We start from the raw sequence: 109,292 nt of genomic DNA, 5'->3' as shown, positions 1-109,292 counted from the left end.
TCAAGACCGCCGACCGAACCGTGATCTCCTACCTCGTCAAACCGCTGCAGGATCAGCTCAACCGCGCCTTCAGGGAATGAGCGGGACATCTGGGATCGTTCGATCCGGTTGACGAATTGCCTCGGATTGCCGGGTGGCCGGCACAGGACCTGGCCCATGGCTGTCCGGGTAGTTCACGACGCGATGACCAAAATGTGCAACCCGAACCATCGGCTGTCCGTTTATGGTGCCATCGAGGTTATGCGATGTCCCGCGTCTACGATCTTGCATCCAAAGGGGTCCGGCGTGTCTATGAAAGGCGCATAGACGCGCCGGCTATCCTCGATGCCGCGACCGATTTTCCGAACGCGGCCAAATTCATCGCCGCCTGGCGCGGCATACGCGACGAAGCGCTCGCCGTACGGCTGGGCGGGGCGCCGCGCTTCCACGACATCATGCCGGAGCAGGCCGAGATCTCGGCCAATGACGGCCTCGACTGGCGCATGTTCGTGCTCAAGGCCTACGACATCGGGGTTCCCGAAAACCTGGCGCGGATGCCGGTTCTGAGCCAGTTACTCGCCGAGTGTCCCGAAGTCAAATCGGCGGCCATCTCGTTCCTGGCGCCGCGCAAGCACATTCCCAGCCATCGCGGACCGTTTCGCGGCATCATGCGCTTTCATCTCGGCCTGGTCATTCCGCGGCAGACCGATGGCCGCCCCGCGACCATCATGATGATCAATCATCAGGAGAAGCGGATCACGGATGGCGAAGGCATGCTGTGGGACGACACCTTCCCGCACGAAGTGATGAACAACGCCGACGAGGCGCGCATTGCGCTGTTGCTCGACGTCTGGCGTCCGGGAATGCCGCTGGACATGGAAATCCTGTCCCGGCTCATCGTGCGCGGCGTGCAGGCAGGGATGCGCCACAGGGGCGTGTCCTTCTCCGGCTGAACCCTATCCCTTTGTTTTTAAGCAATTTCCAAGGGAAAGCGCTAGGTCCTCACTCTTCTGAATTGCTTTGATCAAGTGACGACGACCAGCCGATGCGGCGCGGTCGTTCGCCCGGTGGTGGCCGTGTCCTTGACAGCCTTAATTAATTTATTAACATTAGAAAATAATAGGGAGGAGAAGATGGGCGTCCATCACGGAGCAATCCTGCGCATCCTGCGCGACGACGGTCCGCAGTCGCGTGCCGAACTGGCGCGGCGGACCGCGCTCTCGCCGACCGCGCTGACCCATCTGACGGCGCATCTGCTCAGGGAAGGGACGGTCGTCGAGCTCAACCAGGCCGCCGCCGGCGACGCACCCGTCGGCCGGCCGGCCATCGGCGTCGCGCTGGTGCCGGATGCCCTGTCGGTGGTTGGCGTGCACATCGGCGCCGGCACCATCCATGCCACGATCACCGACCTCAAGGCTTCCTCGAAAGCCATGGCCTCGCAGTATTTCGACACCGCCACCAGTGAACCGGCCGCGGTGATCGGCATGGTGGTGCGGACCGTCGAGCAACTGATCCGCAAGACAGGCGTCGAGCGGTCCCGCCTGATCGGCCTCGGGCTCGGCGTGCCTGGCCCGGTGGACACCAAGCGGCGGCGCAATTTGCAGTCGGTCAATTACGACTGGAAGGACGTGCCCTTCGCCGACGAACTCGAGACGGCCCTCGGCATACCCGCCGTGGTCGAGCACAATGTCAGCGCCATGGCGCTGGCGGAGTCGCGCTACGGCATCGGCCGCGACGCCACCGCGCTGCTTTACATCTACCTGCGCACCGGCCTCGGCGCCGGGCTGGTGATCAACGGCATGCCATTCCGCCCCGGCGGCTATGGGGCCGTCGAACTCGGCCATGTCCAGGTGGTAGAGAATGGCGAGCGCTGCGCCTGCGGCAACAGAGGCTGCCTGGAGACGTTCCTGTCCGAACGGGCGCTGGCCCGCGACGCGCATATCGAGGCGCCGCATCCCAAGCGGCTGCTGGCCGAGTTGGAGAAATATCCCGAGCCCTGGAACGCGGCACTCAGGCACCTGACGACAGCGATCGCGACCGCGACCAACCTGCTCAATCCGGACCTGATCGTTTTTGGCGGCCATCTCGCCGAAGCGCCGGAAAGCTTCATCGACCATATCCGCGAGGGCGTTCCGCCCCGCGTGCTGCCGCCGATGCGCGATGTGCTGCGCATCGAGCGGTCGAGCCTCGGCCCCGGCGCTGGCGCCATCGGCGCTTCGGCCGCGGCGCTCGACCACTTCTTCTATTCGGGGGTTTCGCGATGAGCGAGGCAGCCAAGACGACACGCCCAGGCGGTACGCCGCCGGAAGGGCAAGGCATCGACTATCCCGCCCTCGCGCTCAATCTCGTCGGGCTCGTCGCCGGTGTCGCCATCTGGTGGGCGCTTACGGCGGGCGGCGCGGTCGGCCTGCCGCCGCCGCCGCAGGTGGCGGCGCGGTTCGGCGATGTCATCGCCAGCGGGCAGCTTGCCACCGATATCGCCTCCAGCCTGGCGCGGGTGCTGACCGGCTTCCTGCTCGGCGTCATCCTCGCGATCCCGGTCGGCTTCGTCATGGGCTGGTACAAGGTCGCCCGTTCGCTGATCGAGCCCTATCTGCAGTTCTTCCGCATGATCCCGCCGCTCGCCATCATTCCGCTGGCGATCGTCACCATGGGCATCGACGAGACGCCAAAAATCTTCGTCATCTTCCTGGCATCGTTCCTGGCCAGCGTCGTCGCCACCTATCAGGGCGTCATCAGCGTCGACAAGACGATGATCAACGCCGCGCGGGTGCTTGGCGCGAAAGACATGACGATCTTCCTGCGCGTCATCATCCCGGCGTCGACGCCGTTCATCCTGGTCGGGGTACGCATCGGGCTTGGATCGGCCTGGGCGACGCTGGTCGCCGCCGAACTGATCGCCGCGCAGTCCGGGCTCGGCTTCCGTATGCAGCAGGCGCAGCTTTATTACGACCTGCCGACCATCTTCGTCAGCCTGATCACCATCGGCCTGCTCGGCCTTGCCATGGATCGCATCCTCCTGGTGATCGAGCGCCGGCTCACCGTCTGGCAGGAGCGCGTGTGATGGCTTCCAGGATCGTTCCAAAGATCGTGTTCGACAAGGTCACCCGCCGTTTCGACCTGAGCGACAACAGCTTCATCGCGCTCGACCGGCTGTCGCTCGACATCGCCGACGGCGAGTTCGTCACCGTCGTCGGCCCCTCCGGCTGCGGCAAGTCGACGGCGCTCAACATCGCCGCCGGCCTGTTGCGGCCGAGCGAGGGCAGCGTGCTGGTCGACGGCAAGGCTGTCGAAGGGCCGGGGCCGGAGCGCGGCATGATCTTCCAGCAATACGCGCTCTTTCCCTGGCTGACCGTTCGCCAGAACGTCGAGTTCGGGCTGCGCATCAAGGGCGAGGAGGCTTCGCGCCGCAGGCAGATCGCCGAGCGTTTCATCGACCTCGTGGGCCTCGGCGATTTCGCCGACGCGCTGCCAAAGACGCTGTCCGGCGGCATGAAGCAGCGCTGCGCCATCGCGCGCGCCTATGCGGTGGACCCGTCCATTCTTTTGATGGACGAGCCGTTCGGCGCGCTCGACGCGCTGACCCGCGTGCAGCTTCAGGACCAGTTGCTCGACACCTGGAGCCGCGAGCGGCGCACGGTGATGTTCATCACCCATGATGTCGACGAGGCCGTCTACCTTGCCAACCGCGTCATCGTCATGGCGGCGCGGCCGGGCAGGCTGAAGGAGATCATCGATGTCCCGCTGCCTTATCCCAGAACCGAGGAAATCCGGCTTTCGGCCGAGTTCATGACCATCCGCAACCGCGTCTGGCAAGCGGTGTACCACCAGTAGCGGCGGAAGCCGTTTAGCACCAGTAACAGGAGGAGAGTAGCGTGACACTGACAAGACGGAATTTCATGGCATCCTCGGCGGCGCTGGCCGCGTTCGCCGCCTCTGGCATCAAGGCCAGGGCAGCGGGGACGCCGGCGCGCATCGGCTACAATGGCGACTTCTGGGGCGCGAGCATCTCCGGCGTGGCCGCCGATCAAGGCTTCTATGCCAAGCATGGCGTCGACGCCGACATCAAGGTCTTCACCAACGGGCCGATCCAGGTGCAGGCGCTGGGCGCCAACAGCCTCGAATTCGGCTATCTCGGACCGGGCGCGCTGTGGCTGCCGGCGACCGGCAAGGCCAAGATCATCGCCGTCAACGATGTCGGCTTTTCCGACCGGGTGATCGCCCAGGCCGGCATCAAGTCGATCGCCGAGCTCAAGGGCAGGAAGGTGGCGATCGCGGCCGGCACGTCAGGCGACATGCTGCTGCGGCTGGCGCTGCGCAAGGCCAACATGGCGATGACCGACCTCGACATCGTGCAGATGGACCCGAGCACCATCGTGGCGGCCTTCGCCTCCAAGCAGGTCGACGCGGCCGGCATCTGGTACCCGTTCGTCGGCATCATCAAGACCCGGGTTCCCGACCTGGTGGAACTGGCCAAGAACGACGATTTCTACCCGCAGACCACGTTCCCGAGCGTCTTCATCGCCCGCAACGATCTGGTCGAGGGCAATCCCGATCTCGTCAAGAATGTGGTCCGTGCCATCAAGGACGCGCAGGATTTCCGCGCCGCCAACCAGGACAAGGCGATCGAGATCACCTCGAAACTGCTTGGCATTCCGGCCGAACAATTGAAGACCGAGGCCGGCTACGGGCGTTTCATGACCTCGGCCGAGCTCACCAAGCTCACCAAGGACGGCAGCGTGAACGGCTGGTTCGCGACGATGAACGACCTGTTCAAGACCTTCGGCAAGCTCGACACCTCGCTCGACCCGAAGGACTACTATCTCGGCGATCAATATATTTCGGCCTGATGCCGGCTCTTGAACACCGCGAGCCCCGGTAATCAGCCGGGGCCTGCCTTTGACATCCACAGAAGCGGCGAGTCCTTCATGAACGTTCTCTATATCGACATCGACAGCCTGAGGCGCGACCATCTCGGTTGCTACGGCTATCATCGCAACACCTCTCCCGTCATCGACAGCCTCGCCCGCGACGGCATCCGCTTCGAGAACGTCTATGTCTCCGACGTGCCCTGTCATCCGTCGCGCACGGCGCTGTGGAGCGGCCGCCACGGCATGCGCACCGGCGTGGTCGGCCATGGCGGCACCGCCTGCGAGCCGTTCCGCGAGGGCGCCGGGCGGGCCTGGGCCGGCACCTTCTACGAGGAGGGCTGGATGCGGGCGCTGCGCGATCTCGGCTACCACACGACGACGATCAGCAGTTTTGGCGAGCGGCATGGCTGCTGGCACTGGTATGCCGGCTTCAACGAGATCATCAATCCGGGCAAGGCCGGCATGGAGAATGCCGACGAGGTGTCGGGCCTGGCGCTCGACTGGCTGAAGCGCAATGGCTCGGCAAAAAAATGGTTCCTGCATGTCAATGTCTGGGATCCGCACACGCCCTATCGTGCGCCGGACTCCTTCGGCGATCCGTTCGCCGATCAGCCTTTGCCGGAGTGGATGACGAAGGACGTGTTCGAGAAGAGCCATGCCGGCTACGGTCCGCACAGCCCGCAGGAACCCTCAGGCTTCGACGTAACACCGGGCGGATCGAAATACCGGCGCATGCCGTCGCCGATCGACAGCATGGGCAAGGTCAAGGCGTGGTTCGACGGCTATGACACCGGCGTGCTCTATGCCGATCACCATGTCGGTCTCATCATCGAGGAGCTGAAGCGGCAGAACCTGTTCGACGACACGATCATCGTCATCGGCGCCGACCATGGCGAGAATCTCGGCGAGCTCAATGTCTGGGGCGACCACCAGACGGCGGACGAGTTCACCTGCAACGTGCCTCTGGTCATCCGCTGGCCCGGCGCCAAGGACATGCGCGGTGTCAATGCCGGCCTGCACTATCATTTCGATTGGGCCGCGACACTGATCGACCGGCTTGGCGGCAGCGTGCCCGCGCTGTGGGACGGGCAATCCTTCGCGACCGCGCTTGCCGCCGGCGAGGAGGGTGGCCGCGATTTCCTGGTGCTGAGCCAGGGCGCGTGGGCCGTGCAGCGCGGCGTGCGGTTCCGGCTCGACGGCGCCGACTGGCTGATGCTGCGCACCTATCATGACGGCTACAAGGACTTTGGGCCCGTCAGCCTGTTCAACCTCAGCGAGGATCCGCACGAGCAGCATGACCTTTCCAGCTGCCGGGGCGACGTGGTCGATCACGCCAGCCGCCTGCTCGAGGACTGGCGCACCACGATGGCCAGGAGAAGCGACAGCGATGTCGATCCGCTGGTGACGGTGATCAGGGAGGGCGGGCCATTCCATTGCCTTGGCGAGTTGCCGGGCTATCTCGAAAGGCTGCGCCGGACCGGCCGCGCGGCGGCCGCGTCCGAACTGGAGCAGCGACACCCGGCACCGCCGCCACGCCGCCAGTCCCTGAACTGAGGGACGAAGCCTTCCTCGCTTGGTTGTGGGCGACTTATCGGCAGCAAGGCTGCGCCGAAGCGGAAGGCCCGCAACAGGCCTTGGCTTTTCTCTCTTCCTCGAGCCAACGGTCGCGCGGCTTGCAGCTTGCCGGCCGGGGCGAAAGGTCGACATGCACCGCGCCGCCGACGAGCCGGGGAAGGGCGGCCCGATACAGGGCGATCGGGCGCACGCCGTCGCTGACCTCGAAGGTCAGCCGGGCGGAAGGGTCGAGATCGACATGCTCCGTCACCTTGCGGATGATCGCCGAGAATTTTCCGGCCGGCATATGCGTGCGGTCCTCGTCGACGTCCCAGAGCTGGACGAAGATCTCGGCCCAGGATTCGGGATTGGCGCCGCAGTCCAGCGCGGCGAATGTGCCGGCCTTTACCTCGGTGACGTGGTAGCCGGGCTTCACCGGCCGGCCATCATGGAAAAACACCAGCTGCCTGTCCTCGTGGCCGGCCAGAAAGCCCAGCAGGCCAGCGATGGTGATGTCCTCGGGATCACCGGCGATGGCGGGGGTGGATTCAAATTCCCGATTGTCAGAGGCGAGCATGTGCGGTAATCCTCGTTTCAACATTTCTAGGATTGTTGAAATATGGATGAACGTCAAGCCCTGTCCGCATTCGCAGCCCTTTCGCAAGAAACACGACTGCGTATTCTGCGGCATCTGGTGATCGCGGGTCCGGATGGTATTGCCGCAGGCGCCATCGCCGAGAAGGTCGAGGTCTCGGCCTCGAATGTGAGCTTCCACCTGAAGGAGCTCGAACGGGCAGGGCTGGTAAGCGTGCGCCGTGATTCCCGCTCCATGGTCTATAGCGCCGAGTATGAAGCGCTGAGCGGGCTGATCCGCTTCCTGATGGAGGATTGCTGCTCCGGAAGGCCGGAAATCTGCGCGCCGGCACTGGCGCCGGGCTGCTGTGCGGCCGATGCGCAAGAGGCGGCCCAATGACAGTCGAGCGCCAGTTCGACCTGCCGCGCCGTCTGGTCGCGGAAAGCCTTGGCACGGCGCTGCTGGTGGCTACGGTTGTCGGTTCAGGGATCATGGCGCGGTCGCTGACGGCCGACGGCGCACTGGCGCTTCTCTGCAACACGCTGCCAACCGGTGCGAGCCTCGTCGTGCTGATCACAATCCTCGGCCCAATATCCGGTGCCCATTTCAATCCGGCCGTGTCGCTCGCCCTGACGTTTTCGCGCCGGCTGTCGGCCGGCGACTGCGCCTGGTATATGCTGGCCCAGCTTACCGGCGGCATTGTCGGCACGGTGATCGCGCATCTGATGTTCGGCCTGGCGCCGCTGGCGCTGTCGACGCATGGCCGCACCGGCGCCGCGCAATGGCTTTCGGAGGGCGTCGCGACCTTCGGCCTGCTCGCCGTCATCCTGGCCGGCTTGCGCTTCGAACGCGCGGCCGTGCCCTGGCTGGTCGGCCTCTATATCACGGCTGCTTACTGGTTCACCGCATCGACGTCCTTTGCCAATCCCGCGGTCGCGGTGGCGAGGGCGCTCACGGAGACGTATTCGGGAATCAGCCCGGCAAGTCTTCCCGGCTTCATCGCCGCCGAGTTCGCCGGCGCCGGCTTCGCGCTGGCGTTGATGACGTGGCTGCTGCAGCCGCAATCCGAAATCCAATCTCTTGCCGTCGAGGCCGCGCCATGACCGTAACGATCTACCACAATCCCGACTGCAGCACCTCGCGCAACACGCTTGCCATAATCAGGGCGAGCGGCGAGGAGCCGGTGGTCATCGAATATCTGGAACATCCGCCCAGCCGGGACCGCCTGCGCCAGCTTATCGCCGCCATGGGAATTCCGCTGCGCGCCTTGCTGCGCGAAAAGGGCACTCCCTATGCCGAGCTTGGCCTGGCTGATCCCAAATGGAGCGACGAGCAGCTGCTCGATGCCATGCTGAGGCATCCGATCCTGATCAACCGGCCGATCGTCAAGACGCCAAAGGGGACGCGGCTGTGCCGGCCGTCCGAGCTTGTGCTCGACCTGCTTGACCATCCGGTGACCCACTTCACCAAGGAAGATGGCCAGGTGGTGACCGGTGACCGTGGCATCAAGTAATCGGGGCCTTTCCGAGCTCGATGCCTCGGAACGCGCGCCGATAGCCGCGATTGCCGCCCTTGGGGTCACCCAGATCATCGGCTACGGCACGCTCTATTACAGCTTCAGCATCCTCGCCGCCGACATGGCCAGGGATTTGGGATGGCCAACCGAATGGATTTTCGGCGCTTTTCGGCCGCCTTGCTGATCGGTGGCCTGACGGCGCCCTGGCTGGGGCGCTGGATCGACCGCTTCGGCGCCGGAAAAATCATGACCGCCGGCTCGGTGCTGGCAGCGGCGGCACTCGCCGGCTGCGCCAGTGCTCCCACCGCCGTGGCCTTCGTGGCGGCGCTGATCGTCCTCGAAGTGGCATCGAACCTGGTGCAGTACGGCGCCGCCTTCGCGCTGCTGGTGCAGATCAGGCCGCATGCCGCGCAACGCAGCATTACCTACCTCACCCTCATTGCCGGCTTCGCATCGACCGTGTTCTGGCCGATCACGTCGGCCCTGCACGCGCATATACCGTGGCAGAGCGTCTATCTTGTCTTCGCGGGCCTGAACCTGCTTGTCTGCCTGCCGCTGCACGCCTGGCTCTCGCATGGGCTTGCCAAGGGCAGGCGGTCGGCAAGCGCGCCGCCACGGCATATCAAGGGATCGCTTCCCGCCACGTCGCGGCCGCTCGGCCTTGCGCTGATGGTCATCGCCTTCTCGCTGCAGAACCTGATCGCCGCCGTGCTGGTGCATATGGTGCCGCTGCTTTCCGGACTTGGCCTCGGCGCGGCCGCCGCCATCGTGGGAACGCTGTTCGGGCCGTCACAAGTCTTGAGCCGTTTCATCAACATGGTCTTCGGCGGCAAGCTGTCGCCATTGATGCTCGCCATCATCTCGGCCAGCCTGATGACAACCGGTGTGGTCGCGCTGGATAGCACCGCGCCTTCCATCGCCGGCGCGATGGCGTTCGCCGTCATCTTCGGCATGGGCAACGGGCTTTTCAGCATCGTCACCGGCTCGCTGCCGCTCACATTGTTCGGCAGCGATGGCTACGGCCGCCTGCAGGGCAGGGTGATGTCGGCCCGGCTGATCGTCTCGGCTGTCGCGCCTTTTGCCTTGTCGGTCACCATCGTGCATATCGGCATCGCCTGGTCGCTCGGGGCGATGGCGCTTCTGGGCGCTGCCGCGCTGATTGTACTGGCGACGATCAGCAGATTGCCGAACGCGCGCGGCGACCGGGTGTGACGTCCGACGCGTTGCCCGCCGGTTCATGCCATCTGGCCGTGCCCCCATCGAGGCATCCGCGCTGCCTCACGACAGGCGGGCCGGTTCGCTCTATCTCCCATGCGGCCGGCCTTCGCGCCTGCCGGCATGGAGGATGAACCAAAGTGACATCAATGCCGGTTGCCAGCCGCGAGGCAGCACCCTTGCCGGTCGCGGCGCTGATGGGTGCCATGGTGTCGATCCAGATCGGCGCCACCTTCGCCAAGACGCTTTTCCCGGTGATCGGCGCGCAAGGCACGACGACGCTCAGGCTCGTCATCGGCGCCCTGATGCTGATCGCGGTGCTGCGGCCCTGGCAGATGCGGCCCTCGCGCGCCACGCTGCCGTGGCTCGTCGCCTATGGCGTGACGCTCTGCGCACTCAACCTTCTGTTCTACGCAGCGCTCGCCAGGATCCCGCTCGGCGTCGCGGTGGCGCTGGAGTTTTCCGGTCCGCTGCTGGTGGCGACGCTGACCTCGCGGCGTGCCAGCGACTTTGCCTGGATCGCGCTGGCGGTCGCCGGCATCGTGCTTTTGTCGCCCTTCATCCACTCGCTGCAGCCGCTTGACCCGGTGGGCGTGATGCTGGCGCTGGCCGCCGGCGGTTTCTGGGCGCTGTATATCGTGCTGGCGCAGAAGGCAGGCGCGGAGCTCGGCACCCGCACCACCGCCTATGGCATGGCCATCGCCGCCGTGCTGGTGCTGCCCTTCGGCATAGCCGAGGCGGGAAGCGGCCTGCTCGCGCCGTCGATCCTGGTCAGCGCGCTGCTCGTCGGCCTGTTCTCCAGCGCGCTGCCGTTCTTCCTCGAGATGGTGGCGCTGACCCGCATGCCGGCCCGCATCTACGGCACGCTGACCTGCCTGGAGCCGGGGCTCGGCGCGCTCGCCGGGTTTCTGTTCCTGCGGGAAAGCCTGACCATGCCGCAACTTGCCGGCATCGCCGCCGTGATCGTGGCCGCCGCCGGCACGGCGCTGACCTCGAAGCCGCCGGTGCCTTCACCGGAGTAAGGGAAGGCCGTCTCTTCGGCCGTCGCCGATCTGCGACGTCGGCTCCTTCATGGACTTCGCAAAAATACAACCCATATTGAGTCCATGGAGCTTTGAGCGTGACCTTCGCGCGGGTGGCCCTTCTTGCCGCGGCCTTCGTCGTCGCGGCTGTTCTTTGTCCCTTCTCCTCAGCCGGGGGCGAAAGGGTGGCCCTAAGCGTCGCCATTGACGGCGCCATCGGGCCGGCAAGCAGCAGGCAGCTCAAGGAAGCGCTCGATGCCGCGGCCAGGCGGGATGCCGCAGTCCTCATCCTGCAGCTCGACACGCCGGGCGGGCTGGTCACCTCGATGCGCGAGATGATCGCCGATATCCTGGCGTCGCCGGTGCCTGTCATCGGCTATGTCGCGCCGGCCGGCGGCCATGCGGCGAGCGCCGGCACCTATATCCTCTACGCCACCCATGTCGCTGCCATGGCGCCCGGCACCAATCTGGGCGCGGCGACGCCGGTGGAGATTGGCGGGCTGCCGTCGCTTCCGGGCGGCGACAAGAGCGACCAGAAGGGCGAGGGCGACCAGAAGGACGCCAACGGCCGGCCGGCGGGCGACGCGATGATGGCCAAGGTGACCAATGACGCGGTCGCCCTGATCCGCTCGCTGGCGGAACTGCGCGGCCGCAACGGCGACTGGGGCGAGAAGGCCGTGCGCGAGGCGGCGAGCCTGTCGGCCAATGCGGCATTGCAGGAACATGTGATCGATTTCGTCGCCCGCGACACCACCGAGCTCTTGCTGCTGGCCGATGGGCGCACCGTCGATGTGGCCGGCAAGAAAGTGGTGCTGGCGACGAAGGGGCTGCCGGTCGAGACGCTGAAGCCGGGCTGGTTCATCCAGCTGCTTTCCGTCATCACCGATCCGAACACCGCCGTCATCCTGATGTTGGTCGGCGTCTACGGCATCGTCTTCGAGTTCACCAGCCCGGGGGCCGTGGCGCCCGGCGTCATCGGCACCATCTGCCTCGTGCTCGGCCTCTATGCGCTCGATCTCCTGCCGATCAACTATACCGGCCTTGCCCTGATGCTGCTCGGCGTCGTTTTCCTCATCATCGAGGCCTTCAATCCCACCGTCGTGCTCGGGCTCGGCGGCGTGGCCGCCTTTCTGTTCGGTGCCGCCATGCTGCTGCGGGTCGAGGGGCCGGGCTTTGCCTTGTCATGGGCGATCATCGGTCCCGCCGCCGCGCTGACGCTTGGATTGGCGCTGCTGAGCGGCACCTATCTCTGGGCGGCGCGCCGAAACCCGCCGCGCGTCGGCGGCGAAGCGATGCGCGGCCAGCCGGCCGAGATCCTCGACTGGCAGGGCGGCGAGGGCCATGTGCTGGCCTTGGGCGAGCGCTGGCGGGCGAAGGCCGATGAACCCGTCGCGGCCGGCGACAGCGTCGAGGTGACCGACATCAGCGACCTCGTGCTGACCGTGCGGCGGCGCGACGCGGGAAGGAATGGAGCAAGGCAATGAACATCGGCTATGTGGCCTACCTGCTGCTTGCGGTTCTTGTGGTTATCTTCCTGTCCGCGGCGATCCGCATCCTGCGGGAATATCAGCGCGGCGTGGTCTTCACGCTCGGCCGCTTCACCGGGGTCAAGGGGCCGGGCCTCATCATCCTCGTTCCCTTCGTCCAGCAGATGGTGAAGGTCGACCTGCGCGTGGTGGTGCAGGACGTGCCGCCGCAGGACGTGATTTCGCGCGACAATGTCTCGGTAAAGGTCAACGCCGTGCTTTATTTCCGCATCGTCGACGCCGAGCGGGCGGTCATCCAGGTCGAGGACTACATGGCCGCCACCAACCAGCTGGCGCAGACCACGCTGCGATCGGTGCTCGGCAAGCACGAGCTCGACGAGATGCTGGCCGAGCGCGACAGGCTCAACAGCGACATCCAGGAGATCCTCGACCAGCGCACCGATGCGTGGGGCATCAAGGTGTCCAATGTCGAGATCAAGCATGTCGACCTCAACGAGAACATGGTCCGCGCCATCGCCAAGCAGGCCGAGGCCGAGCGGCTGCGGCGCGCCAAGGTGATCAATGCCGAAGGCGAGCAGCAGGCGGCGGCGAAACTGGTCGAGGCGGGCCGCATGCTGGCGGCCGAGCCGCAGGCCATGCAGCTGCGCTATTTCGAGGCCTTGCACGATATCGCCGGTGAGCGCTCGTCCACCGTCGTGTTCCCGCTGCCGGTGGATTTGCTCAGCCAGTTCCTGAAGCAGGGGAAATAGAGGAGAGCCAGCATCGGAACTGCCAATCTCGGTCGCGTGCGGGAGATTCCCCGTCTTCGCCCTTGCTGCCGCCAAATTGTCTGACCTTCTCGTTGTCAGAACCTGACGCTGAGATCTGCCTTGGCGCCGTTGTCGGTGTTGTGGCCACCGAACTGGCCGACATAGGACAGGCCGAGCGTGGCATTGGTCGACATTTGCAAATCGAAGCCGGCCTCGATCACCGCGCTGTCGCTGGCGACAGGCACGCCGGCGATGGCAAAAGCATCGCCGCCGGCGAAGGCGAAGGTCGAGGTCGGCGTGACGTCGCCAAAGGCGTGGCGCCATCCGAGCGTGCCGCGCGCGGTCGCGCTGATGCCGTCGAGCGCGACGTCGGTCGAGGCGCGCAGCCCGAGCGTGGTGAAGGTGGCATTGGTGGTTGAGCTGGCGCTGGTCAGCGCGGCGGCGCCACCTTGCTCGGTGAAGCCGTCAGCATGCACACTGACATAAGCGAGATTGGCGAAGGGCTCGAACTTGAAGCGGCCGACACCAGCCTTGTAAGCGAGTTCGCCGAACACCTGCGCCGTGCCGGCGTCATAGTCAGCCGACAATTGGTCGGCGAAGCCGTTGAAGGCCACCGAGCGTTTTGTCGAGATGCTGTTCCAGCTGTAGGCGGCGCCGGTGCGGAAGGCTATGGCGCCCCAATTGGTGCCGCCGTAGAGTCCGAGATGATAGTTGTCGCTGGCGCCGCTGGAATGGCGGTCGTCGGCGTCGAAGGACGAATGGCTGTAGCCGCCGATGATGCCGACCCGCCAGTCGCCGATCGGGCTGTCGGCGCCGACCAGGAGGCCGCCGGTCGAGCGATCGAAGTTGGCTGCATTGCCGTCGCTGCCGGTTTGACCCCAGGAGCCGAAGGCCTGGCCCCAGACGGCGAAGCGGTCGGTGTCGGCGGCCACCATCCCGGGCCCGCCCTCGCCATAGGCCATGACCGGCAATGCGGCTGCGCCGGCATCGCCGAAGGCTGCGCTGATTCGCTTGGTGGCGGCGTCGCGGATGAAACGGCTGTCTTCCAGCAACATTCCCTTGGCCGAGGCGTGGATTTCGCCCGAGAGCTGGTCGAAGGCGTCCTGGGCGGCTGCCTCACTCGGCAAGGCAAAGATGGCATCAAAGAGCGGATTGCCGCTGCCAAGGCTTTCGGCGCCGCCGCCGGTTGCGATCTGGTTGGGCGTCAGGCCGACCGAGGCGAAGGACTTCGCCTGCACCACATCGAGATAGACATGCGTGGGGTCGTAATTGGCGATAAGGCCAATGAAGGGGCCGGCCCCGCTGAGCGTGTAGGTGCCGGTGACGCCCGCATCGGCTTGCAGCACGGTGTAATGCGTGCCCGGCACATAAGGCGCGGCGTCCGTCTTGACGACATCGAGGACCGTGCCGTCGGCGATCGTCGCCGTGCCCGTCGCCAGGATGAGGTCCGACTGGCCGGTCGAGGTGAGTTCGACCTGGTAGATCGAGCCCGCCGCCTGGTCGATGTCGCCCGCGACATTGAGCGTGCCGATCGAATTGCCCGGTGCGATGACGCCGCCTGATTGTGCGACGATGCCGCCAACCGTGCCGTTGCCACCTAGCATTCCGCCCGTGATCGTCACCAGCGAACTGGCCAGCGAACCGTTCACGGCCAGCCGTCCGCCGTTCACATTGGTTCCACCGGTGAAGCCGCTCGAATTGGCCGTCAGGTTCGTCGTGCCGGCAATCTGGTCGATCGAGCCCGCGCCGCCGATCGCCGATGCGAAGGTGTAGCTTGTGTCGGTGTGGTTGAAGTTGATCGCACCCGCGCCTTGTCCGAACTGAACGCTCGCCGCATTGAGCGCGCCGGCCGCCGCCGCTGGCGATCCGCTCGCTGCACCGATATTCAGCGTGCCGACGGAGCCCGCCAGAAGGGCGATGTTGACCACGCCGCCGGCCGACACCACGCCGCCATTCGCGATCGTCAGTGAGCCTGTGCCACTACCTCCAATGTTGAGATCACCGCTACTGGTCCACGTCGAGCCGGAGCCGCTGACGTTGGCGGTACCGATGGATCCGCCATTAAAGCCCAAATAGCCATCGGCATTGGCGACCGTGCCGCCGTTCGAGACGATCAATGAACCGGTTCCGCGCTGACCGACAATAAGGAGGCTGCTGCTCGTCCAGGTTGAGCCCGCGCCGCTGACCATTGCCGAACCCGTCGATCCGACATCAAAACCCAGATAACCAGCAGCGTCGGTGACCATGCCGCCGTTTGAAATTGCCAGCGTGCCGGCGCCGTAACCGCCGAGAACGAGGGAAGAACTGTTTGTCCAGGTCGCGCCGACGCCATCAACAAACGCCATGCCCGTCGAGCCCACCTTCGCGCCAATAATCGCAGAGCCGTTGCTGACCGCGCCATGCGAGATCGCCAGCGTGCCGGTGCCGTAATCGCCGACAAACAGATCCGCGCTGTTGGTCCAGGTCGAGCCGGCGTTGTCGACAATCACCGTGCCGGTCGAGCCCGCCTGCGAGCCAATGACGCCAGTATCGCTGCTGACCGTGCTGCCATGCGAGATCACCAGTGTGCCCGTGCCGGCACTTCCGACGAACAGGTCTGCGTTCGTCCAGGTCGAACCGGCACCGTCGACGAAAACCATGCCGGTCGAGCCCGCCGAGTTGCCGACATAGGCGGTGTCGTTGCTGATGGCGCCGCCATTGGTGATCGTCACGTTGCCGGCGCCGAGATTGCCGACATACAGATCCGCGCTGTTGCTCCAGGTCGAGCCGGGACCATCGACGAAGACGGTGCCTGTCGAGCCCGCGAAGTCGCCGACGTAGCCCAAGGCGTTGCTGACCGCGCCGCCATTCGAGACCGTTAGCGAGCCCTGGCCTTGGAAGCCGATGAAGAGGTCGGAAGTGTTGGTCCAGGTCGAGTCAGCACCATTGACCGTCACCAGGCCCTTGGAGCCCACGTCATAGCTGGCATAACCCACCGAACTGGTGACCGCGCCGCCATTCGTGATCGTCAGCGCGCCGAAGCCCGCGTTCCCGACCGCGAGCGCTGCGTTCGCCCAGGTCGAGCCAGCACCGTCGACAGTTGCCGTGCCAATGGAGCCCGCCAAATTGCCCAGAATGCCGCTCAGATTGCTGACCTTGCCGCCTTTCGAAATGTTCAGCGCACCAGTGCCCTGATCGCCGACGAACAGGTGGGAAGAATTCGTCCATATCGAACCCGCTCCGTCGACCGTCACCGCGCCGTTGGAGCCCGCGTGCCAACCGATGGTGCCCATGGCATTGCTGACCGCTCCGCCATTGGTGATGTCCAGCGTGCCGGTGCCAAATTCGGCGATGTAGAGATCCCCACTGTTGGTCCATGTCGAGCCCGGGCCGTCCACCGTTACGGTGCCGGTGCCCAGGCCGTAGCCGACATGACCCACGGTGTCGCTCACAGCGCCGCCGCTGGAGATCTTCAAGGTGCCAGTGCTGCCGGTGCTCAAGGCAAGGAAAAGGTCGGAGCTGTTGCTCCAGACGGAGCCCGGGCCAGTGACGCTCCCGGTGCCGCTCGCGTTCGAAACGTAGCCGAGATAGCCGGCAGTGTCGGAGAGGGTGCCGCCGTTCGTAATCGTCAGCGAGCCCGAGTAACTGGCAATGGTGCCCACAAACAGATAGTGGGCGGCCGCACTCGCCGCATCGACCACGGCCGGGTGCGGAAACACCGGATCGAGAATCACGTCGTCGCTCGATGTCGGGACAGCGGCGGGGTTCCAGTTTCCGGCGGCGAACCAGTTCGTGGAGGCGGCGCCGGTCCAGACCTCGGCTGCCGATGCAGGGATCGGCTGGCCAAGGCCGACCAGCGCAGTCGAGGCCAGCGCCAGGCATTTCAACGCGTTAGCCTTGCGGCCTCCAAATGCATTCCGCGGCATTTAACCCCCTGACATGACAGTTGTTTCACCCTGAAGGCTGACATGTCATTGGAGCCCGGCCTTGTCTTGGGCAGGGCGGCACTGGAATTGGACTGGAGCGAAAAGCAGCGTCTTTTGCGCGCACTGTGGCAGTTCGGCGTCATCGGTCGCGCAGGCGCTGCGGATTCGGCCTCGCACGGGCTGATATCGGACCGAAAGGTGCAAACTTATCTGGCGCTTGTCGGCGTATAGCCGAAGCGGCGACGAAAGCAGCGGTTGAAGTACGATACGTCGCTGAATCCGCTTGTCAGGGCGATGTCACTGACCCGCATGTCGCTGTGTTTGTGCGAGAGCATCCTGTGGGCGCTCTGCAAACGCAGTTCGAGAACGCGTTCGGAGAAACTCATTCCCGTCTCCTGAAGGAGGTCGTGGACGTAGCGCACCGACAGGCCGAGTTGTTGCGCCACACTTTGGGCGGAGATGCCGGGATCGATAAAATCCTCGGCGATCCTTGCCAGGACGGCCTCCAGCCTGGCAGCGCGCAGGCCTCGAAGCCCGGCCAGTTCGGCAGCCCGACCTTTCGCGCCGGTCGCCAGGCCGATCAGATCCACGATCGTGTCCGTCGCGTGCGTGATCAGATCCGCCGAGGCAAGCGGGCTGCCGCTTTCAAGAAGCAGGCAATAGCGTTTGAGAAGATCGAGGGCTTCGCTGTCGGCGCCGATCTTCAACCCCAGCCTGTCATCGATCTGCGGGAAGGCACGCAGGAGGATCGCGCGTGGGATCACCACATTCGTCCAGACATTGCTGTCGGCACCGGTCATTTTCAGAGCTTCCGATGCAGTGACGAGCACGGCCTCTCCCTGACCGACGGCATATTCGCGGCCGACCTGTACCCCTGACAACACGGTGTCGGCCTTGTTGATCAGCAACAGATAACCGTCATTGGCGATGTTGCTCGCTTTCCTTGTCGCCTGCTCGATGGTTCCGGACATCTGGCCGAGAACCACTGAACCGACAGCCGTGGCCTCGATGGACGCTTCGAAGGGCAGGTTTTCTGGACTGCCGTGTTCGACCGACAATATTTCCGCGACATGGATGTCTTGCCACAGGGAAAATCGTTCGCGTTCGTCAAGATGCGGTGACAGCCGCGCCGATGAAAACACCGTCTTTCGAGACAATGGGGAACCTCGACAAGTATCCACGGCTTAAAAAATATCGAACGCGATGCTTTCCATTGCGACAATAACCGGCAACAGTGGCGGCCCGGCGTTCAGGCGATCAAGTTGAACCCATAGTCGAGAGCGGCCGCGACTGGCGTCATCCAAAAGTATGACGTCACAAATTCCTCCGAGGCGAGATCGGGGCGTGCCTGGAGGTGTGGTGGAAAGGCTGAGCAGCGAAGTCCTGAGTTCGATTATCGGCGATATCTATGATTGCGTCTTGAACCCGGAAGGCTGGGCCGGAGTCATGACCCGCGTCACGAAAGCCGTCGACGCGGCCTACACCACCATCGCCCTTGCCGGCACCGCCCATAATAGCGGCCGCTTCGCGGCTCAGTCGCCTTGGGATCCCGTGCAGATGCGGGTGCTAGAGGAGGACTATGACTTTGATGGAATTCCCGGACTGAAGGCAGCGGTGGTCGGCGATGTCGACCGGCCGGTTGCGACGCTGTCGCTCATGAGCGAAAGCGAACTCCAGCTGACGCCGTTTTTTCAGAACTGGGCCAAACCGCAGGGACTGCGCGAGGCTTGCATCACCAAATTCGTTCATACGCCGGACCGAATCGGGCTTCTGGGCTGCACCACGCGCGCCAGCAGGGGAGGTATTTCGATCGAAGAGCAGCATTTCCTGGCATTGCTCTCGCCGCATCTGCGCCGTGCTTCGCTGATCGGAGATCTGCTCGACCAGGGCCGCTTCACCACCCATCTTTATCGCCAGGCGCTCGATCATCTGGCTGTGCCTGTCGTGCTTACCCACGCCAACGGAGCAATCCTCCATGCGAATGCGGCCGCCGAACAGATGTTTTCGGTGCAGGGTCCCATTCTCTCCAGGAACGGCGTGCTCCAGTCACAGAATCCGGTGGTGGCCCGCGCTCTGCTGGACGCGATCGCCAGTGCGGCGAGCGCGGATGCTTCGCTTGGCGCGCGCGGCATAGGGCTGCCGGTTTCGGCCCAGGGCCAGCCGCCCGCCGTTGCCTATGTGTTGCCGCTGACTGAAGGAACGGCGCGCGCGGTTTTCCGGCCGGCATGCGCGGCAGTGTTCATATCGACGACGACATCGTCTTCTCCCCTCCCGGAGGCCGTTCTGACCACGCTGTTCGACCTCACACCCGCGGAGGCGCGGGTGCTGCTGCGGATCGGCAGCGGATTGTCAGCGTCCAAGAGCGCGTCGTCGCTCGGCATCGGTGAGAACACCTTGAAGACCCACCTCAATCGAATCTTCGCCAAAACCGGCACCAGACGCCAAGCCGACCTCGTCAAACTCGTGTCGGATATCGGCACGCCGCTGGCGGCTCACGGACCCTGAAGGCGGAGCGCGTAGTCTCTACCGCCAGCGGGTCAGAGGCTTTACCGCCGCCAGGGCGGCTCCGGCGCGAAGCGCTTGCCGATCCAGTCGGCGAAGGCGCGGGTCTTGGCGGCTTTTCCCTTGGCCGAGGGCGTGACGACATAGACCGCGCCTTCGTCCGCCAGCGTCCACTCCTCCAGCACGGATACCAGCCGGCCATCGGCGAGTTCGCGGCCGACCAGCCAGTCGGTGCTCATCATCAGGCCGATGCCTTGCACGGCGGCCTGGACCAGCACCTCGGCATCGTCGGTGACCAACGGCCCCGAAACCTCGACGCGCGCGCGCCGGCCCTCACGGTCGGTCATCTCCCAGGCCGGAAAGGTCTGGAAGCCCGAGAAGCCCAGGCAGGAATGGTCGAGCAGCGCTTGCGGTGTCTCCGGCCGGCCCCTGCGGGCGAGATAGGAGGGAGCGGCGCAGAGCAGCCGGCGCCGCGTCGCCACCTTGCGTGCCACCAGGCGTGAATCCTCCAGGCTGCCCAGCCGCACGGCGACATCGAAATTCTCGGCGACCAGATCGGTGAAGCGGTTGGAGAATTCAGCCTCGATGCGGACATCGGGAAATTCGGCAAGGAATTGAGGCAGCAGCGGCCCGATCCACATGCGCCCGAACGTGCCGGGCAGCGCCAGCCTGAGCAGGCCGCGCGGGCCGCCCCCGGCATGCGCGGACGCGACGGCCTCGGCCTCGTCGACGGATGCGAGGATGGCGCGCACACGCACCAGGAATTCGGCACCCGCTTCGGTCAGCGACACGCTGCGCGTCGTGCGCGAGAGCAGCCTCACCCCCAGCCGCGCCTCCAGCGACTGCAGGCGCCGCGACAGGATGGTCGCGTCGCGCCCGACACGGGCCGCCGCTCTGGTGAAGGAACGCGCCTCGGCGATGGCGGCGAAGGCAGCCATCTCGGCAAGGGCCGTGGGTTCGTGAGATTGCTGCATTATTCACAGTTCTCAATTGCAGAAAACAAGGATTATCCAGAGATAGCGCAGCAAATAGGTTCACTCAATCCATCAAATCGTTCCACCGGAGTGAAATCATGAAAGCCATCGAACTCAGCCAGCCCAGGTTGGACGCCTTCCGCGCCGCCACCGTTGCAACTCCCGAACCGCAGCGCGGCGAGGTGCTGATCCGCCAGCGTGCGGCGAGCCTCAATTTCGTCGATGTGGCGGTGGCGAGCGGCAACTATCCCGGGCCGAGCTTCCCGCTCATCCCCGTCGCCGACGCCGCCGGCGAGATCGTCGCGCTGGGCGAGGGCGTTACGAGGCTCGCCATCGGCGATCGCGTCGTCGCGCATGCCAAGCCGCGCTGGATCGGCGGGCCGCCGCGGCCCTACGAGATGACGCAGATGCGCGGTGTTTCGCTGCCTGGATCGCTGGCGGAATATGTCGCGCTGCCGGCAAATTCGGTGGTGCCGGTCCCGGCGCATCTGTCCTTCGAGGCGGCCTCGACGCTGCCGATCGCCGGCACCACCGCCTGGAACGCCATTCGCGCCGCCAATGTCGGTCCGGGCTCGGTCGTCGTGCTGCTTGGCACTGGCGGCGTCTCGATCTTCACCCTGCAGCTGGCGAAAGCCGCCGGCGCCACCGTCATCATCACCTCGTCGTCGGACGAAAAGCTGGAGCGGGCAAAGGCGCTCGGCGCCGATCATCTCATCAACTACCGCGCGACATCAGACTGGGACGGCAAGGTGCTGGAACTGACCGATGGCCGCGGCGCCGATCTTGTCGTCGAGACCGGCGGCACCGCCACCTTCGCCCGCGCCGTCAACGCCACCGCGCCCGGCGGCACGCTGTTCACTATCGGCTTCGTCACCGGCGCCGAAGCCACGATCAATCTGCTGCCGATCATCATCAAGGCGCTGAAGGTGACCGGCAACAACACCGGATCGGTGTCCGATCTTTTCGACGCCGCCAGGGCCATCGGCGCGGCCCGGATCGAGCCGGTGGTCGACAAGGTGTTTTCACCTGATCAAGCGACCGAAGCCTACGCCCACATGGCCGCCGGCGGCCTGCATTTCGGCAAGCTGGCGTTCGCATTGGAATGGTGAGGTTTGCGCTTGGCCGCCCCCCTCTGGCCTGTCGGCCATCTCCCCCTCAAGGGGGGAGATCATCCGCTTCATCGTCTTCGCCAATGATCAAGGCTGTAGAGTTGGCGGAGCGCCAAAGCTGCCAATCTCCCCCCTTTGAGTGGAGATGCCGGGCAGGGCAGAGGGGGGCGCCTCGCACCACGCCTCTGTCTAGATCAGCTTCTCCAGCGTGATCGGCAGATCCCTGATCCGCTTTCCCGTCGCATGGAACACCGCGTTGGCGATCGCCGGCGCCATGCCGACGATAGCCAGTTCGCCGACGCCCTTTCCGCCCAGCACCGAGGAATGCAGGTCGGGGATGCCGACCGAGATCACCTCAATGTCGGGGATGTCGGCATTGGTGGGGACGAGATAGTCGGCGAGGTTGTTGTTGACGATGCGGCCGTGGCGGCGGTCGACGATGCCTTCTTCGAGCAGCGCCTGGCCGATGCCCATGATGATGCCGCCCTTCCATTGGCTTTCGGCCAGCTTCGGATTGTAGAGCCGGCCCGAATCCAGCGCCGAAACCACGCGCGACACGCGCACCGTGCCGAAATCCTCGTCGACGCGCACCTCGACGAAATGCGTGCACCAGGAGTGGCGGGAATAGTCGCCCTCGGTGTGCGGCAGCGCCATGGCGATGGTGGTGTAGTTCTTGTAGCGGTCTTCCGCCGTCGAATTGACGGGCATGGTGTCGCCCGTCGCCTCGATGCGGTCGCGGCCGACGCTTTTGAGCAGGTCGGCGATCGAGACATCGGGGCCGTCGCCGCGTGGCGCGGTGATGCGGCCATTGGCGACGACCAAAGTGTTGGCCTGCAGCGCGTGGAAGGGCGAGCGCGGATCGCCGATCGCCAGACCGATCAGCTGGTCGAGCGCCGAGGACGCCGCCTTGTAGACCGCGCCGGTCATCACGCCGGCCAGCCGTGAGCCCCCGGAGACGCCGGCACGGGCAAAGCGGGAGTCCCCCAGTTTCACCACGACGTCGTCGGCGGCTACGCCAACCGTCTCGGCGGCGGTCTGCGCCAGGATGGTGTAGGTGCCCTGACCCATGTCGATCGAGGAGCTTTCGACCTCGACCGAGCCGTCGGCCAGGATGCGCACGACCGCCTCGCCATAGGCGCGCCGCACCGGATAGGTGCCTGCGGCCACGCCCCAGCCGATCAGATGGTTGCCGTCGCGCATCGAGCGTGGCTCGGGCGTGCGCCTGGCCCAGCCGAAGCGTTCGGCGCCTGCCGCAAAAGCCTCGCGCAACTGCCTGGTCGACCAGGCTTTTTTGGCATGCGGATCCTGCTCGGCGTAGTTGCGCAGCCGGATTTCCAGCGGATCGATGCCGACCTCGTAGGCGAGTTCGTCGATGGCGCTTTCGATGCCGAAGGCCGACGGGTTTTCGCCCGGCGCGCGCATGGCGCCCGGCACCACCGAATTCACCCGCACGACATTCTGCCTGGAGGAGAAGTTCGGCGTCGCGTACATGATCGAGGTGACCGAGCCCAGCGGCTCGACCCACATGCCGTCGATCGAGGTCTCGTTGACGCCGCGATGCACGATCGACTGGATCATGCCGTCATGGTCGGCGCCGATGGTCACCGTCTGGCGGGTCGCGGCGCGGCCACCATAGCCGGTAAAGGTCTGCGCCCGCGTCATCACCAGCCGCAGCGGCCGGCCAAGCATTTTGGCGGCACTTGCGGCCACCGCGCCATGGCTGAGCGCCAGCGCCTTGGAGCCGAAGCCGCCACCGACATAGGGCGACACCAGCCGGACATTCTCGAACGGCACGGCGAACCATTCGGCATAGGTGCGCGCCATGCCGTCCAGCCACTGGCTCGGCTCCCACACGGTGAGGTGGTCGCCTTCCCAGCGGGCGATCAGGCCATGCGGCTCCATCGGCGCCTGGTATTCACGCGGTGTGTTGTAGGCGGCGCAGATCCGCACCGGGGCCGAGGCGAAGGCGGCCTGGGCGTCGCCCCATTCCTTGGTCATGGCATCGACGGGGATGCCGTCGCCGGCCTTGCCGTCGCTGAGGTCGACGATGGAAGGCGTCTCGTCGTAGCTGACCTTGACCATCGCCGCGGCGGCCATGGCCTGCTCGAAGGTCTCGGCGACGACGGCCGCGACATGCTGGCCCGAAAAGGTGATGTCGCGCGCCAGCGGGCAGTAGGGCCTGTCGGGCGGCGGGGTGCCGAACCAGTCCGAGGCGGTTTTCAGGCTGATGATGGTGTCCGGCGTCAGCACCTTGAGTACGCCCGGTGCCGCCTCGGCCGCCTTGCTGTCGATGGCGCGCACCTTGCCGGATGCGATGGTGCTTTCGACCAGCACGGCATAGGCGAGCCCTTCGAGCTGCTGCTCGACGGCGTATTTGGCCGCACCTGTGATCTTGGCCGGGCCGTCGACGCGCGACAGCCGGCCGCCGACCGCGTCGGCGCCGCCGTCGGATGCATCGCCTCGTTTCGATTCACCAACTCTGATGTCGTGAACGGTCATGCCGTTTCTCCCATCTTGAGGATAGCCCGTGCGACGACGCGCGGCGCGAGCTCGATCTTGTAGTGGTTGGCGCCATGGTCGACAGCGCCTTCGACGGCGAGCAGGCTGGCGGCGCGAACAGCTTCCGGCTCCAGCATCTTGCCTTTCAAGGCGTCTTCCACGGCCCGCGCCCGCCAGGGTTTGGTGGCGACGCCACCGAGCGCGACGCGCAGGTCGCGGATGGTGCGTCCGTCAGCTTCCAGTTCGAGGCCGACGGCTGCACTGGCGGCGGCGAACTCGTAGGACTGCCGGTCGCGGACCTTCAGATAGGTCGAACGCCGGACGGCCGCGGAGGAGGGGATTTCGATGGCGGTGATCATCTCGCCCGGCTCGATCGCGTGTTCCTTGTCCGGCGTCGTGCCGGGCAGCAGGAAAAAGTCATCGACGAGGATGCGCCGATCGCCGAGATGAACGATCGCATCGAAAGCGACAAGCGCCGTGGCGAGATCGCCGGGATACATGGCGATGCAGGCCTCGCTGGTGCCAAGCACGGCATGGCCCCTGGTGACACCGCCGATCGCCGAACAGCCGCTGCCTGGTTCGCGCTTGTTGCAGGCGGCAAAATTCGAGGGATCGCGGAAATAGGGGCAGCGCGTGCGCTGCATGAGATTGCCGCCAATGGTCGCCATGTTGCGGATCTGCGCCGAAGCCGCTTGCCACAGCGCCTCCGAGATGGCGGGGAAGCGGCCCTTGATGTCCGCGTGGTCGGCGACATGGCTCATCGTCGCGAGCGCGCCGATGATGGCGCCGCGCTCGTCGATCTCGATCCGGTCCAGCCCGTCGAGATGGGTGATGTCGACCAGCGTGTCTGGTTCGGCGACGCCGCATTTGGCGAGGTCGATCAGCGTCGTGCCGCCGGCGAGCAGCATGGCGCCGGGGAGCGCGGCCGCCTGGCGGGCGGCGTCGGCCGAGGTGGCGCGAAGATAGGAAAAATCCCTCATGACGCGGCCTCCAGTGCTGCCTGGCGCACGGCGGCGACGATGTGCGGATAAGCGCCGCAGCGGCAGAGATTGCCGGCCATGTATTCGCGGATTTCCTCATCCGATCCGGCATGGCCCTCGCGGATGCAGGCCACCGCCGACATGATCTGGCCCGATGTGCAATAGCCGCACTGGAAGGCGTCCTGTTCGAGGAAGGCAGCCTGCACGGGATGCAGTTCGCCCTCCCGTGCAAGCCCCTCTATGGTGGTGATGGTGCGGCCTTCGGCCTGGGCTGCCAGCATCAGGCAGGCCAGCACGCGCTCGCCGTCGACATGGACGGTGCAGGCACCGCACTGGCCGTGGTCGCAGCCCTTCTTGGTGCCGGTCAGGCCGAGCCTGTCACGCAAGGCATCGAGCAGCGTGACACGCGGTTCGAGCTGCAACTTGTGATGCCGGCCGTTGATATCGAGATGGACGGGGATTTTGGTCATGGGCGTCTGGCTCCAGTTGCTTGACGCTGAGGGAATGAATTGGCGCTTTGGAAGGGAAGGGCAAGGTCAGGCGACAGCCAACCTACCGCGGGTGAGGAAGCTGACAGCTTGCGGCTTCGAAAGACGTGACATACCGGGCTCCCTGATTATATGATAAAGGTGCTCCACTAAAACGGAGGCGCCTCCGTTTATTTACGTGGGGGCTGGCCAGGCATGGTTCAAGCCCTCATATCCCTGGTGGAGAAAAAATTGGCTTTTGAGCCCGCCACAACCGTCGACCAAAAACCCGCCGCCGCCGACAAGCCGTTGCGCGCGGACGCGCAACGCAACCGTGACCGGCTGGTCGAGATGGCGGCTTCGGTCTTCGCCGAGCGCGGCATCGACGCCTCGCTGGAGGAGATCGCCCGGCGCGCCAGCGTCGGCATCGGCACGCTCTACCGCCATTTCCCTACGCGCGAGCATCTGGTCGAGGTGGTCTATCGCCGCGAGGTGGAGGGGTTGTGCGCAGCGGCTGGCGAGCTTGCGGCAAAACATCCCTCGGATGTCGCGCTGGAAGAATGGATGCGCCGCTTCGTCGACTATATCGCCACCAAGCGCGGCCTGGCGACCAGCCTGCGCATCCTTCTCACCACCAATTCGACGCTGTTTTCCGACACGTCGGGACGAGTGTCGCAGGCGCTGCGGCAACTGGTGGATGCGGCGGTCGCCGACGGCACCATCCGCGGCGACGTCGATGCCTCCGACGTGCTGCACGCGCTGGGCGGCATCTACTCGGCACCCGACACCCCTGAATGGCGCGACCGCTCGCGCCGGCTGGTCAAGCTGTTGATGGATGGCTTGCGGTTCGGGGCTGTAAAGGCGGGATGAAGAGGCGCCTGGACTGCACCAGACGCGCCAGTCCCGGCTTTCGATTCTGAGCGGTGATCGGTTATGCTGCGCCGCAAAACACCAATTATCTCATATGTTTCTCTGTCTCTAATTTGTTATAAATCGCATATTGAAAATATAATTTTCGACGATTCATAGAGAAATTTGGATGTTTCTTCCGGGTGCAACCGGGAATATGTGCGGCTTTACCCGAACAACCTCATGCACTCCGCGCGATCAACGGCCACCTTGGCGTTAGCGGCTAAATCAGGGCGGTTTTTAGTCATTTCCTAGCCTTCCATTCACAAAACTATTTCAGCGCGGTAAATCTTTTGTGTTGCGCTGCACCATTCCGTGGAAGCACTCATTGGCCAACTGGAAACGCGCGGCGAAGGGTTCCGTCAAGTTGACCAACTTGAGCTTTCCGCTGGCAGACATCCGATATCGGACCCGTCCCGGACGGGCTCGTGGAGCGCGGATTTGGCATTGTCGGCGCTTTGGCGAACGTGAGCGGCGGCAAGGATGCGGGTCGTCCGTTGCGAACCATCCCTTTGACTCCCGAAGCCGGGAATCCGTGATGATAACCCGGCAGCCTCATCAGAGATGTTCCGCCGGGGGAAGCGGCTGATGGGAAACTCTCGCGATACCCAGCTGGACGGATTGAGGGCCATCGCCGTCACGTTGGTGCTGTATTCCCATTTCTTCGCGGCGGGAGGCTCTTCTTTCTGGGGCCACATCGGCGTGCGGCTGTTCTTCGTGCTGAGCGGCTTTCTCATCACGCGCCTTCTCCTGGAAGCGCGTTCGGCGGCTGAATTTGAGGCCGCGCCCGCGCTGAGATCCTTCTACATCAGGCGGGCACTGCGAATATTCCCGCCCTATTTTGCCGTGCTGGGCGTCGTCTGGATGGTTGACCTGGAGCATTCCAGGGGATCGCTGATCTGGCATGCGCTTTACCTGTCGAATTTCTGGTACGCGCTGCGCAATGACTGGTCGCCCTGGCTGCTTTGCCATTTCTGGAGCCTGAGCATCGAGGAGCAGTTCTATATCGCCTGGCCGCTGGTCGTCTTGCTGGCGCCACGCCGCCGCCTCGAGGCGATCTGCATCGGCGTCATCGTGCTGTCATTGTCGTATCGCTTTTACTGGCCGATCACTGGAACCCCCGCGCTGGCGCGCGATCTGCTTCCACCGGCTTCCATGGACGCGCTCGCCTCGGGTGCGTGGCTTGCCGTCTACCGAACCAGGGCCACCGTCTTGCCACAGTGGTTACGGCTTGGCTGGCCGGCGCTCGCGGTCGCGTTTTTCGCCCTGCAGTGGTTTGCTCCGGCGCCGCCGGACACTGTCCAGGAATGGGGCCGCTGGCTGCTGTCGCAAATCCTTCCGCTCGGGCCTCTCGTGATGATCGTCGCGAGTTGTTCTCGAGGCCATCGGGGGTACCGGGGCTGGCTTCTCGAACTGCCGCCGCTCACCGCCCTTGGCCGCGTCAGCTATGGCGTCTATCTGTACCACCCCATACTCCTGTCGTTGGCCGTCAAGTCCCAGCCGTGGATCCCCGTCAACGTCTCGGAGCAGGGGGCGGGTCGGTTCCTGGTTGCTGGAACGGCCACCCTTATCCTGGCGTCGGTATCGTGGCTGGTTTTCGAAAAGCCGCTCAACAGCTTCAAGCGCTACTTTCCCTATGTCGCGCCAGGAGCTGGCACGCGCATCCAGGCCCGCGCCGACACGACCGACGCCGGATGGCCCAGAGGCGCGGCAGGGGCTTATCCCGGTGGCTTGCTCGATGGCCGCGAGGCGGCAGGCGATCTTCAACGAACGGATCGGAGCTGACCATGGCCGCTCCCCTGGTATCCGTTCTGCTGCCGGTCTACAACGCGGGACCCTATCTCAGCACCGCGCTCGGCAGCATCCTGCGGCAGGACCACGATCGCCTGGAGGTCATTGCGATCGACGACGGCTCGACGGACAACTCCCTGCAAATCCTGCAGCGGCACCGGCAGGCCGACAATCGGATCTCCATCATCTCCCGCGAAAACCGGGGCCTCATCGCAACCCTCAACGAGGGTTTGGCTGTCGCTCGGGGCGACCTTATCGCCAGGATGGACGCGGACGATATCGCCTATCCGTCACGCCTGTCGCGCCAGGTGGCGCTGTTCGACCGGCAGCCCGATCTCGCTCTGTGTGGCGCCGGCTTCGATACCTTGCTTCGCAACCGCGTCGCCAAGGGTACACCCGATCCGGTCTTCCGGTTCGGCCAGCTCCGTATATTGTCGATGTTCTTCACGATATTCATGCACTCCACGGTTGTATACAACCGGAAAGTCATAAAGGACGACGTTCTATTCTACGACCCGAAATACAAACATGCCGAGGATTTCGACCTCTTCAGGCGGCTCGCCGATCGTTACCCGGCGGCGATGATCCCCGAAAACCTGATCGTCTACCGTATCCATGACGGGAGCGTAACGAGCAGGCACAGGAAGGAGATGCGCCGGACACATCTGACGATCGTGGCCGAGAACCTCGAGCGGGAAGGCCTGGCACAGGATACGCGCGATCTGCGCGACATCGGCGAGGCCGTTTCGACCGACACGGTTCGCCGGGCCGCGGCGTTCATTCTTGCACTCGAGGCAAGGATCTCCGCGCTGCCGACGGAAACGCGGCCGAGTTTTGCGGCCGGCGCGTTGAACCTGTTCTATTTCCTCTACCAACTGATAGGCGACGAAATGCAACCTCCGCTGACGCACGAATTCCTGACGCGGACCGCGAAATGGAATTTCATTCGACGCCGCGAAAAGTACGCGTTGCGTCCCGCCGCCTACGCGCCATGGTTCAGTCTCGTCTCGATGTCGGCCGGCCGCCAGGCGGACGCCGTGGCGCGGTACCTGAAATCCGCGCCTGCCGCGGCGGTCCTGGCGTCCCATCAGTTGAGCTAGCGGCAGGGATGACCGTCAAAGCCCGCCCACCCACGCAGCGCCATCGCCGGACGGAGCTTGTCCCCGTCGATCCCCGGCCCGAGCGGTCGCCGCCGGCGGTCAGCTTCATCATATGCACGCGCAACCGTGTCGCCGTGCTCGAGACTTGCATCAGGTCGGTCCAAAGCGCGTGCCGCGCCCATGCCGGCTTCGCGGCCGAACTCGTGGTCGTCGACAATGGTTCGGTCGACCGCACGGCGGAGCGCCTGGCCGGCATCGCCGAAATATCCGATATCCCGTTCACAGCCGTGCGCGAGCCGCGCCCCGGATTGGCCGCCGCCCGCAACGCCGGTGTGGCGCGCGCGCGCGGCCGCGTGCTGGTCTTCGTCGATGATGATTGCGAGGTCGATGGCGATTACCTCCGCGATCTGGAACGACACTATGCTTCCGGCGAACAATGGCTCATCCGTGGCGGCTGCGTCGAACTCGGCGATCCCAGGGATTTGCCGTTCACGATCAAGCGCTCGCGGGTGCGCGAGCGGCTCACCCCCGATGTTCATCCGGGCGGCTTCGTGCTTGGCTGCAACATGGTGATGCACCGCGATGTCGCGGCCCGTATCGGTCATTTCGACGAACGGTTCGGCGCCGGCGGCCCGCTGCGGTCAGCGGAAGACACGGATTACCTTGTTCGAGCGATGCTGCTCGGCATCCCGGTCGAATATGTGCCCGATATGACAGTTTTCCATCATCATGGCCGGCGAGACCGCAAATCGATCGAAAAGCTCCACCGCGACTACAGCTTCGGCAATGGCGCCCTTTGCCTGAAACATGTCCGCCATGCGCCCTGGCTGCTTCGCCATTTCTATTGGGCCACGAGAGGGGCTTTGCGGGAGTTGGCGGGTGGTCCGCGGTTCGACCGCGAACTCCAGCTGTCGCATTGGCCGATCGTCGTCATGAATCTGACCGGCGCGGCCAGATTTGCGGCTCTTTTGCTGGCGAGATGGCCGCAAGAAGTGCAAGTGCCGCAGGATCGGCAGGCAGATGCCCAGGCGAGGTGACAGGCCATAATGCGATTTTTGCCGCCAAGCTTGCCGATGCTGGGTCGCGCGCTCGGAACGAAGCAGTTGCGACTGCTTCCGGCCGTGGTGGTTCTTGGTCTTGTCGGCGCCGCCCTCGAAGGGTTCGGCATAGGCTTGATCATCCCCTTGCTGGGCATAATCATGGGACACGCGGATGCGGCCGGAATGGCCGGCTTGTCCGCCGTCTTTCAGTATTTCGGATCGGGCCTGGACGAGCGCGACCGGCTGATCGTCATTTCGGTCGCCATCCTCGGCTCGATCATCCTGAAGAACGTGTTCGCATTCGCGAACACGCTGCTCACCACCTTCATTTACGGCAAGGCAAGCCATTCGATCCGCAGCGCGCTGTCGGAGCAGCTCCTCAGGATAGGTTACCCGTTCTTCCTGCAGCAAAGTCCCGGACGGCTGCTCAACATCATCTCGAACGAATCCTGGCGGGCATCGGATGCGATCCAGATCATGCTGTCGGCCATCGTCAGCGCATCGGCGGCCATCATCCTGCTGGCGTTCCTGCTCCTGCTGTCGTGGCAGATGACACTGTTGGTCACATTGGGCCTGGCCCTCATCCAGGTCGTCCATGCCGTTCTCTCGGCCAATCTGAAAGCGCCCAGCCGCAGCGTCGCCTCCCGCAACAGCGATCTCGCATCGCAGATGCTGCACCTTGTCCATGCCGGGCGCCTGATCCGTATCTTCGGACAGGAGAGCCGCGAGCAAGCGGTGTTCGACCAGGCATCGGACGCGGTTCGCCGGGCTGCTTTCGTCCTGCTTACCCGGCAGGGGGCGTTGCCACCGCTGACCGAGGTTCTCCATGCGATGCTGTTCCTTGCGGTGGTGATCGGCGCATGGTTCGCCAATGTGAGCTTCCCGCTGATCGTCGCATTCGTCATCCTGCTCTACCGGCTGCAGCCGCATATGCGGGCTTTGCAAATGTCGTGGAGCCAGCTGCAAGGCTTGAGCGGGTCGCTCGAAGAGGTCGATTGGATGCTGGATCCGGCGGACAAGCCCAAGCCTCCGCAAGGCGACGGGCCATTCCACGGTTTGCGGCAAGGGATCAGCTTCGACGACGTGGCATTTACCTATTCCGGCACGGACGCACGCGCGGCGGCGCTGCATTCGGCGACTTTCGATATCCGAAGCGGCCGCTCGACGGCGCTCATCGGCCGGTCGGGCGCGGGCAAGACGACGATCGTCAATCTCCTGTGCCGCTTTGTCGAGCCGAGCTCCGGGGGGATTCTTGTCGATGGATCGCCGCTCGACCGGATCGAACCCAGCCAGTGGCGAAGGCACGTCGCGCTTGCCAGCCAGGAGCTGGAACTGGTGGACGGCACCATTTCCGAGAACATAACCTACGGCCAGGATGGCGCCACGAGCAGCGATGCCGAGCGTGCCGCGAGACTGGCCGAAGCGCATGAGTTCATTGAACATCTGCCCCAGGGCTACGATACCGTCGTCGGCTACAGGGGTGTCAATCTGTCAGCGGGACAAAGGCAGCGGATCGCCTTGGCGAGGGCGCTGGTGCGCGATCCTGATCTGCTCATCCTGGACGAAGCCACGAATGCCGTGGACGGACTGTCGGAAGCGGCGATCGTCGAGACGTTGAAGTCGAGAGCCGGCCGCCGCACGACCCTCGTGATCAGCCATCACCACAGCACCATCTCGTTCTGCGATGACGTGGTGATCCTGAGCGGCGGCCGTGTGAAGAAGCAGGCCCCATTCGCGGCCCTGGCGTCGCTCAGCATGGATGAGCTTTACCAGCATGAACCGACCCTCTGACAGGTCCGAGGCCCTGTCTCTCTCCGGCCTGTGGTGGGGTTACAGGGCGGCGGCCGTTACCGGGCCCGCCGGCCGGAAACCACCCGCAGCCAGGGCGTCAGATGGAAGGCGCTCATCAGGAGATACATTGCCGGCATGCCGGTAAGAGGCGAGGCGCCCATGCACAGCATGGCGGCGCCACCGCCCTGAAGACAGGAGACCAGCGCCATCAGGGCGAAAGTCGGCGCCGCGGCGAGGCACAGCCAGTCGGCGATGCCGGGGATGGCGGTGTTTTCGGGGGTCGCGCTTCCGGAGCCGGAATGAATGTCGCTCATGGTCTTTTCCCTTGATGGTTGGCAAGGAGCTGGGTTCCTCTCCCCCGCTCCGCGAGGAAGAGGAAACCAGGCAGGATGGGGCGTGCCACCCTTTCCCGCCATGCGCTGCTACTCGCTCTTGTCGCGGAACGCGGCCTCGCCGGCGGCTGACACTTCGGCCCATTTCTTGTCGGCCCCAGCTTCGTAATTGTCGTGCCAGTTCCACCAGCTGTAGAGCGGGGTCTGCGGGTAGCCTTCGGGCGAGTCCTCCCAGGTCTCCTGGCGGCCGAGCGGGGTGACGTCGAGATAGCTCCAGACAGTACCCAACGCCTCGTCGCCGCGGTTGTTGATGAAATAGGTGCGGAAGATGCGGTCGCCATCATGAATGAACACGTTGTGGCCGTGCCATTCGTCGACGCCGAAGTCTTTGTCGAAGCTGTCGGTGATGGTGTACCAGGGAATCTCCCAGCCCATCCGCTGCTTCAGCCGTGCAATGTCGGCCTGCGGGGCGCGCGAAGCGTAGGCGAGCGTGGTGTTGCGGGCGTTGAGATGGGCGAGGTGACCGACCTGGTCGGCGCCGAGCGAGCAGCCGCGGCAAGCGTGATCGGGCCAGCCATAGACGCCGGGCTCGAAGAAGGCGCGGTAGACGATCAACTGGCGGCGGCCTTCGAACAGGTCGAGCAGGCTGACCTTGCCGTCGGGGCCATCGAAAACATAGGCCTTGTCCACTTCCGTCCACGGCATGCGGCGGCGTTCGGCCGACAGCGCATCCCTGGCGCGCATCGTCGCCTTCTCCTTCACCAACATCGCTTTGTGAGCGGCTTCCCAGTCTTGCCGTGAAACGATCGGTGGCATCTTCATCGTCATGTTCATTGGTCTTCTCCTTTGCCAGTCGTGGCGTCGTTGCGGTGTGGTGTTGCCTGGGAATGTCGGGGCGTTGCGGGCGCGGCGAAATCCGCGAGTTCCGGCCCGGCGCAGCAGGGGTGGCGTGCGGCGTGCTTGGCCGTATCATTCGCCGTGGCGAGGTCGAGGTCGGTGGAGGCAGGCATTTTCTGGTTCTCCCTTGCGTGCCGTCATTGCCGGCACGACTTGCTGGTTGACGGTACTGACTTAAGGTAGGGCAGCGCCGCGCCGAGGTGGGAGTTACAAGTGTGACGGGATTTGAATGGACTCGCTGATCAACGCGGCGGCGCTGGCGCTGGCTTCCGGCGATGCGCTCGGCGCGCTCGACCGCGTCGCCCTGCGCGAGGATGCGCCGGCGCTGGCGCTGCGCGGCATCGCCATGGCGCAGCTTGGCGACTTCGATCGCGCTAAGCTGTTGTTGCGGCGGGCCGCGCGCGCGTTCAACCCGAAAGAGGCCGTCGCGCGCGCCCGCTGCGTCGTCGCCGAGGCCGAGATCGCGCTGGTCTCGCGTGATCTCGGCTGGCCGGCCAAGGCGCTCGACGCGGCCCGCGCGGCACTGGAAAAGCATGGCGACCGGTTGAACGCGGCGCATGCCGGCCACCTCAAGGTGCGGCGGCTGCTCTTGATCGGCCGCCTCGACGAGGCCGAGCATGTGCTGGCCGGGCTCGACCCGGCGCCGCTTCCGCCGGCGGCCAGGGCCGCGCACGAGCTTGCCGTCGCCGGCATCGCCATGCGGCGCCTGCGGACCAGGCCGGCGCGCGCGGCGCTGGAATGGGCGCGCCATGCCGCCCACATAGCCGGCATTCCCGGCCTCATCGCGGAGGTCGAGAGCGCAAGCCAGGCGCTGGAGACGCCCGCGGCGCGGCTGATCACGCAGGGCAGGGAGCTGCCGGTGCTGCTCGAGGAGGTCGAGGCGTTGCAGGGATCGCCGGCGCTGATCGTCGATGCCTTCCGCTACGCCCTGCGCGGCGGCGGGGTCACGATCTCGCTGGCGAGCCGGCCTGTGCTGTTCGCCCTGGCGCGGACGCTCGCCGAAGCCTGGCCAGGGGACGTGTCGCGGGGGGAACTCGTGGCGCGGGCCTTCGGCGGCAGGCATGCCGATGAATCGCATCGCGCGCGCCTGCGCGTCGAGATCGGGCGGCTGCGCGCGGAGCTTCGCCCACTGGCCGGCATCAGCGCCACCAAACATGGCTTCACGCTGGCGCCGCGCCAGGCGCACGCGGTGATGGTGCTGGCGCGGCCGATCGAGGAGCGGCACGCGGCCGTGCTTGCCTTGCTCGCCGACGGCGAGGCCTGGTCGAGCTCGGCCCTGGCGCTGGCGCTCGGAACCGGCCAGCGCAGCGTGCAGCGGGCGCTCGAGCCGCTTGCCGAGGCCGGCAAGGTGCAGTCCTTCGGCCATGGCCGGGCGCGCCGCTGGATGACGCCGCCGGTGGCTGGATTCACGACCACCTTGTTACTCCCCGCGCCGCTGCCAGATGGCTAAGGTGCATTGATATTCAGACTCTCGACCCACCTTGGAACATGATCCCAGACGTCAGCGGGATGACGACCACCATCGAGGACAAAGACATGAAGCATTCGGCGGCCGAAATCCTGAGGGAATACGGACCTTTTCCCGGCGCCAAGACGGTGGCCGGGGTGAGCTTTGACGGCAAGAACGTCTGGTTCGCCTCGGGCGACAGGCTGAATGCCTTCGATCCGGAGAGCGGACAGGCGTTGCGTTCGATCGATGTCGCGGCGCATGCCGGCACCGCCTATGACGGCCGGCATTTTTTCCAGCTCGCCAAGGACCGCATCCAGAAGATCGATCCCGATACGGGCGAGGTGCTTTCCACCATTCCGGCACCCGGCAATGGCGGCGATTCCGGGCTGACCTGGGCCGAGGGCACGCTGTGGGTAGGGCAGCACCGGGAGCGCAAGATCCACCAGATCGATCCCGAGACCGGAAAAATCCTGCGCACCATCGAATCCAACCGTTTCGTCACCGGGGTGACCTGGGTCGACGGCGAATTGTGGCACGCCACTTGGGAGGGCGACGAGAGCGATCTGCGCCGCGTCGACCCGCAAACGGGCAAGGTTCTGGAGAAGCTCGACATGCCTGCCGGCATGGGCGTCTCGGGGCTGGAATCCGATGGCGGCGACCGCCTCTTCTGCGGCAGCGGAAACGCCGGCGTGGTGAGGGCGGTGCGCCGGCCGAAGTGAGGGACGCGAATTTTCCCTCGGCGAATCTTCCCCCGGCGACTGGCCGTTGCGCGATGTCGAGCCTAGATAGGCTGGACCATTCCCCCCGCAAAAGGACCAGACCATGCCCGAACAGATCACGTTGAACGACGGCGCCGCCATTCCCCAGCTTGGCCTTGGTGTGTGGCAGGTCGATCACGACATCACCGCGCAAGTGGTGGGCTGGGCGATCGAGGCCGGCTACCGGCTGATCGATACCGCCGAGGGCTACCAGAACGAGGAAGGGGTCGGCGAGGCGATCCGCGCCGCCGGCGTGCCGGCAGCAGAGCTGTTCATCACCTCGAAACTGCGCAACGGCGCCCACCAGCGCGATGCGGCGCTGCGCGCCTTCGACGACACGATGAAGAAGCTCGGCGTCGAGCAGCTCGACCTGTTCCTGATCCATTGGCCGGTGGCCAGCCAGGACAAATATGTCGAGGCCTGGAAGACGCTCGTCGAGTTGAAGCAGGCCGGCCGCATCAAGTCGATCGGCGTCTCGAATTTCAATCCTGATCATCTGGAGCGCATCATCGGCGAGACGGGCGTGGTGCCAAGCGTCAACCAGGTGGAACTGCATCCGCGTTTCCAGCAGCGTGCGCTCAGGGAATTCCATGCCAAACACGACATCCATACGGAAAGCTGGAGCCCGCTGGGCAGCGGCAAGCTGCTCGGCGACCCGACCATTGCGGGCATTGCCAAGAAGCATGGGAAATCCGCCGCGCAGACCATGATCCGCTGGCATCTCCAGCAGGGGCTGATCGTCATCCCGAAATCGATCCGCCAGGATCGCATCGCGGCCAATTTCGACGTCTTCGATTTCGAACTGGACGCGCAGGACCTGAAGACGATCGCGGGCATGGATTCGGCCGACGGCCGCGGCGGTCCGAACCCGGCGACGGCGGCGTTCTTGTTTTAAAGCTGGCGTCGAAGCTGCCAATCTCCCCCCTCGTGGGGGAGATGCCCGGCAGGGCAGAGGGGGGCGCTGTCCCGCCAGCCTTTCATTCGATACCACCCAAACCCGCCATGATGACAATATGCTGGCTGACATTGTCGATGTCGCGGATGACATCGTCATTCCAAAACCGGAGCACGGTCCAGCCGTCCTGCTCCAGACGCCTCGTCCTGACAGTGTCGTTCACTGCAAGATCTGCATCACCATGCTGCGATCCATCGAGTTCGACGACGAGCTTCTTCTGCGGGCACGCAAAGTCGGCGATATAGCCGGCAATCGGAAATTGTCTTCGAAAGCCAAGCCCCATCAGCCGATGCGCGCGAAGTTCATTCCAGAGCTTCAACTCCGCGTCGGTCATGACCTTGCGCATCGATCGAGCATTCGCTCGGTTCTGTGGCGGCAATGGCGTATGAGGCATGGCAGTTTCGATTGTGATTGAGGTTGGCGCTCTACGGCGCCCCCCTCTGTCCTGCCGGACATCTCCCCCACGAGGGGGGAGATTGGCGGTTTCGGCGATTTCGCCAATCGCAGAGGGGAGGAAGAGCGCTAAATCCCCGAGCCGTCCAGCTGTTGCGCGTCATCGCCCTCCCAGGGTGCCGGCATCGAGGCGCCTCGGCTGAGATTGGCCGAGGGCATCGGCATCCAGCATTTCAGCTCCGGCTCGGCATATTCGACGACGCGGCCAGGCGAGGAATCGGAAGCGCGCCAGCCTTCCTCACCGAATTGATCGGCGCGTGACCAGTAGGCAAGGTCGACTTCCGCTGGCCCCTGTTCGGATGGGCGGACCGTAACGAGGATCCGGCTGCCGTCTTTCGGCGCGCTGGACATGTGGCGCCAGCGGTCGGGCTCATCCATCGTTCTTCCTCCTGCCTTGCTGCGGGATGAAGTGTCGCCTCGCCATCGGAGACGGTCAACCCAAACTTTGCCCAACCCATCCTGTTTCGATGGCTGCTCGTTCCTCCCGCTCCCGTGGGATGTATGATTTGTCGGATTGCGCCAGCCGCATCCGTCCTTGATCTGACGATGGTCGCCGGGGGACAAGGAGAGCATTCATGAGTGACAGGGTCGAGGCGATGCCGGCTGGGGTGGAAACAAAACTGTTCTTCAGCCGCAATCCCAATCCGCGCCTGGCGGTCGCGGTGGCGCGTCATCTCGGGGCGAGGCTGACCTTCGAATTCGCATCGCCGTTCGCGCCGGGGCAAGCGGAGCGCTTCCGGCCGCTCAATCCCAACCTTTCCCTTCCAATACTGGCGTGGCCGGGCGGCAGCCTGTGGGAGGCCGACGCCATAGCCTGCCGGTTGTCGCGCGACATGGGTTCGGATTTCTGGCGCGGCGGTGAGGATGAGCCCGACATGATCCGCTGGCTGAGCTGGGGCAAGGAGAATTTCGCGCGGGCCTGCGACATGGTGCATTTCGAGCGCGGCACCAAGCAGCGCTACGGGCTGGGCCCAATCGATCATCAGTTGGTCGAGGAGGGGCTGAAGCTTTTTCAAGCGACGGCGGCGATCCTGGAGACAGCGCTCGTCGGCAGGCAATGGCTGGTCGGCAACTCGGTCTCCTATGCCGACTTCCGCATGGCGACGTTCCTGCCGTTCAACGACGTCGCCGGGCTGCCGCTCGGTGATTATCCCGCTCTTACCCGCTGGTATCGCCGGCTCGAAGCCGTCGAAGCCTGGCGTGATCCCTTCAAGGGGCTGGCCGCACCGCACTTGCCGCCGGTGCCACGGCAGGATGCGATGAGGTGACGGACAGAACTGACGACCGGCGCATACACAGAGGAACTTGAAGACGCCGGCCGCCATTTGGGGCGTTGGGTGCATCACGTTGGGGCACGATGCAGGGTCAGGTTAGGCGGATGCCTGGTGCCCGCAATCGGAACACCGGCCCATGGTGAACAGAGGGTTACTATCCACAGGCCCGAGGCAATAACCGGCAGGCGATGCGCGGGTTTGCGGCCGTCCATCGTGGCCATGTCATCATTGTCTCGGCTGTGCGCAACGCGAATCGCTTGGCCTGCGCGGCTCGACGGGCCGCGATCGGGTTGATAAGCCCGTCTGCGAAGGAGCCGATGAGTCTGGCATGACCGTTGCGATCGAGATGGGACACACGACGGCGGGCGCTCCGGCGAAGCTCGATCTCGAGGAGCTGCTGGCGACCCGCCTGCTGGTGCAGGGCAATTCGGGCTCCGGCAAGTCGCATCTGTTGCGGCGCCTGCTCGAACAGAGCGCGCCCTGGGTGCAGCAGACCATCATCGACCCCGAAGGCGACTTCGTTTCGCTGGGCGAGCGTTACGGCCATCTGGTGATCGATGCCGAGGAGCACACCGAGCGCGGCCTGCAGGCGGCCGGCGAGCGGGCGCGCATCCACCGTGTTTCAACCGTGCTCAACCTCGAAGGGCTCGACGCCGAGAACCAGATGCGGCGCGCCGCTGCCTTCCTTGGCGGGCTGTTCGAGGTCGCGCGCGACCATTGGTACCCGATGCTGGTGGTGGTCGACGAGGCGCAGCTTTTCGCGCCGGCGGTGGCCGGCGAGGTTTCCGACGAAGCGCGAAAACTCTCGCTCGGCGCCATGACCAATCTGATGTGCCGTGGCCGCAAGCGCGGGCTTGCCGGCATCATCGCCACGCAGCGGCTGGCCAAGCTCGCCAAGAACGTCGCGGCGGAAGCCTCCAACTTCCTCATGGGCCGCACCTTCCTCGATATCGACATGGCGCGCGCCGCCGATCTGCTCGGCATGGAGCGGCGGCAAGCGGAGGCCTTTCGCGACCTGGAGCGCGGACAGTTCATGGCGCTGGGGCCGGCGCTGTCGCGCCGCCCGCTCGGCCTACGCATCGGCCCGACCGACACCAGCCCGCGCAACGGCACGCCCAGGCTGATGGCGATGCCGGAATCCGCTCTCGAGGACGCCCGCGCGATCATCCTGGCCGCCCCGCCGCCCGAGACGATGCGCGCGCCGCGCCGGGTGGCGTCGCCGGATCTGCTGGAGCAGCTGATGGCGGCGAAATCGGCGCCGCGCGACATTCGGCCCGAACCGGCCGAGCCCGCGCCCAGCGCCGAGGATCTGGCCGAACGGCGCGAGCGGATGGACCGCATCCTGCGCGCCATCCTGGCCGAACCCGATGCGGGATTTCGCGTCATCGGCGTCCTCTACCAGGAATTCGTCGTGCGCTGCCGCATCGAGGGACTGGCTTCGGTCATACCCGATCTCCAGGAATTTCGCCGCATGCTGACACGCGCCCGTGCCGGGGTGGGGTCCGACATGGCCGAGGATGACGCGTGGCGGGATGTTTCGGTGCGCGCCTCACTGCTGCCAGAGGACATGCAGGGCGTGTTCATGATGATCGCGCGCGCGGCGAAGGAGGGCTGGCCGTGCCCGAGCGATGGCGCGATCGCCCGCGCCTATGGGTCGCACTCCATGCGCCGGGCCCGGCGGCTGCTGACCTATATCGAGGAGCAGGGCCTCATCGTCTGCCAGCTCGACGGCACGGGAAAGCGCACGGTGACGCTGGTCGAACTCGCCTGGGCCACCGCGCCGGGCGACCCCAACGCCGAGGCGGCGGAGCAGGGCAGCCTGGCGCTGTGAGGGCCGATGACTAGCCCAGGTCCCGGTGGATCGCGGACGCAGGCCGGCGGCACTGTCGCCCGGATCCGCATCATGGGGACGCCGAAATCGGGCACGAATCTCGCAAAACATCTGGTCGAGGCCTATCTCGGCGTGCCCGTCGTCTTTGACCAGGGTTTTTGGAAGCATGGGATCTTTCCGGCCCTGATGAACGGGCGCGCGCTGCAATATGGCGACTTGCCCATCATTGTCATGAGCAAGGACCCGATCACTCAGCTCCTGTCCTGGTTCCGTTTCACCAGGCACAACAGCATTTTGAGGCCGGCCAAACATTTCGGTTCGTTCCTGAACCAGCCCTTCGAAATCAGGCAGGATTTCACGCGGCCGCAGATGGAATACAGGTTCCGCGCACCCGCCGACTACTGGAACCAGTTCTACTTTGCTATGGAGGCGCTGCGCCGCACCGGCACGCCCGTGCATTTCGTATGCTATGAGCAACTCGTCGCGACCCCGGCCCTTTGCCTGAGTTCCATTTCCCGTTTCCTCGATCTGTCCACGCCGTTCGAAGCCAGCACCGACGTGACAATTCCACGCCACGCGCTTGTCTCGAGCAATGACATCGACCGGTCCGGGGACCCGGCCGCCAACGAGAGCCTGTTTAACCCCTCGCGGGCGGATCTGGCAGCCGCGTTGGCCAGGATCGGCTGGCGCAATGCGCACAGAATCCTGCGCGACATCGACGACGACGTGCTTGAGGCAACGGGCCGGGCCGGATTTCGCATGACCTGCAGGCAGGCGATCGGTCCCGCGGCGATATTGAGGTCGTTCATCGGCTTCTGGTGAGGCCTGCGTGCGCAACGACGCCGCCCTTACTGGACGGTGATAACACCGTCGACCGCTCGCCATTCCGATGGGGTGATGAGCCGGTGGTGGGCGATGTGGACGGAGTGAAGCGGTCCCTCCAAGCGCTCGGGGTGGCGCGCGGCCGCGACGCAGCACGCGTCATGGACGGCGGGATACTCGATCTGCAGGAGGCCCCATGCGTGGTCGCAATGAAGTCCTAGATATCGAGGATAAACTTGGCTATCGGGCCGCCGGGCGCCACCATCGGGCAGTTGGAAGGCAGCTCCACTTCTTTCGATATTGTTCCGGCGTTAGGCCATAGTTCCAGCGATCAGTTGGTTGCCGTCAAGACGGCCGGCGCCTCGGACAGGCTCAGCCGGTGAATGCCTTGAACTTGTCCTTGGAGGTCAGCAACACCTCCCCCTTGAACGAAATCGAGAAATCGCCCAGCTGGTACTGGCCTTGGTCGTTCTTGAGCAGGATGTCGCCAGTCACCTTGTTGGGGCCACCCTCGATGCCTTTGACTATCCTGGCGACGTAGCGCAGATTGCTCTTGGCAAAGAGCATATCGTTCCTGGCCAGTTGCTGCGCGAGAAGCTGGCGTTTCGAGTCGTCGCCGATGCCTTGCAGGCGTTTTTCAATGGCCTCGGGGGTGACACTCGCCAAGGCGCTGTTCAAAGCTGGCAAGGCCTTCTGCAGGCTGAACAGGGCATCGGAAGTCATCCTGCCGGCATCACCGTAGGTCAGGCTCTGGTTGCTGATCGCCTTGTTGGCCTGCGCCTGCGGGCTGCGGTCGGCAGCGGCCTCCATCTCGTCCTGGACGGCCCACATATAGTCATATTCTCCCATCGCCATCACCGTTTCCGGTGTCTCGCCCGTGGGGATGAAGTTGCGCGCAACGGTGGAATCTTCGTGTCGGCGGTCTGCCTCGACCATCGAGCCGATGAAGCGTGTATGCTCCGCTTGGAGTTCGTCAAAGTTGGCTTCGCCCGCGCGCAAAAAACGGTCTTGTGCCGTCGTGGTGGACGTTGCACTGATGGGTGAAGACGCCTGCGCCCCAGCGACCTGGCCAAAGCTGCCGAACGGATCGTATTCGGCGTCGTCCTCATCACCTGTTGCACCCGGACGAATGACAGGAGGCTCGGTCCGCAGCGCCGTGCCTGCTTTCGCGAACGCGGGCTGGTTGGCGCCTGCAAAGCCGCTCTTGGCCGACATCAGCTTCTGTATCGTAACGGTGAAATCCGGCATGATCCGCATCGAGCAAGCTCTCGTGTTTCACATGCCTTGTGCATGCGATTCACAGAATGAAGCATAGGCAGTTAATCAATGGTTCAAAGTGAACGCTGGCCGAAAACAAATAGCGGTATCCAATGGCATCACGCCAATACACTTCAACAAGGACTAATATAGTTGGCAAAATACGGAAGCGGCGAGTTTCTCAAAATCGATCCCTTCGCCGCTTATCTCTTGTGCGCAGGCACTGGATTGCTTGATGATCCAAAACGGTGGCCTTCGCGGGATCCTTTCACCGCTCCTCGACGATCCGCAAATAGGCCGCCGTGACGAACAGCACGATCAACCCGAACAAGATCCTTCTAGCCCCCTCCGGCATCTGCAGGATGGTCAGGAGCGTCGTCAGCACGGTGAGGATCAGCGCGCCGATGATGGTGCCGGTGTAGCCGCCGCGGCCGCCGAAGATGGAGGTGCCGCCGATGACGGCGGCGGCCACCGAAGGCAGCACCAGCGGTTCGGCGAGCGACAGGGAAGGGGCCTTGATCAGGCCGATATAGAGCAGGCCGGTGATGCCGGCGAGCACGCTTGAGGTGACGTAGAGCGCCGTTATGACCTGCCAGTATTGCACGCCCGACAGACGCGTCGCGCGCTCATTGTCGCCGACGGCGTAGAGCAGGCGGCCGAAGCCGGTGCGGGCGAGCGTGAAGACGATCAGCGCCGCCAGCGGCACGAAGAGCAGCAGCGCGTTGGGGAAGCCGTAGGTGACGCCGGTGCCCAGCCAAGCGAGGAAGTCGGGGATCTTGGCGCCCGACGCGATCACCGTGCGCTGGTAGACCTGCAGACAGCCGGTGCCGATCAGGCTGGTGCCCAGCGTCATGATCAGCGGGTGGACGCGGAAGACGCCGACGCCGATGCCGTTGACGAGGCCGATCAGCACCGCCGGCATCATCGCCAGCAGGAACGCCACGGCCGGGTCCTGGTTGACGATCTGCGTCGCCATGATGAAGGCGCTCATCGTCGCCACCGTGCCGACCGACAGGTCGATGCCGCCGGTCAGCATGGTCATGGTCTGGCAGCCGGCAAGGATCGCCAGCGGAATGGCGAATTTGATGGTGTTGGCGATCCAGCGCTCGTTGACGATGCCGGGACGCAGGATCTGCAGGATCACCACCAGGATGACCAGCAGGATGATCAGCGGGATGAGCGGCCGGTCGGCCATGAAGCGTTTTAGACGGCGGCCGAGGGGGACGGGGGTGATCGCTGATGTGCTCATGGGGTGGGTCCGATGTTCTGGGAGGGTAGCGCTCTACGGCGCCCCCCTCTGTCCTGCCGGACATCTCCCCCACAAGGGGGGAGATTGGCCGCTTTGGCGCCCCACTCTTTTCTGCAACGTTGAAGATTGGCGAAAGCCGCAACAACAGCCAATCTCCCCACAAGTGGGGGAGATGGCCGGCAGGCCAGAGGGGGGCGCCGTAGAGCGCTACGCTCTATATTTCTCTCTCCCATCATTGCCGCCCCCGCATCGTGATAAACGCGCCGAACATCACCACGGCGACCATGATCAGGCCTTCGATGATGGCGGTGACGTTGGGGTCGATGGCGAGCAGCGTGAGATCCGTGCGCACCAGGCGCAGCACGAAGACGGCGATGAGGGGGCCGAGCAGGCCGCCCTTGCCGCCGCCGAGCGCGACGCCGCCCAGCACCACGGCGGCGACGCTGGCGAGCAGATAGGGGCCGGGAATGGGAGCGCCGATGCCGGTGCTCATGGTCAGCGCCAGCCCGCCCATGGCCGCGAACAGCCCGGACAGCGCGTAGGCGATGATGCGCGTGCGGGCGACAGGCACGCCGCTGCGGAACGCCGCCAGCTCGCTCGAGCCGATGGCGTAGATGGAAAGGCCGAGGCGCGAGCGCCGGAGCGGGACCCAGATCACGCAGAGGCAGACGATCAGCACCAGCAGCGCCTTGGGCAGCCAGGCGTCGATGGCGTCGGGCAGGCCCGGTATCGGCACGGTGCCCGAGATCATCGCCTTCAGCCATTCTGCCGCGGCGCCGCCCGGCGCGCCGAGCACCAGCAGGGCCGCCCCTTGCAGCACGAACAGCATGGCGAGCGTAACGACGATGTCGGGCACGCGGGTGACGACGATGAGCAGGCCGTTGAGGGCGCCCAGCACAAAACCCATGGCGAGCACGAAGGGCACGACGAACAGCGCGTATTCCTCGCTGGCCCCCGCCATCATCGAGGCGGCGGTGACGCTGGTCAGGGCCATCATGGCGGCGACCGAGAGGTCGATGCCGCCGGCGATGACGACGACGGTCTGGGCAGCGACGGCAAAGGCGTAAGGCAGTACCGCCCGCGCCAGCGAGCCGAAATCGCCACTGCCATAACCGGGCTGGATCAGTTTTGTGACGATGAACAGAATGATCAGCAAGGCGAACAGGCCTGACACCCAGCCCTGGCGGCGCAGGAAATGGTTCATGATATCGTCCCCGAAGACGGGGACTGGGGATCGGCCAGGATGCCGACATCGGCCTTGGCGCCGCGCGGCAGGCCGTAGGCGGCCCGCATCAACGCCGGTTCGTCCGCTTCCTCGACCCGAAAGATGTCAACGAGACGGCCGCCGAAGATGACGATAACGCGGTCGCAGACGCGCTGCACCTCCTCGAGTTCCGAGGTGTAGAACAGCACCGACTTGCCGTGGCCGGCGAGTTCGCGCAGCAATTTATAGATCTCCTGCTTGGTGCCGACATCGATGCCGCGTGTCGGATCGAAGCACAGGATGGTGCGGGCGTCCGCCGCGATCCAGCGCGCGATAGTCACCTTCTGCTGGTTGCCGCCGGACAGGCGCTGCACCTCGCCCTGGGCGCGGGTGTCGATCTGCAGGCGCTGGATGGCGCTTGCCACCGTGGCGCGCTCCTTGCGCATATGAATGGGCCCCCAGTTGCGCAGGGCGGCGCTGAAGGGAAGCGCAATGTTCTCACGCACCGAGCGCTGCATGGCGAGCGCCTCGGAACGGTCGCCGGGGACATAGGCAATGCCGGCGCGGATGGCGTCGATCGGGTGTGAGAATTTTACTGCCTGGCCGTCGACCTCGATCGTGCCGCCGGACGGCCGGATCGAGCCGGCAAGGGCGGCGAACAGCTCGTCCTGGCCCTGGCCTTCGAGCGCGACGACGCCGGCCACTTCGCCGTCGGCGAGATCGAAGGAGACATCGCCGAGCTTGATGCCGACGCGCAGGTTTTTCACGGTGATGCGCGGTCGGGCAAGGGCGGATGCCGCCTTCTCGCTGACGCTTCGGGCGGCGACCTTGGCCTTTTCGATGCGGGTGCCCAGCATCAGCTCGACGATCTTTTCCTCGACGCCCGGCACGATGTCGACGACGCCGACGGTCTCGCCGTCGCGCAGCACCGTGGCGCGGTCGCAGAGCGCCGATATCTCGACGAAGCGGTGCGAGATGAAGATCACGGCGCGGCTGGCGTCACCCTGGCGGCGCACCACTTCGAGCACCTTTTCGGCGAGGTTGGCCGGGAGCGCGGCCGTCATCTCGTCGAGCAGCAGCACATCGGGCTCGACGGCCAGCGCGCGGGCAAGGTCGAGCACGCGCAGAATGGCCAGCGGAATGTCGCGCGCGGTGTCGCGCAGGTCGAGATCGGCTATGCCGAGCTCGCGCACCCAGGCGCGGAACGGCTCGACCGGCGTGCCGGTGAGCCTGAGATTGGACAGAACGTCGAGATCGGGGATCAGCGACGGCTCCTGGTAGACCGGCAGCAGCCCGGCGCGGCGCGCGGCGGCGGGCGAGCGTATGTCGCGCGCTTCGCCACGGATCAGGATGCGCCCGGCATTGGCCGATATCGCCCCGGTCAGGATCTTCACCAGCGTCGACTTGCCGGCGCCATTGGCGCCCATCAAGGCGTGAACTTCGCCCGGCAGGACGGAGAGCGACGCGTTGCGCAGCGCGGCAACCGCGCCGTAGTTCTTGGCGACGCCCGTGGCGTCGAGGAGGGGGCTGGTGGTCAAATTGATTGGTTCTCGATTTATGAGGTCGAATAATTAGAAATGTCGGCGCCGCCCCTCACCTGCCTGCCGGCATCCTCTCCCCGTATAGTGACGGGGAGAGGGGGGCTTGTCGCCGGCATTGCGGCCAGCTTCTCTCTCCCCGTTTACGGGGAGAGATGTCCGGCAGGACAGTGAGGGGCAGCGCCGACGGATGGTCCGTTGGCAAACCTCAGCCTTACTCGCCCGGCCCCTTGCAGGCCACGATCTGGTCCTTCGTATACGTCGTCCAGTCCGGGATGGAGATCGAGACCGGCCATTCGGGGCTGAGCGACGGGTCGGCGGCGGCCTTCAGCTTGGCCTTGCCTTCGTCGGTGGCGTTGTCCCACAGCTGCGGGTCGACCAGCACGGTCTGCTGTGCCGGCTTCTTGCCGTCGAGGATCTGCAGCGCCAGCGTCACGCCCGCGCCGCCGATCGAGCCGGGGTTGGTGACGGCGGCGCCGACCAGGCCCTTGACCGAGCTCAGCTGGCCGACGAAGCCGGCATTGTCGGCGCCGACGACCGGCACCAGCGGCGCCTGCGATTCGACCAGCGCGTCGACGATGACGTTGTCGATGCCGGAGGTCCATACGCCGTTGAACGGCGTGCCGGTGGCCAGGAACGACAGCATCTGCTGCTTGGCCTGGTCCTGCTGCCAGCCGGTGAAGACTTCCTGCGCGACCTTCACGTCGGGGAATTCGGCCAGCGCCTTCTTGAAGCCTTTGTCGCGATCGGAGTCGGCCGAGGCGCCGGCGGCACCGCGCATGTAGAACACCTCGCCCTTGCCGCCCATCTGGCCGAACAGCCATTTGGCGCCGAGATAGGCATACTGCTCCTGGTTGTTGGAAATGATGTAGGCCGACGGCTCGGTGACCGCCTGGTCGACGGCGACGACGACGATGCCGGCCTTGGTCGCCTCTTCGAGGCCCGCCTTGATGCCGGCCGGATCGGCGGGGTTGACGACGATGGCGTCGACCTTGGCGCTGATCAGGTTGCGGATATCTTCGAGCTGCCCGGCGGCATCGGTGTTGCGGTGGGCGATGTTGAGCTTGGCCACTTCGCCCGAGGCGAGCGCCTGCGCCTTCATGGCGCACACCATCTCCTCGCGCCAGCCATTGCCTTGCACGGTGTTGGAGATGCCTATCGTGTACTTGCCAGCGGCGGACGAGATCCCCACCGAGGCCATCAGAGCGGCGCTGGCAAGCAGCGGAACCATGGTCAGATATGTCTTCATTTCAGTCTTCCTCCACATTGTTTTTCAGTTCAGTTCCAACCCGTTAAGCCGTGCCACTCACAAACGGAGTCAAGTGGCTCGCCTTGCCGTCATTTGACGAAGGGACGCAGCACGTCGCGGGCGAGCAGAAAACCCCGCTTCACCTGCTCGTCGCTGCCTTCAAATCGCCTGTCCTCGTGCTCGATGATGACCGAGCCGTCATAGCCGGTGCGGTAGAGGCCGGAGAAGAAACCGCTCCAGTCGACATCGCCCAGCCCCGGCATGCGCGGCACCTGCCAGCCTATCCCGGCCGAAAGGATTCCGCGCTCGTACAAACCATCATGATCAATCATCAGGTCCTTGGCGTGGACATGCAGCATGTAGGGGCCGAATTCCCTGATGAAGCGGGCCTGGTCGATCATCTGCCAGACCAGGTGCGAGGGGTCGAAATTCATGCCGACATCGCCGCCCCAGCTCTCCAGGATGCGGCGCCAGACTTGCGGCGAATAGGCGATGTTGTGCCCGCCCGGCCATTCGTCGTAGCTGAAGATCATCGGGCAGTTCTCGAAGGCAAGCTTCACCCCGTGGTCGCGCGCATGGGCGACGATCCCGGGCCAGACTTTCAGCGCATCCTGCCAGTTGACGTCGACGGTTTTGGAGGCATCGCCGCCGCAGAAGGTGTTGACGACCGGCACGCCCATATTGGCGGCCAGCACGATCACCTTCTTCAGATGGCCGATGACCGCCTCGCGGTGGGCGGCATCCGGATGCAGCGGGTTGGGGTAGTAGCCGAGGCCGGAGATGGACATGTTCTTTTCCGCCAGCGAGGCGGCAATCTCTTTCGCCTGCGAGGCCGAGGTGCCGGCGGCGTCGATATGGCTGGTGCCAGCATAGCGGCGGGTGGCGCCGGAGGTTTTCGGCCAGCAGGCGATTTCCAAGGCCTCGAAGCCGACGGAGCTTGCCCAGCCGGCGACCTCGCCGAGCGGAGTCTCCGCGAATGGTGCGGTGAGCAGTCCAAGTTTCATCATGCCTCCCTGACCGCGAACCCGCGATCGATGCCTATAATGCCGATAGTTTGGATCGTTTCAACCTCGCGACCCCGTCTTGCTCCAGACTGTGTCGAACGGCCGCCATCGGATCGTCCGAAAGCAGTTCGCCCAGCGCTGAAGTCACCGTCTTGCGAAACGCCTCGTCGGCGGCAAGGCCGGGGTCGAAAATCGTGTCGATGGCCAGGATGGCCGAAGCCAGCGCCGGCGCGTCGCGTCCGGTTTCGTCGGCGATTTCCGCGACCTTGCCGGCACAGGGATCCGAAACCGGCCAGCGTTTGCCGAAGCGCGCCGAGGCCAGGATGAGATAGGCCATCCAGCCGGCGACCGGCACCGACAGCAGGCCGATGCTGGCGCCTTGGCTCAGCCGGTCGCGGATCGGGTTGAGCAGGCGCTGGACGATCTTTTGCGATCCATCGGTAGCGATCTGGTGGTTGCGATGGCGGATCGCTGTGTTCTTCAGCCGGCCAAGGCTCTGCTCGACATAAGCCAACGGCTCCATGCCGGGCACCGGCGTCAGTGTCGGAAGCGTCTCCTCGACCAGCATGCTCCTGACGAAGACCGACAGCAGCGGGTCGGCGATGGCATCGAATGTGTGTTCGAGCCCCGCCAGCACGCCGAGCGTGGCGAGCGTCGTTTGCGCCCCGTTCAGCACCCGCATCTTGAGATGCTCGAACGGCGTGACATCGTCGACGAAGGTCGCGCCGGCCAGGTCCCAGCGCGGCATGCGGCCGGCGAATTTCTGCTCGATCACCCACTGCCGGAACGGCTCGCCCACCGCAACGGCCCCATCGCGATAGCCGAACCATTGTTCGACGCTGTCGAGATCATCCGGCGACACAGCCGGCGCGATGCGGTCGACCATGGCGGAGGGGAAGGCGGCATTGGCCGCGATCCAGTCGGCAAGCCCATTGCCACGCCGTTCGGCAAAGCTCCGCACGACATTTTCCAGGATGACGCCGTTGGTCGGAATGTTGTCGCAGGAGAGCAGTGTCAGCTTGCGGCCATGCGTGGCCCTGCGCTGCTCCAGCGCCAGCGCCAGGATGCCGGGCAGGCTGCGTGGCGCTTCCGGATTGGCGAGATCATGGACGATGTCGGGATGGCCGAGATCGAGCGCGCCGGTCGACGGGATATGGCAATAGCCTTTTTCCGTCACCGTCATCGTCACCAGTTCGATGTCGGGCGAGGCGAGCACCGCGAGCGCCGGTGCGGCGCTGTCCTGGCTGTCGACCACCTTCACGATGCTGCCGATGATGCGCGCCTCGACATGGTCGTTCTCGCGGATCAGCCTTGTGTAGAGGCCGCCTTGCCGGCCAAGGGTGTCGGCGAGCGCGGGCGGGCGGATGTTGATGCCGACAATGCCCCAGCGGTCGAACTTCAGCGAGAGCAGGTCGTCGGTGTATTCGGCCTGGTGGCAGCGGTGGAAGGCACCGACGCCGAGATGGGCCATGCCGGGTGACAGCGATGCGCGGTTGTAGGTCGGCTTTTGCACGGCGGCGGGAAGCCGCTCCAGCAGGCCAGGCCCAAGCGTTTCGATGGCGTTCACCGGTTCGCCCCGATCACCGACTGCTCCTGGTCGATCACCGCCCCGGTCATCGGCCCGGCCGCGTCGGAAAGCAGGAAGACGGCGAGGTTGGCGATATCGTCCGGCCTGAGCAGCCGGCCAAAGGGCTGGGCGGCGTTGGCGGCGTCAAGCCAGCCCGGGCCATGACCGAGCGTCTGCGCCTGCATCACACGCTCGGCCGGCGTGTCGGTCCAGCCGACATTGATGCCGTTGACGCGGATGCGGTCGAAGCGGTGGGCGTTGGCGGCGTTCTTGGTGAGCGTCGCCAGCGCGCCCTTGGTGGCGGAATAGACGGCAAGCTCGGGTGAGCCGCAATGGGCGTTGATCGACAGGATGTTGACGATCGCGCCCCCCTGGCCGCGTTTCCGCATGTCGGCAATCGCCGCCTGCATCAGGAAGAACGGCGCGCGCGCATTGACGGCGAACAGCGCCGCCCAGTCTTCGGGGCTGGCGTCGAGGAAGGACGCGCGGTCGGTGAGGCCGGCGGCGTTGACCAGGCCGTCGATGCGGCCGAAGCGCTCGATGCAGGCCTGCGCCAAAAGGGCCGGAGTTTCCGGGTCTCCGAGGTCCGCGGCGACGAAGAGTGTCGGCGTGCCCAGCCGCGAAAGCTCCGCCGCGACCGCATCGCCACGCGTCTTCTCGCGGCCGGTGACCAGCAGCCCGGCCGCGCCGGAGCGCGCCAGGGTCTCGGCGATGGCACGGCCGATGCCCTGCGTCGACCCGGTGACCAATATCACCTTGCCTTCGAGCCTGATTTCCATTCCTCCTCCCGGAACAAAGTTTCTATTTTTCAAAATATGGAACGATAATTCCCGGTAGTCAATTGTGCCAGTGGCGGTTCATCAGATGACATCCTAAAGTCTGCGCCGCCCCTCACCTGCCTGCCGGCATCCTCTCCCCGTATAGTGACGGGGAGAGGGGCGCTGTCGTCACCGATTTCGCCAATCACCAATGTTGCAAAGGGGGTGCCAGCGCTGAGGCCAGCCCCTTCTCCCCGTCACTATACGGGGAGAGGTGCCCGGCAGGGCGATGAGGGGCGGCGCGGGCGTCGATAATTTATGGTCGCCGCCACAAGTCGAAACTCTCCATCAAAACGTCCAATATTCACTTGCCGCGCTTTGCCGCGACGCCTTGGACCAGCGCCATGCCGACGGCGAGCGACGCGGCCAGCGAGCGGAAACCGGCGAAGTCGGATTCCACCACTTCCAGCCAGCTGTCCGAGAGCCGGATCAGCGGCGAGAAGGTGCTGTCGGTGACGGTAACGATGTGGGCGCCGCGTTCGTGCGCCACCGCGACGAGGTCGGGCGTGATTGAATTGTAGGGGCTGAAGGACACGGCCAGCACCGCATCCTGCCTGCCGATGCAGCCGACCTGGTCGAGCGCGGTCGAGCCGACATTGTCGACCAGCACGTTGCGCACGCCTTGCTGCGAAAGCGTCAGCGACAGATAGGTGGTGACGGGGAAGGCGCGCTTGGAGCCGATGACGTAGATCAGGTCGGCGTCGGCAAGCGTCGCCACCATCTTGTCGAAGCTTTCGACATCGAATCCGCTTTCGATGCGGCCGAGCGAGGCCTGCGAGGCGCCGACCATGCCGTGCAGGAAATGCAAGGCGGCATTGGGCTCGGCTTCGGCGCGCTGCTCGCCGCGGCCTTCCGGCCAGGAACCCTTGACGTGGTCCTTGAACAGGCCCTGGAAATCGGAAAAGCCGGAATAGCCGAAGATCTGGGCGAAGCGCACCAGCGTCGAGGGCTGCACGCCGGCCTGCGCCGCCACCTGGGCGATGGTGCCCAGCGCGACTTCGCTCGGATGCTGCCACAGGAAGATCGCCACCTGGCGCAGGCGCTTCGGAAAATGCACCGTGCCGGACGACAGCACCGCGCGCAGCTCTTCATAGGTCTGCGGCTGTATATAGCCAAGGGCCGCCAGCGAACGCCCGCGCTTGCGCGTTGCCGCCTCGTCGGCACTGGATCGTCCGGATGGTTTTCTCGCCCCGCTCATGAATTCAGGCTAGCGCGATACGATCGTTTTACAATATGGAAATTGGAAATCCTGTTCGAGGGTGGTAGGGGGGCTCGGTAAGTCCTTCCAACGTCGTCATCCCAGGGCGAAGCAGGAGCGAAGCTCCGTCGCGGAGACCCCTGGAGCTGCTCCGCAGCCCAAGGGATCCATGCCGTGACAGTTGCCGAGGAACGCGGCGGAATCAGAAGATTCTGCACCGTCGCAACGCCTTGAAGCCACGGCATGGATCCTGGGGTCTGCGCCGCGTCGCTGCGCTCCTTGCTCCGCCCCAGGATGACGAAGTGATAGGTGGAGGAGGAACCATGGTCTACGCAACATCGGACGGGTCGGCGGGCACGCGCTTGAGGGTGGGCATGGTCGGCGGCGGCCGCAACGCCTTCATCGGCGCGGTGCATCGGCTGGCCATGCGGCTTGACGACCAGATCGCGCTGGTCGCCGGCGCGCTGTCGTCCGATCCGGACAATGCCGCCGCCTCGGCCGCCGAAATCGGCATCGCGCCGGATCGCAGCTATGCCGATTATCGCGCCATGGCCAAAGCGGAGGCCGCGCGGCCGGATGGCATCGAGGCGGTCGTCATCGTCACGCCCAACCATCTGCACGCGCCGATCGCCACCGCATTTCTCGAAGCCGGCATCGACGTGATCTGCGACAAGCCGCTGTCGACGACGCTTGATGACGCGCGAGCGCTGGTGGCGCTGGCGCGCGCGAAAAAGCGCCGCTTCGTCGTCACCCTCAACAACACCGGCTACGCCATGGTGCGCCAGGCGCGCGAGATGGTGATGGCGGGCGAACTCGGCCGGATCGTGTCTGTGCATGGAGCCTATATCCAGGACTGGCTGACCAAGCCGATCGATGCCGACGGCCAGAAGCAGGCGGAATGGCGCACCGATCCGGCGAGGGCAGGGCAGTCGGCGGTGCTGGCCGATATCGGCGTGCACGCCTTCAATCTGGCAAGCTTCATCTCCGGCCGCGAGGCCGAGGCTGTATCCGCCGATTTGTTCACCGCCGTGCCGGGGCGCCGGCTCGACGACAATGCGCATGTGCTGGTGCGCTGGACCGACGGCGCGCGCGGCACGATCCTGGCCAGCCAGACGTCGCCCGGCCACTACAACGACCTCTCCGTGCGCATCTATGGCGACAGAGCCGGGCTCGAATGGTCGGGCACGCGGCCGGAGGAACTGCGCTTTTCCGTCCATGGCGAGGAAACCCGGACGCTGGTGCGTGGCGGCCATGGCTCGACGGCGGAAGCCCGCCGCGTGTCGCGCATGCCGGCGGCGCATCCGGAGGGCTATATCGAAGCCTTCGCCAATTTCTACCGCGACGCCGCAGACATCATCCGCACCCACCGTTCGGGAGGCGCGGTCGATCCGGCGCGCGCGGCACAGGTGCCCGACGTGGTCGACGGCGCGCGCGGCGTGAAGTTCGTCGCCGCCGCCGTGGAGTCGAACGCGGCCAGCGGGGCGTGGACGGCGGCGCGGTTTGGGGGATGACAGCCAATCTCCCCCTCGCGGGGAGATGCCCGGCAGGGCAGAGGGGGGCGCCAAGGATCACTGCCTATCGGTATGATCCTCTTTCACGCAAGCCTCCGACGGACATACCTGATTGACCGAGACGTTGGCGGGACAGCGCCCCCCCTCTGGCCTGCCGGCCATCTCCCCCTCTTGGGGGGAGATTGGCAGCTTTGCCGTCGGCGATCATGCCACGCCCAGTTGCTCCGCCAGATCCGACAGCATCGGGCGCTGGCCCTGCAAAATCTTCACCTCGGCCTCGGCCAATGTGAACCAGCCGGCTCTGTCGACCTCCGGGAATTCCTTCATCGATCCGGATCGCGGCGGCCATTCCATGGTGAAGGTGTTGCTGCTGATGGCGGCGACGTCGATGTCGGCCTCGACGGACCAGGCCGAGACGATCTTGCCGCCCGGTTGCCGGTAGTCGCCGAGGCGCGCGAAGGCGCCTTCGACCTTCATGCCGAGCTCTTCCCCGGTCTCGCGTCGCGCCGCCGCCAACTCGTCCTCGCCCTGGTCGACGAGCCCCTTCGGGATCGACCAGGCGCCATCGTCCTTCTTTGCCCAGAACGGGCCGCCGGGATGCACCAGCAGCACCTGGATGTCACCACCGCTGCGGCGATAGATCAGCAGGCCGGCGCTGCGTTTTGCCATGTTTGCATGTCCGTTTGCGGCACTGGTGCGAAGTCGGCCGATCCTGCGTTGATCGCTTCCGATCTTGCACCGGGAAATTGCGACGCTATGTCAGGCGCATCCGGATTGCACCTCATGCGCGAGTCCGGCAATCTGATAGCATCGCTTTTGGGGCGGCGTCGAAAGTCAGGTGATTCGTCCGAATGCAGCTGGGTCTGATCGGCTACTATAGCGACTTCGTGGTCTATCCGCTGGTGATCGCCGTATTGGGCGTGGCCGGGCTGATCGAGGCCGGAGAGGAAGGCGCGCCGGACTGGATCGGCACGGCGCTGATCTGCCTTGGCCTGTGGACGCTGATCGAATACGTCCTGCACCGCTTCGTGCTGCACCACGTTCCCTGGATCCGGGACCTGCACGACCGTCACCATATCGAGGAGCGCAGCCCGGTGGGCACGCCCACATGGCTCAGCCTCGGCGTGCATGCGCTGGTGGCGTTCCTGCCTGTCTGGATGGTCTCAGATTTCGCGACCGCCAGCGCGGTGAGCTGCGGGTTGATGCTGGGCTACCTCTGGTACATCAGCGTCCACCACATGATCCATCATTGGCATCCGACCCATCCGAGCTATCTCTATATGCTGAAGCGCCGCCACGCGGTGCATCACCATGTCGACGAGAACGCCAATTTCGGCGTGACGTCGATATTCTGGGATCGGATTTTCGGCACCGCGCGGCTTTGATGTGGGCTGCCGGGGCAATGAGAAACGCCAGGCCTGAAATCTAGGCCGAGCGATCTGGCCAGAACAACCAGATGAGCGCGGCGGCCATCAGAACCCAAATTCCAACGATGAATGCGAGACCGCCGCGGCTGGCCGGCCTGGATCGGCGAATGGCTTCCGCGCGAAACTCAGCCATCAAAGCGGCGGGGATCAACTTCACCGCAAGCAGGATGCCGAGCGGTACGATGATCAGATCGTCCAAATATCCGAGGACGGGAATGAAATCGGGTATCAGATCGATAGGACTGAGCGCGTAGGCGGCGACCACGCCGGCGGCAACCTTGGCGTACCAGGGAACGCGGGGATCGCGGGCGGCCAGCCACAAGGCGACCACATCGCGCTTGATGGCCCTTGCCCATTGCTTTGCCTTGTCAAGGATAGTCACACGGCAACCCTCTTTTATAGGATCTCGAACCGTCGGCGCCGCCGCTCCCTTCGCTACGATCATTGCAACCATTTTCGCGATCTGCAAACTGCCCCGCTAGCCAATTTCGCCTCTTCTTGACAAGCGGTGCCTGCCGGATGCTAGTTGCCGCCAGATGCCTGGGCGTGGGGGAATTGCCGTGAGGAAGACCTATCAAAAGCCGGTGCTGGTGAAGCGCGAGCTGCTGTCGGCCGTGACCGCGGCGCCGCCTGGTTCGGCACGTTGATCCGCAAGGCGTGAGCGACGGGAGGGCTTCTCCGCTCACAGTTCCTTTTCCGCCAACTCCCTGAATTCGTCCGGCACCGAACGGGCCGCCTCCAACGCCACCGTGCCGTAGCCGACAGCCTGTTTGCCGAAGCGCTCGCGGATCTTGTCGACGGCGCGGTCGGCGCCGAAACGGGCGAGGCCCTTTCGGCTGCCGGGGCGGCGCTTTTCGTCGGCAAGGCCGAGCGGCAGGTCGAGCTGCAACTCGGCGCTCTCTTCCAGATGCGAGACCGAGATCGCCAGCAGCGAGATGGTTTTCTCCAGTGGATGCTCGGCGAGCACGCCGCGCACCAGGTCGCCGGCGATCTCGGCCAGCATCACGGTCGCCGAAATCGGCTGGTCCAGCGTGATCGAGCGGGTGACGGCGCTGAGATCGGCGAAGCGCACGCGCACCGTCACCGTGCGGCCGGGACGGTTCTTGGCGCGCAGCCGGCTGGCGACGCGGTCGGCCAGATGCAGCAGTGTCGGCACGATCACCCGCGCCACGGCCGGCTTTTGCCCAAGCGCCGATTGCGCGCCGGCCGAATGCGCCCGGCGCTTCGTCTCCAGCTTGCGCGGGTCGCGGTTCCACGCCAGGGCCGCGAGCTTGTCGCCGGCGGCGGGGCCGAGCAGCCGCGTCAGCGCGCCGCTGTGGGTGCGGGCCAGTTCGCCGATGGTCTCGACGCCGATCTCGGCCAGCCGCGCCCTGGTTGCCGGCCCGACGCCCCACATCAGCGAGACCGGCAAATCGTGCAGGAAGGCAAGCTCGGTACCGGGGTCGACCACCACCAGCCCGTCGGGCTTGGCGACCTGCGAGGCGATCTTGGCCAAGTGCTTGGTGCGCGCCACACCGATCGAGATCGGCAGGCCGAGTTCTGCCCGCACACGGCGGCGGATCGCCATGGCGATCTCTCGCGGCGAGCCGAACAGATGCGTGCAGCCGGCGACATCGGCAAAGGCCTCGTCGATGGAGATGCGCTCGACCACCGGCGTGAAATCGTCGAGCACCTTGATCGCCGCGTCGCCCAGCCGTTGGTAGTGGCTGAAATTGCCGCCGACGAAGATCAATTGCGGGCAAAGCTCGCGCGCCTTGCGCCCCGGCATGCCGCCGCGCACGCCGAAGGCGCGCGCCTCATAGGAGGCGGCGAGCACCACGCCGCCGCCGACCGCGATCGGCTTGCCGCGCAGCGTGGGGTCGAGCAACTGCTCGACCGAGGCATAGAAGGCGTCGAGATCGGCATGCAGGATGGTGGCCGTCGTTTCCATCCTGTTCCGCTCATCCGCGATTGCTGATAGACTGGAACATATAGAGAACAAAAGCGGACCATTGTCAATCGGGAGGCAGGTTGTGGAGGCATCTCGTTGGGGAGTGTGACCTAGTTCAAATGCTTCGACTGGCTACCCAGGCGGCAGTGCTGCCCTCATTGCCCTGCCGGGCATTTCTCCCCGTATAGTGACGGGGAGAAAGGGCGGCGGCTCCGCCGGCGACCCGCGGCGCCGACTTTCAAGGAAGCTGCTTCGCCCTTAGAACAGCGCTCCCGCCTACACCATATGCTCTGCCCGCAGTGCCACCTTCATCCGTTCCAGCGCCGGCTCGCCGCCGGCAGCCAGTTCCTCGGCGATACGGGCCAGCTTGTCATCGGCGTTGCGGTGCTTGCTGCCCCAGGCGCCGAGCGTGGCAAGCACCGGCAAGAGGTCGATACCGGCCTCGGTCAGCCGGTAGATTGCCTTCAATCCGTGGCTCGGGTCGTCGCTGCGGGTAAGGATGCCTTCGTCCTGCAGTGTCTGCAGCCGCTCCGCCAGGGTGCGCGAGGAGATGCCTTCATCGGATTGAAGGAACTCGCGGAAATGCCTTTTGCCGGCGAAGATCAGGTCGCGGATGATGAGCAGCGTCCAGCGGTCGCCGAGCAGTTCCAGCGACAGGTTGATCGGGCAAGCGGATCGTTCGCGCGTCGACATCCCTATGGTTCCAATTTTAAATCACTTTACTATTGACATCATTTTGCCCGGCAGGTCAAATGGTTCCGAAAGTAAACCATACCTAGGCAAATCTGACGAGGACACCCGATGAAAAAACTCATCTTGCAGATGCAGATGTCGGTCGACGGTTTCGTCGGCGCCGATGCCGATCACCCGTGGCAGCTCTGGGAGTGGGGCGACGACAATGGTTGGGACGCCGAGCTGAAACAGGATTTCAACGCCGTGTTTGCCGGCATCGACACCATCCTGCTCAGCCGCAAGATGGCCGAGGAGGGCTACCTCACCCATTGGGGCAATGCGGCGAGGAAATATCCGGCCGATCCCTTCTATGCCTTCGCCCGGCGGATCGTCGAGGCGCGCAAGGTGGTGGCGAGCGACAGGCTCGGGGCCTTGCGGTGGGAGCGCACGGCGGTGGTGAGCGGCGACCTGCCGCGTGAGGTCAACGCGCTGAAGGCGGGCGAGGGCGGCGACATGGCCGTCTTCGGTGGCGCCGGCTTTGCGTCGGCGCTGATCGCGGCCGGGCTGGTCGACGAGTTCCAGCTGTTCGTCAATCCTGCCGTGCTGGGCGCCGGCCGCCGTATCTTCGACGAGGGCGGGTTCCGAAACCTGCGGCTGCTCGGCTCGAAGGCCTATGCCTGCGGCATGGTGGTCAGCCGCTACGCGCCGGCGGGCTGATCCGGCGGCGTACGGCCTCGCGCCGAAAAAAAAGACGTTTGGCCGGAATCCTTTGCCCGCTTCTCTTCGTCTTCAAGATGCGGTCGCCGAAAGGGCGGCCGCATCAATGCTGAATGGAGAGACAGACCATGATCCTGGTGACAGGTGCCACCGGCCTGAACGGCAAGGCAATCGTACGCGAGTTCGCACGGCGGAAGTATCAAGTGCGGGCGCTGGTTCGCGATCTGGACCGGGCATCCGCGGCAGGGCTCGGCGGACTTGCGGGCGTCGACCTGATCGAGGGCGATATGCGCCGGGCGGAGACGCTTGGCGCGGCACTGGACGGCATCGATCGCGTGCTGATGATTTCGACCGCCGCGCAAGACATGGTCGAGACGCAGTGTCGTTTCATCGACGCCTGCAAGCAGGCCGGCGTCACGCATGTGGTGAAGTTTTCCGGTGCCGAATCCAACATCGGCTATGACGCGACCAAGTTCCGCTTCACGCGCATGCATGAGGAGGTCGAGCGCTATCTGGAGGGAACCGGCATGGCGTGGACCCACCTGCGCCCCAGCCAGTTCATGCAGGTCTATCTGCGCGACGCGCCGACCATCGCCGCGGAAGGCGCTTTTTATCTCGCGCTCGGCGATACCGAACTGTCGCCGGTCGATGTCGAGGACATCGCCAAGGTCGCCGTCCGGCTGCTGCGCGATGGCGGCCACGAAGGCGAGAGCCTCGACATGACCGGACCCGAGGCGCTGACCATGAGCGACATCGCGGCGCGGATTTCGCAAGGGATCCGCAAGCCGGTCCGCTATGTCGATATCAGCCCGCAGGAGCGCCGGCGCAATCTGCTGGCCGCCGGCGTCCCTGCCGACTTCGCCGATGCGCTCGACGAGCAACTGGCGGAGCGGCGGCGGCGGCCGAAATCGCGGGTGCATCTGGCCACGCATGAGATGTTCGGCGTGCGGCCGACGCCGTTCGTCGAATTCGCCCGGCGGCATGCCGCGATGTTTGGCGGCTGAGCGCGTCGGCAAAAAAGCGCCCGCCACCACGTATCCTTTTTGCCTGCCCGTACGTCTCTGCCTTCGAAGGTCGCGCCTTCCGCGATCCGCAACCCCAGGAGAATATCATGGCGAGCATCGAGAGCGAGGCAAACAGGAACCATTACGCGGCGATCGCGGCCAATGCGGGCAGGCTGACCAGCCCGCAGGCGATCATCGACCACAACGATGTCCATTGGACGGCGCTGACCGGCGAGCCGCGCGGCGTTGACTATATCGAGGTCGATGCTGGCGGCGTGCCGGCGATGTGGGTCATGCCCAAGGGCGCCGACGAGCAGCGGGTGCTGTTTTATGCGCATGGCGGCGGCTTCATCGGCGGCTCGATCTACACCCACCGCAAGCTGGTCGGCCATCTCGCCAAGGCCGTCGGCTGCCGGGCGCTGGTCTACGATTATCCGCTGGCGCATCAGGCCAAGCATCCGGCCCAGCTCGAGGCGGCGATGGCAGCCTGGAACTGGCTTGTCGACCAAGGCTTCGACCCCCGGCGGATCGTGATCGCCGGCGACTCCTGCGGCGCGGTGCTGACCTATGGCGTCCTGCAGCGGCTGCGCGCGCAGGGGCGGCCGCTGCCCGTCGCCACGCTGATCATCTCCGGCTGGTTCGACATGGCGATGACCGCCGCCAGCTACGAGACCAACCGCGAAAAAGATCCGGCCTTCGCCAAGGCTGGCGTCGACTGGCTGGCGGCCAACTTCATCGGCGATGCCGATCGGCGCGATCCCGAGGTCAGCGCGCTCTACGCCGATCTCTCCGGCTTTCCACCCGTCTTCCTGCAGGCCGGCGCCGACGAGACGCTTGTCGACGAAAGCCGCATGTTCGCCGAGCGGGCGAGACAGGCAGGCGTCGAGACCCGGCTCGACGTCTTCGACGGCATGCTGCACTCCTTCCAGATGATGGCCGGGCGGGCGCCGGAGGCCGATGATGCCATTGCCCGTTTCGCCACCTGGGTACGGCCGAGACTGGGGCTGCCGGCAGCCGGTGGGAAGAGCAGCGAAAGGGCGGCGTGAGCATGCGGCGGCTGATCGTGTCGAGTTTCGTCTCGCTGGATGGCGTCATCGAGGGGCCTATGACATGGGCCTCGCCGTTCTTCGTCGGGGAGAATGTGGACCATGCCTTGCAGGCGCTTTCGAACGTCGAGTTCTTCCTGCTTGGCCGCGTCACCTACGAGATGTTCTTCGCACGCTGGCCAGACATCAGGGATAGCCCCTACATGGACCGCATCAACGGCCTGAAGAAGCTGGTCGCCTCGACGACGCTGAAGACGGTGTCGTGGAATGCCGCGCTGATAGAGGGCGATGTCGCCGAGGCGCTGGCGGCGCTGAAACGGCAGCCGGGCGGCGACATCCTGAAATATGGGGTGTCGCAGCTCGACCGCACCTTGCTTGGCGCGGGGCTGGTGGACGAGTATCATCTGTCGATCGTGCCGACATGGGTCGGGCACGGCAAGCGCGCCTTCGACGATGTCGGACCGGTCGATCTCGATCTTGTCGGCACGCATCGTTTCGACAATGGCGTGGTGACCCTGACCTATGTGCCGCGATGAACCAGCAGATCCGCAAATCCCCCGACACGACGCAGGCCATGCGGGCCTGGCCTGAGCCCGACCGCGTGTTCGACCTGCGCTATGCCGCGTTCCTGGAGACGGTTTCGCATCTGCGCGCCAGGCTGCATCGCTATTGCGCGCGCATGACCGGCTCGGCGCTGGATGGCGAGGACATCATGCAGGAGGCGCTGTTCGAGGCCTATCGCAAGATCGAGCTGCTCGACGATGCGCAGGCGCTGCGGCCGTGGCTTTTCCGCATCGCGCATAACAGGTGCATCGATTTCATCCGCAATCGCCGCACGCGGTATGCGGCCGAAGCCTTCTATGCCAACGACGACATCGTGTTGCCGGTCGAGCCGGCCGGTCCGGGCGCCGGCCGCGCCATCGAGCGGCTGGTGGTGCACCTGCCGCCGAAGGAGCGCGCCTGCGTGCTGCTCAAGGACGTCTTCGACCATTCGCTGGACGAGATCGCCGACCTGGTCGGTTCGACATCGGGCGGCGTCAAGTCGGCGCTCAATCGCGGCCGCGCCAAGCTCGCCGCCTTGCCCGCGCAACCGGTCGCGGTGCCGCCGCATGATCCTGAACTGGAGCGGCTGCTTGGCCGCTATGTCGCGCTCTTCAATGCCAGGGACTGGGACGGGGTGCGGGCGCTGACCAGCGCCGACGCGCGGCTGCGGGTCTCGGACTGCTATAACGGTCTGCTCTCCCGCTCGCCCTATTTCGTCGAATATGAGCGCAGCGAGCTGCCCTGGCGCATGCGGCCAGGCACGATCGAAGGGGAGATCATGCTGGTCGTCGACAGGCAATATGGCGAGGTCTGGCGGCCGGCCTATCTGGTGCGAATCCGTGCGACCGGTGGGGCGATCGACCGCATCGCAGACTATTATGCCTGCCCGTGGATACTGGACATGATCGTCGCCGACGGAGTGACCCGATAGGCCGTTACCTGGAGAGGAAATCCGTGATCAGCTTGACGGTGGCATCAGGGTTTTCCTCCATGATCCAATGACCCGAAGCGGGCACGACGGCTCCGGTCACGTCACTGGCGACGAGGCGCAGGATGTCGGCCTGGCTGGTGCCGGCCGATTTTTCCGCACCCGCGGCGAGCACCGGCATGGACAGCTTGCCGCTGCCGGCCAGCATTGCCTGGTTGTCGATGGCGTCCTGGTCGAATGCCTTGAACTGCTCGAAGGCGTCATGCATGGCATGCGGCCGTGCATAGAGTTTTGCGTAGTGGACGCGCGTCGCCTCGTCGATCTTCTTCGGGTCGGCCGACAGTTCGTTGTAGAAGCGGTCGAGGTAGATGCGCTCGCGACCCGCGACCAGCCGCTCCATGTCGGGGCCTCGGAAGTTGAAGTGCCACAGCAGCGGGCTCTGCTTGATCTTGTCCCAGTCGCCTATGCCCGGCAGCGGCGCGTCGATGACGACCCATTTGGCGATGCGCTTGGGATATTGCGCGGCCAGCGCATAGCCGACCATGTTGCCGATGTCGTGCGTCACCAGGTCGGCCTTGTCGACCTTCAGCGCGTCCATCACGCCGGCGATGTCGACCGCCTGGTTCTTCTTGGTGTAGCCGTCGTCGGGATGCGCCGAAAGGCCCATGCCGCGCAGGTCCGGCACGATCACCGTGTGATCCTTCATCAACGCAATCGCGGCCGGCGCCCACATGTCGCCGGTATCGCCGAAGCCATGCAGCATCACGATCGCCGGACCCTTGCCGCCGACGCGGACGTGCAGGCTGGTGCCGTTGGTCTTGATCGTCTGCGTCTTGAAACTGGCAGGAAAAGCGACCACGCGGGCCGAGGCCGGAACGCTCATTGCCAACAACCCGAGCACGATGACCAAAGGACGAAACATGAAAGCACTCCTGGAGATTTTGTTCTATCACCGCGGTATCGCGGTTTTGGGAACTATGACACCATGTTCTTGATTTCGTTAGGCGACGGTCGCCTGATTGTGAATTCGCGAAAGCCGAACAATGCTGAAGCTCGAAGCCGCCGCCGCCTTTGTCGCCGTGGCGGAATCCGGTTCGATCACCGAAGCGGCACGGCGCATGGCGCTGTCGAAATCCGTCATCAGCGAGCGGCTGTCGGAACTCGAACGCGGCCTCGGCACGAAGCTGCTGGACCGCACGACGCGCAAGCTTTCCATCACCGAGACAGGACGAAGTTTCTATGAACGCGCCAAGCGCATCATGCAGGAGGTGGCCGATGCCAGCGCCGAGATCGCCGAGCGCCGCGGTGAACTCGCCGGGCCGCTCAGAATAGCGGCGCCGACCAGTTTCGGCATCCTGCATCTCGGCCCGGCCCTGTATGGCTTCCTGGCCAAGCATCCGAGGATTGAGCTGACGCTCGATCTCGACGACCGCTTCGTCAGCATAGTGGCCGACGGCTACGACGCCATTTTGCGTCACGGGCCAGTGGTCGACGACGGCCCCGTTATCGTCAGGAAGCTGGCTTCGAGCCGGCGCTTCCTGGTGGCAGCGCCGGACTATCTCGAGACATTCGGACGGCCCGGGACGGTCGAGGACCTGAAACGCCACAAGGGCATCATCTATTCCATACGGGGCGCCGCCGACTGGCGGTTCAAGGTTTCACGGCGGCTGACGACTGTCCGCCCTCAGACCACGTTGCGCGTCAACAACGGGATCCTGATGCGCGATGCCGCGCTTGCCGGCCTCGGCCTGGCCCTGCTTCCCGCCTATTTTATCCAGGCGGAAATCGCCGACGGGCGGCTGGTGAGCATCGATGTCGGCGCCGAGCCGGAAGGAGCCAGCATCTACATGGCCTTTCCCGAGGACCGGCGCGGATCCGCCAAGCTGCGTGCGCTCACCGCATGGCTGCGCGATGTGTTCGGCGACCCGCCCTATTGGGAAGCATGAGGCCGGCATTCACCTGGCATCGTGGAAGATAATGCCGACCGTGTGGCGCATGCCTGAGCGCAGCCGGCTGACGCCGTGGCGCAGATTGACGCGGTAATTGCCTTTCGTGCCCTGCACCGGCCGGTTGTGGACGGCGAAGGCCACCGCATCACCCTGGCGCAAGGGCACCACCTCGACCCGGCTCTGCATGCGCGGCCGCTGTTCGGTCAGCGCGAATTCGCCGCCGGTGAAATCCTCGCCGGGCTCTGAAAGCAGGATCGCCACCTGCAGCGGGAAGGCGAGGTCGCCATAGAGGTCCTGGTGCAGGCAGTTGAAGTCGCCGGGCACATATTGCAGCAAAAGCGGCGTCGGCCTGACCTGGCCGGCGGCATGGCACTGGTCGAGGAACGCGGCATGCGTGGCGGGGTAGCGCATGGGGATCGCCATGCGCTCGTTCCACCGGTTGGCGACCTCGGCCAGCCTGGGATAGAGCGCGCCGCGCAGGCCGCCGATCAGGTCGGGCAGGGGATAGCGGAAATAGCGGTATTCGCCCTTGCCGAAGCCGTGCCTGGCCATGTGGATGTGGCTGCGGAAATGCTGCTCCTGGGGGTAGAGGCCGGCGAGCTGCCGGCACTCTTCGGGTGAGAGCAGCTTTTCCATCACCGCGCAGCCGAAGCCGTCGAGCTCGGCGGTGAGCGCCGGCCAGTCGTAGGCGGCGATGCGTGTCTCGGCGGCTTCGATCAGCGATGGGGCAACCCTGGCGTCGGCGTTCATATCGCCGCCTCCCGCTCCAGCAAGGCGCGCTTGCGTTCGGTCCCCCAGCGATAGCCGGACAGCGAGCCGTCGGCGCGCAGCACCCGGTGGCAGGGAATGCCGAGCGCGATGGCGTTGGCGGCACAGGCCGTCGCCACGGCGCGGGCGCCGTCCGGCATGCCGAGGCGCCGGGCAAGGGCGGTGTAGGTGATGGTGGCCCCGCATGGGATCGTGCGCAGCACCTCCCACACACGCTGCTGGAAGGGCGTGCCGTGGCGCATGTCGAGCGGCAGGTCGAGGCCGGCGCCGGGCATTTCGATGAAGCGCGCGATGGCCGCGAGATCGTCGCGCAAGCCGGCCTCGTCTTCGAGCAGCACCCTGCCGGGGAAGCGGTTGGCGAGATCCTGTTCCAGCGTATTGGCGTCGGAACCGATCAGGATGGCGCAGATGCCGATAGGACTGCGCGCCACGAGGATGCGTCCAAGCGCGGACTGGCCGATGGCATAGGTGATGGTGTCCAGGGCGGCGCCGGCGCCCGTCGCCGGCATATGGGTTTGCATGCGGTTCATTGCCTTCACTCCTTCTGTGTGCCTGAACCCTAGCCACGGCCCGGATGTTCCTCACTCCGATGCTTGCTTTCAAATTCAAATCTCGGGCGCCTGAGGACGCGGAGGCAGGTGCTCTACGGCGCCCCCCTCTGTCCTGCCGGACATCTCCCCCACGAGGGGGGAGATTGGATGTCATCATCGCCTTCGCCAATTTCCAACGTTGCAAGAATGAGCGGGGCGCCAAAACTGCCGATCTCCCCCCTTGTGGGGGAGATGTCCGGCAGGACAGAGGGGGGCGCCGTAGAGTGCTGAGGTGTACTAGGCGACACGCGTGACGCAGGCCTCGCCGAGCAAGAACACCTCGCCTGATAACAGCCGCAGCTCGATCTCGCCGGTGGCGGTGCGGTTCCACTCAGCCTTGCCTCCGTGGACCAGTTCGCCGATGGCGGCCATGACCAGCGCCTTCGCGTCCTCTCTGACGGCAGCGCCGTTGGCGATCTGGCTGTTGGCACCGGTGGTGGGAGACCTGGCCATCGCGCGCATTGCCGAATCCTCGTCAGGCCCGCGAGGACCGGTAGGTCGTCGCCGTCCCGCCGGCCTCGCGGTCGAGCAGCGCGCGTTTGCGCTCCGCGCCCCAGGCATAGCCCGACAGGGCGCCGTCCTTCCTGATCACGCGGTGGCAGGGAATAGCGACCGCAAGGGCGTTGGCCGCGCAGGCGGCGGCGATGGCGCGGGTCGCCTTCGGCGCGCCGATACGCCGCGCGATCTCGGCATAGGAAACGGTGTGGCCGGCCGGGATGTCCCGCAAGGCCTGCCAGACGCGCTGCTGGAACGCGGTGCCGCGCACGTCGAGCGGCAGGTCGAGACCGAGCGCCGGCGCCTCGACGAAGCCGACGACGCGGGCGACCAGCGCCTCGTAGTCACCGTCGCCGCCGACCAGCCGCGCCTTGGGGAAACGGTCCTGCAGGTCGCGCACCAATGCGTCGGGATCCTGGCCAAGCAGGATGGAGGCGACGCCCTTGCGGCTCGATGCGACCAGGATGGTGCCGAGCGAAGTTTCGCCGACGGCGAAGCGGATCTCTTCGTTGGCGCCGCCGGCGCGATAGCGCGTCGGCGTCATGCCGAGCATGCCGGTCGACTTTTCGTAGAAACGCCCGCTCGAATTGAAGCCCGCATCGTAGATCGCCGATGTCACGCTGACGCCGTCTTCCAGCCCCTGGCGGACGCGGGCGGCACGCCGGGCCGCTGCATAGTCTTTCGGCGTCAGCCCCGTGACCGCCTTGAAAACGCGGTGGAAATAGCCGGGGCTGCGGCCGGCGGCATCAGCCAGTTCGGCGAGCGAGGGCTCGTCCTCGCTCGCCTCGATCCTGCGGCAGGCATCGGCGACCATCGCGGCGTTGGCGGCCTCGAGCGAAGGGCCGTCCGGATTGCAGCGCCGGCATGGGCGAAAGCCTGTCGCCTTCGCCTGGTGTAACGTGTCGTGCAACTGGACATTGGCGGGGTTGGCGCGCCGCGACGGACAGGACGGCCGGCAATAGACGCCGGTCGTGGCCACCGAATACCAGAATGCGCCATCGGCCGACTTGTCGCGCGCCACGATGTGCGCCCAGCGTGGATCGTCGGCCACCGGCAGTGGCGCGGGTTGCAGATGTTTGGTCAGGGTGATGAACATGGGGGTATTGAAGCCGTGGAAGGCCGGCCCCGCCACCCGTTTCCTGCCAACAAAGAATATGACAAGATCGCCCCGGAGAAGGTGTGATGGAAAACATTCGACCCATTAAGACCGAAGCCGATTATGATTGGGCGATCGCCGAAATCACCAAGTACTTCGAGAATGAGCCGGAGATCGGCTCTCTCGACGGTGATCGCTTCGACGTTCTCGCAACTCTGATCGAGGCTTATGAGAACAAGCACTACCTGATTGGAGCATCCGATCCCGTTGACGGGTCGCATCCAGCCGGACTCAAAGACTCGCTGTAAGTCCTTGTTTTCGTGGCATGCCGCCCAAACTCGATGTGCGTTTTGGGGGCGGCATGAACCGGTTCTCCTAAGCCGCGCGCTTGGGTTCGACCGCGAACGGACTGAGGCCGAGCCAGGTCTGCATCTGCCTGCCGATGGCCTGGTCGCCGGTCAGGACGACCTTCGCGCCGGCCTTCTCGACGGTGAGCAATCCCATCCAGATTGCCGTCATCGTGTGCAGGTCGGTCGAGACATAGAGGTCGACGTCGAAGCCCGGATCGTACCAGCACAGGTCGACCTCGCCGTGCTTTTCGACGATCAGCCACCAGGAGCGTTTGGAGGCGGGCAGTTCCTGATACAGAAATTGTATCACCGTCCGTCCTTCCGGCAGCGGCGAAGGGTTCAAATTGCGCCGCATGTCCCACATCAGCAGCGACGGATCGAGATTCTTCAGCGACAGCCGGGACTCGACCCATTTCTGGCCCCAGAACCCCATCGCCTCGACGACCGGGCGCAGATCGCGGCCGGCCTCGGTCAGCCGGTAGTCGAAAATCCCTTTTTCTCCCTGGACCTCCTTGCGCTCGACGATCCCCGCCAGCTCAAGCTCCTTCAGCCGTTGCGACAGAAGGGTCGGCGACATTTTCGGCACGCCGCGGCGCAGGTCGTTGAAGCGGGTCGACCCCGCCACGAGCTCGCGCATCAGCACCATCGTCCAGCGGGTGCACAGCACCTCGGTGGCCATCGATAGCGGGCAGAACTGTTTGTATCCGTGCTGGGTCATGACTGTGCCTCTCCCTCGAACCTGCGGCCAACATTAGTCCTTCGTGATTGAAGCGGCGAGTACAGAAACTGTACCGGCCCAGTACAGATCGCGGACTGGCTGGCGCTGGCCCTGCCATGCGAGCCCTTTGGCCGGTTCACGGGATACCCCTGTGCGCCGCAACCAGGAGACCACAATGACTGCTTACGTTATCGCGGACATCAAGATGAAGGACCCGAAGTGGGTCCCGGCTTACGCCGCCTCGGTGCACGACCTCGTCCACAAGCACGGCGGCAAATATCTGTCGCGAAGCGGCAATGTGACGACGCTCGAAGGCATGCCGCTCGACACGACGCTGATCGCCCTGATGGCGTTCCCGTCGGAAGCCGCGGCGCGCGCCTTCACCAGCGATCCGGCCTATGCGCCTTTCGTTTCGGCCCGCCAGGACGGCAGCGACAGCCGTTTCCAGCTGATCGACGACACCGATCTGGCCGGAACGATCCCGTACCTGCCGAAGGGATGACCGGCATTCGCCGCGTTTTCGGGATCTCCACGCAACAACAGCCACGGCGCTTGCCTGTCGCGCCGCCGTATTGCCGGCGGCCGGCCAGCCGTGCTTTTTCAACAGGAATGGAATGGATATGAAGTCAAACTTTCGCAGCGGGCTTCTCATGGCGGGGGCCGTGCTGGCTGTCTGCACGACCTTCGCACAGGCGCATCAGGAGGCGGCGGGCGCGCCGGACGCCAATCCGCTGGCCGAAAAGGTGCGGGCAGCCAACAGCCGGTTTCTCGACGTCAACGCCGCGACGGCGGAAGGCTATGCGCCCATTCCCTGCGCCAGCGGCATCACCGGCGGCGCCATGGGCATCCACTATGTCAATGGCGGGTATCTGAAGGACGACAGGATCGATATCGCCCGTCCCGAAGCGGTGATGTACGAGCCGATGGCCGACGGCACGCTGAAGCTGGTGGCGGTCGAATACATCACCTCGAAGGGGCCGGCGTCGCTCGAGGGACAGCTGTTCAACTTCAACAGCGCGCCCAACCGCTATGGCCTGGGTGAATTCTACGAACTGCATGTCTGGGCCTGGAAAGGCAACCCGACCGGCACCTTCGCCGACATGAACCCGAAAGTGTCATGCGAGCACGTGATGGCGAGCCAGTAACCGGCACGGCCAGGCGGCGCCAATGCCGCCTGGCCGAAGCCTCGAATTGGCGGGAAGTTTCTCAGGCGGCCTTGATCAGGCCGAGCTGGGTGAGGGCGGCGACGCCGTCGTCGAGGCCGATTTCCTCGACGATCCTGCCGTCGATCACCTTCAGCACCGTGGTGCCGGTGAACCGCATGGTGCGGCCGGTGGCGGCGGGCAGCGAACCGGTGAGGAAATCGCTGAAGGCCGGGCCGGTATGCGTGCCGCCGCCCTCCCACTGGCCGACGACATAGTCGCCCTCGGCGATGAGATCGGCGGTCGCCCAGAAGTTGAGATCCGGGAAGGCGGCACGGAAATCGGTCATGAAGGCCTTGATGTCGTCGCGACCGCGGCGCGGCTCGTGCAGTGAATATTTCAGCAGCATGTCGGGCGCGGCGACGGCGTCGACGACTGAGAGGTCGCAGGTTTCACCCCAGAAGTCGGTGAACCATCTGACGACGACGGCCTTGTTGTCTTCCTGCTTGGTCATAGGGAGGTCCTCTTCTTGTCTGGTTTGGAGATCACCTGTGTCGATGATCCCCAGCCATCCCTAGGACAATCGGACGCGCGCAAAACTCCGGATCTTGCCGGCCAATCGAAAGGCGCAGAGCAGCAACGGCCGGTGATGGCGGCGCACCTCCGCCGCCTTGCGCGACAAGTAACGCTTTCTTCTCTGGTTTTGCCGCAGATTGCCCCGCGGGATGGGGCAGGCGAAACGGACGATGGCGCGGCAGGGCAGGAAAAATCGCAACGGAGCGTTCTGGGCCAAGGCCCTGGAGAGCGCCCATCTTGGCGTCTGGGACTGGAATCTTCGCACCGGCGACAGCTTCTATTCGGCGACCTGGGCGCGAATGCTGGGTTACGGCGAGGATGAACTCGCCAACACCAGCGACCTGTGGCTGCAACTGACCCATCCCGACGACCGCGAGCGGGCGCTGGCCAGCGGCGACCGCCACATTGCCGGGCTGACCGACGCCATCGAAACCGAACTCAGGCTCAAGCACAAACAGGGCCATTGGATATGGGTGCTCGACCGCGGCGGCATCGTCGAGCGCGACGCCGACGGCAAGCCGCTCAGGCTGATGGGCGTGCAGACCGACATCTCGAAGCAGAAGGCGGCCGAGGCCGCGCTCGAACAGGTCAATGTGCGCTTCCGCCTGGCGCTCGCCGCCAGCGGCACCGGTATCTGGCACTATGACATGGCCACCAACAAGAGCTATTGGGACGCCCGCACGCGGGACATATTCGGCCTCGTTGCCGACACCGACGAAGTGTCGGGCGGCCTCTGGCATACCTATCTGCATCCCGACGACAAGGAAGCCACCGAGCAGGCGCATTTGCCGACGCCCGGCTCGGACAAGGTTACCGCCTCGCAATACCGCATCATCAGGCGCGACGGCGCCATCCGCCATGTCGAGTCGCTGGTGCGCTTCGTTGCCGCGGCGGGCGCGGCCGGCCTGGTTCTCGGCACGGTGCGCGACATCACCGAGGACAAGCTGCGCGAACAGGAGCTTGCCTTCGCCGCCCGCCATGACGCGCTGACCGGCTTGTGGAACCGCGCCGCCTTCGACAGGCTGCTCGCCGACCATATCGCCACGGGCGTGCCGCTCGCGGTGTTCTACATCGACCTCGACTACTTCAAGGCGCTCAACGATTTCGCCGGCCATGCCGCCGGCGATCTGGCGCTGAAGAGCGTCGCAGCGGGCATTGGCCGCTGCCTGCCGCCATCGGCGCATGCGGCGCGGCTCGGCGGCGACGAGTTCGCGCTGATGGTGCCCGATTGCGACGCCGTGCAGGCCGAGCGGCTGGCGGGCGCCATCCTGGCGGCCGTGCGCGACGCCGATCTCGGCGTTGCCGCGACCTCACGCCGGCTGGCTGCCAGCATCGGCATTGCCATCGTCCGCGACCGCGTCACCACGGTTGCCGACGCGCTGGCCTGCGCCGACGATGCCTGCTACGCGGCCAAGGCCGCCGGGCGCGATCGCTTCGCGCTGTTTTCGACCGATGCCGTCTCCGGCTCGGGCGGCCTCAACGCGGCACGGCTCGCCGCCGACACGGTGGACGCCATGGAGGACGGCAGGCTGAAGCTGTTCGGCCAGGAGATCCACCGGCTGGGCAGGCCCTGGGAAGAGACCCGCCATGTCGAGGTGCTGGCGCGGCTTGCCGGAAAGGACGGTCGGCTGATCCCGCCCGGCGAGTTCATACCGGCGGCGGAGCGCTTCGGCATTGCCGCGCGGCTCGATCGCTGGATCATCCGCACCGCGCTGTCGCGGCACGGCGCGGCGATGAAATCCGGCGCGATCACGCTCGGCTTCAACCTGTCGGCGCAGACGCTGAGCGATCCGGGACTATGGGACTTCGTCGACAGCATCATCGAGGAAACCGGGGCGCCGCATTCGGGCATCGGCTTCGAAATCACCGAAACCGCCGCCGTCACCAATTTCGATGCCGCCGAAACCTTCGTGCGCAAGGCGCGCGAGCGGCACTGCAGGGTCAGCCTCGACGATTTCGGCGCCGGCATGAGCTCGTTCGAATATCTCAGGCGCTTTCCGGTCGATGCCATCAAGATCGACGGCTCCTTCATCGAGCACGTCACGGAAAGCCGCTTCGACCGCGAGATCGTGCTGGCCATCACCAGCATTGCCCGCAGCCTCGGTTGCGCAGTCGTCGCCGAGAAGATCGAGCGGCAGGACACGGTGGCCATGCTGGATGACATGGGCGTCGAGTTCGGCCAGGGTTTTCTGCTGCACCGGCCCGAACCGCTGGAGCGGATCGTGGCGCGCGCGGCGCGAATGGCCGGCGGCGCATCGAGACGCATGGCGTCCTGATGGACAAAACGCATGTCGCTCCAAAAGCGACCTGGATAGCGACATGCGTGAAGACGAAGACTTGATGCGCAGACTGAATCCGTTCAGCGCGACGCGTTCTGTTCAGCCGAGCCGGCGCGCCGCCACTCGCGAAAATTCCAGTACCCCCGGTTCCGGCTTCCTGTGCTGTGCTTCCGCCACGGTCTCGATCAACAGGTCGAGGGCCTCGCAAGTCAAACGGCTCGTCTCGTCATTGCCGCGCAGATAGTGGTAGGCGCGTTCGAGATGGAGCCGGGCGGCTGAAAAATCGCTGGTCAATGGTTCCCTCCATGATCCCGCCCTAATGTATTTTGGCTGGCCTGGCGCAAGGTGGGGTAAATATCCACAGGCGCCTTTTATTCAAATGCTGGCAAATACCGCGCGGCGATGGCGCCGCCGTGTCAGGAGTGGCGGCGCCGCGGCTTTGCGCGGTGTGGCGGCGCGGCTAGACTGCGCTCTTTTGTCCGAGGTGAAATCGATGATCGTCCAGGCCTGCATCAACGGCGCGCGTCCGCGCGATTTCCATCCCAGCCTGCCGCTGACGGCGCAAGCGATGGCCGGCGATGCGGCGGCCTGCGTTGCCGCGGGTGCGGCCGAACTGCACATCCATCCGCGGGGCGCCGACGGGCGCGAAAGCCTGGCGGCGGTGGATATGACGGTCCTTGCCGTGCGCCAGGCCTGTCCGGGCACATTGATAGGCGTATCGACCGGCGCCTGGATCGAGAACGATGTGGCGCGGACCCGCGCGGCGATCGCGGCCTGGCGCGAACTGCCCGACTATGCCTCGGTCAATCTCTCGGAAGCCGACGCACCCGCCGTGATGGAGTTGTTGCGCAGGCAGGGCGTCGGCATCGAGGCGGGGCTTGCCACCACGGAAGATGCCGAGCGCTTCGTGGCGCTGGCCGATCATGGCCGCGTGCTGCGCATCCTGATCGAGATCGACATACCGGACCTGCCCACGGCCCTCGATGAGGCGCACGGCATCGCCGCCGTGCTCGAGCGCGCCGGCGTGCGGCGGCAGATCCTGCTGCACGGCGTCGACGGCACTGCCTGGCCGTTCGTGGAGCTTGCGCGGCAAAAGCGCTGGTCGACACGGGTCGGGCTGGAGGACGGCAAGACGCTGACCGACGGAACGGTGGCGAAGGACAATGCGCAGATCGTGGCCGCGGCCGCCGCAATCTTCCGCTCCACGAGTTAAGCTGAACCGCGGCCCGCCTCAGACTTGCTGGCCGTCTGGTGCAGTCCACGCACGCAAAACGTGTTTCTGGATCTTGCCGGACGCGGTGCGCGGCAGCGCCTCGGCGGGCAAGAACTCCTTCGGCACCTTGTAACGGGCGATGTGGGCGGCGCAGTGACTTGCCAGAGCGGCCGGATCCAGGACCCGACCGGATTTGACCACGACGAAGGCGCGGCCGACTTCGCCCCAGCGCTCGTCGGCGACGCCGATCACGGCAGCTTCGGCGATATCGGGATGGTCGAGCAGCACCATCTCGATTTCCATGGGATAGACGTTCTCACCACCGGAGATGAACATGTCCTTGCGGCGGTCTACGAGGGTGACGAAGCCTTCGTCATCGCGCCGCGCGATGTCGCCGGTGCGGAACCAGCCATCGCTGGTGAAGGCGCGCGCCGTCTCTTCCGGCCGGTTCCAGTAGCCCGGCGTGATCGAGGGGCCGGACAGCCATATCTCGCCCGGTTCACCGGCGGCGACGTCCTGGCCGTCGTCGTCGACAATGCGCAGGCCGATCGTCGGCGCCGGCAGGCCGGCCGAGCCGGCCTTGCGGGCGATCCGTTCGGCCTCGACCGGCATGCCAAGCACGGTGCCGGCTTCCGTCATGCCGAAGCCATCGACCATGCGGATGCCTTGCGTCAGCCACCAGTTGATTTCGGCGGCCGGGTTGGGTGCGCCGCCGGTGAAGATGGCGGTGAGCGAGGTCCAGCGCGCCGGGGCAAAGTCGGAGTGCTCACGCAGCATCCTGGCCATCTGCGGCACGCAGAAATAATGGGTGACGCCAAGCGTGGGGTCGGCCAGGCGGCGGTTGGTGGCAGCGGCATCGAAGCCGGGCGAGATCAGCACCGTGCCGCCTTGCAGCAGCGGCGGGCGCAGGCTGGTGACGAGACCGATGACGTGGAACATCGGGGCATCGCAGAGGAAGACGCTGGCATTGCCGACGCGCCCCAGCACGCCGAAATTGACCGCGGTCGCCAACGCGTTGCGTTCCGTGACGACGACGCCTTTCGGCCGGCCCGAGGTGCCCGACGTGTAGAGGATGATCGACGCCGCATCGCTGTCCGGCAAGGGACGGCGCGGCGCCGGTGCCTGGGCCTCGATCGCCCTTGCGAAGGCCGCGACTTCGACCGACAGGCAGCCTACCGGCAATGTCATTTCGAGTGGCGCGTCATGCAGCAGCAACACCGGGCCGCAATCGGCCAGGATCGCCTGCCGTTCGGCGCCGGCGAGGCGCCAGTTGAGCGGCACGAAGACGGCGCCGAGCCGCATCGCGGCCTGCTGCAGGATAAGCAGGTCGGCGCTGTTGCGGGCAAGCGAGGCGATCCGCTGCCCCTGTTCGAGGCCCCAGGCGGTTTCGAGGACGCCGACGGCGCGCTGGATGGCCCGGTCGAGCGCCGCATAAGTCCAGCGCCGGCCGGATGCCAGGTCGACGCAGGCAAGACGATCCGGCTGCGTCCCGGCATGCAGGGCCACGGGATCCGATGTCGTCCAGGCCGGCATTCGCATCTCCTCCCAGATTGCGTCGATGGTTTATAGCGTCATCTGGCCTTGTCGTAGGCGCCAAGACCCGGTTTGTAGCTCTTCTCGTCGATGAACTGGCGGATGCCTTCCTTGCGGCTGTCATTGTCATGGAAGTTGGCCGCTTCCTGCGCCCGCACGAGATAGTCCTCGGCATTGTCGTAGGTCATCTCGGCGACACGGCGGATGGCATCCTTGGTCGCCTTCAGGGCAATCGGGTTCTTCTTCAAAAGAACGTTCGCGACCTCGGTGACACGCGTCTTCAGATCGGCCAGCGGCAGGCTTTCATTGACCAGCTTCCAGGCGGCGGCCGTCCTGCCGTCGATGAGTTCGCCGGTCAGCGCGTGATACATGGCGTCGCGCATCGACAGGAGATCGACCACCACCTTGGTGGCGCCGCCGCCGGGCAGGATGCCCCAGTTGATCTCGGACAAAGCGAATTGCGCCTCGTCGGCTGCGAAAGCGAGGTCGCAGGCGAAGAGCGGGCCGTAGCCGCCGCCGAAGCACCAGCCATTGACCATGGCGATGGTCGGCTTGCCATACCAGCGCAGGCGCCGCCACCAGCCATAGGCTTCGGACTGCGCCTTGCGGATGGCGCCGAGGCCCTTGGCTTCGGTCTCGCGGAAATACTCCTTGAGGTCCATTCCCGCCGACCAGGCGCTGCCTTCGCCCGACAGCACCAGCACGCCGACATCGTCGCGGAATTCGAGCGCGTCCAGAACCTCCATCATGCGCCGGTTGAGCGGCGGGTTCATGCAATTGCGCTTGTCCGGCCGGTTGAATCGCAACCAGGCGATGCCATTCTCGACATCGAAGGCAACGGGCTCTTCGGTCATGGTCAGTGTCCTCCCATGGATTTCACATGCACGGAAATTGCTATGATGCATAGCTATATATTTGCTATGTCGCATAGTCTTTTCTGCTTGACAAGGACTTTGATCGCGGCGATCGGTTCAACATGGATGAGATTCACACCGATCCCAGCGCGCGCCCCGATCCTGGTGAGCCGGGGGCGATGGTCGAAGGCGCGCTCGACGCACAGATAGGCTACAATCTCAGGCGTGCCTCGACCTTGGCCTTGAGTGATTTCGCGGTCGAACTGGCCGATGCGGCGCTGCGCCCGGTCACCTACGGCATGCTGGCGCTGATCGACGAACAACCCGGCATCCGTGCCGCGGAACTTTGCCGCCAGCTCGGCATGAAGAGCGCCAACATGGCGCCGCTGCTCGCCGAACTCGAGGGGCGGGGGCTGGTCGAGCGCGACGACCATGCCGACGACAAGCGCGTACAGGTGCTGACTCTGACAGCGGCCGCACGCAAGGCCATGCCCGGATGGCGGCAACAGGTTCGCCGGCACGAAGACCGGTTCCTGCATCGGCTGACAGCCAAGGAGCGGGCAACGCTGCTTCGCCTGCTGCGCCTGATCTGGACGGAGCAAGGCTAGGTCCTTGCCAGCCGCCGGCGAACACAGCACCGCCGTCCCGCGGCAACCCATGTCATTTGAGGACAGATGAAATAAGGCCACATTCGAGGGCGATGGGAGATGTCAAACAGCTTTGGAGTTCTCGCATGTCGCTATCCGGTACGACAACCCGCTATGGACGCCTCGCCCAGGCATTTCACTGGCTGACGGCACTGCTGGTGCTCATTGCCTTCCTGGTCTCCGCGGGTGGTCCTCCGGAGCGGGTCTATTCAGCGGCCAGGGCGTCGACGCTGCTGCTGCACGAGTCGCTCGGCTTCGCCGTTTTCTGTCTGCTGGTCATTCGCCTGATCTGGCGCCGGTTCGATCGCATTCCCGATGCTCCGGTCATGCCGGCCTGGATGGAGGTCGCCTCCAAGGCAACGCATTGGGCGCTCTATGCGCTGCTGTTCGCGGTTCCGGCGACAGCCATGGCCGGCGCCTTGTTCGGCGGCCATCCGGTCACTGTCTATGGGCTGGGAGCGATCGGTCCGTTTTCCGGCACCTGGGGCGCTCCGCTGACCGAGATCCACGGCACGCTCGGCGATATCATCATGTGGCTCGCCGGCCTGCACGCGGCCGCCGCCATCTTCCATCACGTCTTCCTTCGCGACCGGGTGCTGAGCCAGATGCTGCCGGGCCTGCCCGATCCATCGTCCGGGCAGGGCGGCTGAACGCGGTCAGTCGAGAATGATGCGGATCGCCTGATCGACGACCGGATGCAGGCCGCTGGCCTGGAAGGAGAGGCGATTGCCGGAGCCGACATTGCTGGTCATGGCGATGGTGAGGTCCGTCTCGGGATCGTGCAGCATGACGGCGACATAGCCTGGAATGCTGCCCTGGTGGCCATAGAAGGCGCGGTCGGCATAGGTGCTCTGGAACATGCCGGCACCCGTCTCGCGCATGCGCGTGCCTGGAAAACTCGCCGGCACGCGGTGTTCGAACATCTCGGCGAAGAAGGGCTGATACAACAGCTTGCCGCAGAACAGGCCCCGCATGAAGCCCACCATGTCGGATGGCGTCGACACCATGTCGCCGCAGCCATAGGCGGCGCCGAACGGGAAGGAATCCGAAGAGTCCTGCAGTTCGTCGGAATAGGGCAGCACGCCGTCCATGCGCCACATCTCGCCGCCCGAGGCGATGTCGGTGGGCGCGTTCGACGCTGGCGGCGGCCGGTGGTAATAGCCGCGCACCATCGATGTTTCCGGGAAGGGTTCGGTCGCCGGCGACCAGGTGTTCTCCAGGCCGAGCGGCTCAAGGATCGCGCTTCGGACATAGGCGCCGAGCGGCTGGCCGGTGACGGCCTCGATCACCATGCCGGCCAGGACATAGCCGGTGTTGTTGTAGACGGCGGGTCCGCCCGGCGCCTTCTGCTTGTCGGAGGCGAAGGCGATGTCGACCAGCTGTCGCGGCGTCCATTGCCGGCCCGGGTCCATCGGAATGTAATATTCGAATTCCGGCAGGCCGCTGCGATGGTTGATCAGCTGCCGCACCGAAATGTCTTTGGCGCCGGGCAGGTCCGCGAACCAGGAGGAGATGGGCGCGCCAAGGTCGAGCTTGCCGGTCTCGGCGAGCTTGACCAGGGCGGCGGCGACGAAGGTCTTGGTGCAACTGCCGATCTTGAAGAGCTGGTCTGACGCGACAGGGGTGCCATGCGCGCGGTCGGCGAGACCGGCGGTGAGGGCGGTTGGTGTCTCTCCATTTCGCGCATAGGCCAGCGAGGCGCCTACAGCGCCATCGGCGAGGTAGCGGTCGAGGAGGGAGGTCAGGTTCTTTGTCATGGATGTCTCGCTTTCCTTTTTCCTTCTCCCCTTGTGGGAGAAGGTGGATCGGCGCGCAGCGCCGAGACGGATGAGGGGTGCGTGACGGAGTGAGGCGTTGGCGTTCCCTGGAACACCCCTCATCCGACCTCGCTTCGCGAGGCCACCTTCTCCCACAAGGGGAGAAGGGAAGGGCGGCGCTCCGCTCTATTCCGCCATATCGACGGCGGCGAAATTCTGCCGGCCGAAGGGGTCGAGCACATAATTCAGCACGCTCTTGCGGATCGGGATCGCCACCATCGAATGGGCGATCGGCGCCACCGGCACGTCGGCCTTGAGGATCGCCTGCGCCTTGCCGTAGATCGCGGCGCGTTCTTTCGGGTCGGCGGCGACGCGGCCTTCGTCCAGCAGTTTTTCGAAATCCTTGTCGCACCAGCGCGAGCGGTTGGAGCCGCCCTTCACGCCGTCGCAGGACAGGAGATAGCTCAGCATGTTGTCGGGGTCGCCATTGTCGCTGCTGCCGCCGAGCAGGAACGTGTCCTGTTCGCCCGCCGCGGTGCGCTTGAGATATTCGCCCCATTCGAAGCTGACGATCTCCGAGTGCACGCCGACCTTCGCCCAGTCGGCCTGGATCATCTCGGCCATGCGCTTGGCGTTGGGGTTGTAGGGGCGCGACACCGGCATCGCCCACAGGCTGACCTTGAGGTCGCTTTCGTGGCCTGCTTCCTTCAGCAGCTTCTTGGCGCCATCGGGATCATAGTCGATGCCGGCATCGGTGACGGCGCCGAGCTGCGCCGGCGGCACGACGCTGCCGGCTACGGTGCCGGCGCCGGCATAGACCGCTTCGACGATCGCCTTGCGGTCGATGGCCTTGGCCAGTGCCGTGCGCACGCGCACGTCGCCCAGCGGCTGGTGTTCGACGTTGAAGCCGAGGATGCCGATGTTCTGGCCCTTGAGATCGAGCACCGTGATGTCGGGGTCGCCGCGCAGATCGGCGACCGCGCTTGGCGGCGGCGGCGCGGCGACCTGGCATTCATTGGCCTTGATGCGCTCGACGCGGGTGGTCGGCTCGGGCGTGACGGCGAAGACCAGCGTGTCGATCTTCGGCGCGCCGCGCCAGTAATCCTTGTTGGCGGCGTAGCGGACCTGGCTGTCAGGAACATAGGCCTGAAGCACGAACGGGCCGGTGCCGACCGGCATGCTGTCGATCAGTTCGGGCGTGCCGGCCGCGACCATCTTTTGCGTCTGCTCCAGCGACAGGATGGAGAGATAGTCGAGCGCCAGCCCGGCCAGGAAGGTGACGTTGGGAGCCGTCAGCGTGAAGCGCACCGTGTGGTCGTCGACCTTGTCTATCTTGTCGATCAGCGTGCCCATGCCCAGCGCGTTGAAGTACTCGTAAGCGCCGCCGCCGAGCTTGTGGTAGGGATTGTTGGCGTCGCGCTGGCGGTTGAAGGTGTAGAGCACGTCGTCCGCGTCGAAATCGCGCGTCGGGGTGAAATGCTCGTTCGACTGGAATTTCACGCCGTGCCTGAGATGGAAGGTGTAGGTCTTGCCATCGGGCGAAACATCCCAGCTTTCGGCCAACGCCGGACCCACCTCCGTCGTGCCCGGCTTGAACTCGACCAGCCGGTTGAAGATCGTCTTGGCGGCTGCATCCATGGTCGAATCGGCGATGCCGATGGCCGGGTTGAAGGTCTCGGGATTGGCTTCCGAGCAATAGACCAGGGTCTTGGCATAGGCCTGCCCGCCGAGAAGCACGGACGAGGCCAGCAGCGTCGAGGCCAGAAGGGATGGGGCCAGAAGGGATGAGGCAAGCACTGCGCGCAGGGATTTCATCGCAAACGCTCCTGATGGCACATTCGGGGTTGAGGGAAGGAACTTCATGGCGTCGCTGCCGGGGCAAGGAAGCGGTCGGGCGCCAGCGCCGCGGCGGTGACGCCGAGCGCCGCGACATCCGCGGGCAGGGGCTCGCCGCGTATCAGCGCCGCGCTCATCCTGGCCAGTGTCAGCGACACCTGAAAACCGTAGCCGCCCTGGCCGCCGAGCCAGAAGAAGCCGGGCAGGCGCGGGTCGAAGCCGGCGACAGGCGTGCGGTCGGGCGCGAAGGTGCGCAGGCCGGCCCATGGCGTCGACGGACGGCCGATGCGCATCGACGTTGCCTGCTCGATGCGGTCGACGGCGATGGCGACGTCGATGTCTTCCGGCCAGGCGTCGCAAGGCTCTGAATCGGTCTCGTCGGCAAGCGAGCCGATCAGCCTGCCGGCATCGGGCTTGAAATAGAACTGTTCGTGCAGGTCGACCACCAGCGGCCAGTTGGATATGTCCGCCCCGGCGGGCGCATCGAACAGGAAGGCGGTGCGCCGTTTCGGCTGGAAGCCGAGGCCGGAAAGACCGGCCAGGCCGGCGACGACATCGACCCAGGCGCCGGCGGCGTTGACGACGATGTCGGCCGAGTAGACCCCGGCGCTCGTTTCCACCCGCAGGCCGCGGCCGTCGGGCGAGATGGCGCGGACTTCCTCGCCGGTGCGGATGATGCCGCCGCCGGCTTTCAGCGCCGAGGCGCTGGCCGCCAGCATCTTGCCCGTGTCGACATCCACCGCGTCCGGCTCGTAAACGCCGCCGCAGGTGGCTTCCCTGGCTATGACCGGGACCAGCGCGTGAAGCTCGGCCGCCGACAGGCGGCGCACGCTGGGCACCAGCGCCTGCAATTCGCCGGCCAGCCGGTCGATGGCAGCGTCGTCACCCGTCCAGCCGACATGCAATGCGCCGCGCCGATGGGCGGCGAAGCCGCCGTCGGCTATTGCCTGCCGGCTGGCTAGCGTCAGCGCGCGCACCAGGCGGTTGCCATAGATCTCGCTGAACAGGGCGGCGGAGCGGCCGCTGGCATGGTAGCCGAGATGCGGTTCGCGCTCGATGACGGTGACTTCGGCCCAGTCCGCCATCTCGGCGGCAAGCGAGAGGCCGGCAATGCCGCCACCGATGACGATGATCTGTCCGGGAGAGTTCGACCGCATCCTCAAGTCGTAAAAATAATTTCGTATCCAGTCAATATTTAGCGTATAAGAAAATTGTTGGTGTTGTTGATGGCGGTCGGGAGTTCGACTACCTAGGGCGGACAAACGGCCCGACCGCCGCGCCATGGAGCTGACAATGTCGGAGCAACCGAACCTCGGTGATTGTCTGCGTTCTTTGAGAAAGAGACATGGGTGGACCTTGCAGGAGGTCAGCACTCTCACCGGCGTCGCGGTGTCGACGCTGTCCAAGGTCGAGAACGACCAGATGTCGCTGAGCTACGACAAGCTGTTGCAGATCTGCGAGGGGCTCGGCATCCATGTAACGGAACTGCTCAGCGGCGACCGCAAGCAACCGGCGGCGCGCACCCGCCGGTCGGTAACCTCGCAATCCAACACGCTGCGCCAGCTGACCCGCAACTACGACTACCGGTATCTGGCCACCGACCTTGTGCGCAAGCGCATGGTGCCGATCCACGCCTATGCGCGCGCCCGCACGCCGGAGGAATTCGGCCCGCTGACCAGGCATGCTGGGGAGGAATTCCTGATCGTGCTCAAGGGCGAGATCGAACTGCACACCGACCAGTACGCGCCGGTGCGGCTGAAGGCGGGCGAGAGCGTCTACATCGATTCCACCATGGGCCATGCCTACCTGTCGGTGGGCGAGGGCGACGCCGAGATGCTGTGCGTTTGCTCCGGCGACGAACCCGATATGGAAGGCACGCTGCTCTCCGTGCTGGAGACGGTGGAAGGGTAGGGGGCAATTGGCCGCGTCAGTTGCAATTGGCTGATGTCGGCGCTGCCCCTCACCTGCCTGCCGGAATCCTCTCCCCGTAAAGTGACGGGGAGAGGGGGGCTGTGGCGGATGATTTCGCCAATCCCCAACGTCGCAAGTAAGGGCGCCGGCGTTGCGACCGGCTTCTTTCCCCCCGTCACTATACGGGGAGAAATGCCCGGCAGGGCAATGAGGGCAGCGCCACCCGCCCAAGTTTTTTGCAGATCGATTCAGTCTTTCTGGTTCGAACTGCCTGGCGAAACCGGCTATAGGACCGCTGAAACCGCGACTCCCGCCAACCCAAAAAGGAAAATCCATGAGCTCAGAAAAGACAGCCGTCATCGTTGCCGGCGGCAGCGGCATGGGGGCGGCGGCGGCCAAGCGCCTGGCGGCGGAGGGATTCAAGGTCGCCATCCTGTCCTCGTCGGGCAAGGGCGAGGCGCTGGCCAAGGAGCTTGGCGGCATCGGTGTCACCGGCTCCAACCAGTCGAACGAGGATCTGCAGCGCCTCGCCGACCTGACGCTGGAGCGCTATGGCCGCATCGACGTGCTGGTCAACAGCGGCGGCCATGGGCCGCGCGCACCGATCCTGGAGATCACGGACGAGCAGTGGCACACCGGCATGGACGTCTACCTGATGAACGTCATCCGGCCGGTGCGCATCGTGGCGCCGCAGATGATCAAGCAGAAGGGCGGCGCCATCATCAACATCTCGACCGCCTGGGTGGCCGAGCCGAACGCGATGTTCCCGACCTCGGCCGTGTTCCGCGCCGGCCTTGCCGCCTACACCAAGATTTTTTCCAACACCTATGCATCGGACAATGTGCGCATGAACAATGTGCTGCCCGGCTGGATCGACAGCCTGCCAGCGACCGAAGAGCGCCGCGACAACGTGCCGATGCAACGCTACGGCACATCGGAGGAGATCGCCGCGACCATCGCTTTCCTGGCGTCGGAAGGGGCGGGCTATATTACGGGGCAGAGTATCCGCGTGGATGGGGGCGTTATCCGGGCGCTGTGACATATTAAGGGGCGTCGCGTTCCTTCGCGCCCCCCTCTGTCCTGCCGGACATCTCCCCACAAGGGGGGAGATTGCAGTGTTGGCGCCCCGCGCCTTTTTGGAACGTTGAAACAATGGGCGAGAGCCGCAATCAAAGCTGATCTCCCCCCTCGTGGGGGAGATGTCCGGCAGGACAGAGGGGGGCGCTGTCCCGCCGCGTCTCAGGTTATTTCGCTGCCACCTGGTCTGCATCCGTCAGCGTCTGCAGGAACGCGACAATATCGTCTATCTCGGCATCCGTCAGCGCCGGCTTGCCGCCAGGTCTCCTGCCGTCGAAGGGCGGGTCCTGATTCAGGTTCGGCCAGTAAGCCTTTGGTAAATCATCATATTTATCGATCGTGCCGTCGGTGTTTGTCGGATACCAGCGGCCAGGGTCGGTATCGCGGCTGGCGTAGAAGGCGACGGCGTCGCGCAGCGTATGGAACTCGCCATTGTGGAAGAAGCTCTTGCGCAGCGCGACGTTCGCAGCGTCGGCGTCTTGAACAGGCCGCAATAGTCGGTGCGGCCGCGAAAATCGGTGCGCAGCGGGCCGCACAGGCCGAGATCGGCATAGGCCGGGTCGGCGTTGGCCGGGATTGCCGGGTTGCGCGGCACGGCGATGGCGATCAGGCCGAAATCGGTGAATTGCGGCGGCTCGCCGTCATTGGCGGGTTCGCTGAGATGGCAACTGGCGCAATTGCCCTTTCTCTCGTCCTCGAACAGAGCGCGGCCATGCAGTTCCCGCGCCGACAGTGTCGCCTTGCCGGCGAGGAAGGCATCATAGCGGCTGGAATAGGGATAGAAATCGGCGGCGCTCTGCTCGAACGTGCCGAGCGCCTCGGCGGCGGCGCCGAAGGCGTCGCCCGGGCGGTCGAAGACGTCCTGCCCGAACACCGCCTTGAACTTGTCGGCATAGGCCGACTTGCGCAAGGCGGCGGTGACCGCCCCGGCACCCTTGTTGGCCATCTCGAAGGGCGAGAGCAGGGGGATTTTCGCCTGGTCCTTGCCGTGGTCGGCGCGGCCGTCCCAGGTCAAGCCGCCGGTCGGACCGTTGTCGACGCTTTCGTCGCCCTCGTCCTCGGAATCATGGAAATGCTCGGTGAAGGCGGGCGCGGCCTGGAGATAACGCAGCGACGGCACCGCGCGCTGGCCCGGCAGGTCGAGGTTCGGTCCGCCCATCTCGACCGGCGCCGCCGAGGCCGGCCCGAAAGCATGGCTAGGATCATGACAGGACGAGCAGGCCTGCTTGCCCGAGGCCGAGAGCGAGGGGTCGAAGAACATTTTTCGCCCCAAGGCGGTCAGCGCCTTGGCGCGCGCGAAGGCTTCGGCGCGCGACAGTGGGCCGGGATGGAAGCCATCCGGCCCCGCCGAATTCGCGGGCGCGGCAAGGCCAAAGGTCGAGATCGCGGCAATGGCGATCGCCCGAATTTTCCATCGTCTTCTGGTCATGGGGCATGGTCCGCTTTGGCCCGGCAATAAGAACGCAGTGCAACGGATTGATGACCGGCTCCAGTGCTCACGAAACCGTGTTCGCCGTGGCGGCGGCTGTCACAAAGGTGACAAGGCAGCCACGTTAGCTGCCCTATGGTTCCCGCACCCCTCTAGCCACGGTCAAGCCACGAGGTCTTCCCATGACGAGGCTCAAGCTCCTCACTTCCTTCGGCCTGGCCGGTTCGGCCCTGATTCCCCTGGCGGCCGCCCATGCCGCCCCTCCCGGCTTCGACAAGATCGACACCGTGGTCGTCATCTATGCCGAAAACCGCAGCTTCGATAATCTCTATGGCGGCTTCCCCGGCGCCAATGGGCTGGCCAATGTCTCGGCCGACCAGGCGCGCCAGCTCGACCGCGACGGCAAGCCGCTTACAGAACTGCCGCCGGCATGGGGCGGACTGACCGGCAAGGGGGTGACGCCAGTGGTGACCGAGGCGCAATCGGCGCATCTCGCCAATGCCAGCTTCGCCATCGACGACCCCCAGGGCTTCAACGAGAAGACCTCCGTCGTCACGCGCGACCTCTGGCACCGCTTCTACCAGGAGCAGATGCAGATCAATGGCGGGAAGAACGACAAATTCGTCGCCTGGGCCGATTCCGGCGGCCTCGTCATGGGCCACTATGACGGCTCGAGCCTGCCGATGTGGCAGGTGGCGAAGAAATACGTGCTGGCCGACAATTTCTTCCAGGGCGCCTTCGGCGGCTCCTTCCTCAACCATTTCCAGCTCGCCTGCGCCTGTACGCCGGTCTATCCGCATGCCGACACCAGCCCGGTGAAGGCGCAAATCGCTGTCGTCGAGGCCGACGGCACGACCTTGAAGGTCGCCGACAATTCGCCGGCCTCGGCCCTTGGCGGCGTGCCGAAATTCGTCAATGACGGCGCCATCACGCACGATTTCCATGCCGTCAACACCATGCAGCCGCCCTATCAGCCGAGCGCCAACAAACCGGCCGAGGGTGGCGACAAGGCGCTGGCCGACCCGGCCGCGCCGACCACGCTGCCGCCGCAGCACGACATCACCATCGGCGATCTCCTGTCGCTGAAGGGCGTCGACTGGGCCTGGTATAGCGGCGCCTGGCAGGCAACGCTGGACGGCAAGAACGCCACGCCGGTGCCGAACTTCCAGTACCACCACCAGCCCTTCAACTATTTCGCCGCTTACGCGCCCGGCACCGCCGCGCGCACCGAGCATCTGCGGGATGGCGGCCTGGATGGCGCGGAGTTCATCAAGGCGATCGACGACGGCAAGCTGCCGTCGGTGAGTTTCTACAAGCCGCAAGGCAATCTCAATGAGCATGGCGGCTATGCCGACGTGGCGAGCGGCGACCAGCATCTGGCCGACGTCGTCGCGCATCTGGAGAAGAGCCAGCAATGGGGCCACATGCTGGTGGTCGTCACCTATGACGAGAATGGCGGCTTCTGGGATCACGTCGCGCCGCCCAAGGCCGACCGCTGGGGCCCGGGCAACCGCATCCCGGCCTTCATCGTCTCGCCCTATGCGAGGATGGGCACGGTAGACCACACCCAGTACGACACGACGTCGATCCTGCGCTTCATCACCGCGCGCTACGACCTGCCGGTGCTGACCGGCATCGTCGCCCGCGACAAGGCGCTGGCCGCCAATGGCGAGCCGCCGATGGGGGATCTGAGCGCGGCGCTGGATCTGAGCCGGTAGGGCAGGCGGATCACGAATTTGCCGCCGCGCCGCAACGCGCGGTGGCCTTCTCAGCCGCCATTCACCAGGGCAAGAATGAGCTTTTGCAGATTGCCGCCCTGGCCGAGTTCGACGCGGTCGAAATCGCGGCTTGCCTGGCGCTGTGCCTGCGAGAGCGCGGCCAGGCGTCTGGTCATCTCGGCCCGGATCTTGCTGCATTTGGGGTCATCCGCGACGGTCAGGCCGACTGTCACCGCCTCGATCTTGCGCACCATGTCGACAATGGTCGCGCCATGCACCTTTTCGTGGGCGCTGACCCCGGCGAGGAAAACCTCCCAGTTCTTCTGGATGGCGGACGGCAGCGGCGAGGAGGGGCTGGGCAAGGTGTAGGTGATGATGAGCCTGGGCTTGGCCGAGACCAGCACGCAGGCTCCGGCACGCGGCTGATAATCCCTGGTCCAGGTCAGCTTGAAATTGGTGTGGGCGATGGCGCGGCCGACGCCGACATTCGGCCCGTTCTCGCCGATCGACCGGTAGAGCTCCGGTCCGGACTGGCCTGAAATGGCATAGGTCTCGACCTTCTCGACCGGCTTCCATTCGGCATGGGCGGCGAGCGGCAAGGCCACCAGGGCGGCGGTCAGAAGACACAGGCGAACACAGGCTCTCGACACCGCTCTCTCCAAGGCGCGCGGCCTTGCCGGACGGCAATGCCATTCAACGGCTTTTCCTATATGCTGCCGGCGGGTGCTGCAAATGCCCGGAGGGGGAAGTCATGAGAAGATATTTCGTTGCCGCTGGCGCCTTGGCGGCATTGCTCGGCGTGCAGCCGGTTCTTGCCGCGTCCTGCGGCTGGAGCGCCAAGATGGAGGAAGACGAGGGCGGCAGCGTGCTGACGGCCTCCGTCTGCGGCGGGCCGAAAGGCGATGCGCATCTGATGCTGGCCTGTTTCGACAATCCGGTGCTGAGCTACGATCTGGGCGACAGCGGCCAGCAACTGGAACCGGGCATCAGCGGCGAGTTCGACTTCAAGGCCGATGGCAAGACGGTGACCAAGACGCTGCAGCTGGAGGCCATGTACAATTATTTCGTGGTCGATCTGGCGAAAGCCGACCCGCTGCTCGACCTGCTGCGCTCGAAGGGGGATGTGTCGGTCAGCGCTGAGAAATATGGCGATATCAGCTTTCCCCTGAAGGGGTCGAGCGCGGCCATCGGCAAGGTGCTGGCGCAGTGCGGCAAGGCCAAGCCTGCCGATGGGGATTGATTGGTGATACTGTGCGGCGGCTGTGGCAGCTACAATTGGGCTGAGCATCCGTACCGTCGTCATCCTAGGGCGGAGCAAGGAGCGAAGCGACGCAGCGCAGACCCTAGGATCCATGCCGTGACGTTCGCCGAGGAACACAGCGGAACCAGGATGTTCTCCCGACGCGTTACCCGATAGCCTTAACTTATGACCGGCTATGTCTACATGACCGCGAGCCAGAAGGGTGGCACCATCTATATCGGCGTCACGAACGATCTCGGTCGCCGCATGCCCGAGCACAAGTCCGGCAAAGGCTCGTATTTCACAAGTCGATATGGTGTGCAGCGACTGGTCTGGTATGAAGAATATTTCGACATCACCGATGCCATTCAGCGCGAGAAATCGCTAAAACGCTGGTCGCGACAATGGAAGATCGAACTGATCGAAAAAGCAAATCCGGAATGGTTCGAGTTGTTCCGCGGCACTGGGTGGTAGCGTTGTGTCCTGCCCCGCTTTGGTCGTTGCAGGCGTCCCGGCATGGATCCTAGGGTCTCCGCGACGGAGCTGCGCTCCTGCTTCGCCCTAGGATGACGAAGATGGGATAGCTTAGGCTAACCTTCGAAGGTGCCTCACCATCCTAACATCTGATGTCAGCCTGCCACTAGCCCATTGTCGTGAGAAGCATGTTGCCAAGCCGGAACATCCCCACGAAGGGGGAAGGGGAGCCGAACCTTGCCCTGGTGAACTGCCGGCCGTATCTCATCCGCCATGACCAACATCCAATTCCGCAAGGCGCAAGCCTCCGACCTGCCGGCCATCGTCGCCATGCTCGCCGATGATCCGCTGGGAGCGAGCCGCGAAGATGCCTCGTTGCCGCTGGCGCAAGGCTATGTCGATGCCTTCAACGCCATCGACGCCGACCCAAACCAGCTGCTTGCGGTGGCCGTCGACGGCGCGGCGGTGATCGGTACCTTGCAGATCACCTTCCTTGCCGGGCTCTCGCGCAAGGGCGCGTGGCGCGGGCAGATCGAGGCGGTTCGCGTTGCCGGCGGCAGGCGCTCCGGCGGCATCGGCAAGAAGATGTTCGAATGGGCGATCGGGCAATGCCGGGCGCGAAGCTGCGGCCTTGTCCAGCTCACGACCGACAAGGGCCGGGCGCATGCGCACCGCTTCTATGAAGGGCTCGGCTTCACCGCCAGCCATATTGGTTACAAGAAGAGCCTTTAGACACGGACGCCGACGGCGACTGGCGTATAGCGGAAGCCTTTCAGGCACTATTCAAATCGGCTGACAAAGCGGATATAGGTCAGTCAGGTTGACCTATTGTAAATACGTCCGGGAGGCGTGTCTTGACCCTTTTGAACCTGTTGGCTTCGCGCTCGTCGCGCATGAAGGCGTCGGAAATCCGCGAGCTGCTGAAACTGCTCGACCAGCCCGACATCATCTCCTTCGCCGGCGGCATTCCCGATCCCTCGCTGTTTCCGGCCGATGCCATCCGCGATGCCTATGCCGATGTGCTGGGCGGGGCGGAAGCCGGGGCGGCGCTGCAGTATCAGGTCTCGGAAGGCTATCTGCCGCTGCGGAAGTGGCTCGCCGGACAGATGGGCAAGCTCGGCATCGCGTGCGACGAGGCCAACATCTTCATCACCTCCGGCTCGCAGCAGGCCCTGGATTATCTCGGCAAGCTGTTCTTGTCGCCGGGCGATACGGCGCTGGTGACATGGCCGACCTATCTCGGTGCGCTGCAGGCCTTCAACGCCTATGAGCCACGCTACGACCGGCTGCGCCCCGAAGGCGGCAACATGACGCCGGCGGCCTATCGCGCCGCTGCCGCCGCCAATGGCGGGCGTGTGAAGTTCGCCTATCTGGTGCCCGACTTCGCCAATCCGACCGGCAACACGCTGGACCGAAAGCAGCGCGAGGCCGTGCTCGACCTTGCCGGCGAGCTCGACATCGCCGTCATCGAGGACGCCGCCTACCGGGCGCTGCGTTATGACGGCGAAGGCGTGCCGCCGATCCTGGCACTTGACTGCGCGCGCTCCGGCGGCATCGACAAGGCACGCACGCTCTATTGCGGCTCGTTCTCGAAGATCCTGTCGCCGGGCATGCGCGTCGGCTGGGTCTGCGCGCCGCGCCACGTGATCGAGAAGCTGGTGCTGATGAAGCAGGCCTCCGACCTGCACAGCCCGTCGGTCAACCAGATGGTCATGCACCGCGTCGCTGAATCCGTGTTCGACGGCCAGGTGGACAAGCTGATCGGCGCCTATCGCGAGCGCCGCGACGGGCTGCTCGGCGCGCTGGAAGCCAACATGCCGGAGGGCGTGACCTGGAGCCGCCCGGAAGGCGGCATGTTCGTCTGGGTGACGCTGCCGGAAGGCGCCGACGCCACCGAACTCCTTGCGCGGTCGGTGAAGGAGGCGCGGGTCGCCTTCGTGCCCGGCAATGCCTTTTACGCCGACGGCACCGGGCGCAACACGCTGCGGCTGTCCTTCACGCTGGCCAATCGCCGCGCCGTGACCGAGGGCATTCCACGGCTGGCGGCGCTGCTCAAGAGCTAGGCCCGCGCCCGGCGCCTACGCCGGCACGTTCACCAGATATTTGAGCTTCGCAAGCCTGGCGCGGGCGAGCTTGCGGATCGGCTTTTGGAAACCCTCTACGCCGGTCTCGACGACGAAGACCAACGTCTTGAAGTCCAGCATGAACTCATCGATGGCCCGCGTCGTCTGTTCGGACCTATCCTTGAACCGGCGCAGCAATGCGTTCGCTTCCTCGATGCCGTCGGCATCGGCGCTGTCGATCAGCGCTTCAAGCTTCTGAAAACAATCCAATCGCAAGTCCTCCCGCCGCGCCCCCAAACTCGCCGTCAGCCGAATGGTTCCATCGCGCCCGAAGATTTGTCGCAGGTTGTCAGCAGATGCACGTGCCGCGCGTTGACGCCCTGCCGCCCGGACCTAAATTCGAGACCTTGCGAGGAGGAGCTTTCATGGAAACCCAGGAATTGCATCGCGGCCGGCTCATCGACCACCTCCAGCTCGTGGTGCGGGATCTCCCCGCCAGCCGGCGCTTCTACGAAGCGGTCTTCCAGGTGCTCGGTGTCCCGATCGGCGGCACCGGCGAGGATTATTTCTGGGCCGACGAATTGTTCATCTCCAGCGCCGACAGCCGGGCCGCACAGGGAAAGCTGACCGGCCGTCTTCACCTGGCCTTCCAGGCCAGGGATCACGCCATGGTCGATGCCTTCCACAAAGCCGGGCTGGCGGCCGGCGGCACGGACAATGGCGCGCCGGGCGAGCGGCCCTATCATCCCGGCTACTATGCCGCCTTCGTGCTCGACCCCGACGGCAACAACATCGAGGCCGTCCACCACGGCCCGGCCAACCGCAGTGCGGCTTCCGTGAAGATCACATTCTAGGTAAGGGCACTCGGCCGGCCACAGCGCCGAGCGATGCGGGTGATTCCGCGCCGCATTTTTCCGGGTATTTGGAAATTCGAGCCCCGCGCTGGCGAATCCGCTCGGATTCTTGACCTGTGCCGCACTGAAATTGTCCTGCAGGGCATGGATAGCGCCGCCTCTGGACAGGAGGCAAATCGGTCCCATAGGGTGCGGCTTCAGGGAGGACGCGTGCGCGGGAAAGGCCGGTTGCTCGTTGAAAAAGAATGTCTTCTCGTCGGTCGATCTGCCGCCGCATCTCGACGACCGCGCGCGCTTCGCGCTCTGGCAGGACATCCACGTCGCGGAGATATGGTCGGTCGAATACGCCATCTCCGCGAACGTGCCTTTCCAGGCGGATATCGAAGCCACCGCCATCGGGCCGCTGGTGCTCGGGCGGATGGCCGGAACGATCAGGCATGCCAGCCGCAAGACACGCAACATCGCCGATGACGGCCGCGACGGCTATCTGCTGCTGGTCAACGATGGCGACACCAGGCTGAGCGGCGTGCAGACCGGCCGCGACTACAGCATCGGCAGGGGCGAAGGCGCGCTGGTCTCGGCTTCGGAAGCGCTGGAAATGACCGGGGGCGACCACAATGTCTGGACCAATGTCGTGGTGCCCCGCGAAATCCTGGAAAATGCCTTCGCCCATGTCGAGGATCGCCTGGCGCTGACCATCGGCGCCGACAATGAAGCGCTCGACATGCTCAAGCGCTATTGCGGCTTCCTGGAAGCGGGACCGGCGTTGGTCTCGCCCGATCTCGTCGCCCACGCCACCGAGACGATCGTCGACCTGATCGGGCTGGCGACAGGCGCCAAGGGCGAGATCGCCGAGCTGGCGGGCGTGCGCGGCTTGCGCGCGGCAAGGCTGCAGGCCATCCTGCAGAAGATGCGGGACAACTTCGCCGATCCCGGCATCTCGGCCCAGCACATCGCCCAGCAGTTACGGCTTTCCGCGCGCTACGTGCATGATCTCTTGCAGGAGACGGGCTCCAGTTTCGCCGAGCATATTCTCGAACTGCGCCTGCAGAGAGCCCATCGCATGCTGCGCGACCGGCGCAACGACCGCATGCGGGTCAGCGAGATCGCGCTGTTGAGCGGCTTTTCCGACGTCTCCTATTTCAATCGCTGTTTCCGCCGCCGCTTCGGCTCGACGCCAAGTAGCGCCAGGTAGCGTCTCCGACAGCGATCCCCCGTGGGATACCCGACACATCGATCGAGTGAGGCCGAATGGCCACACGGACGGGGAAAGCACAGCCGCGCTTTCCCCGACAATTCGGGTGCGGCCCAGCCCAAGACGCGGCCGGTGGACAATGCAAAACCGGGTTCTCGACAACAGCTGGATCTCCGCGGGCATCAACGCGGCGGAGAACGACAATTGGGGCAGCAGACAACAATGAAAACTCTTCTTCTTGCTACGGCCATCCTTCTCGCGCCGGTCGGCGCGGCATGTGCGGCGGACATCGGCGAAACCGCGCCGGCCGGTTACGACTGGTCCGGGCTTTATGCCGGCGCCGACGTCGGTTACGCCGCCGGAAAGTCCGGCGGGACACGGCATCTTTTTGGGGGCGGCAAACAGTGAAGACGATTCTTCTGGCAACGATCCTTGCAGCGGTGCCAGCCGGCATGGCGTTCGCCGCCGACGCCACTCAAACCTTGCCCGTGGCTGCCAGCTACAGCTGGTCCGGCGGCTATGTCGGCGCGCAGGCCGGATATGCCTGGGGGAACGCCAGGGTCGGGCAGACTTTCGCGCCAGGGGCCTTCGACGATTATGGCTGGGGCTACGGCCCGTCCGGCGGTTTCGGCGGTCTCTATGCCGGCTATGACAAGCAGTTCGACGGCGGCCTGGTCCTCGGCATCGAGGGCGACTACAGCTTTGCCAGCGTCAAGGACACCACACTCTATCGGGCGGCTGGCGTAGACGATCCCGGCTTCGGCGGCGTGCTCGAACTGGAGGCAGTCGGATCGGTTCGCCTGCGGGCCGGCTATGCGATGGATCGCTGGCTTCCCTTCGTCACCGGCGGCCTGGCGATGGCGAAGTACAAGCACACCACGGTCGCCCTTCCAGGCGGAGCCGCCTATGCCGATGTCGAGGACACCGTCAGCGGTTACACGCTGGGCGCGGGTGCCGAATACGCCGTCACCGACAATTGGCTGGTTCGGGGCGAATACCGCTTTGCCGATTTCGGCCGCCACCCCTCGACACGCATCGCGGTTCCCAGCGGGGTTCCCTTGCATGATGAGATCGACCTGAAGACGAACGATATCCGGCTCGGCATCGCCTACAAATTCTGAACAGTGCTTATCTTTCGCCGCTGGCGCAGCGTCGGAATTCGTATTCGAGGGCTCCAAATGCATCGCTTTTCCATCTGCCTCGCGTCGCTGATCGTTGCGACATCGGCTCGCGCGGCGGATATCCTGCAGCCGCTTGCCACCGAGACGGCGGTGGCGCCGCGTATTTCCGGTTATGGCGAACTCTATCTCGGCGGACTGCGCTTCGTCGGCGACGATTACACGACGCGGGCCGGCGGCGGTGCCCTGCGCGTCAACATCCCGTTTGCATAGCGCTGGAATTTGCAGGGCGACCTGACTTACGACCGCATATGGGGCCACTACGACGCGCTGGATGAAACGCGCGGTGCGATCCATGGCTTCTACCGCGATCCCGACCGTTTTGCCGCCGGCATCTTCGCCGCCTACACATCGGTCGGCGAAAGCGGCGTCACCGTGAACAATTATGCTGTCGGCCCGGAAGCACAACTCTATCTCGGCAACCTGACCCTCTATGGCCAGGCCAGTGTCGGCCAGCTCACCATCAGCGACTTTCACGGCGACCAGTGGGGCGTGCGCGCCGTGGCGCGTTATTTCGTCCGCAAGAACTTTCGCCTCGATGCGGAACTCGACTTCAACCGAACCGACTACGACGGCACCAACGAGGACGTGGTCGGTGCGGCCGTCCAGGCCATGTACCGGTTCGACGAGACGCCCTGGGCGGTGTTCGGACGCTATGAATTCGAACGGAGGAAGTTCGAAACGTCCACCCAGGACCTCAGGGCAAACAAGGTCGTCATCGGCCTGCGCGCCAGCTTCGGCAGCGACTCCCTCTTCGACGAGGACCGCAACGGCGCGACCATGGACACTTACCGGCCCGCTTCGGTGGTCAATACGAAGTGAGCCGGCGGCACGGCTGAAAGCGCGGCCGTGATCGCATCGCAATTGGCTGCATGACTGGAGGCAATCGCGTCCCGCCGCTCACGCTTGGGCGGTGCGTCGCTTCGAAAGCGACTGCCACAACTCGGTTTCCTCGGTGAAGCCACCTTCGAAAGCTTCCATGACTTCGCGCGCCAGCTGGTCTCTCTGATCCTTGTCCTTGAGGGCCAGACGGCGCTCTCGGCACAGCTGGTCGAACACCTTCTGGAGAAGGTCCAGATCGTCGGACGTGAACATGCTGGTGAATTTTGAGAAAGCCATGGCGCTCTCCTCCCTCGTCGGGCGAAAGCACCTGAGTTGACTTTCAAGCGTCCGTTTGCCTGGGTTGGTGCGGACGACAAGGCACACTACACCCGCGGCGGCGGCTTTACGAATCTTTTGTAGTCGTAGAACCAAACCGGCCCAATACCGATCGCTGCCTTGCGTTGCCAGATCGGTGGCTGCGGTGCTAACCGAAAAAGGCGGACGGGAATCGGCGTTGAAGCAATGCGCGCCGCCTTTCTCAACAACATCCCGAACAGAACATCTCTTGCCCACCGTGGAGAAACAATTTTCATGCAAAAATCAACCAAGGCGATCCGGGTCGCCGCGCCGTTGCTTGCGATTTTGGGCATGGTCGCACCATTCATATTACCAATGACTCATATATCTTCGGCGCAGGCTCAGGAGGAATATCTTCCGACCCAGAAGGACTTTGTCGGCAAATGGCAACTCAGCGGCGCCACCACTCGGCCGCCGCGCGACATGAAGGATGCGCCCACGCCGGAACAGGAAGCCGCCGCAAATGAGTTCCAGCAGACGGTGACCGCGTTTTACGGCGCGTTCGATTATCTGGAGATCACGGCGGATGGCCGCTACAATTTCCATCAGCCCGGCGACCCGACATCGGGTTCCTGCGTCTGGTGCGGAACCTGGTCCTTCAGCAAGAGTTCGCTATGGCTCGAGCTGGACACGGCGCCCAGGCTCGATATCTACGCCAAGGGCGGCGACATCCAGATGACCTACACCGCCGAACCCGACGAAAAATCGAAATACGCCTGGCTGGTCTTCGGCTGGACGAAGGTTGATTAGACGGCGCCCCGCGACGCCCCCGAGCAAATTCGACGGGGTCCGAGCGGCTTTTCAGCCATCTCGTATTCTCGTATACGAGATTGATTGGCTACCCGAGGAATCCGCATGAGTCCACTGCCTGAAGCCGTGCCGTTTTTCAGTCAGTGGGAGACGCCCGACATGACGCTGGCGGTGCTCGCCGATGGCGCTGAGGCCGCGTTGCGGCGGGATCCGCTATGGCAGGGATCGGGTGCCGCCACGCGCGACGAATACGCGGTCTGGGCCGCCAATGTCTGCGGCATGGCGTGTCTCAAGATGATCCTGGCGACGCGTGGCCAGATCGTGCCGACGATCGAACTGGCAAGACGGTGCACCGGATATGGCGGCTATGTCGTCAATGAAGGCTCGATCAAGGGGCTGATCTACGCGCCTTTCGTTGCCTTCGTGAAGCAGGAATTCGGCCTCGAGGCCGAGGTGATGACCAATGTCGCGACGGCGGACATTCCAGCGATCCTCGCCCGGTCGCGCTTCTTCATCGCTTCGGTCAGCAGTTCGATCCGCTGGCCCGAGCGCGAGCCGCCATCGAAGGGCGGACACCTGGTTCTGGCCACCGCCGCGTCGGATGAGGTTTTTCGCTTTCACAACCCATCCGGCCATACCAGCGCCACACAGGCAAACGCAGTGTTGGCGCCAGGCGATTTCGATCGTTTCTTCGCCAATCGCGGCATTGCCGTCGCCATTTGATTTTCGACAGTTGAGGGATTTCGATGACCGGAAAGATCAGGGTTGCCATCCTCTATGGCGGGCGCTCGGCCGAGCACGACGTGTCGCGGCTGTCGGCGGCCAACGTGCTGAAGGCGATCGACCGGACGCGCTACGAGGTGGTGCCGATCGCCATTTCCCGGGAGGGCAGGTGGCTGCTGCAATCCTCGTCCGAGGCTGGCGGCGATGGGGCAGGGGCTCCGGTGTCGGAGGACGGCGTGGAGGTCGCCCTGCTGCCCGGCGGCAAGGGCCGGCTGATCCCGGCGTCGCACGAGGGAATACGGGCTGACCTTACGCCTGTCGATGTCGTCTTTCCTGTGCTGCACGGTCCCTTCGGCGAGGACGGCTCGGTGCAGGGCTATGCGGAAGTCGCCGATGTCGCCTATGTCGGCTGCGGCATTCTGGCTTCCGCCGCCGCCATGGACAAGGACGTCGCCAAGCGGCTCATGCGCGAGGCCGGCCTTGCCGTCGCCCGCTCGGTCACCGTGCATAGAGGTGATGTCGGTTCGTTCCAGGAGATCGCCGGGGCGCTTGGGCTGCCTTTCTTCGCCAAGCCGGCACGCCAGGGCTCGTCCTTCGGGGTGAGCAAGGTGAACGACAAGGATGGCTTTGAAGCGGCCGTCGAAACGGCTTTCCGCTACGACGGCAAGGTGCTGATCGAGGAGTTCGTCGAAGGCCGCGAGATCGAGTGCTCGGTGTTGCAACGGGCAGGCGGCTCGCTCACGGTTTCGCTGCCGGGCGAGATCATCCCGGCCGGCAAGCATGGCTTCTACACCTATGAGGCCAAATATCTCGATGCCGACGGCGCGGTGGTCAAAGTGCCCGCCGACGTCCCCGCCGCGATCGCCGACAGAGCGAGGGACATGGCTGGGCAAGCCTTCAAGGCGCTGGGCTGCGAGGCCATGGCGCGCGTCGACTTCTTCCTGCGTGCCGACGGCTCCCTGCTGGTCAACGAGGTCAACACGCTGCCCGGCTTCACCGACATCTCGATGTACGCCAAGGCGCTGGCGGCGATCGGCATCGGCTACGCGGAGGTCATCGACGCGCTGATCGAGCACGCGCTGGCGCGGCACGGCGTGCGCTGATCCGATCCGGGCAGGCAGCCAGTCGGAAGGCCGGTGCGCCCTTTCAGCACGGTCGCCACGCCGGATAAACTGCGCCTTGAACGACGTGTGTTTCACCTCTGGCTAATGTTGTACGCCGGCTCTATATGCCCGATCATGGAGCCGGCAGGAGGGACAGGGAATGGCGGCCAATCGTCGAAACGGGATGGCATCGCCGCCTCATGGGTTGGAGGAAATTCTTTCGCCCGCCGCCCCACACCCTCGAACGTCATTGCCCAATGTGGCCACCATCGTCACCACGGTGGCGGCGCTCTATTTCGGGCGTGAGGTTTTCCTGCCGATAGCAATCGCGCTGTTGCTGACTTTCGCGCTCGCCCCTCTTGTGTCCGCGCTCAAACGGGCCGGTATTCCCCGGATTGCCGCCGTCATCGTCAGCGTTTTGGGGGCGTTCGCCGCCCTTGCCCTGTTCAGCTTCATTGTCGCCACGCAGGTCAGCGAACTGGCGCAGAACATCCCGGTCTACCAGACCAACATCCTGACCAAGATCCGCTCGCTCAAGGAGACCGGAGTCGGCGGAGGGATCATTGCCAGGTTGGGCAAGGTTGTCGAACGTGTCGGCCAGGAAATCGACAGGCAGGAGACGTCGCCGCCGGCCGCCACCCCGGAAAAGCCGCCGCGTGAGCCGGTGCCGGTCGAGATCGTCTCGCGCGAAAGGCCGCTGGAGGTCCTGCAGAACATAGTCGGGCCGCTGATCAGCCCGCTCGGATCGGCCGGGCTGATCATCGTGGTCGTCATCTTCATGCTGCTCGAGCGAGAGGACTTGCGCGACCGCTTCATCCGGCTTGTCGGTTATGGCGACCTTCACCGCACCACCGAGGCGCTTCAGGATGCCGGCAAGCGTGTTGGCCGGTACCTGCTGATGCAACTGGTCGTCAACATTTTGTACGCGATACCGATAGCGATCGGGTTGTGGATCCTCGGCATTCCAAATGCCTTGCTATGGGGATTGCTCGCGCTAGCCCTGCGGTTTGTTCCTTACATCGGGCCTGCCATAGGCATGCTGCTGCCGCTGTTCCTGGCGCTGGCCGTGGCGCCAGGCTGGTCGCTCGTGCTGTGGACAGCCGCCCTGTTCGTGGTGATGGAACTGGTTACCGGCAATGTCGTCGAACCCTGGCTTTATGGTTCGCGAACCGGGCTGTCATCCCTCGCGATCATCGTAGCGGCCATCTTCTGGACGTGGCTCTGGGGGCCGCTTGGGCTGGTCCTGTCAACACCGCTCACCGTGTGCCTGGTGGTGCTGGGCAGGCACGTGCCGCAGTTCGAGTTCCTCGACGTGCTCTTCGGCAACGAGCCCGTGCTCGAACCCCATGCGCGCCTCTACCAGCGTCTGCTCGCCGGTGATCCGGACGAGGCCACGGACCACGCCGAAGAGATGCTGGAAGAGAAATACCTGGTCGATTTCTACGACAAGGTGGCTATTCCCGCACTTCTGCTGGGCGAGCAGGACCGTGCGCGCGGTGTCATGGGCGATCAGCAAAGGCGGCAGTTGGCGGCCAGTGCGCAGGCGCTGGTGGCAAACCTCGACGAAAGTGCGCAGGAGGAAGCGGATGAGGAGGATGGCACGTTCGTGGCCGCGGAGGCGAGCGACGACGGTGAGACCGCCGGCGAGGAGGAGGCCGATCTGCCCGACGGCACGGATATGTCGGTGCTTTGCGCTGGCGGGCGTGGCGAGCTTGACGACGCCGCAGCAGCCATGCTGGCCCAGGTCCTGGAAGTCCAGGGCACGACGGTCTCGAAGGCAGGCTTTGCAGACATGGAACCGGGAGGTATTCGCCGCCTCGAACTCGACACCGTCGACACGGTCGTGGTTGGCTTCCTGAACGCGGATTCCATCAAGCACGCCCGGTTTCTGGTTCGCCGGCTAAAGCGTACGAAGGCAGCGCTGCGGGTCGGAATCGTGTTCTGGTCGGAGACCGGAAATGAGGACAAGGACGCAGCCGTCAAACTGGCCCAGGACATCAACGCGGATTTCGTGGCGCATGGCATGATGGATGCAGTGGTGGGCGCACTGTCGAACGAGCCGCCGGTCGCCCTGAAGCTCGTTGCCAAACGCCGCATGCGGCGTCAGCGGGCCACCCCAAGAAAGGCCTCGGCCACCGCTGCGAGCTAGGGCAAATCCCGGAAAAGTGTGTAGGGGTTTCGCGGTCGTTTACATATTTGAAGCAACGTCGCGGGAGGAGGGCGGCTTGGGCTTGTGGGCTGGCCGCATCTTCGCGGTCTGGTGGGGAAGGCGGGAAACAGGTTTGACCGGATTTCCAGCGACCGGTGCCTGAACCTTGCGGCGCCGGAGCCAGTTGGAAGACAGTTCGGCAAGCAGACTGCGCAGGGTCTTCACAACATTCTCCTCCGTCGGGCGATGCAGTAACCTCCAGAGACCGGACTTGTTCCACTGCGCTTGGAGCCGTGGCGGTCCGCAGGCTTTTTTGACTATTGCATCGAGGCTGACCGAGGAAGATCGAACGGCATGACCGCACTCTCCTCGCCATTGTCGACGAGCCCGTTCCCACTCGCAGCCAAGCCGTTGCCCAGAGCGTCGAATTCGATTGCCGCGCCAAGCACCTGGGCAGCGTGCAGGACAAGGTATTCGACATCCTCGAGGGCGACATTCTCGGCCAGGTTTCGCACCCTGATCTGTTCCGCCACCGCGCTGATGTTGACGATGCCTGCCATCTCAAAGGCCCTCTGGACCGCCGAATTGACGTCGTCCAGCAACCGCGAAGAGTATTCGTACCGCATTTAAACCTCCCTTGGAGGGCTTGTTTCTATCCATGTCGCAGCATGCGCCAGGTGGGCGCGGATGACAAGCGAATTCTCAAAAATACTTGAATAAAATCAATAAGTTAGTATAGTAATGCAAGTGGGGGTCCGACGTCTTATTCTCATCATGGGTTAGATGCGCCGTTCCCCCACTGGCGGCACTTGACGCATTATGAGGCAAACCCTATTTGTTAGCTGAACGAGGTAGATACTAACTCGACACATTCTCAGCTCCAGCGAGGAAGCTTAGATGGCTGACCTGGAACGTCCGGAACGGCTGCAGATCATGCTCACCGTTGACGAATTGATGGCCCTGGAAAACTGGCGCTTCGAAAAGCGCATGCCGAGCCGCTCCGCCGCGGTCAGGGAACTATTGCGCCGGGGTCTGGCCTCCGATGGCTTCCTCGCCGCCGGGCAAGGGACCAAATCGCAGGAATTCGGCGTGCTGGCGCCCGAGGTCGATGGCAGAAGGCCAAACGGCGGGACAGCTGAGTAAGCCGGGAGCTGCGGATTCCTTAATTCCGTCAGGGGGGCGATTGCCTCGATTGGTTTGCGGGCTAGTTAGGTGGCCATGACGGAATTCCTGGCGGCGGTGAGTGATGTTGAAGACAAGGGACGATTGGGCGCGAGCGCCGATGCGCGGCTGGCGGCGATTGTCGATTCCTCTTTCGATGCGATCATCAGCAAGGATCTGACCAGCGTCATCACAAGCTGGAACCTCGCTGCTGAACGCATGTTCGGCTACAGCCCCGAGGAAGCGGTGGGGCAGTCCATCCTCATGCTGATACCCGATCACCTCAAGGGCGAAGAGACGGAGATCATCAGCCGGGTTCGCAGCGGCGATCGCGTGGCGAGCTATGAGACGACCAGAAGGCGCAAGGATGGCTCGCTCATTGCCGTTTCGCTGACGGTTTCGCCAGTCAGGAACGGCGTAGGCGAGATCATCGGCGCTTCGCAGATCGCCCGCGACATCTCCGCCGCCAAGGAGAGCGAGCGCCGCATCAGGCTGTTGATGCGCGAGGTCAACCATCGCGTCAAGAACCAGTTCGCGGTCATCCTGTCGATGGTCAGGGAGACGAGCAAGCGCTCGAGCGACCCGCAAGAGTTCGAGGAACTGATACGCGCCCGCATCATGGCGCTGTCGCGCTCGCATGATCTGCTCGTCACCTCGGAGTGGGCGGGAGCGAGCCTCTTCGACCTGATCCAGGAGCATCTGAAGCCCTTCGGCCGCGAGGAGCAGATCCTGCTTTCCGGGCCGGTCCTGACGCTGCAGTCGAACGCGGTGCAGAACCTCGGCATGGCTTTCCACGAGCTCGGCACGAACTCGTCCAAATATGGCGCCCTGTCCAGTGATGCCGGCCGGGTCGAGATCACCTGGACGATAGGCTCTAGCGCCTTGGGCGAGCGTGAATTCCAATTGACCTGGGAGGAGACATCGAAGCCTCGTCCTGGCGACCGGCGCGACGAGACCACGCGCAAGGGGTTCGGCACCGTCGTGCTGCAGCGTGTGGCGCCGCAGTCGCTGGGTGGCTCAGCCGTTCTGGAACGGTCGCCTGGCCATTTGAAATGGCGATTGAGCGCGCCCCTGGCCTCCATCATCGTGGCGCAAGCCGGTACCGAGCCCATCGCCGATGCGGCGGGTTTGGGTATTTAGATTCGAGATTTCAATAGGTTGTCCGTTCGATCCTGAACGAGGAAGCTTGGTTGCCGCCGGGCAGGTGCGCGTAGAAATAGCCGTCATGGTGGGGCGGCGGGGGACCCCGCCGCCAGTTTTACCGGTCACGGATGATGATGGATATGCCTTTCGGCATCGACTTCGCCAACCGTGAAGCTCTGGAAGCCCGGCATGAGCTGCCATATGGCGGCAAGACCGATGACCGTATAGGCGAGGCGGGCCAAGGTGGCTCCTCCAAGGGCCGTGCCGATCACGTCATAGCCCGTTACGCCCATGGCCAGCCAGTTGAGACCACCAAGGATGATAAGGGCGAGGGTGACGAGGTTCATGATGCGCATAAACGCCTCCTGATGTTGCCTGAACAAACGCCGGAAGAAAAACGCCTGTGGTTTCAGGAGGTTCCGTCAATCACGGAATTGTGAACGGTGGTAACAAGCCGTGAGCGACGGCAGGACGCGAAATCAGGCCGGGTTGCGGGGCCTGGAGCCTATTCGACCAGGACGTGCGCCTCGCGCGCGGCCTCGACAAAGGCCTCCCTCGCGATATCCGGGGAAACGTCGCCACTCGTGGCGCGACGGCAGGCGCGTAGCGCCGACTGATGTTTCAGGCTGCCGGCATCGCGCCAATGTGTCGTGAGAAGTTCGATGGCTTGTTGTGTGTTGGACAGGTTGCGGGTGGCTCCGGTGACGCCGACCGAAACCACGACGGGCTTGGAGAACCACGCGGTTTGCATTGGAACCTCGACCATGTTGCGCATGGAACGCGCGTGGCCGCGCGAGGTTTCATATCAGCCGATCACTGTCGCGTGAGGCTCGGCCCGGCATCTCCCGGCAAAACAAGGCCTAGAGGATGTTGGTCGTCACCTCGACGATGATCGCGGCGCCTTCCAGGCCGCCGTTGGGCACATGCACGACACGCGAGACCCGCAAATCCTGCGGGCTTCCGTCGACCGACAGGGAAACACTCTCTCCAATGCGCGGCACGGCCTGGAAGGTGGCGTTGGTGGCGTCCGGCCGGTTGTCGATGGATATGCGGCAATTGACGGTCATGGAATGTCTCCTGTGGCTGGCGGTGCCCGGTCGTCAACGCGGGGTCCGTGAAATGGTTTCAGGAGGGCCGGGGCAAACCGAGTGACCTGCCCGATGTCCGCCTGGCGGCCAACGGGCGGTCCGACGGCTTCCAGGCTTCTAGTTGGCTCTCGGAACGAAGTAGTTGGTGGTGACCGCATCGCGGCCCATCCCACGCGTGACTTGAACCGTGGCATAGCCTTCCGGGGGAATCGAGCCGGTCGCCGTCCGGTCGACCTGCTTGCATCGGCCGACCATTTCGCCGCCCGGCCACGGTGCCAATCTGACTGCAAGGGCCGCTTGGCATTCCTCGAGCGAGGAATAGGCGACGGGCTGCGACTCCATGGGCCGGCAGAGCGATGCGTTGCATGAAAGCATGATCATCACCGCCGCGGTTGCCGGGTCCATGAAACTCTCCTGTTGGCCGACAACGTGCAACGGGCCGCAAGGTTTCCTGCCGGGGATCGAGCACCGCCCCGTGGGCATTCGGCTGCGCTTCTTGCAAAGGTATTCGACGCCTGTAATCGAAACTGCTTGGCCAGGGAAGCGACCGCGCTTAAAGGCCCGGCCCGGTCCGCGCCTTTGGGTAGACCAAACGCCGGAACATCAAAGGCCAAACGAGGATATCGTCCAAGCGTTCTGGTACCCGAGGCGCGGCTTGGTATTCGCTGCGTCGGTCTGGGTCGACGTTGCTGTTCCGGTTGCAGTGCAGTCCAATTTTGCCGCCACTGCCGCCTTGATCGATAGACCAGCGCATGTGTTCGCAGCAGTGACTTTTGCCTTCTTTTCGTGCGCCGCAGCGACACTTGAACCGGCGAGGACAAGCGCCAGGCAAACGAGAGCCATTTTCATTAGAGCCACCTATTTTAGTGTAATCTAAATTAAAGTTAACGTAACGTTAACTGGCCGTCAATCGCGACGGGGTCCAGGGCGGAAGTCGCCGTCCTCCTGCCATTCTGAATTGTTCATCCAAGGCCCCAGGCGCCCGCCTGGGGCTGGACTACGGAGGCACGATGACTTGGATTTTCCGGTGCGAGCGGTCCTAGCAGGCAGGGCACCGGCCGATATCCTGCCTGTATCCCGATTGGCCGATCGGTAGCGGATCTGAAGCGATCCGGCCTGACTCCGTTCAGAGAGTTCGCTTGCGGCTTTCTGCCTGGTTCCCGTTCATCGACTCGAACCACATCCCCGATCGCATGTCGTCACGGGGGTTTTAGGGACTACCGGCAGCCGGGCCAAGCTGGAGTTCCTCCCGGCGGCTTACGATGCTCAGCACAAATGCCGTGTGCTGGATTATCCCCGCCTCAGCGCGGACTCTCTCTCAGGTCCAGATACTAGCCTAAGCCGCGAAGCGCTGCAGCGCTCGCTACATTGGAAAGAATTTCACGGGACCTCTCTATAAGCCGACGGTTCCCCTCGATGACTTCCTGAGTTTCCTTGATGCGACGCTCCGTTTCATCCAAGCGGTCAACCAGCTTTTTGGTGTCATCGATGTGTTGCATGACAATGGCCACCTTATCATGATCCGCGTCCTCCCGGCTCAACAACTCGCGCGGGATGGAAGTTGTTCCCTGATTGGCCCATGAGCCGGAGGCTTGCGTGGCGGTTGATCCACGGAGGAATGTTTGCGTCAGCCGAGGAGGCGGCGACATGAAGGCCGAGGCAAAGCGATTTTCTTGAGCATGCGTCAGAACGTTGTTGATGGCCACCGGCTCCGCCCTTGCCAAGTCAATCGATAGGAATATATTCCTCGCGCGGCGATTTCTGCAATCTGAGGCCGCACCATGTCCAAAACCATTGCCGATGCCATTCGCAACCGCGAGACGTTCTACGTCACCTGCGGGCATCCGATGTGCAATCATTCCCTCCAGATCGACTTGCAAGCGCTGGGCGCCCGCCTGGGGCTCGACCACGGCGCCATGCATAACGACTTGGTGAAAGTGTTCCGGTGCGATCTGTGCAAGCGTGCAGGCAGGGGGCAGCGGCCGGTGTTCTTCACCTGCATCCCTGATTATGGCGCGATCGATCGGCGGAGGAACAGTAGCAAAGACTGACTGGCGGTCTTGGCCGAGTGCTCCGCTGGCGGGCTACAGTTTTACGCTTCGCGGTTCGTATGATCGGGGGGCCGGGAAAGCGGCGGCTCGGCGCCGGAGTTTGGAGGGGAGCGCCGAGCCTAGCCGGCCGGTACCTGTGGGGGGCCACGGGGTCCTGCCGGGCTGCGCCGACTATGCCCCGCCTTCCAATAAGAACGAAGTCATCCGAAAGGAGGTGTCCTTGCGCGACATTGGCCACGTCATTTCCCGTCCGCAACCAACCCTGCCGCCACCTGTTGACCCTATGCTGGGTAGATCCCTAGCACTTCTGTCTCTTCCCGCCGGTTTCGCCCGGCGGGCTTTTTCATGCCTGGAACATTCTTTGGAGGCGGGCGTTAATGACATCGTGGTCGATCCTTTAGGATGTAGCCACGCCCAGGGCCCGTCGCGGGGGGCCACGCGGCGGGCCTTTCATTTAAGGCGCGGAAATTCAATAACGCTGGCCACGGCTCGTGGCCTGGCTTTCGAGCCAGAAGAGTTGACGCAAATTGCGTTGGTCGGCCGGCTGGCCGCGGCTTAGTCTCCAGATGATGGCGACGTGGTTTGCCAGGCTTTGTTGCATGAGTATGGAGCCTCGAAAGTTGGAACTATTTTAGCGCACGCTGATTGAATCATCGGCAGCCGGGGTCGACTGCTGACCAACGTCCCTCCAAGACCTTTGGTCGGCCCGCGTCAGAGTTGGGTGGCGCGGGCCATCGCTTTCGGAGGCCGGGGAAGGTTGCGCGAGTCCCGTGCATGCCGAAGACGAAGGCTGGATTCACGGTGCCTTTCCTACCAGCCCTGCCTGCTATACCAGTCATCGATATCCCGACGGGCGCGATCCTTTTCGATGCCGTAGCGCTCCTGGATCTCGAGCTGATCGCGCTTACCGGCGATGCGATCGAGATCATCGTCGGTGAGTTTTCCCCACTGTTCTTTGACCTTGCCCTTCACTTGCTTCCAGTTTCCCTCGACGCGATTCCAGTCCATGACAACCTCCTTCGTTCGAAAAAGGCGCAACGTCGTCGTGTCGAGGAAGTTCCCAAAAGGCCATCTGTGGCGGCCTTCGGGGGATCGATGCATATTCGACGATATGTCAAAAATTGTATCTAAGTCATTGGTTTTGTTTGGTTCCCGCTCATGGGCTCGAACCACGATTCACGCCTTCAAAGGGCGCTGTCCTACCATTAGACGAAGCGGGAAAGGCGGGACGTTATGGCGTCCTTGCGGCTTGCCGTCAATTCGGACCACCGGCCGTCAATTCGGGAAATCGACGCCCGGGTCCTGGCAGCGATAGACCGGGCAGGTACCGTCGCGGGACGGGATATAGGCCGACATCGGGACGTCAGGCCAGTCGCACTCGTTGCCGAACTGCCTGACATAGCGGTCATAGGTGTTGCGGCCGGTGGTCAGCACCACGGCGCGATGGCTCTGGATCATGGCGCGAATCTCGCCGCAACTCATGGAGCGGCTGTCGGGACGGGCATCGGCCAGGCCGGTCGTCGCGAGCACGGCGCCGATGGCCATCAACAGGGTCAGAACGCGAGCGGACATGAGGGTTCTCTTTGGTTTGACTGAATTGCACATGCGGCCGGTCCGGATTGGCGCTGGAATGGCCGCTTGCATTGTCGCACACAACCGCTTTCGTGTCTGTTGGGTTCCGCGCAACCAAATCGGGCGTCGCGCATTGCTGGGCATGGACGGCAGGAAACCCTACGAAACACCGCAATGGTGGCCCGGAAACGAGGGCCGTGAGGCGATGTGCTGTTCCTTCTGCGGCGGCCGCGACCATCGTTTCGAGGAGTGTCCGCGAAGATCCGATCCTTTCCGGCCTGGTGAACCCGACGGCGACGATACAGCGGAGCAATCAGTCGGCTGATCCGAGGTGACTGGCAGTGGCTAACCGGGGCGGTGGCTAACCGGCACCGGCCTTGACCTCGCCGAAGAAATCGATCAGCGCGCCAGCCGTTTGCCCGGGCATTTCCTCGGGGAAGAAATGCCCGCCTGACATAGCGCGGCCACGCACGTCATCAGCCCAGTTCCGCCATAACGCCAGCGGTCCGCCTTCGCCGGCATACCATTGGGCCAGCACGCCTTGCCCGCTCCACAGTGCCAGCACCGGGCAGGCGATGCGCCGGCCGGCGGCTTTGTCCGCCCGGTCGTGTTCGCGGTCGAGCGTTGCCGCCGCCCGGTATTCCTCGCAGATCGCGTGGATGTGGGCGGGGTCGCGCAAGGCATCGACATAGGCCCGGCGGATGCCGGCTGGAAAGACATCGGGCGATGAACCCCAGCCGCCCAGCGCATTGTCGACGATGGCGTCTGGGGCGCCCGCCAGGATCTTTTCCGGCAAGGGCGCGGGCTGCGCCAGCAGGGACCACGGCCAGTAGCCGAGCGCCAGCCGGGCATCGGCCCGGTCCCAGGCATCGGCCGTGGGCACGATGTCGAGCACGGCGAGTTTTTTGATAGGGCCGGGATGGTCGAGCGCCAGGCGGTAGGCGACACGCCCACCGCGATCATGGCCGGCGACCATGAAGCTGGTAAAGCCGAGTTCCGCCATCATCGCCACCATGTCGGATGCCATGGCCCGCTTGGCATAGGGCGCGTGATCGGCGCTCGATGCCGGGCAGGCGCTGCGGCCATAGCCGCGCAGGTCGGCGCAGATGACGGTGAAACGTTCGGCGAGCGCCGGCGCAACGTCGCGCCACATCAGATGGGTCTGCGGAAAGCCGTGCAGCAAAAGCACCGCCGGTCCGCCACCGGAGCGGCGCACGAAGATGCTGACGTCCCCGATGTCGACGTCGATAGGCTGGAAATGCTCGAACATGGCTGGCCTCCGGCACAGGCAACGGCTGGAGAATGGAGTTGGTTGCAGCGCCTTTTGTGCAAGCGCCGGCTCTTTGCGCCGCGAAGGTGGCTCGCCGGCGCGATCGGCGTCGCCCGCGGCCTTGGCCTCTGGCCGGGTTCGCCATGCTGATCGTGCTGATCGTGGCAGGGCTGCTGCACTTGCCTCGAACCCAGGGCCGGCCTTGGAGTGAGGGCGACAGACAGCCGCTTCGGCCCCAGAGGCAGGCCCTCTTCGCCAACCCATTGGGCCAACCTTTCGGGCCGACGGGCGTTGTCCCAGTGAAGGGAAGGCCGCCGCGGGCGGCTGTTCAACGAAGGAGGCCGAGATGAAAGCTCTCGCCATAGCATCATGCGCCACGATGCTGGCCGTGGCGATGCCGGCCGCGGCACAGACGGCTCAGCAGATACCGAACCAGCAGGGCGACAAATGCCGGGTGCAGACGGATCAAGGCGGCAAGCAGCAGTCCGGCAGCGGCGACCTGAGCGAAAAGCTCAGTGATTGCGGCGGCGTGTTGAAGCCGCCGGCTACCGGCGACCAAGGCATGGCCGCGCCGGCGCCCGATGAAGGCAACACACCGGTAATCAAGCCTGGCGAAGTGCCGCCCCAGCCGCCGAAGCAGTAGAGTTGGTTAGACGACATTGCAGTGCCTGCAGCGGAACCTCGCGAACCAGGAAACGTTTCTATGACAAGACGGACCTGGGAAGGATGGGATCGTGAGAGATATTGCCGGAACCGCTACGTTGCTTGCCTCTATTGCTGTTGTGATCGTCCTGATGCTGATGGCGCCGAAGAGCTTCGGCTTCGAGAGTTCCCACCCGATCGTCAACGGCGATCTGCCCACCCAATGATCGAAATGGGCCAAAAAAAGCAGGCGAGTTCGCCTGCTTTTTGTTTGGGCATTGCCTTGGCCTATCGGACCAGAAGGCCGGCGTGATCGCACAGCGCGGTAAAGGCCTCCTGTGCCTGTGCCGCGCCTTCATTGTTGGTTAGCGCCGCCTCGATCTTCTCGCGCGCGGCCTGGTAGAAAGGGCCGCGCTTGGCATGCGGCCAGTCGATGAGGACTTCACTGGCGTCCTGGAGCGTGGCCACCTCACGGATCGTGTCCGATCCATGCGGCTTGACCCGCAGCGGTGTCGACAGCATCAAATCGGCCATTGGTTTTCCCGCTATTGGAGGATGCGCGCTTCACGCGCGGCGTCGATCATCGCCCGCATCGCCTTTTCCGGCGGCGTCCAGCCATCCAGGGCATCGCGGCAGCTGCGCAGTGCCGCCCGGTAGCGCCGGCCCCGGCCGGCCGGCCAGTCACCAAGGCATTCCAGACCTTCCCAGGCGCTGCGCACCACGCGCTCCCGTTCGGGGGCGAATTTCAGGCGGATCGGTCGGGGAAACATCTTGTCGTTCAACGGTCGTCTCCATGAATCGCATGGCGGTCAAAACCGGGGGCAAGCCGACATGCACAGAGGAAGCGCCGGATAACGTGGCCGACAGGGCAGGGTTCCAGGTCCGGACGATCAATTTTCAAGCTTGCGCTCAATCGCTCGCGACGGCGTCCGACAAGGCTCTCGGCGCTGGCAGATCCGCGCCCTCTGCCAGCGGCCGGTCATGCTCGAACTGCTCGGCGTCGGGCAAGGCATGCAGCCAGGTTTCGCGCCGGCCGGTCCACAATTCATATTGCGGTTCAAGGTCCGTCGGCGCGACGTCGAGACTGCCGAGCATCACCTCGGCCTCGTTGTCGTCGACCCAGGCGACGCGGCTGCCGCAGGTCGGGCAAAAGCTGCGTGTGCCGTAGCTGGCCACTTCGCCCGATGTCTCGAAGGCATCGCGCGGCCAGATGGCAAAGGCGGAATAGACCGAACCGCTCGCCTTGCGGCAGTCCTTGCAGTGGCAAAGGCCAACCCGCGACGGCTTGCCGGTGACGACGAAATGCACGCCGCCGCACAGGCAGCTACCGGTCCTGCGTGTTGTCTCGGACATGGTTGCGGCCCTCCGTTTTCGCCACCCTGGCTGTCAGCCATACGGCTGTGCAGCCGATGCTTCGTCAGTTTGGCATGCCACGGGCCGGGCGGGACAGATGCTCGTCTGCCATTTCGTTGGCCAGGATGAGAAACCGGGAAAAAGACATCCTGTTCACCGTACCGCCGGGCCCGGTTGACGCGGCCCGCAGCAATCTTCAACGCCGTCCAGGTGAAATGGTTGCCGCCTTGCGGGCCGCGTTCTTCTATCCGCGCGCGGCCATGTGGTTGTCGAGCTTCTTGCGCGAGGGGCCATAGCGCTTGATGATGGTCTGCGCCTCGCTCTGCGGAATGCCGTATTTGCGCGCGAAGGCGGCGACCTCATAGGTCTCCTCGCTCGAGACCAGCTTGCGGTCCTGCTTCGTCTTCGATTTGTCGTCGGGCATGGCTGGCCTCACTTTCTGTAAGCCGCATGGTTGCGCGGACGTCTAGATGTCGCGGTCAGACATAACACGGATCG

Annotated in this window: 117 protein-coding genes, 1 tRNA gene and 3 pseudogenes (1 of these 121 only partly in view); 64 read left to right on the top strand and 57 right to left on the bottom strand. The window is 64.8% G+C overall.

The genetic code is table 11. From position 1 onward, the window contains the following. From EN808_RS20940 to EN808_RS20910, 7 genes are all read left to right on the top strand, one after another. Positions 1-80, top strand: partial view of an HlyD family type I secretion periplasmic adaptor subunit gene (locus EN808_RS20940; RefSeq protein WP_245525111.1) — the end only. Its footprint begins 1,216 nt before the window's first position; the window shows 80 of its 1,296 coding nt (coding positions 1,217-1,296); the start codon falls outside the window, past its left edge; the stop codon is at positions 78-80. A gap of 165 nt (positions 81-245) precedes the next feature. Further along, complete coding sequence (locus EN808_RS20935; protein WP_135916790.1) at positions 246-932, top strand: aspartyl/asparaginyl beta-hydroxylase domain-containing protein; 687 nt, start codon at positions 246-248, stop codon at positions 930-932. A 180-nt stretch (positions 933-1,112) separates the two neighbouring features. After that, positions 1,113-2,243 (top strand): ROK family transcriptional regulator, encoded by a 1,131-nt coding sequence (locus tag EN808_RS20930; RefSeq protein ID WP_127279632.1) that lies wholly within the window; start codon positions 1,113-1,115, stop codon positions 2,241-2,243. Further along, a complete protein-coding gene (locus EN808_RS20925) occupies positions 2,240-3,043 on the top strand; it encodes an ABC transporter permease (protein WP_135882074.1) in 804 nt (267 codons plus the stop codon). Before EN808_RS20930 ends, EN808_RS20925 begins: the two co-directional genes overlap by 4 nt. An 11-nt stretch (positions 3,044-3,054) precedes the next feature. Further along, positions 3,055-3,813: an ABC transporter ATP-binding protein gene (locus EN808_RS20920; protein ID WP_189343732.1), complete on the top strand. Its 759-nt coding sequence runs from the start codon at positions 3,055-3,057 to the stop codon at positions 3,811-3,813. Positions 3,814-3,854: 41 nt separating this feature from the next. Then, positions 3,855-4,829: an aliphatic sulfonate ABC transporter substrate-binding protein gene (locus tag EN808_RS20915; RefSeq protein ID WP_245525110.1), complete on the top strand. Its 975-nt coding sequence runs from the start codon at positions 3,855-3,857 to the stop codon at positions 4,827-4,829. Positions 4,830-4,907: 78 nt separating this feature from the next. Then, positions 4,908-6,404 carry a sulfatase gene (locus tag EN808_RS20910; RefSeq protein ID WP_135916789.1) on the top strand — a complete coding sequence of 499 codons (1,497 nt, stop codon included), beginning with the start codon at positions 4,908-4,910 and terminating at the stop codon, positions 6,402-6,404. A 34-nt stretch (positions 6,405-6,438) separates the two neighbouring features. Here EN808_RS20910 and EN808_RS20905 read toward each other — a convergent pair whose 3' ends face one another. Beyond that, positions 6,439-6,981, bottom strand: a complete 543-nt coding sequence (locus EN808_RS20905; RefSeq protein ID WP_135916788.1) for a DUF6428 family protein — start codon at positions 6,979-6,981, stop codon at positions 6,439-6,441. Between the two features lie 42 nt (positions 6,982-7,023). On the opposite strand from EN808_RS20905, the gene EN808_RS20900 reads away from it, so the two are divergent. The 7 genes and pseudogenes from EN808_RS20900 (at position 7,024) to EN808_RS20870 (ending at position 12,967) form a co-directional block, all read left to right on the top strand. Next, on the top strand, positions 7,024-7,377 hold the full coding sequence (locus EN808_RS20900) for a metalloregulator ArsR/SmtB family transcription factor (RefSeq protein ID WP_127281126.1): 354 nt from the start codon (positions 7,024-7,026) through the stop codon (positions 7,375-7,377). Then, positions 7,374-8,081, top strand: coding sequence for an MIP/aquaporin family protein (locus EN808_RS20895; protein WP_135916787.1), 708 nt, complete (start codon positions 7,374-7,376; stop codon positions 8,079-8,081). The genes EN808_RS20900 and EN808_RS20895 overlap by 4 nt, the downstream gene beginning before the upstream one ends. Continuing rightward, positions 8,078-8,491, top strand: a complete 414-nt coding sequence (gene arsC / locus EN808_RS20890) for an arsenate reductase (glutaredoxin) (protein WP_135916786.1) — start codon at positions 8,078-8,080, stop codon at positions 8,489-8,491. Before EN808_RS20895 ends, arsC begins: the two co-directional genes overlap by 4 nt. After that, positions 8,478-9,706 (top strand): annotated as a pseudogene (gene arsK / locus EN808_RS20885) (arsenite efflux MFS transporter ArsK). Before arsC ends, arsK begins: the two are co-directional and overlap by 14 nt. Positions 9,707-9,849: 143 nt before the next feature. Beyond that, positions 9,850-10,731: a DMT family transporter gene (locus EN808_RS20880; RefSeq protein WP_135916785.1), complete on the top strand. Its 882-nt coding sequence runs from the start codon at positions 9,850-9,852 to the stop codon at positions 10,729-10,731. A gap of 98 nt (positions 10,732-10,829) precedes the next feature. Next, a complete protein-coding gene (locus EN808_RS20875; protein ID WP_135916784.1) occupies positions 10,830-12,215 on the top strand; it encodes a nodulation protein NfeD in 1,386 nt (461 codons plus the stop codon). Next, positions 12,212-12,967, top strand: a complete 756-nt coding sequence (locus EN808_RS20870; RefSeq protein WP_127278988.1) for a slipin family protein — start codon at positions 12,212-12,214, stop codon at positions 12,965-12,967. Before EN808_RS20875 ends, EN808_RS20870 begins: the two co-directional genes overlap by 4 nt. Positions 12,968-13,062: 95 nt before the next feature. Here EN808_RS20870 and EN808_RS20865 read toward each other — a convergent pair whose 3' ends face one another. Next, positions 13,063-16,872, bottom strand: coding sequence for an autotransporter domain-containing protein (locus EN808_RS20865; RefSeq protein WP_135916783.1), 3,810 nt, complete (start codon positions 16,870-16,872; stop codon positions 13,063-13,065). Between the two features lie 206 nt (positions 16,873-17,078). Next, positions 17,079-17,930, bottom strand: coding sequence for an AraC family transcriptional regulator (locus EN808_RS20860; RefSeq protein WP_245525109.1), 852 nt, complete (start codon positions 17,928-17,930; stop codon positions 17,079-17,081). Positions 17,931-18,231: 301 nt separating this feature from the next. Here EN808_RS20860 and EN808_RS20855 point away from each other — a divergent pair, with 301 nt between their 5' ends. Further along, positions 18,232-19,377 (top strand): helix-turn-helix transcriptional regulator, encoded by a 1,146-nt coding sequence (locus EN808_RS20855; protein ID WP_135916781.1) that lies wholly within the window; start codon positions 18,232-18,234, stop codon positions 19,375-19,377. A gap of 41 nt (positions 19,378-19,418) precedes the next feature. Here EN808_RS20855 and EN808_RS20850 read toward each other — a convergent pair whose 3' ends face one another. Continuing rightward, on the bottom strand, positions 19,419-20,348 hold the full coding sequence (locus tag EN808_RS20850; protein WP_135916780.1) for a LysR family transcriptional regulator: 930 nt from the start codon (positions 20,346-20,348) through the stop codon (positions 19,419-19,421). 98 nt (positions 20,349-20,446) lie between these two features. Between EN808_RS20850 and EN808_RS20845 the strand changes: the two genes are divergently transcribed. Beyond that, on the top strand, positions 20,447-21,457 hold the full coding sequence (locus EN808_RS20845) for an NAD(P)-dependent alcohol dehydrogenase (RefSeq protein ID WP_135866062.1): 1,011 nt from the start codon (positions 20,447-20,449) through the stop codon (positions 21,455-21,457). 189 nt (positions 21,458-21,646) lie between these two features. On the opposite strand, the gene EN808_RS20835 is transcribed toward EN808_RS20845, so the two are convergent. Genes EN808_RS20835 through EN808_RS20825 form a run of 3 tightly spaced genes read right to left on the bottom strand, consistent with a single transcriptional unit; the run spans position 21,647 to position 25,406 of the window. Then, positions 21,647-23,956 (bottom strand): xanthine dehydrogenase family protein molybdopterin-binding subunit, encoded by a 2,310-nt coding sequence (locus EN808_RS20835; RefSeq protein WP_135916779.1) that lies wholly within the window; start codon positions 23,954-23,956, stop codon positions 21,647-21,649. Then, a complete protein-coding gene (locus EN808_RS20830) occupies positions 23,953-24,936 on the bottom strand; it encodes a xanthine dehydrogenase family protein subunit M (protein ID WP_135916778.1) in 984 nt (327 codons plus the stop codon). The genes EN808_RS20835 and EN808_RS20830 overlap by 4 nt, the downstream gene beginning before the upstream one ends. Continuing rightward, entirely contained in the window at positions 24,933-25,406 is a 474-nt protein-coding gene (locus EN808_RS20825) for a (2Fe-2S)-binding protein (RefSeq protein ID WP_135916777.1), read from the bottom strand. The genes EN808_RS20830 and EN808_RS20825 overlap by 4 nt, the downstream gene beginning before the upstream one ends. Positions 25,407-25,655: 249 nt before the next feature. Here EN808_RS20825 and EN808_RS20820 point away from each other — a divergent pair, with 249 nt between their 5' ends. The 5 genes from EN808_RS20820 to EN808_RS20800 all read left to right on the top strand — a co-directional run bounded on the left by EN808_RS20820 (position 25,656) and on the right by EN808_RS20800 (position 32,034). Then, positions 25,656-26,273, top strand: a complete 618-nt coding sequence (locus tag EN808_RS20820) for a TetR/AcrR family transcriptional regulator (protein ID WP_135916776.1) — start codon at positions 25,656-25,658, stop codon at positions 26,271-26,273. 627 nt (positions 26,274-26,900) lie between these two features. Then, positions 26,901-28,097 carry an acyltransferase gene (locus EN808_RS20815; protein ID WP_135916775.1) on the top strand — a complete coding sequence of 399 codons (1,197 nt, stop codon included), beginning with the start codon at positions 26,901-26,903 and terminating at the stop codon, positions 28,095-28,097. Positions 28,098-28,099: 2 nt separating this feature from the next. Beyond that, positions 28,100-29,203, top strand: a complete 1,104-nt coding sequence (locus tag EN808_RS20810) for a glycosyltransferase family 2 protein (RefSeq protein ID WP_127870329.1) — start codon at positions 28,100-28,102, stop codon at positions 29,201-29,203. An 8-nt stretch (positions 29,204-29,211) separates the two neighbouring features. Further along, entirely contained in the window at positions 29,212-30,240 is a 1,029-nt protein-coding gene (locus EN808_RS20805) for a glycosyltransferase (protein ID WP_135866073.1), read from the top strand. A 6-nt stretch (positions 30,241-30,246) separates the two neighbouring features. Beyond that, positions 30,247-32,034, top strand: coding sequence for an ABC transporter ATP-binding protein (locus EN808_RS20800; RefSeq protein WP_189524149.1), 1,788 nt, complete (start codon positions 30,247-30,249; stop codon positions 32,032-32,034). Between the two features lie 56 nt (positions 32,035-32,090). Here the strand turns inward: EN808_RS20800 and EN808_RS20795 are convergent, their stop codons facing one another. Continuing rightward, positions 32,091-32,348, bottom strand: a complete 258-nt coding sequence (locus tag EN808_RS20795) for a hypothetical protein (RefSeq protein WP_135916773.1) — start codon at positions 32,346-32,348, stop codon at positions 32,091-32,093. Positions 32,349-32,456: 108 nt separating this feature from the next. After that, complete coding sequence (locus EN808_RS20790; RefSeq protein WP_127280553.1) at positions 32,457-33,200, bottom strand: thioredoxin family protein; 744 nt, start codon at positions 33,198-33,200, stop codon at positions 32,457-32,459. A gap of 292 nt (positions 33,201-33,492) precedes the next feature. On the opposite strand from EN808_RS20790, the gene EN808_RS20785 reads away from it, so the two are divergent. The 3 genes from EN808_RS20785 (at position 33,493) to EN808_RS20775 (ending at position 36,366) form a co-directional block, all read left to right on the top strand. Then, on the top strand, positions 33,493-34,713 hold the full coding sequence (locus tag EN808_RS20785) for a helix-turn-helix domain-containing protein (protein WP_135866082.1): 1,221 nt from the start codon (positions 33,493-33,495) through the stop codon (positions 34,711-34,713). 86 nt (positions 34,714-34,799) lie between these two features. Continuing rightward, positions 34,800-35,432: a PQQ-binding-like beta-propeller repeat protein gene (locus tag EN808_RS20780; RefSeq protein ID WP_127870335.1), complete on the top strand. Its 633-nt coding sequence runs from the start codon at positions 34,800-34,802 to the stop codon at positions 35,430-35,432. A 103-nt stretch (positions 35,433-35,535) separates the two neighbouring features. Continuing rightward, positions 35,536-36,366, top strand: coding sequence for an aldo/keto reductase (locus EN808_RS20775; RefSeq protein WP_135916772.1), 831 nt, complete (start codon positions 35,536-35,538; stop codon positions 36,364-36,366). An 82-nt stretch (positions 36,367-36,448) separates the two neighbouring features. Here the strand turns inward: EN808_RS20775 and EN808_RS20770 are convergent, their stop codons facing one another. After that, complete coding sequence (locus EN808_RS20770; RefSeq protein ID WP_245525108.1) at positions 36,449-36,772, bottom strand: endonuclease domain-containing protein; 324 nt, start codon at positions 36,770-36,772, stop codon at positions 36,449-36,451. 176 nt (positions 36,773-36,948) lie between these two features. Beyond that, a complete protein-coding gene (locus EN808_RS20765; protein WP_027146346.1) occupies positions 36,949-37,257 on the bottom strand; it encodes a hypothetical protein in 309 nt (102 codons plus the stop codon). Between the two features lie 197 nt (positions 37,258-37,454). Here EN808_RS20765 and EN808_RS20760 point away from each other — a divergent pair, with 197 nt between their 5' ends. The 3 genes from EN808_RS20760 (at position 37,455) to EN808_RS20750 (ending at position 40,806) form a co-directional block, all read left to right on the top strand. After that, positions 37,455-38,147, top strand: coding sequence for a glutathione S-transferase family protein (locus EN808_RS20760; protein WP_189524145.1), 693 nt, complete (start codon positions 37,455-37,457; stop codon positions 38,145-38,147). A 334-nt stretch (positions 38,148-38,481) separates the two neighbouring features. Next, entirely contained in the window at positions 38,482-39,984 is a 1,503-nt protein-coding gene (locus EN808_RS20755) for an ATP-binding protein (protein WP_127279059.1), read from the top strand. A gap of 6 nt (positions 39,985-39,990) precedes the next feature. After that, positions 39,991-40,806, top strand: a complete 816-nt coding sequence (locus tag EN808_RS20750) for a hypothetical protein (RefSeq protein WP_127870339.1) — start codon at positions 39,991-39,993, stop codon at positions 40,804-40,806. Positions 40,807-40,832: 26 nt separating this feature from the next. On the opposite strand, the pseudogene EN808_RS20745 reads toward EN808_RS20750, so the two are convergent. From EN808_RS20745 to EN808_RS20695, 10 genes and pseudogenes are all read right to left on the bottom strand, one after another. After that, positions 40,833-40,928 (bottom strand): annotated as a pseudogene (locus EN808_RS20745) (protein usg); the annotation flags it as partial. Between the two features lie 250 nt (positions 40,929-41,178). Continuing rightward, on the bottom strand, positions 41,179-42,054 hold the full coding sequence (locus EN808_RS20740; protein WP_135916770.1) for a hypothetical protein: 876 nt from the start codon (positions 42,052-42,054) through the stop codon (positions 41,179-41,181). A 277-nt stretch (positions 42,055-42,331) separates the two neighbouring features. Continuing rightward, positions 42,332-43,312 carry an ABC transporter permease gene (locus tag EN808_RS20735; protein WP_135916769.1) on the bottom strand — a complete coding sequence of 327 codons (981 nt, stop codon included), beginning with the start codon at positions 43,310-43,312 and terminating at the stop codon, positions 42,332-42,334. Positions 43,313-43,544: 232 nt separating this feature from the next. Beyond that, the gene (locus EN808_RS20725) at positions 43,545-44,516 is read right to left on the bottom strand and encodes an ABC transporter permease (protein ID WP_135916768.1); all 972 of its coding nucleotides are present in this window, start codon (positions 44,514-44,516) and stop codon (positions 43,545-43,547) included. Then, positions 44,513-46,054 carry a sugar ABC transporter ATP-binding protein gene (locus tag EN808_RS20720; RefSeq protein ID WP_135916767.1) on the bottom strand — a complete coding sequence of 514 codons (1,542 nt, stop codon included), beginning with the start codon at positions 46,052-46,054 and terminating at the stop codon, positions 44,513-44,515. Before EN808_RS20720 ends, EN808_RS20725 begins: the two co-directional genes overlap by 4 nt. A gap of 214 nt (positions 46,055-46,268) precedes the next feature. Then, positions 46,269-47,303, bottom strand: coding sequence for an ABC transporter substrate-binding protein (locus tag EN808_RS20715; protein ID WP_135916766.1), 1,035 nt, complete (start codon positions 47,301-47,303; stop codon positions 46,269-46,271). Between the two features lie 89 nt (positions 47,304-47,392). Then, positions 47,393-48,307, bottom strand: a complete 915-nt coding sequence (locus tag EN808_RS20710; RefSeq protein WP_135916765.1) for a sugar phosphate isomerase/epimerase — start codon at positions 48,305-48,307, stop codon at positions 47,393-47,395. Positions 48,308-48,341: 34 nt separating this feature from the next. Then, the gene (locus tag EN808_RS20705) at positions 48,342-49,874 is read right to left on the bottom strand and encodes a mannitol dehydrogenase family protein (protein ID WP_135916764.1); all 1,533 of its coding nucleotides are present in this window, start codon (positions 49,872-49,874) and stop codon (positions 48,342-48,344) included. Then, positions 49,871-50,653, bottom strand: coding sequence for an SDR family oxidoreductase (locus EN808_RS20700; protein ID WP_127870347.1), 783 nt, complete (start codon positions 50,651-50,653; stop codon positions 49,871-49,873). The genes EN808_RS20705 and EN808_RS20700 overlap by 4 nt, the downstream gene beginning before the upstream one ends. Positions 50,654-50,996: 343 nt before the next feature. Continuing rightward, complete coding sequence (locus tag EN808_RS20695; RefSeq protein WP_135916763.1) at positions 50,997-51,890, bottom strand: MurR/RpiR family transcriptional regulator; 894 nt, start codon at positions 51,888-51,890, stop codon at positions 50,997-50,999. A gap of 323 nt (positions 51,891-52,213) precedes the next feature. Between EN808_RS20695 and EN808_RS20690 the strand changes: the two genes are divergently transcribed. Next, positions 52,214-53,401, top strand: coding sequence for a Gfo/Idh/MocA family oxidoreductase (locus EN808_RS20690; RefSeq protein ID WP_135916762.1), 1,188 nt, complete (start codon positions 52,214-52,216; stop codon positions 53,399-53,401). A 204-nt stretch (positions 53,402-53,605) separates the two neighbouring features. Here the strand turns inward: EN808_RS20690 and EN808_RS20685 are convergent, their stop codons facing one another. Then, complete coding sequence (locus EN808_RS20685; protein ID WP_135916761.1) at positions 53,606-54,070, bottom strand: NUDIX domain-containing protein; 465 nt, start codon at positions 54,068-54,070, stop codon at positions 53,606-53,608. Positions 54,071-54,252: 182 nt separating this feature from the next. On the opposite strand from EN808_RS20685, the gene EN808_RS20680 reads away from it, so the two are divergent. Further along, on the top strand, positions 54,253-54,786 hold the full coding sequence (locus EN808_RS20680; protein WP_127278498.1) for a sterol desaturase family protein: 534 nt from the start codon (positions 54,253-54,255) through the stop codon (positions 54,784-54,786). Positions 54,787-54,826: 40 nt separating this feature from the next. Here the strand turns inward: EN808_RS20680 and EN808_RS20675 are convergent, their stop codons facing one another. From EN808_RS20675 to EN808_RS20665, 3 genes are all read right to left on the bottom strand, one after another. Further along, the gene (locus EN808_RS20675) at positions 54,827-55,210 is read right to left on the bottom strand and encodes a YkvA family protein (protein WP_135916808.1); all 384 of its coding nucleotides are present in this window, start codon (positions 55,208-55,210) and stop codon (positions 54,827-54,829) included. Positions 55,211-55,510: 300 nt separating this feature from the next. Beyond that, complete coding sequence (gene dinB, locus EN808_RS20670; RefSeq protein WP_135916760.1) at positions 55,511-56,758, bottom strand: DNA polymerase IV; 1,248 nt, start codon at positions 56,756-56,758, stop codon at positions 55,511-55,513. Positions 56,759-57,034: 276 nt separating this feature from the next. Then, positions 57,035-57,451, bottom strand: coding sequence for a helix-turn-helix domain-containing protein (locus EN808_RS20665; protein ID WP_135916759.1), 417 nt, complete (start codon positions 57,449-57,451; stop codon positions 57,035-57,037). Between the two features lie 108 nt (positions 57,452-57,559). On the opposite strand from EN808_RS20665, the gene EN808_RS20660 reads away from it, so the two are divergent. The 5 genes from EN808_RS20660 to EN808_RS20640 all read left to right on the top strand — a co-directional run bounded on the left by EN808_RS20660 (position 57,560) and on the right by EN808_RS20640 (position 61,671). Further along, positions 57,560-58,147, top strand: coding sequence for a dihydrofolate reductase family protein (locus EN808_RS20660; RefSeq protein ID WP_135916758.1), 588 nt, complete (start codon positions 57,560-57,562; stop codon positions 58,145-58,147). A gap of 128 nt (positions 58,148-58,275) precedes the next feature. Further along, complete coding sequence (locus tag EN808_RS20655) at positions 58,276-59,151, top strand: SDR family oxidoreductase (RefSeq protein ID WP_135916757.1); 876 nt, start codon at positions 58,276-58,278, stop codon at positions 59,149-59,151. Between the two features lie 107 nt (positions 59,152-59,258). After that, positions 59,259-60,197, top strand: coding sequence for an alpha/beta hydrolase (locus EN808_RS20650; protein ID WP_135916756.1), 939 nt, complete (start codon positions 59,259-59,261; stop codon positions 60,195-60,197). Between the two features lie 2 nt (positions 60,198-60,199). Next, positions 60,200-60,733: a dihydrofolate reductase family protein gene (locus EN808_RS20645; protein WP_135916755.1), complete on the top strand. Its 534-nt coding sequence runs from the start codon at positions 60,200-60,202 to the stop codon at positions 60,731-60,733. Then, positions 60,730-61,671: a sigma-70 family RNA polymerase sigma factor gene (locus tag EN808_RS20640; RefSeq protein WP_135916754.1), complete on the top strand. Its 942-nt coding sequence runs from the start codon at positions 60,730-60,732 to the stop codon at positions 61,669-61,671. Before EN808_RS20645 ends, EN808_RS20640 begins: the two co-directional genes overlap by 4 nt. Before the next feature lie 4 nt (positions 61,672-61,675). On the opposite strand, the gene EN808_RS20635 is transcribed toward EN808_RS20640, so the two are convergent. Then, positions 61,676-62,590, bottom strand: coding sequence for an alpha/beta hydrolase (locus tag EN808_RS20635; protein WP_135916753.1), 915 nt, complete (start codon positions 62,588-62,590; stop codon positions 61,676-61,678). A gap of 121 nt (positions 62,591-62,711) precedes the next feature. Here EN808_RS20635 and EN808_RS20630 point away from each other — a divergent pair, with 121 nt between their 5' ends. Then, positions 62,712-63,614 (top strand): LysR family transcriptional regulator, encoded by a 903-nt coding sequence (locus tag EN808_RS20630; RefSeq protein ID WP_135916752.1) that lies wholly within the window; start codon positions 62,712-62,714, stop codon positions 63,612-63,614. 9 nt (positions 63,615-63,623) lie between these two features. Here the strand turns inward: EN808_RS20630 and EN808_RS20625 are convergent, their stop codons facing one another. The 4 genes from EN808_RS20625 to ada all read right to left on the bottom strand — a co-directional run bounded on the left by EN808_RS20625 (position 63,624) and on the right by ada (position 66,566). Further along, entirely contained in the window at positions 63,624-64,367 is a 744-nt protein-coding gene (locus tag EN808_RS20625) for a 2OG-Fe(II) oxygenase (RefSeq protein WP_135916751.1), read from the bottom strand. Beyond that, on the bottom strand, positions 64,364-64,915 hold the full coding sequence (locus EN808_RS20620) for a methylated-DNA--[protein]-cysteine S-methyltransferase (protein ID WP_135916750.1): 552 nt from the start codon (positions 64,913-64,915) through the stop codon (positions 64,364-64,366). Before EN808_RS20620 ends, EN808_RS20625 begins: the two co-directional genes overlap by 4 nt. A gap of 297 nt (positions 64,916-65,212) precedes the next feature. Further along, positions 65,213-65,428 carry a hypothetical protein gene (locus tag EN808_RS20610; protein WP_245464454.1) on the bottom strand — a complete coding sequence of 72 codons (216 nt, stop codon included), beginning with the start codon at positions 65,426-65,428 and terminating at the stop codon, positions 65,213-65,215. A gap of 22 nt (positions 65,429-65,450) precedes the next feature. Next, positions 65,451-66,566, bottom strand: a complete 1,116-nt coding sequence (gene ada / locus EN808_RS20605) for a bifunctional DNA-binding transcriptional regulator/O6-methylguanine-DNA methyltransferase Ada (protein WP_189524144.1) — start codon at positions 66,564-66,566, stop codon at positions 65,451-65,453. An 86-nt stretch (positions 66,567-66,652) separates the two neighbouring features. On the opposite strand from ada, the gene EN808_RS20600 reads away from it, so the two are divergent. Next, on the top strand, positions 66,653-66,874 hold the full coding sequence (locus tag EN808_RS20600; protein WP_135916748.1) for a transcriptional regulator: 222 nt from the start codon (positions 66,653-66,655) through the stop codon (positions 66,872-66,874). A gap of 67 nt (positions 66,875-66,941) precedes the next feature. On the opposite strand, the gene EN808_RS20595 is transcribed toward EN808_RS20600, so the two are convergent. Further along, entirely contained in the window at positions 66,942-67,634 is a 693-nt protein-coding gene (locus tag EN808_RS20595) for a helix-turn-helix domain-containing protein (RefSeq protein ID WP_135916747.1), read from the bottom strand. 175 nt (positions 67,635-67,809) lie between these two features. On the opposite strand from EN808_RS20595, the gene EN808_RS20590 reads away from it, so the two are divergent. Further along, positions 67,810-68,136 carry a DUF1330 domain-containing protein gene (locus tag EN808_RS20590; RefSeq protein ID WP_127279716.1) on the top strand — a complete coding sequence of 109 codons (327 nt, stop codon included), beginning with the start codon at positions 67,810-67,812 and terminating at the stop codon, positions 68,134-68,136. A 112-nt stretch (positions 68,137-68,248) separates the two neighbouring features. Further along, positions 68,249-68,779: a hypothetical protein gene (locus EN808_RS20585; protein ID WP_189524143.1), complete on the top strand. Its 531-nt coding sequence runs from the start codon at positions 68,249-68,251 to the stop codon at positions 68,777-68,779. A gap of 61 nt (positions 68,780-68,840) precedes the next feature. Here the strand turns inward: EN808_RS20585 and EN808_RS20580 are convergent, their stop codons facing one another. Then, complete coding sequence (locus EN808_RS20580; protein WP_127870364.1) at positions 68,841-69,290, bottom strand: ester cyclase; 450 nt, start codon at positions 69,288-69,290, stop codon at positions 68,841-68,843. A 232-nt stretch (positions 69,291-69,522) separates the two neighbouring features. Between EN808_RS20580 and EN808_RS20575 the strand changes: the two genes are divergently transcribed. Then, complete coding sequence (locus EN808_RS20575; protein WP_135916746.1) at positions 69,523-71,628, top strand: EAL domain-containing protein; 2,106 nt, start codon at positions 69,523-69,525, stop codon at positions 71,626-71,628. 102 nt (positions 71,629-71,730) lie between these two features. Here EN808_RS20575 and EN808_RS20570 read toward each other — a convergent pair whose 3' ends face one another. Further along, on the bottom strand, positions 71,731-71,925 hold the full coding sequence (locus tag EN808_RS20570; RefSeq protein ID WP_189524142.1) for a hypothetical protein: 195 nt from the start codon (positions 71,923-71,925) through the stop codon (positions 71,731-71,733). Positions 71,926-72,124: 199 nt separating this feature from the next. Between EN808_RS20570 and EN808_RS20565 the strand changes: the two genes are divergently transcribed. Then, a complete protein-coding gene (locus EN808_RS20565; protein WP_135916806.1) occupies positions 72,125-72,844 on the top strand; it encodes a 3-keto-5-aminohexanoate cleavage protein in 720 nt (239 codons plus the stop codon). Positions 72,845-72,862: 18 nt separating this feature from the next. Here EN808_RS20565 and EN808_RS20560 read toward each other — a convergent pair whose 3' ends face one another. Then, positions 72,863-74,377 carry an AMP-binding protein gene (locus EN808_RS20560; RefSeq protein ID WP_245525107.1) on the bottom strand — a complete coding sequence of 505 codons (1,515 nt, stop codon included), beginning with the start codon at positions 74,375-74,377 and terminating at the stop codon, positions 72,863-72,865. 38 nt (positions 74,378-74,415) lie between these two features. Next, positions 74,416-75,231: a p-hydroxycinnamoyl CoA hydratase/lyase gene (locus tag EN808_RS20555; protein WP_135916743.1), complete on the bottom strand. Its 816-nt coding sequence runs from the start codon at positions 75,229-75,231 to the stop codon at positions 74,416-74,418. A 122-nt stretch (positions 75,232-75,353) separates the two neighbouring features. Between EN808_RS20555 and EN808_RS20550 the strand changes: the two genes are divergently transcribed. After that, a complete protein-coding gene (locus EN808_RS20550) occupies positions 75,354-75,839 on the top strand; it encodes a MarR family transcriptional regulator (protein ID WP_245525106.1) in 486 nt (161 codons plus the stop codon). Between the two features lie 125 nt (positions 75,840-75,964). After that, the gene (locus EN808_RS20545; protein WP_135916742.1) at positions 75,965-76,528 is read left to right on the top strand and encodes a cytochrome b; all 564 of its coding nucleotides are present in this window, start codon (positions 75,965-75,967) and stop codon (positions 76,526-76,528) included. A gap of 6 nt (positions 76,529-76,534) precedes the next feature. On the opposite strand, the gene EN808_RS20540 is transcribed toward EN808_RS20545, so the two are convergent. The 3 genes from EN808_RS20540 to EN808_RS20530 all read right to left on the bottom strand — a co-directional run bounded on the left by EN808_RS20540 (position 76,535) and on the right by EN808_RS20530 (position 80,628). Continuing rightward, positions 76,535-77,635, bottom strand: coding sequence for a serine hydrolase domain-containing protein (locus EN808_RS20540; RefSeq protein ID WP_135916741.1), 1,101 nt, complete (start codon positions 77,633-77,635; stop codon positions 76,535-76,537). Positions 77,636-77,821: 186 nt separating this feature from the next. Continuing rightward, complete coding sequence (locus tag EN808_RS20535; protein ID WP_135916740.1) at positions 77,822-79,450, bottom strand: ABC transporter substrate-binding protein; 1,629 nt, start codon at positions 79,448-79,450, stop codon at positions 77,822-77,824. A gap of 44 nt (positions 79,451-79,494) precedes the next feature. After that, the gene (locus EN808_RS20530) at positions 79,495-80,628 is read right to left on the bottom strand and encodes an FAD-binding oxidoreductase (RefSeq protein WP_135916739.1); all 1,134 of its coding nucleotides are present in this window, start codon (positions 80,626-80,628) and stop codon (positions 79,495-79,497) included. Between the two features lie 136 nt (positions 80,629-80,764). Between EN808_RS20530 and EN808_RS20525 the strand changes: the two genes are divergently transcribed. Both EN808_RS20525 and EN808_RS20520 read left to right on the top strand, forming a co-directional pair. After that, positions 80,765-81,382: an XRE family transcriptional regulator gene (locus tag EN808_RS20525; RefSeq protein ID WP_135916738.1), complete on the top strand. Its 618-nt coding sequence runs from the start codon at positions 80,765-80,767 to the stop codon at positions 81,380-81,382. A 334-nt stretch (positions 81,383-81,716) separates the two neighbouring features. Then, positions 81,717-82,421: an SDR family oxidoreductase gene (locus EN808_RS20520; RefSeq protein ID WP_135916737.1), complete on the top strand. Its 705-nt coding sequence runs from the start codon at positions 81,717-81,719 to the stop codon at positions 82,419-82,421. Between the two features lie 205 nt (positions 82,422-82,626). Here EN808_RS20520 and EN808_RS20515 read toward each other — a convergent pair. Next, a pseudogene (locus EN808_RS20515) lies at positions 82,627-83,888 on the bottom strand (cytochrome-c peroxidase). Between the two features lie 182 nt (positions 83,889-84,070). Here EN808_RS20515 and EN808_RS20510 point away from each other — a divergent pair. Beyond that, positions 84,071-85,606, top strand: a complete 1,536-nt coding sequence (locus EN808_RS20510) for an acid phosphatase (protein WP_135916736.1) — start codon at positions 84,071-84,073, stop codon at positions 85,604-85,606. A 50-nt stretch (positions 85,607-85,656) separates the two neighbouring features. Here EN808_RS20510 and EN808_RS20505 read toward each other — a convergent pair whose 3' ends face one another. Further along, complete coding sequence (locus EN808_RS20505; RefSeq protein ID WP_135866162.1) at positions 85,657-86,256, bottom strand: DUF922 domain-containing protein; 600 nt, start codon at positions 86,254-86,256, stop codon at positions 85,657-85,659. 101 nt (positions 86,257-86,357) lie between these two features. Between EN808_RS20505 and EN808_RS20500 the strand changes: the two genes are divergently transcribed. The 4 genes from EN808_RS20500 (at position 86,358) to EN808_RS20485 (ending at position 89,383) form a co-directional block, all read left to right on the top strand. Then, positions 86,358-86,846, top strand: a complete 489-nt coding sequence (locus EN808_RS20500; protein ID WP_245511708.1) for a hypothetical protein — start codon at positions 86,358-86,360, stop codon at positions 86,844-86,846. A gap of 186 nt (positions 86,847-87,032) precedes the next feature. Next, on the top strand, positions 87,033-87,320 hold the full coding sequence (locus tag EN808_RS20495; RefSeq protein ID WP_127280753.1) for a GIY-YIG nuclease family protein: 288 nt from the start codon (positions 87,033-87,035) through the stop codon (positions 87,318-87,320). Positions 87,321-87,593: 273 nt separating this feature from the next. After that, complete coding sequence (locus EN808_RS20490; RefSeq protein WP_135882101.1) at positions 87,594-88,052, top strand: GNAT family N-acetyltransferase; 459 nt, start codon at positions 87,594-87,596, stop codon at positions 88,050-88,052. A gap of 161 nt (positions 88,053-88,213) precedes the next feature. After that, positions 88,214-89,383, top strand: a complete 1,170-nt coding sequence (locus tag EN808_RS20485; protein ID WP_189343734.1) for a PLP-dependent aminotransferase family protein — start codon at positions 88,214-88,216, stop codon at positions 89,381-89,383. Positions 89,384-89,398: 15 nt separating this feature from the next. On the opposite strand, the gene EN808_RS20480 is transcribed toward EN808_RS20485, so the two are convergent. Further along, positions 89,399-89,653: a hypothetical protein gene (locus tag EN808_RS20480; protein WP_245464337.1), complete on the bottom strand. Its 255-nt coding sequence runs from the start codon at positions 89,651-89,653 to the stop codon at positions 89,399-89,401. Positions 89,654-89,808: 155 nt separating this feature from the next. Here EN808_RS20480 and EN808_RS20475 point away from each other — a divergent pair, with 155 nt between their 5' ends. From EN808_RS20475 to EN808_RS20450, 6 genes are all read left to right on the top strand, one after another. Beyond that, entirely contained in the window at positions 89,809-90,237 is a 429-nt protein-coding gene (locus EN808_RS20475) for a VOC family protein (protein WP_135916735.1), read from the top strand. Positions 90,238-90,472: 235 nt separating this feature from the next. Then, on the top strand, positions 90,473-91,432 hold the full coding sequence (locus tag EN808_RS20470) for an AraC family transcriptional regulator (protein WP_127870378.1): 960 nt from the start codon (positions 90,473-90,475) through the stop codon (positions 91,430-91,432). A gap of 222 nt (positions 91,433-91,654) precedes the next feature. Then, positions 91,655-91,840: a hypothetical protein gene (locus tag EN808_RS20465; protein WP_245464336.1), complete on the top strand. Its 186-nt coding sequence runs from the start codon at positions 91,655-91,657 to the stop codon at positions 91,838-91,840. Then, positions 91,837-92,553: an outer membrane protein gene (locus tag EN808_RS20460; RefSeq protein WP_135882022.1), complete on the top strand. Its 717-nt coding sequence runs from the start codon at positions 91,837-91,839 to the stop codon at positions 92,551-92,553. Before EN808_RS20465 ends, EN808_RS20460 begins: the two co-directional genes overlap by 4 nt. A 57-nt stretch (positions 92,554-92,610) precedes the next feature. Next, on the top strand, positions 92,611-92,823 hold the full coding sequence (locus EN808_RS20455) for a hypothetical protein (RefSeq protein WP_135916734.1): 213 nt from the start codon (positions 92,611-92,613) through the stop codon (positions 92,821-92,823). Positions 92,824-92,832: 9 nt separating this feature from the next. After that, entirely contained in the window at positions 92,833-93,432 is a 600-nt protein-coding gene (locus EN808_RS20450; protein ID WP_135916733.1) for an outer membrane beta-barrel protein, read from the top strand. A 78-nt stretch (positions 93,433-93,510) separates the two neighbouring features. Here the strand turns inward: EN808_RS20450 and EN808_RS36380 are convergent, their stop codons facing one another. Next, positions 93,511-93,729 carry a hypothetical protein gene (locus EN808_RS36380; protein WP_189343723.1) on the bottom strand — a complete coding sequence of 73 codons (219 nt, stop codon included), beginning with the start codon at positions 93,727-93,729 and terminating at the stop codon, positions 93,511-93,513. Positions 93,730-94,023: 294 nt separating this feature from the next. Here EN808_RS36380 and EN808_RS20440 point away from each other — a divergent pair, with 294 nt between their 5' ends. From EN808_RS20440 to EN808_RS20425, 4 genes are all read left to right on the top strand, one after another. Beyond that, positions 94,024-94,539, top strand: coding sequence for a hypothetical protein (locus EN808_RS20440; protein WP_135916804.1), 516 nt, complete (start codon positions 94,024-94,026; stop codon positions 94,537-94,539). 105 nt (positions 94,540-94,644) lie between these two features. After that, positions 94,645-95,262, top strand: coding sequence for a C39 family peptidase (locus EN808_RS20435; protein WP_135916732.1), 618 nt, complete (start codon positions 94,645-94,647; stop codon positions 95,260-95,262). Positions 95,263-95,285: 23 nt separating this feature from the next. Further along, positions 95,286-96,365 carry a D-alanine--D-alanine ligase family protein gene (locus EN808_RS20430; RefSeq protein WP_135916731.1) on the top strand — a complete coding sequence of 360 codons (1,080 nt, stop codon included), beginning with the start codon at positions 95,286-95,288 and terminating at the stop codon, positions 96,363-96,365. 160 nt (positions 96,366-96,525) lie between these two features. Continuing rightward, entirely contained in the window at positions 96,526-98,514 is a 1,989-nt protein-coding gene (locus EN808_RS20425; RefSeq protein WP_135916730.1) for an AI-2E family transporter, read from the top strand. A gap of 39 nt (positions 98,515-98,553) precedes the next feature. Here the strand turns inward: EN808_RS20425 and EN808_RS20420 are convergent, their stop codons facing one another. After that, positions 98,554-98,739, bottom strand: a complete 186-nt coding sequence (locus tag EN808_RS20420) for a hypothetical protein (protein WP_127278000.1) — start codon at positions 98,737-98,739, stop codon at positions 98,554-98,556. Positions 98,740-98,831: 92 nt separating this feature from the next. Beyond that, positions 98,832-99,140 carry a hypothetical protein gene (locus EN808_RS20415; protein ID WP_127277999.1) on the bottom strand — a complete coding sequence of 103 codons (309 nt, stop codon included), beginning with the start codon at positions 99,138-99,140 and terminating at the stop codon, positions 98,832-98,834. A 271-nt stretch (positions 99,141-99,411) separates the two neighbouring features. Here EN808_RS20415 and EN808_RS20410 point away from each other — a divergent pair, with 271 nt between their 5' ends. Together EN808_RS20410 and EN808_RS20405 are read left to right on the top strand one after the other, a co-directional pair. After that, positions 99,412-99,657, top strand: a complete 246-nt coding sequence (locus EN808_RS20410; protein ID WP_127277998.1) for a hypothetical protein — start codon at positions 99,412-99,414, stop codon at positions 99,655-99,657. Positions 99,658-99,732: 75 nt separating this feature from the next. Then, positions 99,733-100,815: a PAS domain S-box protein gene (locus tag EN808_RS20405; RefSeq protein ID WP_135916729.1), complete on the top strand. Its 1,083-nt coding sequence runs from the start codon at positions 99,733-99,735 to the stop codon at positions 100,813-100,815. Between the two features lie 125 nt (positions 100,816-100,940). Here the strand turns inward: EN808_RS20405 and EN808_RS20400 are convergent, their stop codons facing one another. The 5 genes from EN808_RS20400 to EN808_RS20380 form a co-directional block, all read right to left on the bottom strand. After that, on the bottom strand, positions 100,941-101,174 hold the full coding sequence (locus EN808_RS20400) for a DUF378 domain-containing protein (RefSeq protein WP_127870385.1): 234 nt from the start codon (positions 101,172-101,174) through the stop codon (positions 100,941-100,943). Between the two features lie 149 nt (positions 101,175-101,323). After that, positions 101,324-101,593, bottom strand: coding sequence for a DUF982 domain-containing protein (locus EN808_RS20395; RefSeq protein WP_245511705.1), 270 nt, complete (start codon positions 101,591-101,593; stop codon positions 101,324-101,326). Positions 101,594-101,678: 85 nt separating this feature from the next. Next, positions 101,679-101,885, bottom strand: coding sequence for a hypothetical protein (locus EN808_RS20390; RefSeq protein WP_127870386.1), 207 nt, complete (start codon positions 101,883-101,885; stop codon positions 101,679-101,681). 138 nt (positions 101,886-102,023) lie between these two features. Then, positions 102,024-102,311 carry a hypothetical protein gene (locus EN808_RS20385; RefSeq protein WP_127870387.1) on the bottom strand — a complete coding sequence of 96 codons (288 nt, stop codon included), beginning with the start codon at positions 102,309-102,311 and terminating at the stop codon, positions 102,024-102,026. Between the two features lie 926 nt (positions 102,312-103,237). After that, complete coding sequence (locus EN808_RS20380) at positions 103,238-103,612, bottom strand: hypothetical protein (RefSeq protein ID WP_135916728.1); 375 nt, start codon at positions 103,610-103,612, stop codon at positions 103,238-103,240. 75 nt (positions 103,613-103,687) lie between these two features. On the opposite strand from EN808_RS20380, the gene EN808_RS20375 reads away from it, so the two are divergent. Then, positions 103,688-103,957 (top strand): hypothetical protein, encoded by a 270-nt coding sequence (locus tag EN808_RS20375; RefSeq protein WP_127279763.1) that lies wholly within the window; start codon positions 103,688-103,690, stop codon positions 103,955-103,957. 810 nt (positions 103,958-104,767) lie between these two features. Here the strand turns inward: EN808_RS20375 and EN808_RS20370 are convergent. The 4 genes from EN808_RS20370 to EN808_RS20355 form a co-directional block, all read right to left on the bottom strand. Beyond that, on the bottom strand, positions 104,768-104,965 hold the full coding sequence (locus EN808_RS20370; RefSeq protein ID WP_135916727.1) for a CsbD family protein: 198 nt from the start codon (positions 104,963-104,965) through the stop codon (positions 104,768-104,770). Between the two features lie 138 nt (positions 104,966-105,103). Continuing rightward, a tRNA-Gln gene (locus tag EN808_RS20365) sits at positions 105,104-105,177 on the bottom strand. A gap of 55 nt (positions 105,178-105,232) precedes the next feature. Next, entirely contained in the window at positions 105,233-105,529 is a 297-nt protein-coding gene (locus EN808_RS20360; RefSeq protein ID WP_127870389.1) for a hypothetical protein, read from the bottom strand. A gap of 361 nt (positions 105,530-105,890) precedes the next feature. Beyond that, the gene (locus EN808_RS20355; protein WP_135916726.1) at positions 105,891-106,799 is read right to left on the bottom strand and encodes an alpha/beta hydrolase; all 909 of its coding nucleotides are present in this window, start codon (positions 106,797-106,799) and stop codon (positions 105,891-105,893) included. Between the two features lie 346 nt (positions 106,800-107,145). On the opposite strand from EN808_RS20355, the gene EN808_RS20350 reads away from it, so the two are divergent. Continuing rightward, positions 107,146-107,442 (top strand): hypothetical protein, encoded by a 297-nt coding sequence (locus tag EN808_RS20350; RefSeq protein WP_127279767.1) that lies wholly within the window; start codon positions 107,146-107,148, stop codon positions 107,440-107,442. A 91-nt stretch (positions 107,443-107,533) separates the two neighbouring features. Next, positions 107,534-107,668, top strand: coding sequence for a hypothetical protein (locus EN808_RS37645; RefSeq protein ID WP_281041223.1), 135 nt, complete (start codon positions 107,534-107,536; stop codon positions 107,666-107,668). Positions 107,669-107,729: 61 nt separating this feature from the next. Here the strand turns inward: EN808_RS37645 and EN808_RS20345 are convergent, their stop codons facing one another. From EN808_RS20345 to EN808_RS20330, 4 genes are all read right to left on the bottom strand, one after another. After that, positions 107,730-107,975 carry a DUF982 domain-containing protein gene (locus EN808_RS20345; RefSeq protein ID WP_135866170.1) on the bottom strand — a complete coding sequence of 82 codons (246 nt, stop codon included), beginning with the start codon at positions 107,973-107,975 and terminating at the stop codon, positions 107,730-107,732. A gap of 11 nt (positions 107,976-107,986) precedes the next feature. Continuing rightward, positions 107,987-108,223 (bottom strand): DUF982 domain-containing protein, encoded by a 237-nt coding sequence (locus EN808_RS20340; protein ID WP_127279401.1) that lies wholly within the window; start codon positions 108,221-108,223, stop codon positions 107,987-107,989. Positions 108,224-108,350: 127 nt separating this feature from the next. After that, positions 108,351-108,794: a GFA family protein gene (locus EN808_RS20335; protein ID WP_135916725.1), complete on the bottom strand. Its 444-nt coding sequence runs from the start codon at positions 108,792-108,794 to the stop codon at positions 108,351-108,353. 244 nt (positions 108,795-109,038) lie between these two features. Then, positions 109,039-109,218 (bottom strand): DUF3606 domain-containing protein, encoded by a 180-nt coding sequence (locus EN808_RS20330; protein WP_015317039.1) that lies wholly within the window; start codon positions 109,216-109,218, stop codon positions 109,039-109,041. Between the last annotated feature and the right edge of the window lie 74 nt (positions 109,219-109,292).

It is taken from the genome of Mesorhizobium sp. M8A.F.Ca.ET.165.01.1.1 (genome assembly GCF_004792065.1).
Taxonomy (GTDB): domain Bacteria; phylum Pseudomonadota; class Alphaproteobacteria; order Rhizobiales; family Rhizobiaceae; genus Mesorhizobium.
This window is presented reverse-complemented; position numbering and strand designations above follow the sequence as displayed.

What these genes read in the sequence shown, in the direction of transcription:
- EN808_RS20390 (WP_127870386.1), bottom strand. Translation starts at nt 101,885, where the DNA reads ATGACCGTCAATTGCCGCATATCCATCGACAACCGGCCGGACGCCACC.
- dinB (WP_135916760.1), bottom strand. Translation starts at nt 56,758, where the DNA reads ATGGAAACGACGGCCACCATCCTGCATGCCGATCTCGACGCCTTCTAT.
- EN808_RS20655 (WP_135916757.1), top strand. Translation starts at nt 58,276, where the DNA reads ATGATCCTGGTGACAGGTGCCACCGGCCTGAACGGCAAGGCAATCGTA.
- EN808_RS20690 (WP_135916762.1), top strand. Translation starts at nt 52,214, where the DNA reads ATGGTCTACGCAACATCGGACGGGTCGGCGGGCACGCGCTTGAGGGTG.
- EN808_RS20660 (WP_135916758.1), top strand. Translation starts at nt 57,560, where the DNA reads ATGAAAAAACTCATCTTGCAGATGCAGATGTCGGTCGACGGTTTCGTC.
- EN808_RS20850 (WP_135916780.1), bottom strand. Translation starts at nt 20,348, where the DNA reads ATGCAGCAATCTCACGAACCCACGGCCCTTGCCGAGATGGCTGCCTTC.
- EN808_RS20425 (WP_135916730.1), top strand. Translation starts at nt 96,526, where the DNA reads ATGGCGGCCAATCGTCGAAACGGGATGGCATCGCCGCCTCATGGGTTG.
- EN808_RS20590 (WP_127279716.1), top strand. Translation starts at nt 67,810, where the DNA reads ATGACTGCTTACGTTATCGCGGACATCAAGATGAAGGACCCGAAGTGG.
- EN808_RS20500 (WP_245511708.1), top strand. Translation starts at nt 86,358, where the DNA reads ATGAGAAGATATTTCGTTGCCGCTGGCGCCTTGGCGGCATTGCTCGGC.
- EN808_RS20735 (WP_135916769.1), bottom strand. Translation starts at nt 43,312, where the DNA reads ATGAGCACATCAGCGATCACCCCCGTCCCCCTCGGCCGCCGTCTAAAA.
- EN808_RS20680 (WP_127278498.1), top strand. Translation starts at nt 54,253, where the DNA reads ATGCAGCTGGGTCTGATCGGCTACTATAGCGACTTCGTGGTCTATCCG.
- EN808_RS20540 (WP_135916741.1), bottom strand. Translation starts at nt 77,635, where the DNA reads ATGACAAAGAACCTGACCTCCCTCCTCGACCGCTACCTCGCCGATGGC.
- EN808_RS20485 (WP_189343734.1), top strand. Translation starts at nt 88,214, where the DNA reads ATGAAGGCGTCGGAAATCCGCGAGCTGCTGAAACTGCTCGACCAGCCC.
- EN808_RS20650 (WP_135916756.1), top strand. Translation starts at nt 59,259, where the DNA reads ATGGCGAGCATCGAGAGCGAGGCAAACAGGAACCATTACGCGGCGATC.
- EN808_RS20710 (WP_135916765.1), bottom strand. Translation starts at nt 48,307, where the DNA reads ATGAAACTTGGACTGCTCACCGCACCATTCGCGGAGACTCCGCTCGGC.
- EN808_RS20495 (WP_127280753.1), top strand. Translation starts at nt 87,033, where the DNA reads ATGACCGGCTATGTCTACATGACCGCGAGCCAGAAGGGTGGCACCATC.
- EN808_RS20490 (WP_135882101.1), top strand. Translation starts at nt 87,594, where the DNA reads ATGACCAACATCCAATTCCGCAAGGCGCAAGCCTCCGACCTGCCGGCC.
- EN808_RS20695 (WP_135916763.1), bottom strand. Translation starts at nt 51,890, where the DNA reads ATGAGCGGGGCGAGAAAACCATCCGGACGATCCAGTGCCGACGAGGCG.
- EN808_RS20385 (WP_127870387.1), bottom strand. Translation starts at nt 102,311, where the DNA reads ATGGACCCGGCAACCGCGGCGGTGATGATCATGCTTTCATGCAACGCA.
- EN808_RS20395 (WP_245511705.1), bottom strand. Translation starts at nt 101,593, where the DNA reads ATGCGCAACATGGTCGAGGTTCCAATGCAAACCGCGTGGTTCTCCAAG.
- EN808_RS20535 (WP_135916740.1), bottom strand. Translation starts at nt 79,450, where the DNA reads ATGAAATCCCTGCGCGCAGTGCTTGCCTCATCCCTTCTGGCCCCATCC.
- EN808_RS20900 (WP_127281126.1), top strand. Translation starts at nt 7,024, where the DNA reads ATGGATGAACGTCAAGCCCTGTCCGCATTCGCAGCCCTTTCGCAAGAA.
- arsC (WP_135916786.1), top strand. Translation starts at nt 8,078, where the DNA reads ATGACCGTAACGATCTACCACAATCCCGACTGCAGCACCTCGCGCAAC.
- EN808_RS20455 (WP_135916734.1), top strand. Translation starts at nt 92,611, where the DNA reads ATGCATCGCTTTTCCATCTGCCTCGCGTCGCTGATCGTTGCGACATCG.
- EN808_RS20565 (WP_135916806.1), top strand. Translation starts at nt 72,125, where the DNA reads ATGATCGTCCAGGCCTGCATCAACGGCGCGCGTCCGCGCGATTTCCAT.
- EN808_RS20545 (WP_135916742.1), top strand. Translation starts at nt 75,965, where the DNA reads ATGTCGCTATCCGGTACGACAACCCGCTATGGACGCCTCGCCCAGGCA.
- EN808_RS20795 (WP_135916773.1), bottom strand. Translation starts at nt 32,348, where the DNA reads ATGAGCGACATTCATTCCGGCTCCGGAAGCGCGACCCCCGAAAACACC.
- EN808_RS20415 (WP_127277999.1), bottom strand. Translation starts at nt 99,140, where the DNA reads ATGCGGTACGAATACTCTTCGCGGTTGCTGGACGACGTCAATTCGGCG.
- EN808_RS20895 (WP_135916787.1), top strand. Translation starts at nt 7,374, where the DNA reads ATGACAGTCGAGCGCCAGTTCGACCTGCCGCGCCGTCTGGTCGCGGAA.
- EN808_RS20815 (WP_135916775.1), top strand. Translation starts at nt 26,901, where the DNA reads ATGGGAAACTCTCGCGATACCCAGCTGGACGGATTGAGGGCCATCGCC.
- EN808_RS20825 (WP_135916777.1), bottom strand. Translation starts at nt 25,406, where the DNA reads ATGACCAAAATCCCCGTCCATCTCGATATCAACGGCCGGCATCACAAG.
- EN808_RS20925 (WP_135882074.1), top strand. Translation starts at nt 2,240, where the DNA reads ATGAGCGAGGCAGCCAAGACGACACGCCCAGGCGGTACGCCGCCGGAA.
- EN808_RS20355 (WP_135916726.1), bottom strand. Translation starts at nt 106,799, where the DNA reads ATGTTCGAGCATTTCCAGCCTATCGACGTCGACATCGGGGACGTCAGC.
- EN808_RS20405 (WP_135916729.1), top strand. Translation starts at nt 99,733, where the DNA reads ATGACGGAATTCCTGGCGGCGGTGAGTGATGTTGAAGACAAGGGACGA.
- EN808_RS20465 (WP_245464336.1), top strand. Translation starts at nt 91,655, where the DNA reads ATGAAAACTCTTCTTCTTGCTACGGCCATCCTTCTCGCGCCGGTCGGC.
- EN808_RS20810 (WP_127870329.1), top strand. Translation starts at nt 28,100, where the DNA reads ATGGCCGCTCCCCTGGTATCCGTTCTGCTGCCGGTCTACAACGCGGGA.
- EN808_RS20780 (WP_127870335.1), top strand. Translation starts at nt 34,800, where the DNA reads ATGAAGCATTCGGCGGCCGAAATCCTGAGGGAATACGGACCTTTTCCC.
- EN808_RS20580 (WP_127870364.1), bottom strand. Translation starts at nt 69,290, where the DNA reads ATGACCAAGCAGGAAGACAACAAGGCCGTCGTCGTCAGATGGTTCACC.
- EN808_RS20830 (WP_135916778.1), bottom strand. Translation starts at nt 24,936, where the DNA reads ATGAGGGATTTTTCCTATCTTCGCGCCACCTCGGCCGACGCCGCCCGC.
- EN808_RS20330 (WP_015317039.1), bottom strand. Translation starts at nt 109,218, where the DNA reads ATGCCCGACGACAAATCGAAGACGAAGCAGGACCGCAAGCTGGTCTCG.
- EN808_RS20370 (WP_135916727.1), bottom strand. Translation starts at nt 104,965, where the DNA reads ATGGACTGGAATCGCGTCGAGGGAAACTGGAAGCAAGTGAAGGGCAAG.
- EN808_RS20620 (WP_135916750.1), bottom strand. Translation starts at nt 64,915, where the DNA reads ATGAACCGCATGCAAACCCATATGCCGGCGACGGGCGCCGGCGCCGCC.
- EN808_RS20430 (WP_135916731.1), top strand. Translation starts at nt 95,286, where the DNA reads ATGACCGGAAAGATCAGGGTTGCCATCCTCTATGGCGGGCGCTCGGCC.
- EN808_RS20805 (WP_135866073.1), top strand. Translation starts at nt 29,212, where the DNA reads ATGACCGTCAAAGCCCGCCCACCCACGCAGCGCCATCGCCGGACGGAG.
- EN808_RS20845 (WP_135866062.1), top strand. Translation starts at nt 20,447, where the DNA reads ATGAAAGCCATCGAACTCAGCCAGCCCAGGTTGGACGCCTTCCGCGCC.
- EN808_RS20935 (WP_135916790.1), top strand. Translation starts at nt 246, where the DNA reads ATGTCCCGCGTCTACGATCTTGCATCCAAAGGGGTCCGGCGTGTCTAT.
- EN808_RS20905 (WP_135916788.1), bottom strand. Translation starts at nt 6,981, where the DNA reads ATGCTCGCCTCTGACAATCGGGAATTTGAATCCACCCCCGCCATCGCC.
- EN808_RS20435 (WP_135916732.1), top strand. Translation starts at nt 94,645, where the DNA reads ATGAGTCCACTGCCTGAAGCCGTGCCGTTTTTCAGTCAGTGGGAGACG.
- EN808_RS20520 (WP_135916737.1), top strand. Translation starts at nt 81,717, where the DNA reads ATGAGCTCAGAAAAGACAGCCGTCATCGTTGCCGGCGGCAGCGGCATG.
- EN808_RS20760 (WP_189524145.1), top strand. Translation starts at nt 37,455, where the DNA reads ATGAGTGACAGGGTCGAGGCGATGCCGGCTGGGGTGGAAACAAAACTG.
- EN808_RS20755 (WP_127279059.1), top strand. Translation starts at nt 38,482, where the DNA reads ATGACCGTTGCGATCGAGATGGGACACACGACGGCGGGCGCTCCGGCG.
- EN808_RS20785 (WP_135866082.1), top strand. Translation starts at nt 33,493, where the DNA reads ATGGACTCGCTGATCAACGCGGCGGCGCTGGCGCTGGCTTCCGGCGAT.
- EN808_RS20400 (WP_127870385.1), bottom strand. Translation starts at nt 101,174, where the DNA reads ATGCGCATCATGAACCTCGTCACCCTCGCCCTTATCATCCTTGGTGGT.
- EN808_RS20375 (WP_127279763.1), top strand. Translation starts at nt 103,688, where the DNA reads ATGTCCAAAACCATTGCCGATGCCATTCGCAACCGCGAGACGTTCTAC.
- EN808_RS20560 (WP_245525107.1), bottom strand. Translation starts at nt 74,377, where the DNA reads ATGCCGGCCTGGACGACATCGGATCCCGTGGCCCTGCATGCCGGGACG.
- EN808_RS20715 (WP_135916766.1), bottom strand. Translation starts at nt 47,303, where the DNA reads ATGAAGACATATCTGACCATGGTTCCGCTGCTTGCCAGCGCCGCTCTG.
- EN808_RS20585 (WP_189524143.1), top strand. Translation starts at nt 68,249, where the DNA reads ATGGATATGAAGTCAAACTTTCGCAGCGGGCTTCTCATGGCGGGGGCC.
- EN808_RS20700 (WP_127870347.1), bottom strand. Translation starts at nt 50,653, where the DNA reads ATGGAAATCAGGCTCGAAGGCAAGGTGATATTGGTCACCGGGTCGACG.
- EN808_RS20640 (WP_135916754.1), top strand. Translation starts at nt 60,730, where the DNA reads ATGAACCAGCAGATCCGCAAATCCCCCGACACGACGCAGGCCATGCGG.
- EN808_RS20665 (WP_135916759.1), bottom strand. Translation starts at nt 57,451, where the DNA reads ATGTCGACGCGCGAACGATCCGCTTGCCCGATCAACCTGTCGCTGGAA.
- EN808_RS20740 (WP_135916770.1), bottom strand. Translation starts at nt 42,054, where the DNA reads ATGCCGGATTTCACCGTTACGATACAGAAGCTGATGTCGGCCAAGAGC.
- EN808_RS20410 (WP_127277998.1), top strand. Translation starts at nt 99,412, where the DNA reads ATGGCTGACCTGGAACGTCCGGAACGGCTGCAGATCATGCTCACCGTT.
- EN808_RS20775 (WP_135916772.1), top strand. Translation starts at nt 35,536, where the DNA reads ATGCCCGAACAGATCACGTTGAACGACGGCGCCGCCATTCCCCAGCTT.
- EN808_RS20350 (WP_127279767.1), top strand. Translation starts at nt 107,146, where the DNA reads ATGAAAGCTCTCGCCATAGCATCATGCGCCACGATGCTGGCCGTGGCG.
- ada (WP_189524144.1), bottom strand. Translation starts at nt 66,566, where the DNA reads ATGTTCATCACCCTGACCAAACATCTGCAACCCGCGCCACTGCCGGTG.
- EN808_RS20770 (WP_245525108.1), bottom strand. Translation starts at nt 36,772, where the DNA reads ATGCGCAAGGTCATGACCGACGCGGAGTTGAAGCTCTGGAATGAACTT.
- EN808_RS20510 (WP_135916736.1), top strand. Translation starts at nt 84,071, where the DNA reads ATGACGAGGCTCAAGCTCCTCACTTCCTTCGGCCTGGCCGGTTCGGCC.
- EN808_RS20575 (WP_135916746.1), top strand. Translation starts at nt 69,523, where the DNA reads ATGGCGCGGCAGGGCAGGAAAAATCGCAACGGAGCGTTCTGGGCCAAG.
- EN808_RS20595 (WP_135916747.1), bottom strand. Translation starts at nt 67,634, where the DNA reads ATGACCCAGCACGGATACAAACAGTTCTGCCCGCTATCGATGGCCACC.
- EN808_RS20750 (WP_127870339.1), top strand. Translation starts at nt 39,991, where the DNA reads ATGACTAGCCCAGGTCCCGGTGGATCGCGGACGCAGGCCGGCGGCACT.
- EN808_RS20685 (WP_135916761.1), bottom strand. Translation starts at nt 54,070, where the DNA reads ATGGCAAAACGCAGCGCCGGCCTGCTGATCTATCGCCGCAGCGGTGGT.
- EN808_RS36380 (WP_189343723.1), bottom strand. Translation starts at nt 93,729, where the DNA reads ATGGCTTTCTCAAAATTCACCAGCATGTTCACGTCCGACGATCTGGAC.
- EN808_RS20625 (WP_135916751.1), bottom strand. Translation starts at nt 64,367, where the DNA reads ATGAACGCCGACGCCAGGGTTGCCCCATCGCTGATCGAAGCCGCCGAG.
- EN808_RS20765 (WP_027146346.1), bottom strand. Translation starts at nt 37,257, where the DNA reads ATGGATGAGCCCGACCGCTGGCGCCACATGTCCAGCGCGCCGAAAGAC.
- EN808_RS20610 (WP_245464454.1), bottom strand. Translation starts at nt 65,428, where the DNA reads ATGGCCAGGTCTCCCACCACCGGTGCCAACAGCCAGATCGCCAACGGC.
- EN808_RS20725 (WP_135916768.1), bottom strand. Translation starts at nt 44,516, where the DNA reads ATGAACCATTTCCTGCGCCGCCAGGGCTGGGTGTCAGGCCTGTTCGCC.
- EN808_RS20630 (WP_135916752.1), top strand. Translation starts at nt 62,712, where the DNA reads ATGCTGAAGCTCGAAGCCGCCGCCGCCTTTGTCGCCGTGGCGGAATCC.
- EN808_RS20865 (WP_135916783.1), bottom strand. Translation starts at nt 16,872, where the DNA reads ATGCCGCGGAATGCATTTGGAGGCCGCAAGGCTAACGCGTTGAAATGC.
- EN808_RS20360 (WP_127870389.1), bottom strand. Translation starts at nt 105,529, where the DNA reads ATGTCCGCTCGCGTTCTGACCCTGTTGATGGCCATCGGCGCCGTGCTC.
- EN808_RS20335 (WP_135916725.1), bottom strand. Translation starts at nt 108,794, where the DNA reads ATGTCCGAGACAACACGCAGGACCGGTAGCTGCCTGTGCGGCGGCGTG.
- EN808_RS20550 (WP_245525106.1), top strand. Translation starts at nt 75,354, where the DNA reads ATGGATGAGATTCACACCGATCCCAGCGCGCGCCCCGATCCTGGTGAG.
- EN808_RS20645 (WP_135916755.1), top strand. Translation starts at nt 60,200, where the DNA reads ATGCGGCGGCTGATCGTGTCGAGTTTCGTCTCGCTGGATGGCGTCATC.
- EN808_RS20930 (WP_127279632.1), top strand. Translation starts at nt 1,113, where the DNA reads ATGGGCGTCCATCACGGAGCAATCCTGCGCATCCTGCGCGACGACGGT.
- EN808_RS20530 (WP_135916739.1), bottom strand. Translation starts at nt 80,628, where the DNA reads ATGCGGTCGAACTCTCCCGGACAGATCATCGTCATCGGTGGCGGCATT.
- EN808_RS20345 (WP_135866170.1), bottom strand. Translation starts at nt 107,975, where the DNA reads ATGGCCGATTTGATGCTGTCGACACCGCTGCGGGTCAAGCCGCATGGA.
- EN808_RS20440 (WP_135916804.1), top strand. Translation starts at nt 94,024, where the DNA reads ATGCAAAAATCAACCAAGGCGATCCGGGTCGCCGCGCCGTTGCTTGCG.
- EN808_RS20600 (WP_135916748.1), top strand. Translation starts at nt 66,653, where the DNA reads ATGGAAAACATTCGACCCATTAAGACCGAAGCCGATTATGATTGGGCG.
- EN808_RS20525 (WP_135916738.1), top strand. Translation starts at nt 80,765, where the DNA reads ATGTCGGAGCAACCGAACCTCGGTGATTGTCTGCGTTCTTTGAGAAAG.
- EN808_RS20790 (WP_127280553.1), bottom strand. Translation starts at nt 33,200, where the DNA reads ATGAACATGACGATGAAGATGCCACCGATCGTTTCACGGCAAGACTGG.
- EN808_RS20475 (WP_135916735.1), top strand. Translation starts at nt 89,809, where the DNA reads ATGGAAACCCAGGAATTGCATCGCGGCCGGCTCATCGACCACCTCCAG.
- EN808_RS20870 (WP_127278988.1), top strand. Translation starts at nt 12,212, where the DNA reads ATGAACATCGGCTATGTGGCCTACCTGCTGCTTGCGGTTCTTGTGGTT.
- EN808_RS20555 (WP_135916743.1), bottom strand. Translation starts at nt 75,231, where the DNA reads ATGACCGAAGAGCCCGTTGCCTTCGATGTCGAGAATGGCATCGCCTGG.
- EN808_RS20835 (WP_135916779.1), bottom strand. Translation starts at nt 23,956, where the DNA reads ATGACCGTTCACGACATCAGAGTTGGTGAATCGAAACGAGGCGATGCA.
- EN808_RS20910 (WP_135916789.1), top strand. Translation starts at nt 4,908, where the DNA reads ATGAACGTTCTCTATATCGACATCGACAGCCTGAGGCGCGACCATCTC.
- EN808_RS20635 (WP_135916753.1), bottom strand. Translation starts at nt 62,590, where the DNA reads ATGTTTCGTCCTTTGGTCATCGTGCTCGGGTTGTTGGCAATGAGCGTT.